The following is a 115,343-nucleotide window of genomic DNA, read 5'->3' on the forward strand; positions in this document are numbered from 1 at the left end:
GACAAAGTTATTGCAGACCGGGAAAAACTTCTTGAGGAGACATGAAAATGACCCTTGTACCTGTAACCTACAAAGGAGGAGTCTACAAACATGACATAATAGTTGACCTTATCGACGACCTCGGCGGGTATATCATACAGAAGCATATGATTGCCCAGGATGTCATTTTGCAGTCCCTTGTACCTAAAGACGATATAGACCTCCTTACTAAAACAGGCAGACCACTTGGAGGTGAAATTTTTGAATCCCCGCTTGTAGGGACCGAAATCGCTGTCGTCTCCCCGAGCCTTGACATCCATCACCTCCCGCATACCTCCTGCGATGTCGCCGAATACCTGAGAAGGTCGGGCGCCAAAACCAATATGGTAGGCCTCTCAAGAGGTTTTGGAAAGCGCATCGCAAATCTCAACATTGAAGAAAGGGATGTCATAAACGAACATGACTGTGCAGTTTATCTTCTCGGAAATTTTGAGGAATGCATAAAGCACAAGCTTCCTGCACTGAGACGCGGCATAAACGTACCAATTATTCTTACAGGCGGCCCTGACAAAAAGGCCCTTGAAAAGATAACCGACCCTCCTGTTGACGGGTATGTGGGAGGTATAGGAAGAGTAGGCCACAGGATGAACAAACAGGAAGGTGAGATAGAATACCTTGACGAACTGGTCGGTGAAATCTCAGTTGTTCTCGGGAGATTACGCGAGGAAATTGCAAAAGACCCGCTATCGGTTTCTCCGGCAAGACTTATGGGCGTAATCGATGAAGATATGGAAATCACAAAGGGGTCGACGCACCCAACCCCGATAACCGTCCAGACAGCAGGTCTCAGGATAAAAATACCATATGATGATTACGCGGAATATATGCGCAGTATAGTAATAGAAGGCGGCATCAAAGTGGGTGATGTTGCACGCATTCTTCCTTCGAGAATGCGTAATTACATATGGCTTAGAATTAAACCATTCTCTGAGACAAATATAATGGTATGATTCTTTTTTATGATAACTCTGCCATTATTCATACCAGATAAAAAGGTGTCTTCTTATGGATTATGAAAAACTGCTATGTGAGATTGCAGATAAGGGCAAAACCAAAAGCTGTGAGGAGTGGCTTGAAAAAGTAAAACAACAGGACGGATCAGTGCCTCTAATATTTCAGAGAATGGCAGAAAGACCTGAAGTTCTGCTATCGCATCTATTGTATAAATCTTCAATAACCGAAACAAGCACGCTTGACCCGAAATACGTTGAACTAATAAGCCTTGCAGTCGGCGCTGCCCTTAACTGCCGCCACTGCACAGAATATCACATGAGGGCTGCTCTTAAGAGAGGTGCTACAAAGGATGAGATTCTTGAGGTGGTTCTCCTTGCAGGAACACTTGCACAGTCATCAGTACTTGCAGATGCATACCGCGTTATTGATACGGATGAAGATGCCTGCAACGCTTCATGTGACATAAACGGATTTTCATACAAAAAAGAATAAAAAATAAAATATCAGGATGTATTAATCTGAACAAAAAAAGGCATGCTTTTATTTACACACGCAATTCTCTTTTTTTAAATCATATCACAGGACGAAAGCTCATATATTGTTTCAATTCTTCTGGCATCATCAGCTGATACATTTTTCTGTACGCATTCTATAACAGAGCAAAGAGTCTCTCTTGAAAGACAGCTTATGTTTTCATCACCTTTTAAAATCAGTTCTGTCAGGTATTTCCAGTCTTTCTCTGATAATTTAAGAATCCTTTCCCTGAAATCCTCATCATCTTTTGATATGTGATTTGCAAGCGGGGGAAGAACAGACCTGAAATCAACACCTGAAGAAGGACATAAATCAATATTATATTCAGGTGCTGCTTTTCTAAAGATCTCAAGGTCTTTTTCAGACATTACTCTTGGAATGATTATTCTTATTGTTTTTTACCGGAAGGATAAATGCATATTTATCTTCGCCCGTTTTTTACCACAACAATTAAACACACGGCAAAAACCGCCGAAATTATTACAGATACAGGAACCGGAGACTTTTCTGTCTGCTCTGGCAGAGGAACTGTATCCGGATTCACTGTTTCACCTGCAGCTTCAGTTCTAGTCTGATCCGTTTCATATTCATAACCCTGTTCCCCTGATGAAACAGCCACCTGTGTTTCGGAAGGTATCTCGGTTGAATAATTTGTCAGTGTCCAGGTAGTCTCTGTTACGGTTGTGATCCCCTGACTGCCTGCTGAGGCGCTGAGAGAAGGATTTACTATTTTCACCTGTATATATGAATATTCTTCATCTGAAAGGTCTCCTCTCCCTGTGGGGTTATTAACAGCATATACTATGTAGTTTCCGGGATCAGGTACTCCTCCGGCCGTACTCGTATCCCAGTCATAACTCCACCTGTAATTTCTAACGTTAACACGTGTAAATGTCGAGGAGTCGCCGGTCTGCACAGAAGATGATATATCATCAAGAGAGACTCCTGAATAAGGCAGATTAGGGCCTGTCAGAAACAGGTAAACATAATCCGTTCCGGACGCCGCACCGGACAATGGAGCTGTGTCTCCTGAATATACGGTTATCGCACAGACTGGTGCGGTAAAAAGTGAGAATACAGTTAAAGCGAGAAAAATAAGTCCCCCGCAGAAATAAATTTTGAATCCCATAATCTTTTATTATATACTGCGTACAGTATATATTTAGTCACAGCATTAATAAATATCAGAAAATTTTAACCTAAATAACAATTCGTAGAAAAAACGATTTATTTTACATGGGTGCACAATGGCAAAAAAAATACTGGTGATATACGCAACCCGTTACGGTTCAACAAAGGATATTGCAGAAAAAATTGCAGGATATCTTAATGAAAAAGGGTACCAGGCCGACTCTGAGAACTTCTCTGCCATAAAAAGTACTGAGGGTTATGACGCTGTAATAGCAGGAAGCGCAATCCAGATGGGAAAATGGCTTCCCGAGGCAAGAGAATTTATTCAGGCACACAATGCAGACCTCAATAAAGTTCCGCTTTTCGTATTCTCATGCGGCATAACTCTTCATGAACCTGACGAGAACGAAGTAAGAAAAGCACTCTTTGCAACTGATGAAATCAAACTCTATGTTGACCCGAAAGAGACCGGACTTTTCGCAGGAAAACTTGACACAGGTATCCTGACGGACCCTGACAGGCAGATAATCACCCTTGCAAAACCGGAGTGCGGGGACTTCAGGAATTACCGGAAAATTTCCAAATGGGTTGACAAACTGGACAGCGATTACCTTAAAAAACTATAAATATTTATATCATTTTTATTAAAAAAGGTTTAAACCGGAAATACTTAAATTAAATACCCCGGGGGTGAGAGGCAGTGGAGGACAAAAAATGGCTAATTATGATTGCGTCCCTTCTGATAATAGCCTCGGCATTTTTGTATTTCATTCATTACCTCATATTCGGAGACCTGCACCATATAGGCATCTTCGCACTTCACGAACTTGCATTTCTTCCAATAGAAGTGCTCCTTGTAACTCTTGTAATTCACAGAATGCTTGAAACACGCGAAAAGAAAAAACGCCTCGAAAAGATGAATATGGTAATAGGGACATTTTTTAGTGTTCTGGGCACTTCTCTTCTAAGATGCTTCTCAAACCATAACCCGCATATAAAAAAAATAAGGGAAGAACTCCTTGTAAAAAAAGACTGGAAACCTGAAAATTTTGACAATGCCGAAAAAAAGCTTCATGACCAAAAATTTGAGGTTGATATAAATTCTCTTGATATAGGCTCCCTGAAAAAATTTATGATGGAAAAGGAAGACTTTTTGGTAAGACTTCTTGAAAACCCCGTACTTCTCGAACATGAGAAGTTTACCGAACTTTTGAGGGCTACTTTTCATCTTGCAGAAGAACTACATAACAGGAAAAATATTCTTGCGTGCCCGGATTCAGACAAATCCCACCTTGAAGGAGATATAAACAGGGTTTACAATATCCTTGTCGAGGAATGGATTGAGTACATGAAATATTTAAGGTCCGGCTACCCCTACCTGTTCTCGCTTGCTCTAAGAATAAACCCATTCAACGAGAACGCCGAAGCCACAGTCATATAAACTGCTTTATAAATCAAGCATAAAAAAATTATCTGGCAAAAACGTGGGTTCTTTAAATTTCTGTAAATAATTCCATGATATTCAGGATATCATACATTTTTTGTTAAACGAATAAATAATCTTTAAGCTATATCTACATATAATTAAAAGAGGATGAACCGCAAATATGAGCACTAACTTCAAAAATGTTTTGGATTTTATAATTCAGAATGAAAACGAGATTTTTTCATCCCCCAGGGCGCTTTTCGGGACAGGAGAGGAAGAGCTGTTTACAATCCTCAAAATTAACGGGGAAACAAATGAAATAAACCTGAAAACTGAGGACAACAGAAATATTGCAATAAAATGTGAACTCTTAAAAGAAGCCGTCAGGCTTCTCGAAGACAAACATATGGTCCCGATATCAGTAGCAAAATACCATACACTGTCAATGGAGGAGCACCTTTCGCTCTGGCAGTCCGGGACAGACAACACAACTCTAAATAAAAAAACTGTTCCGTATATAACCGATATTATAGTTCTGTCAGGATTTGCGGCATACGGGTGGGCTAAATCCGGAAATGACGAGAAGTTTGCGGCAGTCGCCGTAAAAGAAAAACAGCAGAAAAAAAACGCACCCAAAGATACGAATATAGTTAAAAAAGAGAATAAAGAAGCCCTCGGGAAAAATGTCAATACTGTAAAATCCGAAAAAAACGTGCAGAAAAAAACGGATTTAAACGACAAAAAGGTTCTGATTACTTATTCCACGAAGTACGGCTCTACAGCCGACATTGCATGGTCAATAAAAAACTCATTTCAGGATGACGGAATCACGGCAGATGTAAAGCATATCCAGGACGTTGATGACGTAAGGGAATATTCTTTTGTAATAATCGGATCACCGATATATGACGGTAAAATGCTTCCCGAAGTTATCGAATTTGTCGAGCTTCACAAAAACTGGCTCTCAAAAAGAATGACTGCACTTTTTATTTCAGGTATGTCACTGAATGATAAAACTGATGAGGCAGTTCTTGAAGCGAAGAAAATTGCGGATGACATTGAAAAAAGAATAGAGCTTATTGATACCGGCATGTTTCCGGGAAAACTCTCACCTGAAAACCTCCCGGTAAAAAAGAGAATCAATGCGATATTCAATAAGAGAAAAACAGGAGACTTCAGGGACTGGCGCGATATCGGGGAATGGGCTGATAAAATAAAAAAAATATACCTGAATAAAATTAAACAGGATTAATCAAACGGAATCAGGCTGTCACAGGACGCAGTTTTTCAATGAGATTGTCCACCTGCCACTCGGCAGTCCCTATATAGTTGTCAGGCAGAAGAAGGGACTCGATTTCATCTTTTTTCAGGTATTTTGAAACATCGGTGTTCTGAGAGAGGATTTCTGATACTGATGTTTTTGTTTCAAGAGCGGTCATACTTGAAACCCTTACTATCTCATGGGCGACCTGTCTTTCCATACCCTTTTTGGTAAGTTCTATCATCACCGATTCTGCCATGTTAACCCCGTGAAGCATATTCAGGTTGCGCCTGATATTTTCCTTGTTAAGCTTTAATCCCTCAATCACTTTTATCATGACGTTAAGAATATGATCCGCAAGAATCGACGATTCAGGAAATATAACCCTTTCAGTAGATGAATTTGTCAGATCCCTTTCATCCCACAAAGTATTGTTCAGAAGTGCAGGCTCTACAAAAGACCTGACGATTCTTGCGAGTCCGCATACCTGTTCTGATTTGATAGGATTTCTTTTGTGCGGCATTGTCGAAGACCCGACCTGATTTTTGCCGAAGGCCTCTTCCATCTCGCCTATCTCAGACCTCTGCATCATCCTTATCTCAACACCCATCTTATCAAGAGTCGTCGCGATATTTGCAAGGAGCATAAAATATTCTGCATATCTGTCGCGCTGAATGAGCTGGTTTGATACGTCAACAGGCCTTAAGTCAAGATAGTTCATCATTGTAATCATAACGTCGTGGCCCTTCTTTCCAAGAGAAGCCTGCGTTCCGACGGCTCCGGTCATCTGGCCTACAGCCACTCTGGGGCGGACTTCCCCTAACCTTTCTATATGACGGGCAACTTCTGCCGCCCATATCGCAAATCTCAGACCGTAAGTTGTAGGGACACCAATCTGACCGTGCGTCCTTCCGGCGCAGACAAGCTTCTTGTTTTCTTCAGCCCTTTTCAGGAGAAGAGAAAGAAGTTTTTTTAGTTTTTCCTCTATTAAAGAAAGGCTTTCCTTTACCTGAAGGCCTGTCGCCGTATCAAGAATATCATTTGAGGTTGCCCCGTAATGGATCCACCTCCCTGACTCCCCCGTAACTTCGGTAACAGACTTAACTATTGCCATCATGTCATGGTTAATTTCGGCTTCAATTTCTTTTGCACGTTCAAGTGAAGCGTATCCAGCCTTTTCGGATATTTCTTTCGCCGCTTTTTCAGGAATTAAACCGTTGTCAGCCTCTGCTTTTGCCAAAGCGACCTCTGCCCGGACAATTGCTTCAAATCTGCTCTTTTCCTCCCAGATATTGCGCATCTCAGCCGTTCCGTAACGATAGTCAATGGGATGAACTGCCATAGTGTGTATTTATATGTCATCTTTAATCTAAAACAATACTGTTTGGCTTTATAGGGCCACAGAAAAACTGACGTAAAAAATATACTGTTTTTCACATAACGGACAAATATAATCTAATTCCAGTGTTTATTGTCTTATAGTTTATTCTTCTTTGTCCTTTATCACATACTCGGCGTCAATGACCCCGGCCTCTTCCTCTTCAGGCAAAAAAACCCACGAGACGATATAAGCAATAATTCCCAGTCCATATGCAAAACAGAACAAAACCCATAATATTCTCAGAATATTCGGATCAACATCCAGTGATCTACCCAGACCTCCGCAGATTCCTGCTATCACGCGGTCGTCCTTTGATCTGTATAATTTCTTCATGATATTTCACCCGGGAATTTCGATTTATAAATCTGTATACGTACGATATTACAAAATGCAACCACATACAATATGTAAGTAATGGATTGCTCTGATGACTGGTTTCCTTACGAAACATACAGGCCCCACCAAAGGGAAATGCTTAATCTGGCAGAAGATGCCGCAAGAAATCATGATATCTGCATGATAGACGCCCCGACCGGCAGTGGTAAATCCAGTGTCCTGTCAGCGCTTTTATCAGCTGCGAACGGCAGAAAAATAATCGTTGCCGTAAGAACAGTCAGCCAGCTGAATACATTTATCAGGGAACTTGAATTAATCAAACGGAAAAAAGGGCACCTTAAGGTTGCATACCTCGTCGGAAAACGCAGGATGTGCATGATGGGGGCGGACGGCGACATTTACAGGATGTGTGAAGGATTAAAGGCCTTCTCAACGTCACTTATGCGTGAACGCGCCCACAGAGGGTCGCTTATACCCGCAAATGATCCGGTCCTTAAGACGCAGATAAGACGACAGGATGCAGAACATCCTCTTTTATGTCCTTATTTTATTAAGTCAAAAATCTATATTGAAGGCAGCGACGGACTCAAAATGGTCCCGTCAAACACCCTTAAAGTAAAGGCAGAACAGGTATCAAAAAGGATAGTCCCCCCTGAAAAAATTCACGAAGTCTGCAACGAAATATGCCCATATGAAGTTATGCTTCAGGCCGCACGCGATGCAGATGTTATTCTGATGAACTTCTATCATATCTTCGACGAAACAATAAGAGACCAGATGTACCAGTCAATATCCGTAGAGCCTGAAAATACGATTCTTCTGATAGACGAAGCCCACAACTGCGGAGACACTGTCCAGAGTATACAGACTGTTACATTAAGCGAACAGTCACTTGAAATGGCGCAGAACGAACTGTCCCACATGAGAGGTCGCGTAGGGGGAGTTGAAGCTGTCCTGAATCTTATCCCGCAGGTCCAGAATTTTATGTCCAGTCTTAAAAGGTCTGTCAAACAGGAGGACTGGTTTGACCCGCTGATCTTCACAAAATACATACTTAACGGGACACTTTACCAGAAGACGGACGAAATTTCAGACGATCTTTTAAGAATTAATGAAACCATAAACGAAGCAAAGCTGGAAAAAGGTGACTTTAAGGAAAGCCCTGTCGAAAATCTTACCAGCTTTTTTACAAGGATACTCCAGTCTGCCGGCGACGACTCATTCCTGACAATATACAAAAAAAATCTTATGGATATCTCTCTTGAAGTAAGAAATATAGACCCTTCAAAAACCCTTTCTGAAATAGCGAAGATGCATTCTGCATCTATTCTAATAAGCGGAACGCTTTCTCCGGTTGAGAGTTATAAAAAGCTTTACTTCGGTGATATGAATATTAAAACACTGTCACTTCCAAATGCATTTCCAAAGGAAAACAGACTTATCTTCTGCGCAAACGACATAACATCAGCATTCAGTCTGAGAAGGGATCCTGAAAATACCAAAAGGATTCTGGATTATATCAATTCTTTTGCCGCAATTAAAGGAAACCTTGCAGTTTACTTTCCTTCATATGATATGCTGAAAATGTTTACGAAAGACCTGCCGAAAAAACTTAAAAGAAAGGATGTATTCATTGAATCACAGGACTCTTCCCAGGCAAACAGCGATCTGAGGGTCTTTATGTCACTTCCGGAAGTGGGCAGGTCAGGCATCATCTTTGGGGTATGCGGCGGCAAATGGAGTGAGGGTCTTGACTACAGGGGCGAGATGCTAAACGGTGCGGTCGTAATCGGACTTCCACTCGCTCCTTACAATGATGTAAGGAGAATGATAAACGACTACTTCAAAAATAAATTCGGAAAAGAGGGGGAATTTCTTTCATATACCCTGCCTGCCATAAATAAAGCCACGCAGGCCCTTGGCAGGGTTTTGAGAACACCTGAAGACAGGGGTGTTCTTCTTATAGGAGAAAGCCGATTCCTTGATAAGTCAGTAAAAAAAGGCCTCCCGCACTGGATGCAGGAGGAACTTGCGGAATGCAACATTGATGAATTCAGGTCGGGAATTGCCGGATGGAATTAGAAAAAGGAATTTGCAGATTTGGTCTCTGGAAAGTTGGCGTAATATGGGGAGGAAATATAATTCATAAAGTCTCTTTTCTGCGCTTCGGAGAGGAGTCGGTGGTACCCATGCAGTTCAGCCAGTACCTGAGCGGAAAAAAAGACAGTTTCTCACCATATAAATCAATAGCAGTCTTTGACGAATATCCTTATTCCGGAATATATAGGGCCGTCTCAGTGATTCCTTATGGTGAAACTAAGACATACTCTGAGATTGCACAGGTTGCAGGGACACATCCAAGAGTGGTAGGCTTTGCAATGAAGAGAAACCCCACACCTCTTATAATCCCCTGCCACAGGGTTGTATCCAAAAACGGAATCGGTGGTTTTACCCCAGATATCGATATAAAAAAAGAGCTTTTAAAAATGGAATCTAAATATAAAGAATCTCTTAGATTTATCATAGAGTGAATCCAAATATAAGGAAGATTAACAATGAAAGTCGCAATTTTAGGTGCAGGAGCTGTGGGGCTTAGTATAGCTGCAAAACTTTCTAAGATCTGTGATGTCTATGCTGTAAGCAGGAAACGCAACGCAGATGCCATAAAACAACGCGGATTTGTAATGACAGGTCTGTGGGGTGAAGAAAAATACAGTTTTAAATGCTCTGAAAATTTGCCTGAAAGCGAAAAATTTGACTATATAATAATCACATCAAAATCAAACTCGACAGGAAGTGTATGCGAACAGTTTAAAAAATATATTAAAGACACTCCTACAGTGAGCCTTCAAAACGGGATAGGAAACGAAGAAATCATCTATGAATACACCGACAGGGTAATCGGCGGGATGATAATAACAGGATTTGAATGGCGTCATGACGCATATATTCATGTATCTGTTCAGGCTGCACCAATGCGTCTCGGTGTGTATCCGACAGGAACAAACGAAGAGGTAAAAGTTCTTGTAGACCTCATTAAAAGTGCAGGCATTGATGTTATGGAGGATAGCAACATAGCAGGTGCCATCTGGGGAAAAACCCTCTATAATGCTGCCTTAAATCCTCTGGGTGCAATAATGAAGGTGCCATATGGCCGCCTTCTTGATGAAAATGCATGGAAAATAATCAACGAAATTGTAAATGAGGCATTTGATGTATGCAAAGCGGAAGGTATTGTCCTTGAATGGGACTGCGCAGAAGATTACCTTAAATTTTTGAAGAAGAACCAGATTCCGTCAACGGCAGAACATCATTCATCCATGTACCAGGATCTCTCTGTCTGTAAAAGAACAGAGATTGATTTCATGAACGGCCAGATAGTAAAGTTAGGCCTAAAGAACGGCATAAGTACTCCTGTAAACAGGACTATTGTCAATCTTATAAAATTCAAGGAAAACCTGATTCTTGCCAAATAAACAAGGGGAATACGTTATTGAAGTCGGGGATCATTCTTGTCGGGGGACAGGCGAGACGTGCGGGAGGCAGGGAAAAATATCTTTTTTGCTATAAGGGAAAAACATTTTTGGAAAGACTTATTTCAACGCTTCAGGGTTCAGTTGACGAGATAATAATCGTAGCAAAGGATGAATACCACTGCAAAAAGTTCATGAACATCCCCGGTGTCAGGGTGGTCTATGATATAAGAAGAGGAAAGGGTCCTGTAGGAGGGCTCCATGCCGGAGTTCAGGCTTCACACGGGGAGACAGTCTTTGCAGTCGCGTGCGACATGCCTTTTGTAAACAAAGACGTAGTCAACAGGCTTTTTGAAATGGCTGAGAACTACGATGCCGTAATACCGTGCTGGAATGAGAGGATGTTTGAACCATTGCATGCCGTTTACAAGAAAAAAGCCCTTGAAAACTACATGAAATCGCATAAATCTCTGTCCCTTCGGGAAATGATCAAGAGTATGAAGTCATGCTATATTAATGTGGAAATTCTAAGAGACATCGATCCTGACCTCAGGACATTTACGAATATAAACCACCTTGAGGAGCTAGAAAAACTGAATACGGGGGAATTCTTCTGAAATGGCAGGGAATATCATAATTATCGCCGTCGGAAAAATAAAGGAAAAATATCTCAGGGACGGAATAAATGAATATTTAAGGCGCCTTAAAAACTACACAAACCTTGAAATAACAGAAATTTCCGACGAGAGCATACCTGATAAGCTGTCTTTACCGACAAAACAAAAGATACTGGATAAAGAAGGGGACAAAATACTCTCTTTAATAAAAGACGGCGATTACCTTATACTCCTTGACCTTAAAGGAGACACTACTGACTCGGAAATGCTTGCAAAAAAAATAAAAACACTTGAAGTGTCACGGCAGGGGAGAATTGTCTTTGCCATAGGCGGAAGCCTTGGTGTGTCTGAAAGACTTATAATAAGAGCGGATTTCAGGCTCTGCCTTTCACATCTCACGTTCACCCACCAGATAGCAAGGTTTATTCTTACAGAGCAGATTTACCGGGCATACAACATAAACAATGGTGGAAAATATCACAGATAACAGCTAATAAATCATTATTAAATAGTTGATTTTTTTATTTTTCATAAAATAAGATATTTAAATCCCAGAGGGTGGAATTTGCCTTAATGTCCCCTTGCATAGACTTTTCTTCCGGATGCATCCCTTGAATAATTACCAAATTCACTGCTTTTTAAAAGGACATCTCCAGAAAATACGGGGCCGTCACGGCATACACGGAGCCCGTCAGGATCGATACAGCATGAACCGCATATTCCTACTCCGCATTTCATATACCTTGCAAGCGAAAACTGACCTCTCCCTGCAATGCCCTTTGATTCAAGAATATCAAGAACTCCTTTCATCATAATCTCAGGACCGCACACGCAGACGGTGTCAAAAAAAGCAAGGTCTATATCCTGCATAAGTTCAGTAACAAAACCGTGATGGCCTTTTGAACCGTCGTCGGTTGCTATCATAAAACGGCATACTTCAGAAAGCTCACCGGCATATAACAGTTCATCAGAATTTCTTGAGCCAAGAAGGAAAGTGTCACACCGGCCACTCATTGCAAGAGGACGCAACGGTGCCGCACCAACTCCTCCTGCAACTGCAAGCACTTTACCGGACGGTGAAAAACCATTGCCCAGAGGAGCCCGGATTCCTAGCTTATCACCCGCTTTAAAACCAAAAAGAGCTGTTGTTGCAGGACCTGCCTTCTGGACGGTAATCGAATTACCGGAAGAAAGGCCCATAGGAACTTCATCAACACCAGGAATCCAGACCATACAGAACTGCCCTGCCCGGAACTCAAATTTTTTGTCGAATACAAATGTCTTTATCAACGGAGTTTCATCGATTATCTCCGTAATCTCCATCGCATATGACTGAATATCACTCATGCGCACACCCTATAATGTCCACGGGCATTTCCCCGTCATCGGAATAAAGTGAGTTCTTAATATTTTCAAATATGTCAACCCTGTCAATGACACTGCTTCCGATTTCAACAGCCTGTGCTCCGGCCATCATCATCTCTATGACATTGTCTGCACATGATACTCCCCCACATCCTATAACAGGGATATCAAGCGCCTCGTACAAATCCCAGACGCACCTGACAGCTATGGGAAATATTGAGTGACCGGAAAGTCCCCCTGTTTTGTTCCCGAGAACCGGCCTTTTCATCTCAGTCGAAATTCTCATGGCCTTTACGGTATTTATAGCAACAACAGCACAGGCCCCACCCTCCTGGGCTGCAATTCCAGACTGAGTAATATCAGTAACGTTGGGAGTAAGTTTTACCCATACGGGAAGTCCGGTTTTTGCAACCGCTTTTGTGCATTCCAAAACCATGTCGGGGTTGCAGCCTATCTGCGCACCATAGCCCTCCGCGTGAGGACATGATACATTAAGCTCAAATCCCCGTACAATATCCTTAAACCAAGATGCAACAAGAGAGAATTCTTCAGGATTTCCTCCAAATATGCTTGCAATGACCGGTTTTCCTGACAACCCGAAAATTTCATCCTTAAAGTCTGACGAAGGGTTGGGAAGACCCATCGCGTTTATCAGGGAATTACCCATGACACATACACACGGTCCCTTATGACCCTCTTTCGGAAAAGGACCTATCGATTTCGTTACAACTGCCCCTGCCCCGGAATTCAGAATCCTGTTAAGAGATGCACCGGTTGTACCGAGTATGCCTGCGGCAAGTATCAGGTGATTATCTATTTTAACGCCACCGGCAGTGATGTTATCCTCTTTTAACAAAGTCACCATTTGAATTGAAAGTACTTTTGGAGTTATTTATTATTAACACTCGCCGAACAGGATAAGCCACATGCAAGAGAGAACAAAAATGATCATACAGTGGCATGAAAACCTGCCAGAAGCAACAATAAAATGACCATTAAACGTTCAGCCATTAAAAAAAGAAGAATAAGAAAAAAACATTTCCGCGATATACATGAAAAAATGATATGCACCCTAAAAAACTTAATGAATAAACGCGGGACAAATGAGAAAATAAAACAACCACAGTCCGGTTAAGAGTCATTTTATTATCAGCGTAACCAAAACTTGATCAACTATGACACATCTCTCGGTTATGGGAGCCGGAAAGATCGGCGGAGAAGTAGCATATCTTTCCACAATTATGGGAATAGCAGATAGTCTGACACTGGCTGACTGCAACGCTCCGTTTCTTAACGCACAGAAACTCGACATAATCCATACTGGAATCGATATTGATATATCAACTGACCCTGCAGACATTAAAAATTCTGATATTATTGTTTTTTCAGCAGGAAAACCCAGGAATCCTCAAATTAAAACACGGGCAGACCTGCTTGGCGAAAATATACCTGTCGCAAAAGAGTTCTGCTCAAAGATAGAAGGCTTTGACGGCATCTTAATCTGCATAACAAACCCTGTCGATGCTGTAAACGAATATATATGCAGAAATTCCGGAATCGAAAGAGAAAGATGCATAGGGTTCGGCGGTCAGCTTGACCTTGCACGCTTCAGGAACTTTTTGAAATCACGGGGAATAAATCCTGACGGTTCGGTGGTTTTGGGTGAACACGGTGAACACCAGGTTCCGCTGTTCTCAGGACTTAAAGAAAAAGTGGACAACGGCACAAGAGAGGAGATATTATCCGAGATGAGAGGTGCAAGCATGCCTGTCATAAAGGGAAAAGGAGGGACTGTATTTGGTCCGGCGTACAATATAACCAGACTTATTCAGGCTGTAAAAAATGGTAAAAACGAGATCTTCCCGTGTTCGTGCTGCCTGAAGGGTGAATACGGATATTCAGGCCTGTCAATAGGTGTTCCGGCAAAAATCGGAAAAGAAGGCATAATAAAAATATATGAAAAAGATATGGACTCATGGGAGAAAGAAAAATTCTCCAAAGCAGCGAACCACCTCATTAACCTTTGCAGGAGGACACATGACAGATGATATGACACCAATAAAACTTGCAATAAACCAGGTCGAATACTCAAACAGTCCCGGCGGGACTATTATTCACATATTCGGGCGTGAAGAATCCGGTAAAGCGCACCAGATAATAGTCACGGGATTCGAACCGTATTTCTACGCACCCGAAGACGAGGTCAAGAGTATTAACCTCCCGAAAGGGGCAAAAACCGAATTTTCAGACAAATTTCTCTCGATACGCGGCGAGAAACTGGCAAAGATAATCACCCCGAAACCGGGTGACGTCAGGGAAATGCGTGAGTCCTATAAGCATTATGAAGCAGACATACCTTTTGCCACAAGATTCATGATAGACACAGGCCTTACGGGTGGTGTAAATGCAATTCCAGAGACAACTTCAGAAACAACGGACTATCATGAAATCTCTCCTGCCAAAGTTAACGTTCCTGCAAGAATATGCTTTCTTGATATTGAATGCGAGGACAAAAACGGATTTCCGGACCCAAACAGAGAGATGATAAACTGCATCTCATGCTGGGACTCGTTTGACGATGTCTATACCACTTTTTTCTGGCCGCATGACCATGACACTAAAAAAGACCTGAACAACATATCCGGCAGCCATATCCTTAAAGTATTCAGAACTGAAAAAGAGCTTCTGGCCGGACTTTCGGAGTACATTGCAGAAAAAGACCCTGACATTATCTCCGGGTGGAACCTTGTGGATTTCGATATCCCCTATATCCTGAAAAGAATGGAGGTTCTGGGACTACGCGAGGACAGTCTTTCAAGAATTCCGGGTATGGGTGCAAGAAACCCAACAAGAGGAAGAGCCCTTTTTGACCTTCTTACGGCCTACAAAAAAATGCAGGGAGCAAGAAAGGAGTCATACAGGCTTGATGCAGTAGCAGAAGAGGAAATAGGGGAAGGAAAAATCCGTTACACGGGGACGGTCTCTGACCTGTGGGAAAAAGACCCTGAGAAGCTTATCGAGTACAACGTAAAGGATGTCGAGCTCTGTGTAGGTATAAACAAAAAAAACAATATAGTAGAGTTTTACAGGGAAATAGCACGCTATGTTGGCTGTCCTTTGGACAGGACGCTGAACTCGTCAAACGTCATCGACATATTTGTCCTGAGAAAGGCGTTCGGAAAATACATACTCCCGTCAAAAGGATATTCCGACGCCGAGGAATTTGAGGGTGCAACAGTATTCGAACCGTCCCTTGGCGTAAGAGAAAACGTCGTTGTCCTTGACCTTAAATCGCTGTATCCCATGTGTATGATGACAATCAACGCTTCACCCGAGACAAAGGACATAAACGGCGAGCTTCATGCACCTAACGGGATACGCTTCAGAAAAAAGCCCGACGGACTTACGAGAAGCATCATCAGCGACCTCATGAAGGAAAGAGACGAAAGAAAAAAGCTGAGGAACAACTACGAATACGGCTCTGACGAATACATTCTCCTTGACCTCCAGCAGAACGTACTCAAGGTCATAATGAACACCTACTACGGTGTCAGTGGATATGCAAGGTTCAGGCTCTACGACAGGGAAATAGGCTCGGCCGTAACTTCCGTCGGAAGGGCGATTATAGAGCACACGAGATCTGTCATCGAAAAACTCGGTTATACAGTAATATATGGGGATACTGACTCCTGTATGATAAGGCTTCCAGAAATGAACAAGGAAGAGACAATAAAAACCGCCCTTGCCATAGAAGAAGTATTAAATGAAAGTTATTCAAATTTTGCAAAGACTAAACTCGGTGCTGATCATCACTACTTTTCGATAAAATTCGAGAAAATTTACAGGCGTTTTTTCCAAGCCGGAAAGAAAAAAAGATATGCAGGATACCTGATCTGGAAAGAGGGTAAAGACGTTGACAAAATTGATATCATCGGCTTTGAAATGAAAAGAAGCGACTCACCGCACATTACAAAGGAGGTCCAGCACAATGTAATGGATCTCATCTTAAAAGGCGCCGACAGTGCCGAGCTTAAAAAATATCTTGGAGATGTAATCCGAAACTACAGGAAAGGCAGGTATTCTCTTGACGATATCGGTATTCCTGGAGGTATAGGAAAGAACCTTGAATCGTATGAAAACCAGGACGCACACGTAAGAGGAGCCATTTACTCAAACAAAAACCTTGGTACCGACTTTAAAAGGGGAAGCAAACCCAAGAGAGTCTATATAAAATGTGTTACGGCAAAATACCCCCAGACCGATGTCCTGGACTTTGAATACGCGGACCAGGTGCCGGAGGAATTCGTGATAGACTGGGAGACCATGATGGAAAAAAGCATTAAACAACCCATATCACGGATCATTGAGGCTATCGGAATGAAATGGAACGATGTAGACCCGTCGAGGACAACACTGTTCGACTTCGGGATGTGACAGTTATGAAGATCAAAGGGTGGGCGGAATTAAACGGCAGGGTCCTGCATGAAAATGAGATTAAGTCTGTTATAAAAGACAAACCGGAAAATATTGCCGGGTTCGGCGGAGAATTCCTTATCGAATGGGACGACTGCAAAGCAAGGGACTTATTCGGAATAATACAGGGAGACTGCCCTCCTGGAAAAATTGTCTGCGGGGGAGCTGAAAAAAATAACATTCTCCCTCGTACCGAAGACCTCTCTCTTGAAGAGGCAATAATCAAAGCGGTAGACCTGAGACGCGAAGATTCTGTAACAGCTTTTTCAGGAGGCGTCGATTCTGCTCTCATCGCAAAGCTTGCGCAAAGACCCTGCGTGACCGTTGGTCTGAAAGATTCACATGACCTCAGGCATGCAAGAGTGGCTTTGAAAAGTCTCGGGTTAAATGTCGCAGACTTCGTTGAAATACGGAAAAGTGACATCGAAGACGCACTTAAGACGGTAATCTCAGTAATTCCGGTGAAAACCCCGGTTGAAGTGTCAATTGCCACAACAATGTTTTTCGTAACAAAATGGACATCTGAGAACGGATATAAGAAAGTTCTGGCAGGTCAGGGCGCAGACGAACTCTTCGGCGGATACGCCAGGTACCTTGAAACCGACAACATAGAAGAGACCCTTAAAAAAGACTTTGAAGGCCTTTCAATGCAGGGAAAAAGAGATCAATTGGTTGCCTGCAAAAACAACACCTATATATCATGTCCGTATCTAGATGTTAGGGTAGTGCGCGCTGCAAGGGCCATACCCCCATCAGAAATGGTAGTTGGCGGCATCAGGAAATACCCCTTAAGAAAGGTTGCTTCCCTGCATATGAGTGAGGATCTCGCCTTTTACGGCAAGAAAGCTATGCAGTACGGCAGCGGTGTCATGAAGGAAATACAAAAACTTGCACGGGACAACGGTTATAAAAACTCGGTGCAACGGTACATAGATCACTTAATTTGAGGTTCTTACAAGAATGGTCTCTGAAGATGAAGTGGAAGGCATAGCCAGACTTGCCGATATATCTATAGAAAAAGAAAAACTGGCAGGATTTACTGATCAGTTCAATAATATTCTGGAATATTTTGATATTCTGGACACGGTTGAATCCGCTGAGATAACAGACGAAGATCTGATTAATATCCTGAGAGAAGACATTGAAGAACCTTCGCTATCCCAAGAGGAAGCCCTGTCCAATGCAGGCGAAACTGATGAAGGCTACATAAAAGCACCAAAGGTGATGTAACAATGGCGGAATACACCTTTGACGCAAAAGACGAGAACAACGCATTTATTTCAATAATCAAATCATCTGAGTACGGAGACGGAAAACTCTCTGGCATCCCTGTTGCCGTAAAGGACAATATATCAACAAAGGGCATTGAGACAACATGCGGCTCAAACATTCTCAGAGGCTACGTACCCCCATTCGATGCACACGTGGTAACACTCCTGAAAAACGAAGGTGCGGCGGTTGTCGGCAAAACCAACATGGACGAATTCGGAATGGGAACCACCACCGAAAGTTCGGCATACGGAATAACCACAAACCCCTGTGATAAGTCACGTGTCACGGGAGGTTCCTCGGGCGGAAGCGCTGCCGCAATTGCTTCGGGGATGGTTCCAATGGCGCTTGGAACGGATACGGGCGGCTCAATCAGGTGTCCCGCATCTTTCTGCGGCATAGTGGGCCTTAAACCTACATACGGGCGTATCTCAAGATACGGACTTATTGCCTATTCTAATTCTCTTGAACAAATAGGACCTATGGCTGCAAACGTTACAGACGTCTCAAAACTTTTTGAGGTCATATCAAAACCTGACGGACATGACGCCACAGCATACAGCAGGCCCTATGAACATGTACCGTCTCCAGAGATCAAAGGAAAAAAGATAGGCATTCCTAAGGAGTACTTCGGGGAAGGCGTTGATGAAAAAATCTCAGAATGCGTTAAAAATGCAATCTCCAGAATGGAAGGACTTGGCGCAGAAATTGTTGAATGCTCGATTCCTTCCATGAGCTACGCCCTTGCGGCATACTATGTCATCTGCACAAGCGAGGCCTCTTCAAACCTTTCAAGGTTTGACGGTGTCAGGTACGGCCCGGCACTTGATGCAAAAAGAAGCTGGCATGACGAATTCAGGGACTACAGGGGAAAATACTTCGGTGAAGAGGTCATACGAAGAATCCTTCTCGGAACTTTCGCGCTTTCAGCCGGTTATTACGGTAAATACTACGCAAAGGCGAAAATCGCAAAGGAAAACATCAAAAAGGACTTTTTGCGTGTCCTAAAAGAAGTCGACCTGATTGCAGGGCCGACTATGCCAAACATAGCATATAAAATCGGCGAAAAAAGCAATCCGCTTGAAATGTACCTCAGCGATATCCTCACAGTCCCGGCAAACCTCGCAGGTGTCCCCGCGATATCGGTCCCCTGCGGAAAAGTTGAAAAGATGCCTGTAGGTCTTCAGATTATAGGAAGGCACTTTGACGAAGAGACCGTCATTGATGCTGCCTTTGCATTCGAACAGGAGGGAATGTAAAAAATGGCTGAAACAAAGGATGTAAAAGACCTTAAGGTGCGTATAGGTCTTGAAATTCACTGCCAGCTGAATACAAAGACGAAGCTTTTCTGCAGCTGTTCAACAGACTACCGTGACGATGAGCCAAATACGCATGTCTGCCCGATTTGTCTGGGACTTCCGGGAGCAATGCCGAAACTTAATAAACAGGCTGTCATCTATGCCCTGAAAGTTGCAAAGGCGCTAAATCTTGAAATACCTGAATATTCGGAATTCTCCAGAAAAAATTATTTCTACCCAGACCTTCCCAAAGGCTACCAGATAAGCCAGTATGACAAGCCTATAGCAGTAGAAGGAAAAATGACCGTCGACGACGACGCAGGCCATGAAAAAGTCGTCAGGATACGGAGAATACACCTTGAGGAGGACCCGGGAAGACTTGTGCACAAAATATCCCGTGACAGGGCGGGGTATTCTCTTGTCGACTACAACAGGTCCTGCATCCCCCTGATTGAAATTGTAACCGAGCCTGACATATCCTCACCAAAAGAAGCAAGGCGCTTTTTAAATAAACTGCGTGCAACGCTTGAATACCTCAACGTCTTCGACGGCGAAAAGGAAGGGTCCATACGTGTCGATGCAAACATCTCCCTTGAAGGCCACAACCGTGTTGAGTGCAAAAACATATCCTCATACAAAGGTGTCGAAAGGGCCCTTACCTTTGAGACTACAAGACAAAGAAGCCTCATCAGGAGAGGCCAGGAAATAGTGCAGGAGACAAGACATTTCCAGGAAGGAAGAGGTATCACCACAGGCTCAAGGAGCAAGGAGGACGAAAACGACTACCGCTACTTCCCTGAACCCGACCTCCCGCCATTGAGGGTAAAGCCGTGGGTGGAAAAGATTGACCTGCCTGAACTTCCTGACGCAAGACGCGAAAGGTTCATAGAACAGTACAACATCTCGACAAACCACGCGAAGACACTTACAGGCGACATCAAAGTTGCAGAATTCTACGAGGATATTGCAAAGTGCGAACCGGCACTTTGCGCAACGTGGATTGCGGATACTCTTCTCGGCGAGCTTTACTACCGCAATATGAAAATTGACTCGGTTCCGAAGGACAATTTTAAGGACCTTATCATACTTCTAAAAGACAAAGAGATAACTGACAGGGTTGCCGTCGATGCGTTAAGGATTATGCTTGACAGGATCAAAAACGGAGAAGAATGTGAAATGCCTTCTGACATCGTCTCAAGGCTCGGTCTTTCAAAAGGATCAGACGATGAATTTTCCGAAATAATCAAGGTCGTTGTTGAGGTAAACCCCCAGGCAGTGGCTGACTACAAAAACGGAAAGGGCAATGCCCTCAACTTCCTTGTGGGGCAGGTCATGAAGGAGACAAAGGGGCGTGCGGACCCAAAGAACCTGAACAAAATGATTTCAGCATACCTTTCAAAAATGGAGTGAACTCATTTAATGCACCTTATAATAGCTGAAAAGAATATAGCTGCACAGAGAATAGCTGGTTTTTTAGCCGGCGGCAATAAGGTTACCGCGGATAAAACCGGAGGAATAAGCTCATATTTTTTTAATGACTCCATATCAATCGGTCTTCGTGGTCATGTCGTCGAGATTGACTTTGAGGAAGGTTACTCAAACTGGCGAAGCGAGGTGCACACTCCCAGAACTTTAATAGACGCGGGAATGGTTAAAAAACCGACAGAAAAAAAGATTGTGTCCCTGATAAAAAAATATGCCAAAAAAGCCACACTTGTAACCATTGCAACTGATTATGACCGTGAAGGAGAACTTATCGGAAAAGAGGCATACGAAATAGTCAGGTCTGTCAACAAAAATGTCAAAATAAACAGGGCCATTTTCAGCGCAATAACGAAACAGGAAATATTAAACGCATTTGAAAACCCCACTGAAATAGATTTCGACCTTGCATCTGCAGGAGAGGCGAGACAGGAGATAGACCTTGTCTGGGGTGCGTCACTTACCCGTTTCATTAGTATTGCCGCAAAAAGAGGCGGAAACAACATATTAAGTGTCGGCAGGGTCCAGAGCCCGACTCTCGGGATGATAGTTGACAGGGAAAAGGAAATAGAAGCCTTTGTCCCGGAACCCTACTGGCTTTTAGGCCTGACTACGGAAAAAGACAGTGAAAGCTTTGAGGCAAGACATACATCAGGTAAATTCTGGGATTTGAAAGAGGCTGAATGCGCAAAAGAAAACACCAGAGAACCCCTGACCGTCAAGGAGGTAAAGGAAGGGAAAAAGAATGACTCGGCACCGACACCTTTTGACACAACTGCATTTATTGTCGCCGCCGGCCGTCTGGGGCTTAGTGCATCAAATGCAATGAGAATTGCAGAAGAGCTGTACATGAACGGTTTCATATCCTACCCCAGAACTGACAACACTATTTATCCACCGTCACTGGACCTTGACGCAATAATCTCGGAGATTAAAAAGACGCCTTTTAAGAGCGAAGCCGAATGGGTCGAGAAGAACAAAAGAAAAGAGCCGACCCGCGGAAAAAAATCAAGTACAGATCACCCCCCCATTCACCCGGCCGGAGCTGCAAATCCGTCCCAGATGAACGAACAGTCATGGAAAGTCTATGAACTTGTTGTCCGCCGCTTCCTTGCAACGCTGTCGCCGGATGCAATGTGGAAAACTCTCAAAATTCTGTTCGACGCCGGAAGCGAAGAGTATACATCTACTGGACAGAAGCTTGAAACTGAAGGCTACAGGCACGTATACACTTACAGCCAGGCAAAAGATCAGATCCTTCCTGACATAAAAGAGGGTGAAATTCTTCCAATCAAGAAAGTAACTCTCGATGAAAAGGAGACGCAGCCCCCGCCACGCTACTCGCAGAGTAAGCTCATTATGCAGATGGAGCAGCTCGGCTTGGGAACGAAATCCACTCGTCATGACGTAATCGGAAAACTCATTTCAAGAAGATACGTTGAAGAATCACCATTAAAGCCCACCCTTGTCGGAAAAGCCGTTACCGAGACTCTCGAGGAATACGCCGAACTTATCACGAAGCCTGACATGACGCAGACCCTTGAATCCCATATGGAGGACATCAAAAAAGGTATGCGCAGCAAGACCAACGTTGTCGAAGAGTCAAAACATATGCTCCACGAAATATTCGACGAACTTGAAGTAAACGAGGAGAATATTGGCAACGACATTATGGACAGGACAGCCGAGGAAAGGATAATCGGCAAGTGTCCGGTCTGCGGGAAAAACCTTATGCTGAGAACTTCAAAGGGAATGGCGCAGTTTATAGGCTGCACAGGCTACCCTGACTGTTCGTTCAACATAGGACTTCCGTCTGCGCAGTGGGGAAAAGCAATAAGGGATGACAAGATCTGCGAGGTTCACGGGCTTAATCATATAAAGCTCATCAGGAAAGGAGCCAGGCCGTGGGATATCGGGTGCCCCCTGTGCAGTCATATCGATTCAAACCTTGAAGCGCTGAAACTTATGCCTTGTATGACAGACGAACTTGTAAAAAAGCTTCACAAGGTTCATGTCTATTCGGTATACGAAATTGCAAATACAAAACCGGCGATCCTGGAAGAAAAGCTTGAAATAAAAAAAGAACTGGCTGAAAAACTGAAAAGTGACGCCGATGAGGTCCTTGACCTTTTGAGAAAAAGAGCGGAACTGAAAAAGTTTGTCCGAAAAATAATTCCCCCGAAAAGGGGGAGAAGCCATGCAAAAGTCCTCAATGCCATAATAAGTTCAGGAATAAACAACATCTCGGACCTTTCAGAGAGTGACAAGAAAACACTCCATAATATGCATCTAAGCGAACAAGAAGCTGAGACTCTTATCCTGGAGGCTAAAGTAATACACAACACAAACCTCCTGAAAGGTTACGGAATCCCGTCTGTGAGCCTGAAAAAATACATAGATGCAGGGTTCATCTCCCCAGAGGACTTTTGCAGTATCAGCCCTGCGTACTTAAGCCTTAAAACAGGAATCAACATCGACACTGTCTATAAGCATGTCGGAATGATCTGTGATGCCTTAGGAGCAAAAAAACCCAAAAAAATAAGCAAAAAGGCTTTTGAATCAGGCAGACAGGAGCTTTTGTCTGTTAACGGAATAGGCGAATCAATGATTGAAAAACTATTTTTTGCAGGGATTACAGACACTGAAAAGCTGAGAAATACGGATTCATCCTATATCTACCAGAAAACCGGAATTTCAGAAGAAAAAATAAAAAAACTCCAGGCGGAGTGTTAACTGATAAAAGTGAGAGACAATGAAAGACAACTGGAAAGACTGGAAACACATAACAAAACTTGACCCCGACAAACACATTCCCGAAAACTGCGTTGAAGACATAGTTACAAGCGGAACTGATGCACTGATGCTGTCCGGAACACTCAACGTGACTCGTGAAAACATTACATGCCTGCGCGAACAGGTAAAAGCATACGATGTTCCTATGGTCATAGAGCCGGCCGATCCCAGCGGAGCTATATTCAATGGGGTTATGGGCCTGTTCGTTCCCAGTGTCCTCAACTCTCCGAATACTACATGGATTGTCGGAAAGCACGAGTACTGGGTGAAAAAGGACAAACAGATAAAATGGGACATGGTTGTTCCTGAAGCATACATTGTACTTAATCCCAATTCCTCTGTCGGGAAAGTAACAAAAGCCATATGTACACTTCCCGCAGAAGACGTCTGCGCATATGCTCTGGTTGCTGAAAAATACTTTAAATTCCCGGTTGTTTATATAGAATATTCAGGGACATACGGAAATCCGGAGATTGTCAAAGCTGTCTCAGAAACAATAAATGAATCCCTTCTTTATTACGGCGGGGGAATAAATTCCAGAGAAAAGGCCTCGGAAATGGCAAAATATGCAGATACGATAGTAGTCGGAAACGCCGTCTATGAAAAAGGCGTCAAAACACTTAAAGAGACAATAGAAGCTGTTCATTAAATGCCGGAAATAGAAATTGTCCTCTGCGAACCCCTTTACGAAGGAAACATAGGTTTTACTGCAAGGGTTATGAAAAATTTTGGGTTTTCTGATTTAACACTTATAAACCCGCCTGAAATCGGCGATGAAGCAATAGCCCGTTCATCACACGCAAGGGATGTTCTGGAAAACTCCAAAATTGTGGAGTCGCTTGATGATGTTATCAAAAACAGCAGCCTTCTTGTCGCAACAACAGGGGAAACGTCCAAAAGTGTTTCAACATCGATGCGCATGCCGTATTATTCCCCCGCAGAACTGAGGGAAAGGATAAAGGACATCAAAGGAAGAGTTTCGATAATCTTCGGGAGGGAAAACTGGGGCCTCTCAAACGAAGAAATCTCAAAATGCGATATTATATGCACTATTCCTACATCACACGAATACCCGATACTAAACATCTCACATGCAGTAGGTGTAGTTGTGTACGAGCTCGCAAACATTCCGCCAGGAACGTACAGTGTTGCGTCAAGGGTCGAAATGGACTACCTGTACAGTCATTTCAGTGAGTTTCTGGATACAATCGATCACCGCGAGTACAAAAGGGAAAACACAATGATAATGCTCAGAAGAATTTTCGGAAGAGCTGCTCTTACAACCCGCGAAGCGTCTACTCTCCACGGCCTATTAAGAAGAACCGAAAACATCATCAAAGGTGTTTACGAACCTGAAAATGAAACAGAATCAAATTTTGGGTCTTCTGAAGGTAGTCCGGATAACTAAAAAAACAGGAAATCCGGAAAAATTTTACAGACGTATTTTTTGAAAAATCCATAAAAATTTTTTTCGCAGAATTCAAAGCAGTTCACCTTTTTTCTTCAGGAAATTTTAACCGATTATCCTGCCAATAAATGTTGGAATAACATGATCCTTGTTGACTGGCAAATTCAGGACCACATCAAAAGGGGCTTTATCGGAATTAAACCGTTCGACCAGAAATTCATACAGCCCAACTCTCTTGATATTCGCCTTGGAAATCATTTTGTATGGTATAAAGAGAGCGATGACATCATTGACCCTTATGACGGCGGTTCGATATGCTCAAATGTTTCCGAAAAGAAAGCGGAATTCATTGATATAAAACCCGGAAGTTTTCTGCTTGCAGAAACTCTCGAAGAAATTACTCTCCCTGACAATATTGTAGCGACAATTGAAGGAAAAAGCAGCATAGCGCGTCTTGGTATAACCCTTCACCAGACCGGAGGATGGATAGACGCAGGCTTTTCCGGAACGATTACTCTTGAAATTGCAAACGCCAACCAGAGGCCTGTCAGGCTTTATGCAGGCATGCCTGTAGGGCAGCTTGTTTTTTACACGACCGAGCGTTCTCTCCACCCCTACGGGGCGAAAGGCGACGCTAAATATCTTCACCAGAAAAATGCTACTCTGTCCAGATATTATGAAAATAAAAAACAGGACACGGTAATATAACGATAACCTAAATACAGAAAGACACCAATTTTTAAGGATACTGGAGAAACAAAAAATGCGACTTCTGTTAATTCATTCTGACAATATAGAATACTCTGCACAGAAAAAGACCCCGTCCGCGGAGGGGGAGGCAATACTTAAGGACTCAATGAAAGAAGCCCTTACGGTATTTTGTGCGGTAGAGTCCATCGATGAAGAAAATATCCCCTATATCATTTCAAAGACAAAAGACGAAATTCTGGACACGGTAAAAAAACTCGGTGTAGAAAACGTAATGATATACCCGTATGCACACCTTTCCAGCGACCTGTCTTCACCGGACGTTGCCATAGAAGTTTTAAAGGGAGTCGAAAAAGCGTGCCGTGAAGAAAGTAGTCTTAACGTCAAACGTGCTCCTTTCGGTTGGTACAAGGCATTTACTCTCTCCTGCAAAGGGCATCCGCTCTCAGAGCTGTCAAAGACGATAACCCCTGAGGATGCCGCAGACAAACCTGAGAAAAAAGAGGTCGAACACAAATTCTTTGTTATTACCCCAAAGGGCGAAATAAAGGACTTCCATGATTATGCTGACAATACCCCTCTTGGAAAACTGATAAAAAAAGAGACAGGGATGGGAGTTGAACTCGGCGGAGAGCCTCTCCACGTAGAACTTATGCGCTCGAAAGAACTTGTGGACTACGAACCCCTGGCGGATGTGGGCCAGCACCGCTGGATGCCCCGCGGAAAAGTCATCCGTGACCTCCTTGCCGACTATGTCCTTAAACTTGTTCTGGATTATGGTGGAATGCCTGTTGAAACACCGATTATGTATGACCTCGGGAACTCTGCAATCAACGAGCATGCGGCAAAATTTGGTGAAAGGCAGTACCGCTTCAAATCCGGAAACCGCAATATGATGCTCCGCTTTGCAGCATGCTTCGGTATGTTCTCGGTTATGCACAGTATGCACGTATCGCCTAACAACCTCCCGATGAAGATGTATGAACTTGCGACATACGCCTTCAGACATGAGCAGAAAGGCGAGTGCATCGGCCTTAAACGTCTGCGCGCATTCACGATGCCGGATATGCACTCAATGTGTGGAGATATGGCACAAACCCTCAAATGCTTTGAGGAACAGCTTTTAATCGGGTGGAAAACGGGAAAAGACCTTGAGTACCCGCTTGCCGGGGTTTTCCGCTGCACAGAAGACTTCTACAAAGAGAACGAAGAATGGGTGAAAAAGATTGTCAAAATGTCGGATACCCCCATGCTTATTGAGACTCTTTCGGACCGTGTCCATTACTGGATAGCAAAAGTTGACCTTGCCGCAATCGACGGCCAGGGAAGGCCTATCGAAAACCCGACAGTCCAGATAGACGTTGAAAGTGCAAAACGCTTTGATATAAAATACTACAATACCAAAAACGAACTTGTTTATCCTATAATCATGCACTGCTCACCTACAGGCTCAATAGAACGTGTTATATGCGCCCTTCTTGAGAATACTGCATCGCAGGATGTGCCAATGCTTCCGGTATGGCTGTCACCCACGCAGGTAAGAATAGTTCCTGTTGCAGAGCGTCACCTGAAATCTGCAGAGGAATTCTGCAATAAACTAAATAATTCAGGAATAAGATGTGACATAGACGACCGCGAGGAGAGTGTAGGTAAAAAGGTCAGGGAAGCAGGAATGGACTGGGTGCCGTATGTCGCGGTTCTCGGGGACAGCGAAGCTGAATCAGGCAAACTTACCGTTACAGTAAGAAAGGAATCAAAACCTAAAGTGCCCAAAAAAGTGGAATATACAGTTGAAGAACTTGTGGGGCATATTAAATCGGAATGCAGTGACTATCCTGTAAGGCCTCTGTACACTCCAAAAAAGCTTTCAAATAAACCCAGATTTATTTAAACACATTAACTTTTTTAAAGCCAAAAAGGCTGTCAAGGCGATTGGCTTAAATCCAAAGAAGATGCATTTCTAAAAACCTAAAGATTAATGGTGATAATATTGGGTAAAGACATTATAAACAGTGCATTCTCCTACACAAAGAACGGTTTTGTCGGAGAATGGACAAAATGGATTCTTCTGATTGTCTGCGCAGTAATTCAGTCCTTAACTCTCTGGATTGTTCCTCTGATGAACGGTTATCTGGTAAGAGTATATGCAGGAAACGAAAAAGCACCTGAAGTTAACGAATGGGGGAAACTGTTCATAGACGGGTGGAAGTTTAACATCACATGCATTCTGTATATGATACCGGCAATTATTATAGGCCTTATACTAGGTATCTTTTCGTTCTTCTCTGCAGTTGCAGGTTTTGCGACAGCAGGAAGGTTCGATGAGATACTTGGACTTTTAGGCACCGTCACAGGAATATTCATAATAGGTATAGTTATTCTTATTCTTGCGCTGTTTATGTTCATGGGCCTTGTACGCCTCGGTAAGACAAACAGGATCAGTGAAGCCTTCAACTTCAGCGCACTAAACAAACAGGTACAGGAAGGTACAGGATGGCTTGGGTACATAGGCTACTTTATTCTCCTGTGGTTCATCGCCGTAATATTCGCCGTAGTGATAGCAATTCTTAGTGTTGTACCATTCCTCGGATTAATTCTTGGATTTATTCTTACTCCGCTTCTAACTGTATTCTTCGCAAAATACCTGACAAACATCTATGATGCCGGAGGAAACTAAACCAAACAATTTTTTTCAAAACGGGTACTTAAAGCAAAACGGCAACACCGTAAACGGTGACTTTTTTTTGAATAAATGATCTTTTGATACTCTACATTTACAGATACGGATTAATTTTTAAATAAACGGCCGTCCAATTAATACTTTAAATGCATTTTTGTGCAGGGAACACAGGCAGACTTTTTTTAATTCTTATTATAGCCGTATTAATTTTAACACCGGGGATTTCAGCAGGCCCTGCGGGAGAGTCCGGCTTAAGTTGTGATATTTCATACAATGAAACATTTTTACAGGAAAATACAACTTCAGATAATGCTGTTTACGTTTTTTACAACAGGTACTGCAGTGCATGTCACAGGGCTCTTCCGGTAATAGAAGATTTTTCAAATAAATATCCTGAAATTGAAGTGTATTACTTTGACACCTATAATTCGTCAGAAAACCTGACACTCTTACGCGAATTCGGTGACAAATACAATATCCCTTTCCCTGCATACCCTATTCTTTTTACAGGAAAAACCGTTGTCCTTGAGGGAGTCTCCTCAATATCAGAAAACTCTGGTGATGTTTTTAAGTCGATTAAAGAAGGCCTTATTCCAAACGCGGAATATGAAAAGAAGTGGACTGATAAAGGCTCTGAGTCACAAAATAACACGCAGACCGGAAATAATTCATCAAAAACCATAAATTATTTTGCAGTCGCCCTTGCAGGGCTTGCTGACGGTATCAACCCCTGTGCATTTGCAGTCCTTGTATTCCTCCTTATTTCCCTTATGTCAGCAGGGTCAAAACGCGGGATTTTACTGACCGGGGCTATCTATACATGCGCTGTTTTTATTTTTTATACGCTTGCAGGCTTTGGGATAATGGGTTTTGTTGAATTTGCAGGATTTTCAGTGATCTTTTCAATTTTTGCAGGACTCGTTGCAATAACTGCCGGAATAATAAGCCTTTGCGAAGCAGCAGACATGAGCCTTCCGTTTTCACTGTCCATATCCAAAACCGGAAGGAGAATAATATCAGGAGTCTCAGAGAGAATCACACTTACATCCGCATTCCTGCTCGGTATCTTGGTGGGGCTGTTTGAACTTCCGTGTACAGGAGGAATATACCTTGCCATAATAAGCCTTCTGTCATCAGAAATGACGTTTTACGGTGGATTCCCTTACCTGATTCTATACAACGCAGTGTTCATCCTGCCCCTTCTTGTGATAACCTGTGCCGTATACCTGGGAGTTTCACCCGAAAAGATTGATGAATTCCGCAGCAGCAAAAAGAAGGCACTGAAACTTATAATGGGAATTATACTCACAGCTCTCGGTTTATTTGTTATATTATGGAAGATCTGAACCGCAAAAACTTTTGAACTTTCTGAAAATACTGCCATGCTCAACCGGATTGTAAAATAAAAATTTGGATTTTAATAAGTTATTCCTTACTGTAAAGGCATCCCTGAACGTCATGCCCGAGTTTCCCGATAGCATCTGACCTACACCTCTGGCAGTGCCTCATCTGCTTTATGTAAACCGAGCACTTGTCCTGCATTGCCTTTTTTTCGACATGAGTAGGGGGCACAACATCCTTGAACTTGTACTGCGGAATAACGGGTATCAGGTTGAACGTAAATACACCCAGTTCCGATGCTTTTTTTGCTATATCTACGATATGATCATCGTTGACACCGGGAATATACACTGTGTTGACCTTTACGAGAATTTTTCTTTCAACAGCCATCTTAATTCCCCTGAGCTGCTGCGACAACAGAACTTCCGCCGCTTTTCTTCCTTGAAGTTTTTTTCCGTTCCATTCAACGAATGAATAGATTTTCTCCCCTACAGCAGGGTCAACAGCATTTACAGTTACTGTCAGGTTTCCGACATCGTACTTTACAAGCTCATCTATCTTTTCAGGGAGAAGAAGACCGTTTGTGCTCAGGCATTTGATTGGCGTTGGAAACTTCTCTTTCAAAAGCCTGAGTGTCTCAAATGTCTCTTCATTTGCCAGGGGGTCACCGGGTCCGGCTATACCTATCACTTTTATGTATGGGTACTCTTCCAGGGCTTTCTGGACCAGCCGGACAGCCTCTTCCGGTTTCAATAATTCACTGCAGACACCGGGACGGCTTTCGTTTACGCAGTCGAAGTCGCGGACACAGTAATTGCACTGTATATTGCACTTTGGTGCAACGGGAAGGTGCATTCTTCCGGAGGTATGACAGGCCTGCTCGCTGTAGCACGGGTGCTCATTTATCTTTCTGAGCTGCTCGGGGTCATAGGGTACATCCCTGCCTGCGACATTAGCTGTCGGGTATTCACTATCACTCATATCTATCTTATAAAGTAGATTGTCCTTATGACTAAAAAATATAACCAAACAAGACAATCCAATTAAAAGGAGGAAAAATAATATGCACAAAAAAATTGTCCTTTTGATTGCGGCTGCAATTGTAGCGTGTGTCTTTATTTCAGGATGCTCTTCAACTGACAGCATTTTAAATAAACCCGAAAACACCACCGTAACTCAGGTTACCCCCACTGCGTCAGTTTTAGTGCATGACGAGCCTTTTGTTGTAAGAGGAGACGGCATTCCGGATGATATTATGGTAAATATCAGTGCGGTTCCGGCAACAGAAGATTCTGCGGTTCTTGTATATTATGTATTAAACTCTTCAGAAACGGGTGTATACAGCAACAGCAATTCCAGCGGATGGAATATAGTAGTAACGGCGTTTGCGTACAACCCGTACAGTGCCCCGGAAAATTTTGACCCCAAGAATGTTCATGACATTATTGATTCGGGTGTGCCGTATAAATCAAGAAACATTCGTCTATTCCCTGATAACGTCTATAATGACAGAATAGAGGTCTCAAAATCACCGGATGGAAATTCTATAAACCCTGATGAGCCATACAACTATGGGATTATCCTGACCCTGCAGTAACAAAAAGCCGATATTTTTTTATCCTAGAAATCCTTTTTTTATGCATGAAAATATCTGGTCCGCTAACAATGGTTTGTCTTTTAATAATTATGGCACTTGTATTCTTTTCCGGGTGTACGACCGACAGTGTAAAAACAAATACACAGGCCACTGCAAGTCCTGCTGCATCTGCTGCCACAGTTACCGCCACCCCTACAGAGGCCGTTTACACTGTAACAGAACCGGTTCTTATCGTTGACGACGGGATATATTCAACAAAAACGACTATCAATGCAAGTGATTCAGGAAGCAATACGCTGGTTGTCACGGTAAAATTTGACAGTACAAATTCTTTGGGTACAACAGGCAAGGGAATGGAGATTTTTTCGACCATCTTTGCGTACAATTACGCTGATGTCCCGTACTCTTTCAATCCCCGGAGCAAAGATGATGTAATTGCCGCCGGGATTCCATACAAGACGGTCAAAACAACCGTTTATCCTAACAATATCAAAAATGCGGTTGCAGACCTTCCCACCGATTCTGTCCAGGGGTCTTTGTCATTATCAAAACCCTATAATTACGGGGCAATTGTTTCTCTGGACAGCCTGAGAAATTAAAATAATACTAAATATTTTAAGGCGATAATTTCTTCTGATTTTTTCATGCAAATGATATTTTACCGGAAGCAAAATATCACAAAAAAATCCACAAACCATTTCCTGTCGGGGGATATTACCGGACAAGATAAAAACGCAGACATTAATATTCACTAAATTACTCATAAAGATGATATTAAAATGATAAAAAAAGCATCTGAGATGACAGCAGGAGAGCAGGGAACAGTTAAAAAAATCTCAGGGTTTAAAAATGAACTTGAATGCATGGGCATTACCGGTGGATGTAGTATAATTGTGAAATCAAAAAGTGGCGGAAAAATAACGGTTTTCTCCAATAAAGACAGTCTGGACTCAGATATTGTTATATTAAACAAAGTGGCATCAAAAATAGACGTTTTGGTTACAGGTCCAAAATCAAAATAATTCTTAATTTCACATTTTGATAGTCGGCATTTAAGTTTTCAGTACCTAAGTGGTTATTAATTGAACCTGTGCAGTTTCCAAAATAATTCAGACAATCACAAGTGAATTTACGCTTTTTTTCCAGTTACCCTTTTGTAAACAAAATCAAGACAGTAGTACACTACAATAATTGTTAAAGCCGAAATTATAAGAGATACAGGAAATACTCCATATTTATTTCCGGTATAATACCCTGCCATTACTGCCATAAATAAAAGAATTATATCTCTACTGTAAGACGCCATAATTACTCCGGGGTTATACCAGATTTGTATTCACGTTTCAATAAAACTGCTTATATTCATCTATCCTAAAAATTCCTGTTATCCCGTGCCGGTTTAGCTCCACACTGTCCGCCTCCGACCAGGAAATATTTCTGCCTGCCTCTGTTCGTAAACCGGGACGCATCAGCACTTTTAATTTCTGTAATTTGGGACAAAGGCTAAACCCCATATAAAATTTAAACAGTTATCTTTAGCATCTTGCCTGTGCGGGGTGAAAGTGTGACATTAGTATTGACCGTAAAAAATATTTGATTTCGGGTAATAGATACTGGTACAATGCGGACCATAGAAATATCAGATACTGCATATGAAGAGTTGATGTCTCGGAGACTAGGGCGGGAAGCAATCTCAAAGACATTAATTCGGGAACTCAAACCGGTCAAAAAATGTGCAGCCGTTGAAGAGCTGGAAAGATTACGTAAAGAACCGGGTTCTAAATTATCAGTAGTTGAAAAAAGATTAGGTCTTTAACAAGACTTGATCCAATTATGATACTCTTTTTCAGTCATTATCTTTAGAACTGTTGCATATCTATTTGGCCTGGTTCCTTCAATAACGTAAATCACGACATGCTTATACGGAACATGCAACCGCCAATAACCCTTGCAATTTCCTTTTAATTCATGTTTGTTACATGTGGTTACGTTCACGAATAAATATTCTTCAAGGCATTTTTTTATCTTATCTAGTACTGCCTTTTTAATAGAGGGATTCTTCTTAAGATAAGCCTCTACATTTCGTTTTATCTCAGCCTCTATCATCTTAAAGAACTGTATTAAGTTAATCTAATAATTCACTATTGGATAATACGATTAAAAGACTCTCCCACAGTGGAACCCGCCTTTTATACGCCTCTTTAAGAGATACTTTTTTGCGGTATAGGGAGCGGCAAAAAATAGAATAACCAACAAACATACCAACACCAAAAGCAATTAAAACGGGAATGGACTCTGGTTTGAATGCATAACATAACTCCTTAAATCACCTCTAAATTTTCCTTATACCGCCCTTTGTTAACTCCTTTTCGATGTGAGTTACGTAAATATTATCACTTCAAAAAATAGATTAAGTTTAGTTATGTCTTGCAAAAGCATAACCTAAGATAATTCCTACTCCCAGAGCAATCAACACAGGAGCTGCTTCCGGCTTGAATGCTTCTGGCGGTGGGCATACATTAAGAACTGTTCGAGAAGTTCTTTTTGAATCACTTCTAATCTTTTTCACCTCCCGGAGGACCTTTATTCCCCCTACAAATTTGACTCATCTTAATTCCCCTCAGACGTTTTCATCATAGTAGCTGCAAATGCCAGAAGAAACGCACCTGCACCTATGAGTGCAATTATCAAAAGAAGCGTCTTTAAATCCTCATCACTCATCGTGTTTAGAGCACTAACATATTTTCCCACAGTATTTTTATTCAAATCTAAGCGCTCTGCTATTTCCGCGTTATTATAACCTTTATTCCTTTCGAGCATTATTCTCTGAAGAATTTCTGGGTCTAAATGGTGCTTTAGGGCAATTTCTTCAAAACGCTCTTTTGCACGGTCTTCATCTACATTTAATGCCATGGTTATAAATCCTCCTTTTAAACGTATTTAGTAACATAGTATTTCATAATATATAAGGTACTTGATAGGATATTGTCCTATGTCCCAACTTTTAAAAACAGGTAACCTTTTTGGAACCTGCTATTTTTACCCCTTCAGACTGACATTGTAGTAAGCCAAAATGTCCGTATGTGTACGTACACATACGTATAGGAGAAAAGAGAAATGGAAAATAGAGAAAAAAAGAAAAAACGCGATATACATCGAATTAGAAAAAAATTGTATATTACGATTAGCCCTGAGAATTACGAATATATTAAGAATAACGACCTAAATGCTTCCAGATTTACAGATAACGCTTTAAATGAACTTAGAAATAAAACAACCAATGAATTGGTCTTTATTTTACAAAACAAGAATGAAACATGGGCCCGTTGAGATTCGAACTCAAGATCTTCGCCGTGTAAAGGCGACGTCATAACCAGCTAGACCACGAGCCCCTTTTGGAATGTCGCTTTTACATATTTGCACTTTTAATTATTAAATATATAGGGTTTGAACCTGAAATTTCCACGATTTGATAAAGCAAAAACGATAAGTATTACCCATATTTCTGCAAAAATTTTGTGATTCGGATTATATAAACATTCTAAGAAATTTATTAACATTCTTAGCATAATACTCTTCAATTACACCAAAAGAATAAAACTCACAAGAGGCAACCTTCCAAAAACCATGATAAAATCAATTCATGCATAAAAGCATACTTCAAAGAAATTTTTCATAAATAGTTAAAAATAACTTCTAATCAGGTTTATCGTATAAAAAAGGATATAAAGATACATAAGAGGAAACACCAGAAATGCTTGATCTTGCCCTTGCTACAATAATCCTTGCTTTTGCATTTACATTCACAAACGGATTTCAGGATGCAAGCTCTATTGCCGCAACTTTTATAGCCTCAAGATCAGCGACACCAAAACAGGGTATATCGGTTGTCGCCGGAATGTCGCTTTTAGGTGCAGTACTTGGGGGAAGTGCCGTTGCATTTACACTTTCAGGACTTATATCAGTCAATTCAGGACCAACTGTAATTTTAGTGCTGCTTTCGGCAATTATAAGCGCAACATTCTGGAATCTGTTCACCTGGAAATTCGGACTTCCCTCGTCATCAACCCACGCGCTAATAGGGGGACTTATCGGGGCAGCAATTGCAGGAGAAGGCATAGGAAGCGTATTCTGGGGAGTCAACGAACTCTTAATGCCAGGACATGAACTTGCAGGTCTTGTAAAAATTATAGTATTTCTTCTGATATCTGTTGCAATCGGATTTTTTTTAGGTTATATTATTCACAAAATATCAATGGTTGCTCTCAGAAACCAGAACGTTTCGATTAACAGGAAGATTATTAAAATCAACTGGCTCGCAGCTGCATTAATAGCATTCAGCAACGGAGCCAACGATTCACAGAAGCAGCTCGGTATTATAGCTCTCGTATTATTCGCTGCAGGAAGCTCTGCAACACTTGAAGTTCCCATGTGGGCGAGAATAATTTGTGCAGTATTTATAGCCCTCGGGACTCTCAGCGGAGGATGGAGAATTATGAAGACTCTCGGAAATAAAATATTCAAAATTAAGCCGATTCACTCGTTTGATTCTCAGGTATCATCCGGTGTTGCAATCGGTCTTTCAACGATTGCAGGAGCACCCGTATCTTCAACCCACATAATATCCACATCAGTCCTGGGAGTGGGTGCGGCCGAAAACCCAAAAAAAGTCCAGTGGGAAGTAGGAAAAGAGATAATTATTGCTATGATTCTGACTATTCCGGCCACAATGCTGATATCATCAGTGCTCTGTTACGGATTAACATATGTTGCAGGAGTCTGATTAAAATGACAATTAAATCAAAAGACTGGCTAAAAAAAAGAAAAAGTGTGTTTAACTCGATATTCCCAAGAGAGTATGATTTCGAGGAGATGCTCTACATTCAGGCGCAAAAAACCCTTAGCGGCGTGGAATGCTTTATAAAATGGCTAAAAAAGAGCCCGCAGGAAAAACCATCAAATCTTGAAAAAATTGCCCTTGAAGTTGACAGTATGCGGTATGATATGGAGGAAAAACTGATTAATGCATTTTCAACACCTTTTGACAGGCAGGACATATACTCCCTGTCAAGAAACATGGACTATATTCTCAATTACTCCACCGAAACTGCAAAGGAGATATACGCCTTCGGGGTTGTTCCCGACGAATATATCCTGAAAATGGCAGACGCCCTGTTTAAAGGTACCAAATGCATGGAAGAAGGAGTCAGGATAATAAGGACTGACAAAAATGATGTAGAAAGAAAAATCAGGGAAGCAAGAAGTCACATGCATGCCATCGAAGACTTCTACATAACCGGCATGTCAGAGACTTTCAACAACAGCGACGCAATATATGCAATGAAAAAAAGAGAAGTAAACTATCATATCAGGGACGCCGGGTGGGCTTTGAGAAAAACAGTAGACGTCATGCACAAGGCTGTTGTAGGACTGAATTGAATTCATATTTGCAGAACAAAAATAATCCAATCAAATCTGGCTTATCTTTAGATTAAATGTAAACCGGTACAATAAAAGATTTACATAAAAATAAACAGGCACATCAGCGTAAATTAAAAAAATCAAAGATTATTTTTCTACTACAACGATTTACGACAATGATGATTTAAAAAGATCAAATCACTAAAGGCTTTGAGCCAAACCAGTGAGAGCCGCTGGAGGGATTTGAACCCCCGACCTGCTGATTACGAATCAGCCGCTATACCTCTAAGCCACAACGGCACAAAGTCAATGACTTATCCTATATGTTGAACCTGAAAAATTATAAAACAGGTGGATTTTATTCCCGGACTTTCTGGTTTTCCTGTGATCTATTTCATCCGGCACGCATAAAATAATTTCAGTGCCGGTTCATCCGTTATTTTCTCACAAACCCGAAAATACCGCATCAAACTCATAAAACATACTGAAAACATGCAGATAAAATCCTCAGGAAAACTCATATTTTTGCTTTTCCCATGCTTAAAAACCAGACGGTAAAAAAATCAGGTAAAAACCTCAGGAGTAGCCCCTGATTGTCATACCTGAATCCACACCGTTTTTGGAATCGGAAGTGGTATTTATTTCCCCAAATTTCTCTTCGTAATCCGAGATCATCTTTGAAAGAACTCCTGAAAAATTTTTTGCATGCTTAGGACTTATAGAAACAATAGCCTTTGCCCTTGCATGATTCGTCCCTGGTATTTCATGGAGGAAAACAAAAGTAAATTCATCATCCTTATAGGCTATCTGGATCCTGTTGGCATAAACGGGGTCAAGATCCTGGGGGAGATTCACCGCGAGATCATGTTTTTCCATATCATAATATTTATCTTAAAGCAAATAAGGATTTTTTATAATAATCAGGTATTTTACAATGCACTCCATAAGTATCCCCTCCATAGTCTCATGCCATATCTGTCCTATAAGATTTATGCTTGAACAGGAAAGAAAACCAAAAGAAGAGCCCGAAAATTATACAATCGCAAAACAGATATCATATCATCTCGGAGAAGAGATGGACCCCGGTGAAATCTGGGACGAAATAAAAACCGTAAATCCTGAACTTTCAAAAGATTCATTTGAACTTTATACATCATGGATTGAAAAGTGCAAAAATTCCCCGTGGCCAAGGTCTTCGCAGCAGGATGTCAGAGTATCATCTGATAAATTCGGGATACATGGCAATATCGACAGACTTTTTGATTCACCACCTTATATCGCGCTGTTAAGGCTTACCCCTGCTCCCGATATAGGAATATACAGCGCCGACAGGGTGCGTGCTGCATGCTACTCTCTGTGTGCAAAAGAGGCACTCGGAAAGGACGCTAACGAAATCATCCTTGAGTACATACCTTCAGGAACGTCAAAAACCTGTAAAATATCCCCAAGAGACAGAAGAGAAGCCCTTTATGCAATCAAGACGGCAAAAAAGATATTATCGGGGTACGTTCCCGTCAAAAACAAAACAATGCCGTGCGGGCACTGTTACTTAAAAGATAAGTGTGTCCCTGAACCGAAAAAACTCTCGGACTTACTATAGGAACCAAAAAACGTTATTCCATACCGGCAAAACCACATGATATATGTTACTCCTGCAAAATTTTGGAAATCCAAAAAGAACAGGTTTAATTAATCCGGTTCTGTTAACCGCCGGGCATATCCAAAAAAGTTTTTAGGAACTATTTTCAATAAGTGTCTTTGAGATAATATATTCCCCTTTGGCCTCTCTTGTAGTCCCGACAATAAGCCATTTTTCAGAACCGTGATCCTCCAAAACCCCGCATGCCTCAATAACTTCCCCTTTCTTCGCCTGACCACTGTAGGTATGAGTAAATGAAAGAACCTTTGAGACCTCAGGGTTGTCTATACAGTATAAGGCAGGGCTGTCAAATGAAAAAGATGCGTCAGTGACCATTCCCTCAACAGTTTTTTTACCACAGACTTTACCTTTATTGACAACGACTGAATTTAATCTGTCATAACCACGCGTAAACAAAAGATCAAAATATGTACCGTTTATTTCCCCCCTGTTCCATTTTCTCATTTCGTGTAGGACAAACGTATCATAATCAATCTCCGGGACACGCTTATTGTAAACCTTCTTCCACAGGTCTTCCGAAAGTGCACCGACACGCCCTTCTTCCACCGCCATTTTGAGGTTTTTCTGTGCAGTGAACCAGAAGTCCCCGTATACAACCATGTCTATATCAGAAGACTCATTCTCAAGACCGCAGAGAAGAGAACCTGTACAGCCGTAAGTTCCTTTTGGAACACCAAATATTCCGGCAAGCTTTTTCACACGCTTATCCCTTGCCGTGACTTTGTCAATTTCCTCATCAGGTTTCAAAACCCTTTTTATATCATCATACGGAACACGATGGACAATATCCAGATATTCAGGTTTATACTTCCTGATATACCCGAACGCCTGCTCAAAGTCATATTTTTTGTACCTGGTGCCATCAGAAGACATCCTCTCGCCGTTTTCATCCGGAACATACCTTAAAACACAGCCGGCCTTCTGATCGTTGTCGTATACCGATACCGCATAAAGACGCCCGTCTGTATCCTCTATAAAATCCCTAAGTCTTACAGGTTTTACTGGTCTCATAGTTTAAAGCCTCGAAAAAACAGAATAATTTCAAAAGAATAAAATGAATTATATCATCTGAAGAGATCATTCTTTTTCATCCGCCAGGTATCTGCCTATCTCATCAAGCTGCGGGCCTGCACGAATGACCTCTTTTCTGCAAAGATCAACAACAGTGCTTGGTGTTCCGGGAAGTCTGCCGCCGTCAACAAAAAGATCGTAGACAACTGTTACCTCATTAAAGTCCACAGGTGATTTTCCACCGGAAATATTTGCACTTGTAGAAGTTATCGGCGCATCAAACTCCCTGATTATGTTTAGTGCCGTCTCATTGTCAGGTATCCTGATGCCTATGTAATCGGTTCCTCCCGTAAGGACTTTGGGAATACAGCTACCTGCCTTAACCACTGCCGTTACAGGCCCCGGGAGAAACCTCTCAATAAACTCCTGCTCAAAATCACTCATCAGAGTAATCGCAAGGGCCATCTCAAGGTCGCACACGGCAACAGATATCGGATTTGAAACCGGCCTTTTTTTAACTTCATACACTCTGTGAATTGCATTTTCGGAAAACGCATCACATCCAAGACCATAAACGGTCTCTGTAGGATATACAATGAGACCATCCCTGTGAAGAACTGAGACAGCTTCGTCTATTTTGGACCTCAAAACTCATGCCCCCTTACCCTATCAATATTAAATACCGCAAGACTGCTTGACTGCATCACCGCAAAAACTCCTGCCTGAATAGGATCGGTTACAATCAGATCTGCGTGTTCAGGAACACTTCCTGCCATCTTAAGGGAGATTACTGGAATCCCTGCAGAACGCACATTTTCCACAGAATCCGAAATTGAACCACCCATAAGAGACCCCGCAAGAACAAGAACGGATACTCTCGGCAGGCGGCAGACCGCATCGATTGTTGCCGCAAGGTCCTTTTCACCCACAAGAGGTATGGTGTCAACCGAAATCCTCTCGCCGCGGATATTATGCCGGTCTGCTTCATTTACGGCTCCAAGAGCAACCTGTGCAACCTGAGCCCCGCCGCCGATAATAATGACTCTCTTGCCAAAAATCTTGGACAAAGGCTGATACGTCTTAACAGAATGAATTTTCTCAAGACGCAAAAGATCTGAAGACAATGACTCAATATTATCTACATTCTCAAATTCAAAATAGATAAACGACGTCTTCTTCTCCGATTCCGCCGGGAATACCGACGCCTGAGCGAGGACTATATTCACACCATGAGATGCCATCACATCAGAGACATCCCTTAATACTCCCTGACAGTCATCACTCAGAATACTAATAGCATATATTTCTGAATTCTTCATTTGCGTTAACTTTATCTTGTATTTTAGGATAGTTATAACTTTTTAATAACAGCAAAAAAGACATGATTCCTGTCGAAAAAGATAATTCCCACTGTTATAAAAGAATATAAAAAAATTATTCATTTCACAAAAGAAGATAAACATTTTATGCGATAACCGGGGATCGAACCCGGGCTGGAGGCTTGGGAAGCCTCTGTCCTACCGCTAGACTATTATCGCAAAGTCATCTGCTATCTCAAACATTGGATAAATTAATTTATAAATCTTGCTTTTAATTGAAAAATAATTGGATATTCCATGAAAATGTAGTCCCGGTTCCGGACATCTGTTTCAATCAAATAAAACCAAAAAAACTGATGAATTCAATTTAGGATACGGATAAAATACACTCAAAAAGAATATATTATACGATGCATTTATCCATCTGCAGACCCAATGAATTTACAGCACATGAAATATGGTGCTGACTTTAATGTAAGTCCGACGTATCTGTCTTAAAAAAGATACTGCCACAGAGGCTATGGGATTACAAAAAAGGTCAGTTATGGCTCTTTTTGTGGACTTACATGCATATCTTGATATTTCATCAAAATGAAATGCAATCCGTAAAAATAATATTGCCTCGTCTTAAACAGGCAGAATTTACAGGATTAAAGATATAAAAGTTAAAAGAACGGTTTTTACAAAGGCAAAATGTCCTGTAAAATACCAGAAAAACCAAAGTTAAAATAAAGGTGGTGAACAATGGCACGAATGCATGCCCGAAGACGCGGAACGTCCAGTTCGGTACGTCCGCTTCGCACGGAGGCACCAGAATGGTCCAACAAGGACACAGCAGAGATAGAAAAGATCATAGTTGATCTGAGAAAGAGCGGGATGTCAAGCGCACAGATTGGTCTTGTTCTTCGCGACAAACACTGTGTTCCAAGTGTAAAACTTGCTACAGGGAAACGCATTGAACAGATTCTTGCTGAAAACAACCTTGCATCAGAGATCCCTGAAGATCTCAGGAACCTGATTGTAAAGGCGCTTGGAATGAGAAAACACCTCACCGAGAACAAAAAGGATCTCCACAACAAACGCCAGCTTCATCTTACTGAGGCAAAAGTAAGAAGACTCGGCAGGTATTATTCGAAAAACGGCAAAATGCCACAGGACTGGACATACAAGCCGGAAACAGCGGAGTTCCTGCTATCCAGATAACTTCATAATATGTCCATTGAAACCGTTTCAGAAAGTATTGCAGACAAAATAACCGATTCTGATTTTATCAGGATATACGGTCACCATGATGCAGACGGAATAGCTTCGGCCGCGATTATGTGCCATGCACTAAAACGCCTCGGAAAAAATTTCCAGCTGACCATAAAGGACCGGATCCTTCCAAAAGATGTAAAGTCTGATGAGGTTTCGCTATTATGTGATTTCGGTTCTTCTCTCGAGGATCTGCCGGATGAAACGATAGTAATTGATCATCATATTCCCTGCTTCAATGGTGAATATCATGTCAACCCGCGTTTGTTTGGAATAGACGGAGAAACGGAGCTTTCAGCATCAGGCGCTGCATATATTGTTGCAAACAGGCTTGGAGACAACAGGGACTTAAGCGGACTTGCACTGCTCGGAGTTATCGGGGACAGGCAGAAAAACTCTGGAAAAAACCTCGAAATCATAAGCGAAGGCATTGCAAATCAGTTCATTGTACCCGGAAGAGGAATGACGCTTCCCGGGAGAAATATTGAGGAGAAACTGAATATCGCAACAGACCCTTACCTCTGCGGAATAAGCGGAGACATGAAATCTGCAAAAGATCTCGTAAAATTATCGGCTGCTGACGATAAATTCAGCTATGAAAAGCTCATTTCAGCAATTGTTCTGAAAATAGCCTCTAAAACAAATCATGTGTCAATGCTTTCACTGTGGGGAGACACGTATGAACTTGAGAGAGGTGCAATTCACGACGCACACAGTATGGCAGCCGTAATTGAATCATGCGGCCTTTGCGGAAGAGGTGGTCTTGGCGTATCACTATGCCTCAGAATGACCGAATTTGTTGAGGAAGGCTGGGATGTTGCGGTAAAACACAGGTTAAATGTTATATCCTCAATAAAAAACGCACATATGATAGATGAAAAAGTCCCGGTGTTTGAGGTCTCAGACCCGGCAGCAGCAAGCTGCGTTGCCGATTCACTCGCATTTGACAGACTGTTTGAAAAACCTGTATTCGTGATAGTAGGCTCCGGTGAAAAGTACTCGGTCTCCGCAAGATGTCCGAACGGAGTTGAGTGCAACCTTTCTGAGTTTATGAAGAACATTACGGAAAAGGCAGGCGGAACAGGAGGAGGGCACAAATACCGTGCCGGAGGATACTTTGACAAAAACGGTATCTCCACATTCATAAACGGAGTTAAGGAGACTTTTGCTTAAAATGATAAAAATTACAGGGACAATTACAACATACCATAAGAATCCCTTATGTATATCCGAATCACTGAAAGCGGACAACCTTAGATCTATGAATACTGAAGTCTCCGGAAAAAACGTCATCTGTAGAATCAAAAACGACAAACTCAGATCTGTCGTGGCATCAGTAGACGATTACATGATGAATCTGTCAATAGCAGATGAAATATGCGGTTTGGTACCTGTCGCTAAAAAAAGAACATAAATGGACACAGAAAAAATATTTGAGGTGAAAAAATGGCAAAAAGGAAACAAATAGGAAGAAGAGTAGAAGGATGGAAAGCAAAGAACTGGTTTAAAGTATACTCACCAGAAGCTTTTGACAAGGTATACCTTGGAGATACAATCGCAAACGAACCCGAAAAGGTCTACGGAAGGGTTATGCAGACGACACTGGGTGAAATGACTCAGGACTACTCCAAGCAGAATATCAAGATGAGGTTTAAAATTACGGAAGTTGCAGGAGATGCAGCATACACTGACTTTGCAGGGCATGAGGTCACAAAAGACTACATCCGTGCAATGGTCAAGCGCCGCACTTCAAGAATCGACAGTATAGTTCTTGTGACTACAAATGACGATAAAAAACTCCGTGTGACAACCACATGCTTCACAATTAACCGTGCGGATGCAAGCCAGCAGCACGCAATAAGGGCTGAGATAACAAACTACATCATCAACAAGGCAAAAGAGCAGTCATACTACCAGTTTGTCAGGGACATGGTGTCAGGGGAAATCTCACGTGATATCTTCAAGAGCATAAAGCAGATTCACCCTACAAGACGTGTTGAAGTAATAAAATCAAAAGCAGTCGAGGCTGTTGTTGCAGCATAAATCCAATGCAGGTTCAGTTGTTAAAAAAATTAAAGGAAGTGTTATAAATGGGAAAAACTGGTATTACTACCTGGACTCAGATCAAAAGTGTATCAGGCCAGCTGAGGCTTGTTCCCCAGAAAGAAGGGAACTACAAAAAGCCGGGCCCAAACCAGCGCTTTAAATCAGGTGCCAAATTAAAAAGAGCTGTTCAGAAAACACAGGACGCAGGACGAGGCGGCAGAAGAGGAAGACAGCAGTCCCGTTCACGCACGCCACAGGTTGATCCGCGCTTCAGAAGGCGCATCAAACGCTCTGCAGCTTCAATCAAAGGCGCAAAAGCCAAATCCAAATAAGAACATAAATGAGACCCTTAATAAACAAAGGTCTCACTTTTTGCTGAGAGAACAAAGGTAGGTTTATTGTGATGAATTCAAAAGAAGCTATTCAGAATTACCTTTTTGCAGAACGTGTCAAGACAAATCTTATCACGGTTTCACAGATGATTCCGGTACTCTGCGAGCTGAAAGGTGCAGAGAAAACCGGTGCGAAAAGAATGCTTAAGATACTTATAGGATCGATAAATCAGGATCTTATAATAGCCTACAACAAAAGTAAAAAAGCCGAATTTCTGGAGGCGTCCGGCATTCTGGAAAATAGTGAAAACATGATTGACAACGAAGATTTTGACGACTTTTCTCTTGCGGTAGGAAAAGCCATGACTAAAGCAACTACTCCTGCACAGCAGGCGTGGCAGGTGTTATCGGAAAATGAATTCGTCTGATTTTTACGATTTTATCGAAACAAGATCGTCTGTCAGGGATTTCAGCAGCGATCCTGTCTCGGATGAGGACCTGAACTATATCATTAAGTGTGCCGGAAAATCCCCGAGTGCAGGAAACCGCGAGTCCTGGGACGTTGTTATCGTAACGGATGAAAGCATAAAAGAAGACCTTTCAGATGCAGCCTTCGGGCAGGAGCATATAATACAGGCACCAGTGGTTCTGGCCGTCTGTGCAAACTATGTCCGTTCGATGTCGCAGTATGGTGAGAGAGGCATACTATATGCAGTCGAAGACGCATCTATTGCAGCTACTTATATGATGCTTGCCGCACATTCACTGAGACTTCAGACATGCTGGACAGGGGCATTCGACGATGATGAAATTTCAGAAATCCTCGGACTTTTAAAGCACGCAAGACCAGTAACGCTGCTTGCGATTGGACACGGCACCCTTCCCGAATACAGGGCGGAAAGAATGCCGATTAGTGAACATGTTCACGAAGAAACCTGGTAAATCAGGGTAAAAAAAATGTCAGATTATCTTGTAACTCTTGAATCAGCATGGATTGTCAAAGACGTAGACACTCTTGACGATGCAATAGGCATAGCAATTAGTGAAGCAGGCAAACGCCTTAACCCGTCCGCGAAATTTGTTGATATTGAAATAGGACAGCTTATCTGCCCGTTTTGTGAGGAAGCGCTGAACAACGCACTTGTTGTCGCAAATATGGGACTTGTCGGCCTTATACTTGAAATGAAGGTCTTCAAAGCCGAATCAAAGGAACATGCAGGCAGAATCGCAAAGTCAGTCGTCGGAAAGGCTCTTCGCGATGTACCGCTGAAAGTCCTGGAAATAAAGGAGCTCTAAAATTATGATTTCAGTTGTAGGACATACTGCAATTGATCATATTTTTACTCTACCAAAACTTCCGGAAAGACACAACTCGGTTCCCGTACTTGATCATAAAATCTATTTTGGAGGCGGTGCAGCAAATATCGCCGCAGGAATCGCAGTTCTCGGCGGAGATGCCGTTTTAATAAGTGCTGTAGGAAAAGATTTTGAGAACAGCAACTACGACAAATGGCTTAAAGAACTCGGTGTTTCAGGCAGTTTCTTCGTCTCTGAAGACAAGAACACCGCCACGTGCTACCTGTTCAATGATACCAGAGGAGATCAGACCACTGTATTTGAATGGGGTGCATCCGAGCTTTTCAAGACCGAAGATGCACCAGCCCTTGAATTTGTGCATATGGCAACATCAGATCCTGAATTCAACGTAAGGGTTGCGGAAAAAGCAGAATTTTCCTCATTTGACCCAGGCCAGGACCTTATAAAATACACAAAGGAAGAGCTTATATCAATAATCGGAAACATTGATATCCTGTTTGCAAACCAGCACGAAGTCAAAAGAATGTGTGATAAAACCGGGATTAAAAAGACAGATTTCCTGAAAAATATTCCCGTTTCAGTAATAACCATGTCAGAGGAGGGAAGTGAGCTTCACGTAAACGGAAACACTTTCAGAATTCCTGCAATTCCCGTGAAATTAGAAGACCCTACAGGCGCCGGAGATGCCTACAGGGCCGGTTTTCTTACGGCATACAAAAAAGGCTGTTCTGAAGAAACATGCTGCAAGATAGGAACAACAACCGCGTCTTTTGCAGTTGAAAAAACGGGATGCCAGACTAACCTCTGCGACTGGAACCGAATGCTGGAAAGATATAAAAAGTATTTCGGTGAGCTCTGAACAATCTATATACACAATAATAGTTTTCAAAACCTGAAAACCAATAGACCATAAATCAAAGAAGGTATTAATTAAATGGCACAGGTTGGTGAATCAAAAATTGAAGGTCTCAGCAGGTTCCTGTTCAAGGCTCCTTCATGGCCGAGATCTCTTGTAATTATATTTATTCTTGGGATGGTTCTTGACATTGCAAGTATAATAAGAAATAATGACATTCACCTGTTCGGTTTTTTCGGATTTTTTATTCCGGCATTTCTCGCTTTCATCCTGACAAAGCCGCTTGTCGAAATATTCGGTAAAAAAATTACATGGAACAGGTCGGCTCTTCTTGCACTTGCATGCACGGTCTTTTCGATAATAATAAGTTTATTTCCGGTTCTTCTGGTATTTGAAGGGATTTTTCCGCTTTTATTTTCCATATCATTAGGATTTATATTTGCAATCAGGCTGATTGTTCTTGTAGCGATTGCAGATTATAAAATGTCTCATATGATAATTCCAGCCTTTACACAGAGTTTTTTTGCAATAATTCCCGGAATATTTTATTTTGACATCATGTTTGCATTTAGTGCTCTTCTTATTCACCTGTTGTTCGGCATTGGTGTAATTCTTTTTCTGTGGCTTATAGAAAGGCCGTTAAAGAAAAACTTTCATATAAGCGCTCTTAACTTTATCAACGCCTTTATAGCCCACAACACCGACGGATCAAAATCCCTTGAGGACTTTTTTCATGAAATCGGAGAAGATGTATATGTCCCACAGGTCACACTTTTCTTTAAAAGAGAAGACAAAAAAGACATCCTGTTTACTGTCCCCAACCTTCACCCCGGCCCTATGGGAGAGATAGGTGGAGGGAACCTTCCGAGGATTCTTCACGAATCCCTCGGAGGTGAAACCATCGTTGCGCACGGATGTGCAACACATGATTTCAACCTCATATCCGAAAACGAAATTCCCAAAGTCGTATCCGCAATCGAAAAAACGAAAGACACAATTGTTTACAGCAGCACAGCCGGAAGATCAGAGAGATATAAATACGGTTCAGTCCAGGTCCTGGCACAGCCTTTTGGTGATGCCCTTCTTCTTATAAGCACAAGGTACCCTGAAATGACCGAAGACGTGGACTATCCTATCGGTCTTTCCATAATGTCCGAGGGGCACAAAAGGTTTAACCATATTGCATTTGTAGACGCCCATAACTGCATGGTTGAAGTAGCAAGTCCTGTTATGCCCGCATCTCTTACGGCGTATGAGTACATGAAAGTCTGTGATCTCGCAGGAAAAGAGTCTTTTAACAAAAAACAGGAGAACTTTGAGGCAGGGGTCTCACATATAAAAGTCCCTTTTACGCGTGAAGAAGGATTCGGAGACATCGGGATACAGGTCCTTGTCACCAGGACAAACGGAAACACAACGGCTTATGTTCTTTTCGACGGCAACAACATGTTAAACGGTGTCAGGAAAGTCTTAAGGGACAAAATCCTAGAACTTGTTGACGAATGCGAACTTATGACCACCGACTCGCATGTAGTAAACACGCTCAGCGGAAAAAATCCTGTCGGGTATAAAATACCGGCAGACAAGATACTCCCGTATGTATTATCGTCTGTAAAAGAAGCAATATCAGACCTTTCTCCTGCCAGTTGCGGCGCAACAACCGCTTGGTGCGAAGGAATAGCAGTCTTCGGCTCGCACAGGATATCCCAGCTTGCAAGTTCGGTAAACGCAATGCTCACATTTATTGCACCTTTGGGTCTTGCAATACTGCTGCTGGCCTTTGTTTTCTCGATTATCGGGTATTTTATCCTTGTATAATAAACCGGATATTAACATGCCGGATGAGTCCGGCATGAAAATCAAATCAGTTATCTTTTTTTCTTAGGATGAGAAATATGTATACTCCACATTAATGTGGGAAAAAACACCGGCGAGAGTTTGCCGGGCCTGGCCAAAGGCGTTGGACTTAAGATCAGATGCTTAAAATAAAGAGTTGATTCATTTAAATTAAAAAAACACAAATATGCGAGGGTTGCCGAGCTTGGCCAAAGGCGCGGGACTTAAGATCCCGTTTTGTAGAAATTCGGGGGTTCGAATCCCCTCCCTCGCATTGTCTATCTTTTGATTTCTTCAAGATAATTGTTAAGTGCTATATTCGTAACGTCGTTTAAATCAAGCAGTTTCAGATGCACTGCTTCAGGAAGTTCTTTTTCTATCCTGATCCTTGTCTGTTCATGGTTCTTAGGCTCAATCGGCCTTGTAGAAATCCTCTCTTAAAATAAGCGGCGGGATAAAAATCCTTCAGGTTTACCTACCTGAATGCCAATTATTATGCTATTCTTCCAAAATAACTGTTTATGCAAAATAAAATCCCTTCAGGCGAACTTAAAAAAAGAATGAAATATTTTCACAACAATATGGACTCCAAAAACCCTGAATGGGAATATACGGTGATTTTCGGTAAGGTGAACCAGTACTACTTTACAGGGACAATGCAGGACGGAGTTCTGATTATTCCAAGGGATGAAGAACCAGTTTTTTACGTAAGAAACAGCTACGAACGTGCAAAAGACGAGTCTTGCTTCAGCAACCTGAAACAAATGCAGAGTTTTCGTGATGCCGCAGAAGACTGTGACATAAAAGGGGAATCCCTGTACACCGATACCGAAGTGATATCATACGCACAGCTTAAAAGATTTTTAAAACATTTCCATTTTGACAAAACCCTTTCGGCAGACAGGCAGATTGCTGATACCAGGTCAGTAAAAACCGGCTATGAGCTGAATCTTATGATAAAATCCGGAGAAATCCACCGTCATGTAACAGAAGACCTCGTTCCTGAAATGCTCAGGGAAGGAATGAGTGAGGCTGAACTTGGAACCGAACTATACAAGGTATTCGTTGATGAAGGTCACCAGGGAATTGTAAGGTTCGGGATGTTCGACACTGAAATCATGATGGGCCATATATGTTTTGGGGACAGTTCAATTTACCCGTCATATTTCAACGGGGCCAGCGGAAACCGTGGTGTAGGCCCCTATGCACCTGTTTTAGGCAGTAAAGAAAGGAAACTGAAACCAGGTGACCTTGTATATCTTGATGTAGGGTGTGGTTATCAGGGTTACCAGACCGATAAAACCATGACATACATGTTTCAAAAAAAGCTGCCGGAATACGCAATAGACATTCACAACAAATGTGTTGAAATACAAAACCAGATTGCCTCAATGCTAAAGCCCGGCAACACACCCTCAGAAATATACCGGTCTGTTATGGAAAGCCTTGAAAATGATTTCAAAGAGAATTTTATGGGGTACAAAGACAGAAAAGTCAGATTTCTGGGGCACGGAATAGGTCTTTTAATAGATGAAATGCCTGTTATTGCAAAAGGGTTTGACGACCCCGTTAATGAAAACATGACATTTGCAGTAGAACCCAAAAAAGGGATAAAAGATATTGGCATGGTTGGTATTGAAAACACATTCATAGTGAAAGAAAAGGGGGGCATCTGCATAACAGGAAACAAAAAGGGTCTGATTTTAGTCTAATCAAGAAAATACTTTGGTTTCAGATTGCAATGAATAAATTACTTTAAAAAATCACTCATTTTTCATAACACTATTTTAATTTGAAAAAAATATTATAGCGCCGGGAGGTACACCGGATTCACAAAATATGGAAAAATATGCGATGACATTTGAATGATAATAAAAAAATGAAATAATTACTCTCTTTTATCAAAATATCGAAATAAAATTTCGTGAATTTCATACGTATTCCTATAATACGTCTAACGTACTCATGACAAATAAATAAAATTTTTAAACAATGCCCATGTTAAATACTACTGATAGAGGTTGGAGGGATCCAATACTCTCTCATAAGGAAATGTTAATGAAAATAATATAATTGGAGGAATTGTAATGCTAAAAATAAACACAGAAGAAGGTTTTACAGGCCTTGAGGCTGCAATTGTACTGATTGCATTCGTAGTTGTGGCAGCAGTTTTCTCATACGTTGTATTGGGAGCTGGTTTCTTCACGACACAGAAAGCACAGCAGGTAGTCTATTCAAGTGTAGACCAGGCTAGTTCAAGCGTAGAAGTTCTGGGTAATGTATACGGTATCGGTGATGACGGAGACAGTTCAGTCAATATTGATCAGATCAGGTTTTCGGTCGGGCTTACAGCAGGTGGTTCACCTGTTGATTTCAGCCAGACAACAATTGCATTCAGCAATGCTGATAACGTAAGCAAACTGGAAAGACAGGCTGATATAGTTACAGGGGATTCGGAACCGAAAAACGTCAACCCAGGAAACTGGTCAGTTGTACTTGCAAAGAACAACAAGAGCGATGATCTTCTCCTCGAAAACGAAGAGCATTTTGTTATTGTAGCAAACCCACTAGACAATATCTCTTCAAACCAGGATTTCACTCTTGATCTGCGCCCGGCTGTAGGGACATCCTACACAATTGCAAGGTCGGCACCTGCAAGGATTCAGGGGATAAACACACTCTACTAAGGAGATGAGAAGAATGGCTAAATTATTCAAATCAGAAGAAGGTTTTACCGGTCTTGAGGCTGCAATTGTCTTGATTGCATTCGTTGTCGTAGCCGCAGTTTTCTCGTACGTTGTATTGGGAGCAGGTTTCTTCACGACACAGAAAGCACAGCAGGTAGTCTACTCAAGTGTTGACATGGCTTCATCAAGCCTTGAAGTTCTCGGTGACGTATACGGTAACGGTACAAACTCATACATTGATGGTGTAAGATTTGTAGTAGGACTTACCTCGGGAGGGTCATCAGTTGACTTTGCAAACACAAACCTTGTATTCACAAACACAACAGCTATCGTTGATCTTATAAATTCATCAAAAATCTCAAGTTCAGGAAGCGTAATCGACACACTGTCAGATCTTCAGGGTGGCGCCCCGAACACTTGGGGTATTATTGACATAGCAAACGGTGATGACGGCGCACTTCTTGAAAATGAAGAGCAGTTTACTATCTATGCAAAACTTGACTCCACCGCAGTGGCACCAAATGAGGAGTTCACCATTGAAGTCAAGCCTCCGGAGGGAACAACCTATGCAATAAAGCGTGGTGCTCCTGCAAAGATAGAAAAGGTCAATATCCTATACTAAATTTTTTTTAACGCCAGACCAAGGAAGTGATACGAATGGTTATAGACACAGGCAGTTTTGAGTTTCTTGGACTTGATTTAGAGGCATTTACGGGTCTTGAAGCTGCTATCGTATTGATTGCCTTTGTTGTGACGGCTTCAATATTCTCATACGTTATACTTGGTGCAGGCTTCTTTGCAACGCAAAAGGCACAAGACGTCGTATATACAAGTGTAGGGCAGACATCATCAAGTATTGAAGTAATGGGTGATGTTTATGGGAATAGCACAACAGTCGGAGGAGTTGATGCAAAAATGGACGGGTTAAGGTTTGTGCTTGGCCTTACAGCCGGCGGTTCGCCAGTTGACTTTGCATCAACGACGATGACTTTCTCAACAGACGAAGACGTTACAAAAATTAATAATGTAACGGCAATCAAAAGTACTTCAACAAACGTAGTTGTCGACAAAAGCTCAATAGGAGCTAATGAATGGGGAATTATTGATATAGCAAACGGAGACAAAGGCGCACTTCTCGAAAACCAGGAGCAGTTCACAATTTATGTGCATCTGGATTCTGGCAATGAGATTGCACGAAACAAAGAATTCAGCCTTGAGGTAAGACCTGCAAAAGGCTCTTCCTATGGTATAAAACGTAAGGCTCCTTCAAAGATTGATAAAGTAAATGTTCTATATTAATCAGGCAATTACTAAATTTAAAAAATATATCCTTTTTTTTAGCGCGGAATGATTCGCATATCAAATAAAATTCATTAAACAGTATTTTAAATACTGAGAGAGAAATAAATATAATCATGGCTATAAACCAGTCGCAGGTTGACCATATTATAAGCGCAGCATCAGCCGACGATCCGGAAGTAAAGCTTCAAAACCTTCAGGATGAAGTTGATCTCCTCAAAAAATCCGTTAAAAAACTGCTAATTGATCTAAGGGAGAGACTCAACGAAACAGAAAATCCGTTTATCGTTTCGAATTCACTGCCGCAGGCAGGACTTCCTCCGGTTCTGTCAGAAGAACATGAACCTGATGAAAATGAAACACAAGGCAAAAATGAGACTGTTCCGGAAGTCACTCCTGCTCCTGATGATACATTGTCTGACATTGAGGTATTTCCAGAAAATAATCCTGACGATAGTATCAACCAGAATTACCCTGTCCCAGCCGACAAGAATTCAATGATGCTTCTTAAAAAGCAAATAGAAGATATAGAAAAAAATGCAAAAGAAATTCCTGTTGATACAAAACAAAAGGACAGACCCAGACTCCAAAAACTCCACAGACTCTTTGAATGGGTAAGCAGGATGGTAAAAAAATACGGTCAGGACAGACTTCTTATAATGACAGAATCATACAAGGCTATGGGATATATAAACGAAACAGCCTGTGACCAGGTAAAGGAGATTTCAAAACTTATGCCTGAAACCATAGGAGACTTCCACGAAATAAGCTCTGAAGAATTTGTAGCTGAACTTTATGTTCTGAACAGAATTCTCTTTCCTGAAGACTCATCACTTGACAGGGAAATGATCGAAGTCATGATGGATAAAAGAGAGATCTCTGAAAAAGAGACTTCAGACAAAAAAACAGGGGAAAATACATCAGAAGACGACTGGATAGACCTGCTCGAAAAAGTGTAGACCTGCTAAAAGACTTATTAATACTTTATATAACATGTCAAGTGAAACATTTGCAACAGCAATTTTTCTTATAACTGCGATCGTAGCTGCGGCGGTACTTGTAAATGCTTTTTTCCCGATAATATTCCAGGCAACATCCACTTTTTCCGAATCGTCAAATTCAGCGGACGAACGTCTCAGAACGGATATAACAATTATCAACAACTATGCTGCAAGTCCTGACGCAAAAATCTGGATAAAAAATATAGGTTCTTCGAAAATCGGCACAAATATGATAAATTCATCAGATCTTTTTATAGGAGCCGAAGGGGACTTTGATTTAATGACACTTGACAATTCAGGGACTCTGAGTGACGGAGAGTGGAGCTACAAAATAATCAATAACACAAATGACTACTTAGACCCTCATGAGACCCTTGAAATAACAGTTAAGAGTAGCAAAATACCTGGGAACTCCGGCAACTATGTGTACTTCAGCTTTACCCTTTCAAACGGAGTAAGCATATCCAAAACATTTACGACGAGTGGTTAAATTGGGAAGTGCAACAATTATTGCAACGGCATTTGCTCTGATTCTTCTGATTATAACCGCCTATTTTCTTGTTGCAGTGGTTTTGACAACAGCTGAAGTTGTTTCTGTTGCCCAGCAGGATAAAGTAAACCTGCAGGACTTGCGACTTAGAACATCCATAGACATAAGCAACATATCGGTGAATGAATCATCCAGCCTGCTGTATATCGAAATTCTAAATGACGGTAATGCAGAGATTTCAGAATATAAATACTGGGACATATACACAGGAAACAATTCTGCTCTTGCCCCGCTGCACTACATGACAGGAAACAGTTCAGGAGAATGGAGCATCATCTTAATCAAACCCGATATCCTCAACCCCGGCATTCTTGATCCTCAGGAAACAATAAACGTCTCCGTACAATATCCCGGACAAAAACCCCTGTGGGTACAGGTGACAACTCCCAACGGAGTGTCGGCATCATCATATGTCAATACATAAAAATAATCTCCATTCAGCAAGTGATCGGATAAGTCAGATTAAAACTAAAAAAAAGTGAGACCTGAAATGTACGAAGAAGAAGAAAATCTTGGAGACCTGATAGGTGGAGAAGATAGAAAAATACTCTCCACAGGAAATAATGAAATAGACAAAAAACTGGCTGACGGACTGCCTCTCGGGTCACTCACCCTTATAGAAGGTGAAAACGATACCGGAAAAAGCGTAATGACTCAGCAGATCATATGGGGTGCAATGAAGGCAAGTCTTAACGTAGAACTCTTTACGTCTGAAAACACTGCAAAAAGTTTTCTTTCCCAGATGGAGTCAATGAGCCTTGACATCTCAGATTACTTTGCATGGGGATACCTGAAAATATTTCCCATGCATACAATTGGTTTTGAGTGGGGTGAAACTGAGATGCAGGGAATTCTCAAAAGACTTATAAATAAAATGCAGAACAGCAAAGCCGAAGTGATTGTAGTAGACTCTCTTACACTTCTGACCGAATCAACATCACAAAGCGATCTTCTGGCGTTTTTGACAAACTGCAAAAATCTCGTGGATCATGGCAAAACTATCCTGATAACTCTTCACACATATGCATTTGAAGAGGACACACTTGTAAGAATTAGATCAATCTGTGATGCACACCTGTTTATGAAAAAAGCCCTTGTAGGTGACAAATACGTCATGGTAATGGAGGTCATAAAAGTAAGAGGAGCAAGAAAAACGACAGGAAATGTCGTTTCATTTGAAGTCCACCCGGGATATGGCATGAAAATTATTCCAATGTCAACTGCAAGAGTCTAAAGGAGAGACATGATAAAATATGGGATCATCTCTAAGTGCTAACATAAATCTTCCTTTTCAGCCGGAGGAGCTTGATGAGGATGAAGATATCTATTCAAACTATGAATCCTCTGCCCTTTACAGAATGCTTCCTGCAAATGCAAAGGAATACGTAGCTCAAAGTCCTCATCTTCTTGAATACCTTCAGATGTTTCCGGTCAACCTCTATGGAATCCCGCTTTTTTTCTCTGAACTCAAAAGAGACTTAAAAAGTATGGAAAACCCAAATGTCATATACCCTGTAAATGAATTCACATTTATCCACATATTCCCGGACCAGGACGATGTAAGAAACTATTACATTCCAATAGAGCCCTCATTTCTTCATTCTGTCTCAGATGCAATGCCTTTGATAGAGAAAAAACTTATAGATCTTATTGATGTTCTGGAAGAAGACCCTGTTACAGAGGAAGAAAGGAAAGAAGTTCTGAAAAGGGTATTAAAAGAAGTAGTCTACATAAAAAAACCTGAAGAGTCCTATGCATCCCTTACTGGTGAGACAGATGGAAATACAGGAGTAAAAGATAAAATTGTCCACTTCCTGAATACTGATTTTACCGCAAAAAAAGAGACTACAGAACTTGCAGGAAGCAAAATTCCACAGACAGAGGACGGAAGAGTCATCCTCACTCTGGCAGAGTACCGCTCTATTGAGTATCTATTAATAAGAGACAAAATAGAGATGGGCATATTAAACCCGTTTCTTGCAGACCCTTACAACGAAGATATAACGTGCGACGGGGTCGGCCCTATATTTGTAGAGCATAAGATCTTTAAAGGACTTAAATCTGCGGTTGGATTTAAATATTCTGAGGAGATAGACAATTTTGTAATAAAACTGGCTGAACGCATCAAAAAGCCGATAACTTTCAGAAATCCTATAGTTGATGCTACCCTTCCTGACGGTTCGCGTATAAACATAGTTTACGGAACAGAAATTTCAAAGAACGGAAGCAATTTTACCATCCGTAAATTTTCAGAAGAACCTGCAAGTATACTTCAGCTTATTGAGTGGAAGACCACGGACTATATGGTTGCAGGGTACCTCTGGATCTGCATCGAATTCGGAATGTCACTTTTTGTAAGCGGAGAAACTGCAAGTGGAAAAACAACAACTCTCAACGCCATAACCACTTTTATTGCACCGGAAAGCAAAATAGTGACAATTGAGGATACACCGGAACTGACGGTTCCTCACAAAAACTGGACAAGACAGGTCTCAAAGGGAAAAGGAAAAGGTGAAGGCGAAGGCAGTGACATAACAATGTTTGATCTACTTCGTGCAGCTCTTCGTCAGCGTCCAAATTACATTCTTGTCGGTGAAATACGTGGTTCTGAAGGAGCTGTCGCATTCGGTGCAATGCAGACCGGACACCCTGTAATGAGCACATTTCACGCTGCATCGGTGGAAAAACTTATTCAGCGTCTCTGCAGTGAACCTATCAATATTCCTATGACACACGTCGATAACCTAAACCTTGTAATTATACAGAGTGCAGTGAGAAGACCTTCAGGTGATACGGTAAGGCGCATGCTAAGTATAAATGAACTTGTTGGTTACGATCCCGATACTCACGGATTCTCATTTGTGGCAGTATTTGTATGGAATCCTGTTACGGACGAATTTGACTTTCCCGGAAGAGGCAGCAGCTACATTCTTGAGTCAAAGATTGCAACCTTACTTGGTGTTCCTGAAAATAAGAGGTCTGAGATGTATTTTGAAGTGGAAAAACGTGCAAAAATTCTTCAAAGGCTTCATAAAGCAGGATATACCGGATTTTGGGATTTATACCACATGACAACCAAGGTAAAAAAGCAGGGCTTACTAAAAATTGAATTTTAGGCGTATTTTATGTTTGAATCTCAGGTCAACAGTCTCAGGGAAAAAAACGGCGGAAAACTTCCTTTTGAAGATCTGCTAAAAAAAATAAAAACCAAAATTACTGACATTCGTGAGAATAAAAAAATGGGACCGGACCTCCTTTTCATGATTACTTACATGGCATCAATAACACATGCCAACGTATCACGTCCTGAGATTTTTGCCTATACCGCAGAAAGAAAAGAATACCTGCCGACAAAGTATATGAAAAGAGTTGAATGCTTTGTCAAAAGATGGAACTACAGCTATTCCGAGGGTCTTAGGATAGTTGCAGACAGGGTAAGAAATCCTCTTATTGAAAGTCTTTTAAACCGTTTCGGAAATTCAATAGAGGCAGGAATCCCGGATCACGAATTCCTTAACGAAGAACTTGGAACGGTAAGAAACGTCTACCGCAGTACAGTTGATCAGGGAGCTGAAATGCTCAAAAAGTGGGGAGATGCGTACATTGCCCTTATGCTTTCATCCACAATTGTAGCAATCATCATAATGGTTTCAGTAGCAATTTATGCACCTGATGATCTTGATGCTACACTTAATTCTGCATATCTCCTGACAATCGGTGTTTCAGCATTCGGTATAATTACGATGTACAAATCAATTCCGGACGAGCAGAAGTGCCACAATCTTCCAGAAGGAGGGAGCTACGAGCAGAACATGATAAAAAAATTTGAACGCATCATCGTTCCTATTACATTATTTACATGTTTTTTTATGGCCTTTGCCGGACTGAACTTTGGTCTTATATGCATTCTTTTTGGAGTACTTTTAGCACCTCTTGGAATCTTCGGCTGGAAAGACGATCAGAACATCACAAAAAGAGACGAGGATTTTACAACATTCATCCGTGGACTGGGTTCTATCATGGGCGGCATGGGCATGACAGCCGCTCCGGCAATTGCAAAAGTTGACAGGAAATCATTAAAGGTTTTGGGTCATTTTATCGATTCGGTTTACTCCAAAATGAACATAGGTCTGGATGAAGTCATGGTCTGGAAAAAGTTTATCCAAGATACCGGAAGCAACCTAATATACAAATATCTTGGAATTTACCATGATTCTGTAGAACTTGGAGCTGACCCTGCAGAAGTTGCCCACATCGTAAGCACTTCAATGCTTGAACAAAATCTCCTGCGTGAGAAAAGGGAAATGCTTGCAATGGGTTTTATTGTGCTCCTTATACCGATGCACATGGCAATGATTGCAATTTTCGCATTTCTTTTTCATATTCTCATGAAAATGGCAAATGCAATACATGAGGTTATGTCAACTTTCAGTAACACCGCAGCCGCACTGAGCTCAAGCACAACATCAATAAGCGGTTCAATGCTGGGAGCAATAAACATTTTTGCAAATTTCCCAGCAGATAAAATGGAAGAATTCCTTATCATAACTCTTCTTATAATAACTATCTCAAACGTACTTGCAGGAAGAATTGTAAAAGGCGGGGATCGCTATATGTACTACTTTTTCGGTAGTGTTTTATTTCTATTGACCGGAATAATATATATTGTAACTCCGGTTTTGGTTAATATCCTGTTTACGATACCTACATTTGAGGCGGTATAATGACAGAAATTAGCGACACAAAAAGACGACTCATAATGATGCTGACAATCATTCTGGCAGGCACGGCTATTACATTTATGGACTTAAGTCCTGTACTTGTTATAACCGCCACCCTCGGAGTAGGCATAGTCATGCTATTTGCCATGAAGATGATCTCTGTCAGTGAATTAAAAAAGGACATTCTTAACCTTAAAAACAAACTTCACCAGCCCATAGAGATTAAAAAGAAAAAATCAAAAAATATTGATAATGATACTCCGGAAAAGAAGAATGTAAAAGAAAAACAGGTACAAAAGTCCAAAGATAAAGGAAAAGGTTCATTTTTTGCATCATTCAGCAGCAAAATTTCAGGAATCCTGCCCAAAAAAAATACCGTAACAAAAGATGGTTCTTCCGGAAAAGAGAATCAGGAATCAACTAAAAAATCTGGCAAAAATTCATTGTTCTCCCATATACCCTCTTTAAAGGGGATTTTTGGAAGAAAAAAAGCAGTCGAAAAAAAGACAAAGAAAATCGATGATCTGGTAGATAAAACCATAAAGGGAGAATTCCCTTTACAGGATAACAATCAGGATGAGGATACAGCTAAAAAGGCAGGCCAAAATCAGGGCAAAAATAATGATAACAAGAATAGAAACATTTCTGATGATCAGATAAATGATGATGACCTTTCCGATCTGGACAGTCTCGATCTCGGTCTTGATGAAGAAGAAGTTTCTGAAACAGAAAGTCCTGAAAAAGTTAACTTTGAGGAAGAAATTCCTGAATCCACTATTGCAGAAATCCTTGCAAATGAGGGAATCGAACTCGAAATGGACGATGAGGAGTTCCCCAACGTTGAAAATAGCAGCTCTGATGAAGAGGATTCCAAGAATGACACTGCATTATCAACAGATGAGCTTGACGAGCTCAATGAAGACATTTCCGGTCTTGATCTCGACAACGGGGAACTTGAAGAGTTTGATGACATAGACCTTGATGAGCTTGATGTCGAAACGGATGAAGAGATAGAACTGGATGAGGAAGAACCAGCTGATGAGGTTGAAATAGGAGATTCCGGAATAGAGGATGATGAAACTGTTAAGGAAACACCGGAAGAGGATGACATCTTTTCATCACCTCCAAAGGAATGGACACAGACAAAAACCTTCGGAGGTCTGGATTCAGGCGAAAACATTTTTGAAGAGCCTATGTCTCTTTCCATGGGTGGAAATGTTGACGAAGACGATCTGTTTGCAATGCTTAAGTCAGATACAAAGAAAGCTGTATCTGTACAGGAGTTCAGCCTTGTCCGCGATCTTAAGGATGCAAAAATAGAAAGTGAAGAACTTGTCGAGGACCTTGAAAACATTCTGGAGAAATTTGGTGTCCAAAAAGAGATAAAGTCAGAGAAAACAAAGTTAACTGACAAAACGGACATAAACAAGAATAATTCATGATATGAGGTATTATTTGATATGACGCAGCTTCCGGTTAAACTTGAACAAAAAGGGAAATGGATCTCACTAAAAATTAACTTAGAGGAGGATAAAATAACTATCCCTGGGCCTGTTTCAGTTGATATAAAGATTAAGGACATAGACGATCTTGAAGAGAAAAAAAGCATTCTTGTTATAAATACCAAAAAAAGTGAAAAAATAAAACTTGCATCCATTCCAAAAGTTCTGAATCTGCTGAAACGTGCTGTAATTATGGGATGTACAGCTTACAGGCTCAGTGCATACTTCATGTCTCCGGCAGTAAGAGGAGGTGTAATGGTAAAGAACTCCAAATGGGAGAAAGGTGCTATTGCAGTCCTTAAAACAGGAATATGGTTTGTAAGCAAAGAGCAGCAGATATGTATTCCGTTAAATGAGGTTTCAGGGATTGAAATTACAAAAAGGGAAGTTCAGGGAAGAGAAAGTGATGTAGTCCAGATAGAGCATATTGAATCAGATGAAGTTGTAACAAGCTTTGTATTATGCCCTCTTACAACTCTTCAGATTCTTTTCAACTATCTTAAGGATGCAACAAAAGAGCTTGACGTGTCTTCAGGAGAACTTGACGGTACATCCGCCCAGGTTGCAATGCTCGTGTACAGCGGAATGGACACACACGCAATTGAAAACATGTTGAGCATCTCAAACAAGCAGATTGAGTCTATTTACGACAAACTTATTGAGAAAGGTCTTGTTGAAGTAGTACTTGTCAGAAGAGAAGTTAAGCTGACAACAAAAGGTGTAAGATTCGTAAATGAATCTGTAAAGACATAAAGTCAGCTTTACCTGTTTTATCGCGAAAACCTGAAATAATCAATAATTTTTCGTTTTTTTTGAAAGTTATAACGTTTATTTCGGATTACATTCGATAGCCTTAATAGTCTTCATAAAAGAAGTACTATCGATTCACAATGGGAAGGATCCTTGTTGTAGACGATACAATGTTTATGAGAACCCTTTTGAAAAATATTTTATTCTCCGGTTCGCATGACATTGTAGGAGAAGCTGAAAACGGCGAAGACGCTGTTGAAAAGTACAAGTCACTTAAACCTGATCTTGTTACTATGGATGTTGTAATGCCTAAGATGAACGGCATAGAAGCACTGAAGACTATTATGGCTTCAGACCCCGGTGCAAAAGTTGTAATGTGTACTGCCGTTGGCCAGGAGCAGATGGTGAAGCTTGCAATAAAAACCGGAGCAAAAGGATATATTGTAAAGCCTTTTCAGGCTCCAAAAGTGCTGGAAGAAGTAAATAACGTATTAAGTTCATAAAAATGATCAGAGTTCTGGTTGTTGATGATTCCGTATTTATGCGTACGGTTCTTACCGACATTTTAAAAACAGATCCGTCGCTGGAAATTGTCGGAACGGCTGAAGACGGCATAAAAGCATTACAGAAAATTGAGGAATTATCCCCTGACGTAATCACTCTTGATATTCAGATGCCAAATATGGATGGCATAGAAATGCTTGAGCGTATGCAGTCATTAGAAAATCCCCCAAAAATTTTGATGCTAAGCACTCTCACATCAAAGGATGCCGAACTGACAAAAAAAGCCCTGGATCTTGGTGCAGACGATTTCATGTTAAAACCAAGAAATCTTGGAAAAATCAGGGGAATCGAAAAAGAGCTTATCACAAAGATTAAGCATCTGGTCACAATACCGTCGGTACATAAAAAAACCAAAATAACCGAAGTTCCCGCTGAAAAAATAGTATTAATAGGTTCATCCGCCGGAGGGCCCCCTATGCTGGACTCTATTGTATCATCTTTGAAAGCAGAGATAGATGCAGCTGTTGTAATTACCCAGCATATGCCGGCGGGTTTTACCGCATCTCTTGCTGAAAGACTGAACAGAATTTCTCCCCTTGAAGTTAAAGAAACTGAAAACGGTGATATTCTTCAAAAAGGGAAAATATTCGTTTCAAAAGGCGGTTTTCATACTATAATCTCAGCTACTCTTAACGACTCAGGTAAAAGAGGAGGAAAGATTACTCTTTCAAAATCGCCTCCCGTCCACGCAGTAAGACCTGCCGTAGACAAAACATTCGGCTCAGCCGCAAAGGTGTACGGCCCAAAGATTGTGGCTGCAATTTTAAGCGGTATGGGCAGTGACGGTGGTGAAGGCATGGCTGCAATAAAAGATGCAGGCGGAAAAACGATTGTAGTTAGAGAAGAAGACTGTCTTGTCTACGGAATGGCACGTTCAGCACTTGAAAGAGACTGTGTTGACAGGGTACTGCCTCTAAAATCCATTCCAAGAGAACTTATAAAATCTGTTTCAGATATGGAGTGACCAATATATGTCAGATGAAGATTCATACAGAAAACTTTTTGTTGCTGAATCTACCGAAAATCATGAAAACATTGTAAATAATATTCTGGTGCTTGAAGAAGGCTCAGACGATGCTGCCATAGATGAAATTTTCAGGTCCGCTCACACTCTCAAAGGTATGTCAGCGTCAATGGGATATATGGAAATGGAACATCTCTGCCACAAAATGGAAGATATATTCCAATCTATCAGAAGCGGTGAGATTGAAATATCTCCGGATTTAACCGATCTTCTGCTGGCATGCACAGACAGAATAGAAGAAATGATCGATGACATAGAAGGCGGAGGAGACAGCTCAACAATAGAATCAGGAGACCTCATTGCTGAATTAAAGAAGTACGAGGACAATATAGAGGCAGGGAATGATTCATGCAGCAAAATTGCACTTTCTGGTGAAAAGAATACATCTGACGTACGGAAAAACTCAGGTGAACAGTCCGAAAGTCCCAAAAATTCAGAGATTCTGACAGAACCATGCGATATTCAGGCTCCTGCTATTCCACATATACAAAAATACAGAATTAAAGTTACAGTTGATAAGGACTGCGGAATGAAGGACGTAAGAGCGATGATTGTCCTTCAGAACCTTGAAGATGTAGGAAACATCATCTCAAGCAGCCCCTCTGCAAAAGAGCTTGACGACGGCATAATAGACGACAGCCTTGAAGTTATTATTGAAAGCGACTCAGGCGAGGAAGCACTGAAAAGCGCTGCTTCTGTAACTGAAATCTCAAACGTTGAGATAGAACCTCTTGATGAAAACATTCCTTCAGATTCTCCGGTGTACACCTTAAACATTAAAATATCTCCTGAATGCAACACGAAGGACATAAGGGCCATGATTGTCCTCCAAAACCTTGAAAAGGTGGGTACAATATTATCCTCTTCACCAACTGCCGAAGAGATAGATGCAGGAAATACAGGAGATTCTCTTGAGGTTACAATATCAAGCAATAACTCAAAAAGCGATCTGGTAAAAGCGTCATCAGGCTCAGAAATTAAAGAAGTTTCAATAAAACCGGTTTCCCAGAAAAAAGAAGAGAAGTCAGCTCCTGAAAATAGCTCTCGTCCTTCTGAAAACAAAAAAACGCCGGAAACTTTTAATGACAACGGAAACGACACAAACCCCCAAAAAGATAGTAACAGTCCTGAAAAGAAAGAAGAAAATAAACCTGAAAAAAACAGGCATCCCGATAACAACAGGAAAAAAGAAGTCAAAAACATCAGGGTTGACATCCACCGTCTGGACCAGATGATGAATCTTGTCGAAGACCTTGTAATAAACGGCGGGAGACTTAAACAGATTGCAAAAGAGCACCAGATTAAAGAGATGGATGAAGCTCTTAACATGGTCAGCCGTTCTATATCCGATCTCCAGAACCTGATGATGTACATCAGGATGATACCTCTCAACCAGATATTCAACCGTTTCCCGCGTGTAGTCCGTGATGTAGCGCACCATGACGGAAAGGAAGTCGAATTCATCATGAGAGGAGGGGAGACCGAACTTGACAGAAGTGTTATTGACAACCTTGGAGACCCGCTTTTACATCTCATAAGAAACGGCGTCAATCACGGAATCGAGACTCCTGACGAAAGACTGGCTATGGGTAAAAACAGAAAAGGAACCCTTAACCTTTCTGCAAGAAGAGAGCAGGGAAATGTCATTATTGAACTTTCTGACGACGGTGCAGGCATCAAAAGGGAAAAAGTCCTAAAAACAGCAGTAAAAAGAGGACTCATCTCTGAAGATGATGCTGCAATATACCCTGAAGAGGATATTCCTGGTTTTCTTTTCCAGCCCGGATTTTCGACCGCAGAAGTGATTACTGACATCAGTGGAAGAGGTGTCGGTCTGGATGTGGTCAAAAGCGCAATCGAGTCACTTAAAGGAACGATAAAAGTAGAATCCGAAGAAGGCAAAGGTACAACTTTCAGGCTGACGCTTCCTCCGACAATGGCGATTATTGAGGTAATGATGGTCAGAATTAATGACAAGAGGTGTGCAATACCCATTAACGCCGTTGTCGAAGTCGCCAAAGTTGACTTCAGCCAGGTTACCCGTATAGGCAAGAGCGAAGCAATTCTATTAAGAGACGAAGTTCTTCAAATAAACAGGCTCGATCAGATGTTCGGTCAGGTTAAGGAAACAGGAATTGTGGTTATTGTCCAGTATAAAGGGACAAAATGCTGTATTCCGGTTGACATAGTTGAAGGCCAGCAGGAAGTTGTGGTAAAGCCGGTAAGCAACATTATAGGCAACTGCCCCGGAGTAGGCGGAGTTACAATTCCCGGCGACGGGGACGTTCTCCCTATTCTTGATGTAAATACGATGATTTTAAACTAATATACAGGAGGAACAGGAAAATGATACTAAACGAAAAACAGCTTGACGCCATGAAAGAGCTTGGAAACATAGGGGCATCCCATGCCGCAACATCTCTGTCCACAATGCTTATGTGCGAGATAGAAATGACTGTGCCTGAAGCACTTATAGTTGACATTTCCAAAATATCAGATTATTTTGGAGATGAAATCTCTGCACTTGTGGTTTTTGAAATTCAGGGTGAGCTTCAGCCCGGCGGATATGTAGTTCTCCACCTTCCGAAGAAATCGGCAATCAGGCTTACAAACACAATGCTCGGGTCCAGTGACGAAGAGCGTGAGTTTAATGATATGGATGAGAGTGCCCTTTTGGAAGTAGGAAATATTATGGTTTCGCAATTTCTGGATGCAACAGCAACACTACTCGGGATAGTAATGCTTCCGTCACCTCCTGCAATTGCCATTGATATGGCTCATGCGGCGTTTGCAAATGTTGTTTCCATGATTGCCGGAGACATAAACGAGATTATACTGTTCAGAACAGAATTAAAATCCAAAGCCCACGATATAGACAGCACTATCGTAATGCTTCCCTACGAAGACACTCTCGGGCAGATTCTTGATCTCCTTGACAAGCTTGTAAGCCTGAAAGAATAAACACGAAAATATTTTAAGATTAGAATGGCGGAAGAAACTCCTAAAGAAAAGGGTATCAACGTGGGAATAGGTGAATATCATGTTGGTGAGTCTCTTATGACATCAATTGGTCTTGGTTCGTGCGTTGCGGTGGTTTTGCATGACAGCAGAAGGTCCACAGGAGCTGTTGCTCATGTTATGCTTCCCGAATCAAACGGAAAATCCGACAGACCGGGTAAATTTGCCGACACAGCCATACCTGCCCTGTTCGATGAACTCATAAAGCTTGGAAGCAACAAAAGAGATATCACTGCAAAAATTGCAGGAGGGTCCAGTATGTTCAAGCAGTTTAAGGGAAATCTTGACATCGGAGGGAGAAACGTTGAAGCTGTCAAAACGGCTCTTGAAAACTGCCGGGTAAACCTTGTGGCAGAAGATGTCGGAGGAAGTTTCGGACGCTCTATAACATATGATCCAAAAAAAAGCGGAAAGATACTTGTGAGACGGGCTGATGGAACATGCAAAGAAATTTAGTCTTATTTTTTTTCCTGCTATTTGTGTGTTCCCCGGTTTCTGCTGAAATCTGCAGTTTCTGGCCTGGACCAGGGAATTCAATTTCATCCGCTGATGTCATGGATATTGCAAACGGACCTGACGGGAGTGTCATTTTTGCAACGGCAAACGGCCTCTGTATATATAATGACGGCTCCTGGGAAAACTACCATTCAGAATCCAGGGAAGAACATGGATATGTTGACGGTATTCCGCTTAATGATTATGTCGTCTGTGCTGAATCAGATAACCTGGGAAATCTATGGCTTGGGTATGGTAACGGCCTGCAGATATATAACGGATATACAAAACCCGTTTCAATAATCTATCCCCAGAACACAATAGCATCATATTCTATAAATGATATCCAGTCATTTGGAAAGCAGATGTGGATAGCTACAGGCAACTCAGGAGTATACTGCTACCAAAACGGAGAGTGGAGGTGGTACAGACCATTTGCTGATGACGGTGTTGCAGCAAACAGAATAGAAAGTATTGCAGCTGATTATTCAACAGGCACTGTTGTCCTTGCAGCAGACAGATACGGCCAGTTTGTACTCAGTCAAAATGAAAACAAAGAAAAATGTTTCCAGAAGATTAAAGAAAGCAGGATATCTCCAGATATGACAGAAGTCCGCTCCGCAAATACAGGAGGCGTATATTTCTTCAACAGAACCTGGATTGTTCACTATATACCGGGTACAGGAGTCACAGAAAAAATAAACCTAACAGACCTTTCCGACACAGTTAACTATATCTCAGACATATCTTCGTCACCTGACGGAAAACTTGTTATAGGGACAAATGAAGGTATTTTTGCATGGAAGAACGGAGTAATCACAGATCACCTTTCAAGAAAAGACCTTATAAACAACCAGATAAAAAAAGTCTTCGTGGACTCGGAAGGCCGCTGGTGGTTCACAAACAAACTTTTTACAGGGTATTACTATAAAAACGGATTCAAATCAGTAATATCATTTGATATTTCAGGAAAAGAACAGAATACCAATTCTACTCCTGAATTTTAATTACCTGCATTGCATACTTATCCAGCGACTCAAAAAATACATTTTTTGCACTAATTCTGCGTATTTTGTCTTCGGAAAAGATATCCTTCATCATATAGTCGATTAGAATAAGGTAAAAACCCAGTGATTTGAACCGTTTTTTCAAATCCCTGAACTGAATCTCGGATTCATTCTTCTCATCCCTCAAAACATAATACGCAAGATCGAAAAGCTGTACAAGATAATGCGGCATCCCTTTTTTAAGTGAGGTCTCCCTGAAATCATTATACAGATTTTTGCTGCCTGAAAGAAGAGACAGCTTTATACCGTAATAGAAGGGCTCAAGACTGTCAGGCGACTGCTGAATCATCTGCTTGACTACTCCTGCCGCACCGGCGCCGTCACGCTTTTCAAGTTTCAGGTAAAAATCCTCTCTTAAAAAGTCCTGATCATCATAAAATTTGTCAATTGCATATTTTAAAAGCCAGAACCTGCGCTCATTATTTCCGTCTGACTTCGCTTTTTGAAGACCAATTTTGACAAACCATTTTTCATCGGGAAACCAGTCAAACGTTTTCTTTATAATTACCCAGAACGCCCGCTCCATAACCTCGTTATCTTTGATATCCAACTGTTTTAAGCGTGAAACAGGAGGTTTTGTTTTAAGAAGTTCCAAAAGGGTCTCTCTTGACAAAAGTTCAAAATCTGAAGGCGTCTTAGTCCCTCCGGGACTATTCCTCTTGGACTCAATCTCAGAAAGACAGAAATAGCAGTACGAAATATATATCCCTATTCTGGCGTCGTATTTCCAGTATTCACCAAAATATTCTATTGCTTCGTTATATTTGCCAATATCCATCATTTTGACGCCGGACAAAATTTTAAGGGTGAAACGACCTGATTTTTTCTTCTTGCACCTGAGGGCGTTTTTTATCAGTCTTTCTATAAAATCAGTCTTATTCCCCTCTTTGCTTGACATCATAATGCGATATGCCATGGAGTCTATAAATTCATCATATGTACTGTTGTCAATGTCAGGAAACGCATTATCTAGTGCCGACATCACATGACCGAAAAAAACAGGGAGATTTGATGATACTTTCTCAGGATTGCTGTCAATATAATAAAACAAATCGTTTTTTAATGACTCTACTTTATCATACCTGATGGCATCTGTAAGTTTCTCCCCACGCGGCATTTTCGCACCCGAATTAATTTCTCTAATTTCTCTATTTATAAAAGTTAAAGATTATGATTTACTAATTTCAGCATAATAATACTGGCCTAAAGAGCGCTGTTCCCTGTCCAGATAGCTGCCCGGTTTATTTATCCTTGGCCTTCCGCTTTTATCCCTTCTGAAAGTCACCCCGAGCTCCTTTAAGAAATAGTTCATGCCTTCCTCCATTTCAAACGGACCCGAGGCCTTACCGTATACTCCGGGACTTCCTTCAAACACAAGAAGCCTTTCGCTTATCATGTCTATTACGTATATATCATGGTCTATGACAAGGACTCCGGAACCGCTGCTTTCAGCATGCCTCCTTAAGACACGGGCAAGTTTTACGCGCTGCTCAACGTCCAGATGAGCACTGGGCTCATCAAGGATATACAGGTCTGCATCCTGTGCAAGACACAGGGCAATTGATACACGCTGAAGCTCTCCGCCTGAAAGCCTGTCGACACCTGACTGAAGGATCTGCTCCAGTGACAATGGTTCGATTATTTCATGGAGGAAATACGACGAATCGAATTTGTTCGTTGCCCTTCTCAGAAGAAATTCAACAGTATCGGTTGAATCAGTCTTTATGTACTGCGGCTTGAATGAAACCTTTACAGTATCGGAAAGACTTCCCGAATCAGGAGTTTCGACACCTGCAAGAAGTTTGGCAAATGTACTCTTTCCTATACCGTTTGCGCCGACTACTCCCAACACCTCTCCTGCCTTAATCTCCCCTCCGTTTACGTCAAGCGAAAATGAACTTTCGTAGCTCTTCCTGAAAGATGGAAAGGTAAAAAGAGTCTCTCTTTTACTTTCGGTGTTATGGGCCCTTGTCTCAAAGGTAACGGAATAATCCCTGAACCTTACATTCTCTTCTGTAAGAAATCCTTCAAGATACTGGTTTATTCCCACCCTGACGCCTTTGGGCCTTGTTATTATTCCGAAAACCGACGGTTTGCCGTATGCGACGTGGACATTGTCAGCAAGCATATCGAGAATGGCAAGGTCATGCTCCACAATCATTACAGGACTTATCTCCGCAACCTCGCGAATCAGATTTGCAGATGCCATCCTCTGGTAGATGTCAAGATAAGGGGTAATTTCATCAAGGAAATAAAAATCAGCCTTTCTGCATAGACATGCAACAACCGCAACACGCTGAAGTTCTCCGCCTGAAATAGTATTAATATCCCTTTTAAGAATAGACTGAAGCTTCAGCTCATCTACATACTTTTCAAGGCATCCCCTCTCGTCAGTTGATTTAAGGAGGTCTATGACCTTTCCTTTGAAGACTTTGGGAATAAAATCGATATACTGCGGTTTTACTGCAACTTTTACATTTCCGGCAGAGACTCTTGAAAGGTAATCATAGATTTCAGTACCTGAATACTTGCTTAAAATATCGTCCCATGAAGGGTCAGGATCATCCGTATCCCCTAAATTAGGCACCATCTGCCCTGAAAGTATATTCACTGTCGTACTCTTCCCTATACCGTTTGCACCGAGTATACCCGTAACCTTTCCTTCCAGGGGTACAGCCATCCCATAAAGTGCGAATCCGTTGACACCATAACGGTGTGTAGGGTGTTCAAGCTCTTCCGGGAGAGTGATGATATCAATCGCATCAAACGGACATTTTTTTACACATATACCGCACCCGACACACAGCTCCTCTGATATTACAGCTTTGCCGTTCTCTCCGATAACTACCGTTTCATCCCCTGTCCTGACCCGGGGACAGTAAATTATGCATTCACTGCCGCATTTTTTTGAGTGGCATCTGTCCTTATGAACCACAGCTATTCGCATAGAATCATCCTGAAAATCAAATTAAAAACTACATTTACTTTTTATTCATTTATCTAAAACATCATTTCAGCAAATGTACACTAATGTTTTATTCTAAAGAAAATAAAGAGATTTATTCTCATTGTCTTTTACCAGATTCAGTATAGTCCTGATATTAAAGCGTCAGAAGAATAGTCCATGAGATAAACCAGAACGCAAATGCCATAAAGCCCTGGTAAAACCAGTCTTTTCCTCCAAGTTTGGAGTAGTCAATTCTCATCACTATGAGAACATGCTTCTGAAAAACAATTCCTGCCAGAAGCAAAAGCAGACCCAGAATAGAACGCGGTTCTCCTGTAGGGGAAGTCGGGTCACCTATTACAATATAAGATATGATACCGGTTGCCAGACCCATGAAACACGCAACACCTGTGCGGGTCATACGTTCACGGTGGCCCTGCATCTTATCTATAGGGGTTTTTTTGACCTCTGGTTCTGTTGTTTTCTCCTCTGTATTGCTTCCCTCACTCATTGAGCACCAATGATTATTTTTTGGTTTTCAGACAATATGTAGTTTGGTATATAATGGCAACACAAAAAGGAATGAGCGGCATTGACCTTTACGCGATGCTCTCAGAACTAAAATCCTGCCTTCCTCTGTGGATAGGCAAAATTTACCAGTACAATAACGAGACATTCGGTTTCAGGCTTAACGGGGATGATCACCAGAAATATAATTTCCTGGTTGAATGCAGCAGGCGCGCCCATATTTCAGAAAAACTTCCGCCTGCGCCGAAAAACCCTTCCGGGTACTCGATGTTTCTCAGGAAATACATTTCAGGAGGAAGAATTCTTGATATTACCCAGTATGGCATTCAGAGAATTGTCGATTTTAAAATAGGGAAAACCGAACAGGTATTACACCTTATTTTTGAATTATTTGACGAAGGAAATGCAATACTCTGTGATAATAACTATATTATCCAAAACCCGCTGAAAAATCACAGATTCCGCGACAGGGAAGTACTGCCGGGTGTCAGATATGAGCTTCCAGAAGAAATCATATATCCTGAAAACATTGAAAAAACTTCCCTGCTCCTTAAAAAAAGCGACAAGAATCTTGTAAAAACTATCGCTTCATACTTTATGACAGGAGGAAACTACGCAGAAGAAATTTGCAGGATATCCGATTATGACAAAAACATGGACGTACAGTTGGCAGACCCCGAGACTATATTCAAAGCGTTCAGTGAGGTTCTCAGCCGTTGCACAGACAACAAAAACCCTGTCATCACAGGTTCGGGGTGCTGGCCTTTCCTTTTTGAGGGCGAAAAGCCGGTACAGGAATTTGAGTCCTACAACAATGCACTGAATAGCTTTTACCCCCTTCCTGAAGAAGAGGAAAAAGACGCAAAACCCGTCCTGTCAAAAGAAGAGGTTATCAGGAACAGACAAAAAAAGGCAATTGAAGGTTTTGAGAAGAATATAATACTTATCCAGAAAAAAGTTGACCTCATATACTCAAATTACCAGCTTGTATCCGAAATTATCAATACACTGAATGAAGCAGGCAAAAACCACTCCTGGCAGGAGATAGAAAATATTCTTAAAGAAAGCAGCATATCCGCTGCAAAAGCAATCCTGAAGGTGTACCCGAAAAATGCATCTGTAGACGTCAAAATTGAAGACGTCGCAGTCAGAATTTACATTCATGAAAGCATCGAGGTCAACGCAAACCGCTACTACAGTGAGATAAAAAAATACAAAAAGAAGAAAAACGGCGCAATAAAGGCAATGGAAAAATTTGCCCCCGTTAAAAAGCCTGAAAAGAAAAAGGAGATTACTCTTTTAAAACCCAAATGGTACCACAGGTTCAGGTGGTTTTATACAAGCGACGGAGTCCTTGTAATAGGCGGAAGGGACGCCGGCACAAACGAGGAGATAGTCAAAAAATACATGGAAGGAAACGATACCTTCGTTCACGCAGACGTCCACGGAGGAAGCGTCGTGATAGTCAAGGGCGAGACCAGATTCTGGGACGAAGTATCCGTTTTTGCCGCATCGTACTCCAATATCTGGAAATCAGGGCACTTTTATGGTGATGTATACGCGGCAAAGCGTGAGCAGGTAAGCAAAACAGCTGAATCTGGTGAATTCGTTGCAAGGGGTGCATTCGTTATAAGAGGAGAAAGAAAATATTTCAGGGACGTCTCCCTTGGAGTTGCAATAGGTCTCCAGTATGAGCCCGCAGTCGCCGTTATCGGAGGGCCTGTATCGGCGGTAAAAAAACGTGCCAAATATTATGTAGTCCTAAAGCCCGGAACATTTGAGCCAAATGACGCCGCCAGAAAAGTTCTGAGAAACCTAAAGGACATTATCCCTGAGGGAGATTTCAAAAGCCTTAAATCGGTCCTCAATACTGAGGCAATTGCGGCATTCGTCCCGCCGGGAGGGTCCGATATAGAAACCGGGGTCTTAAATGAAGGCTGACTGTACCGACCTGAAAGACTCATCAGGTGAAATCAGGCTGTTTCCTGAGAATACTGATGACCTGTGGCACCTTGAACACCTGATTACTCCGGGCTGCCTTGTCTACGCGACGACTTTCAGAAGCCCGGAAAATGCAACTGATAAGGCAAGACCTGAAAAACAGGAGAAAAAAGCAGTCAGGCTTGGAATAAGAACTGAAAAAATAGAATTTCACCGCAACTCAAACAGATTGCGTGTGATGGGAATAATAGAATTCGGGATGGACTGCGGGTTTTACCATACCATCAGCGTCGAGCCAGGATATGAAATATCGGTAATAAAAAAATGGAGCTCTCTTGACCTCGAAAGAATAAAAAGGGCTGTCAAATCCTCGGTGACAGGCGTGATACATATAATCACAATCGAGGAAGGGAGCTGCGAGGTCTACAGGATACGGCAGTTTGGGCCTGAATTTGGAAAATCAGTTCTTGGCGGTTCAGGCAAGAGAGAGGGGCTTGACAAAAGACAGGAGTTTTTTGAAGAGATTCTGGACATAATGCTTGCAACAACCGGACCTCTTGTAATTGCAGGACCCGGTTTTGTCAAAGACGATTTTATGGATTTCGTAAAGTCAAAAGACAAGGGCCTTGCCTCGAGATGCGTAACCGCAGAGACCAGAAGAATCGGAAGAGGAGCTGTACAGGAAGTCATAGGCCTTGGAATACTCGACAAGATTTCAGAAGACCTGCAGTTGAAGCGTGAAGTGCTTGCAATGGACGAACTTATCAGGAGAATATCCTCAGACGGCAACGCCGCCTATGGTGTAAAAGAGGTTTCTGCCTCAGTCGATTTTGGCGCTGCTGAAAACGTTCTGGTATGCGACGGGATTATAAGAGATGACAGAATCGCAAAAATTCTTGAAAAGGCAGAAAACATGCGTACGGAAATAACTGTCCTTTCAACCGAATTTGAACCCGGAAAACAGTTGTCGGCACTTGGCGGAATCGCCGCACTGCTAAGATACAAAATATGAACTAAAATCTGAATTTTTTTCTCCTTTACTTTACATTCCACCATATCCAGACAGCCATATCTTAAATAAGATAATAGAATATTGATTAGTATGGCTGATAAATTTGAAAACAACCCTCTCAGGGTCGCAGCAGCGCTTATTCTGGGAGTTGTAACAGGAGTTATCGGATTTTTTATTGTGGCGCTTGTTCTTGGAATGATTGAGGACATGTCAGGGTTTTCTTTTGGAATTTCTCTTGATATAGCTGACAATATCCTTAGTGCAATAGTACTCGTGATCTTTATAATAGCCGGTCTTCTGTTCTTCTACTGGAAAGTATCAACAGTTCCACCGTCAAAAGAGAATACAGACTCAGACTAAATACCCTTTTTGTAATAAAAAATTTTGATTGGTTTAAAAATAAGAACAGTTTTAATTTTCTTCAGCGTTTTCAACAGGTTCAGGCTCTTTTTTCTCGGGTTTCTTGAAGGTTTCCTTGAGGACAATCTCCTCTATACCGTCTACGTACTCAAAAGCCTGGTAAACCGCCATTCCTTTTCCCATCATCCAGCGCTGATCATAGGTGATTCCGGCAGGAAGCGAGACAGTCAGGACTCCGTCATTTAACTCCATCTCAAAGTCACGGTTTGCGAAGAGTTTAAACAGCGCTTTTGCCTTCTCCACTGCATCCTCGACAACACCTTCAACGGTGTACTTGTAATCAAGAGTCTTTCCGGCAAGCATATGGTTGAAATCAACTACTGCCCGCTTTCCTATAACGTTTACAACGACGCCCTGGTGGCCTTCCGATGATACACGCATACCAACGGTAGGCTTCTCCTTGAACTCCTTAGTGGGAAGTGATTTCACAAGGGTGTTGTCACGCTGGCCATATGCCTTCTCGGGAGGTATAGTAACCTCGTATTCTTTCCCGGCCTCTTTGCCTGCAAGGTCCTCATCCAGTCCGGGTATTACGTGATTTCCGCCAATCCTGATTACGATTGGCTCATAATCCTTCCCTTCTGAAAAAGCATCGTTTTCCTTTGCTAACTCTTCAGAGGTGGTGTCAAATATGTTTCCATCTACTGAACCGGTATAGTTCAGTCTGACAAAATCTCCTTCTTTTATTTCCATTAAGAATACACCTGTCTATATTACTTGGTTTAATCAACCTATATATGTGATGCAGTAATGTTAGAGGTCGAAGCAAAAATAAAGGTAAGCTCAATTGACAAAATCAGGGACGAGCTGACAAATAAAAAAGCCGGATTCCTCGGAAAAAACACCCAGAAGGATTTATATTATAATGCCCCGGACCGGGATTTCGCAAAGACCGACGAGGCTCTCAGGGTAAGAATAAGCGGGGACAGTTACGAGCTTACATACAAAGGCGCAAAAATAAAGGGTACAGGGGCAAAGGCGCGTGAGGAGTTCAACGTCACAATAAGTTCTGCAGAGGATATGGAAAACATCCTTGAAAGACTTGGGTTCATCAAAAGCAGTTCAGTTTTCAAAACAAGGGAGGAATATTCATTCCGGGGCACTACGGTCGCACTTGACATCGTTGAAGAACTCGGGTGTTTTACAGAAATAGAAGTTATTACAGACGACAGGAACTCTGCTTTAAGCCTGATTGACTCGGTCAAATCGGAACTGAGCATAACCGGGGACATTATAAGAAAGTCCTATCTCGAACTGGTCCTTGAAAAAAAAGGACAATAAACTCATTGTACCAGGTATTTTAGCCATGTCAGCTGAAATTAACACAAACTAATTTTTTTCGTTGTAAAAAATAAAGAAAATAATACATATTCTCAGGCAGAATCAAACATTAATTCCTGAAAATATGAATATAATTTGTTGTCCTCAAAAGGCATAGTAATTCAGACCTTTTTTAAATCTACCTTTATATCCTTGGGCTCATCCCCGAGTGTAATCATTGCGCATCTGCCCTCGGAAGCGGGACCGGGGTTTACGACAATTGTTCCATCAACCTCTTTTATTCCGGACTGGTCGTGAATATGACCACAGCAGACAAGATCATATTTATTCATATGATCTTTTATCGACCTGCTCCCTACACTGTTTCCGCCTACATCATCAAGAACCCCGTAAGGAGGAGCATGGCACAAGAGTATGTTGTGAACATTCTGTTTTGCCCTTGATTCAGCGTTTGTAAGAAGATTATCTATCTCTTTTTCATCTATCTCGAAAGGAGTGCAGAAAGGTGTCGGGTTAGCACCTCCTACCCCGACAAGGGTGACTTCCCCGATGTCAATTGAAGACCCGTGCAGGCATACGGCTTCCGATTTTTCAATAGTGTCCAGGATTTCCTTTGGATCACAGTTGCCCGGAATCGCAAAACACGGCACGTTTATTTCGTCAAGCAGCGGAATGACAGTTTCACAGGGTCCCATTTCAGTTAAATCACCTGATATCAGGACCATATCCGGCCCCAAATCAAGAAATGAACCCATCTTGCCATACTGACCATGCAGGTCAGTGAGCAAAAGAACATTTATCATTCATTATTGATTTTTGCTCTTTCTAAAAAACCTTAACTCTGTAGTCATCCATGAACCGGTAACCCTACCTGACAACGCAAGTTTACCTAGTACTTGATCCAGTTCAGGAATCAAAGCAGAAGGCTTTTTTTTGTAAAATGGCGTCCCGGGAAGGGGCATAAAATAATGTGCGTGAATTTTTCCGTATTTTGCAACCCATTTCACCTGATCGACCGTCTCTTTCTGCTCCTCATCAGTCTCGCCGGGAAGTCCGACTATGTAGTCGACAACAGGAACAAACCCGTTGTCCCTGCAGAGTTCAACTGCTCTTAAAACGTCGCCTGATGTATGCCCGCGGTTTATTCTTTTCAAAACCGAATCGCTTCCGGACTGTGCGCCAAAATGAATCTTGTCATTTCTGCAGAAATCATGAATAATCTCCAGTGACTCACGGGTTACAAACTCGGGCCTGACCTCGCTTGGAAACGTTCCCAAGTAGAGATTTTTATCTCTGTCAAAAGAGGAGAGAAGTTTTTTTAGTTTGCTGTAAACGGGTTTTTTCCCATCTGAACCGTATGAAAGTGCATTGGGGGTCAGAAATCTTATATCTTTATAATGCTTTGAAGACCTGACAATACCGTCTATCGAACGATGGCGCATGAAGCATCCGAAAAGTCTTGGAGTCTGGCAGTATGCACAGCTAAAAGGGCACCCGCGCGAAATTTCAATATAACCCTTCACCTTTGAAAAAGGAGGGTATGCATCCAGAAGAACAGTCGTGTCATTCTTCTCATACCTGCCCTTTGCCGCAACACCTTTAGGAAAAACGAATGATTTTTTTTCGATATACCTTATAAGTGCAGGAAGCGTGTATTCCCCTTCTCCTACAATAACATAGTCTGCACAATTCAGCACTTCATCAGGCACTGCCGACGGGTGCGGTCCCCCTGCAACAGTTATGCAGTCCGCATTTTTCATCTCATCAGCGTATTGTTCTGCATTTATCGAATTAAGACTGTAAAGCGTTATATCCTTCTCCGGGCAGTCAACCGGATTTAAAATTATATTGTTTTTTTCACATGCGGAATAAAGGGCAGCGTATGAATTTCTTGCTGCCTTTATATAACGCCAGTTTACTTTCATTGCAAAAGGAATTTAAACTGAAATATTATGGTATTATCTCACATCCGTTGTATTTTTCATGTTCAAACTGCCGAATCGATATGACACCTTTTTTAATCAGGCCCAAAACTTCCGGGACCTTTTTTTCTATAGAGTACCTGAGATTTCTCACGGTATCGCATACCATCTTTCTGCCGGTTTTTGGCCACGGGTTTATGATATTCGAATACAGGCACCTTCCACCGCAGAAGTTTCTTATATCACATTTCCGGCAGTCGCCCGAGATATCTATTTTTCTAAGTCTGCCGGGGTCGCCTGTTTTTATATTCCCACAGTAATAGTCCTTCATACCGGCCATACACGGGCACGGAGCTATGTTTCCGTCCTGAAGAATACTATAGTTTGCAAAACCACTTCCGCACCTGAGAGGGGCATTTTTCATTCCAAAAAGCAGGTCCTGCATAGTATCAACAAACGGATACCACATCATAACCCTTCCCTCTTCTCTCATAATTTTTATCCACAGGTCTGCAAGACGCCTTATTCCAGGGTTATACCCTGAATACAACCACTCACTTATGCCATCTCTTAACTCAAAATCACTCCAGAAATTACAGTCCATTTGCCAGTGTACAGAATCAAAGGAAAAATCCGGGTTAGACGAGAGGTATTTTACGGAATTGAATATATCGTTTTTTTCAGATACCGTCATTCTTGCGATAATTTCGTTTTCAAATCTGTTGTTTTTTATGTGCTTTAAATTCCTGATGACCCTGTCATATGTCCCTTTACCTCTTGATAAGTCGGTTGTCTGCCTGTCACCGTCTATCGACACGAATATGGAACAAAAACTGTTCACATACTCCGCAGGAAGTGAATCCAGAAGTGTCCCGTTTGTCTGGATGATATACTTCTTTACAGGTGCGTTGTCCATAATCTCGCAGATAAGATCCTTTTTCAAAAGGGGCTCCCCACCGTAAAAAGTAAGCACTGCATCTTTGTCCTTTGACAGAAATTCATAGAGATGGTCTAACGAAAAACTCAGTTCGCAGGGAAGGTTACAGTCAAGGTCTACAGTGTCAGGGGTTTCATCAGGAACAAAAAACATTTTTCCGCGGCAGTATTTGCAGCACAAATTACACTCGTCAGTCAGAAGAAGAAAATAATGCATTAATGTTTGTCTCCAAAACCATTGTCTGAAAATTTGGAAATCCTTTAAAATCACTCAATTTCAATACAGCCTGAGTCTCCGTCAACGCAGACTACTGCGCCGTCATCTACACTGTATATATCGTCTCTGGGCCTGTCAACCATCGGAATGTCGGCAATTATCGCACCAACCGCAATAATCGTCTCGGCTTCCATATTTATTATTGCGCAGGGCGCTTTATTGTTCCTTTTAAGGGCATATATAATATATGAGCCAACAGTTGAACCCTTGCCGTGGGGAAACAAAAGAACCTTTCCCGATATCGACTGCCCGCACAGGGGACTGCTTTTTTCCAAAACAATACCGGTATGCGGATCAACACCGGATAAAAAGGATATTGGCTCGGTGCTTTTTAAAAGCAGGCCTTTTGCTCTTCCCTTTGAGATGCCTCTGCCCTGAATTGTAAAAGACATACCTAATAAATGTTGTAAGAATAAGATATAAAGTAACATGGATGAGACCATCTACAACAACCCTGAAGACAGTGACCTGTCAAAATTACGGGTTCAGGAACTATGCACTCAGGTTGAAGATCTGAATATGAAGGTCGAATTCCTCAACAGGGAGAACGGGCGCCTTGAAAAGGAGGTGGCCCAGCTCAAAAAAGAGAATAATCAGTTAAAGCGTCCACCCCTCTTTGTTGCGGCTGTGATCGACGTACTGGAAGGCGGAGAAGTATACCTGCGACAGCAGGGGAATAATCAGGAATATATAACACATTCCGCCGAAAATTTGGAAGGAGAGTTAAAGCCCGGAATGAAAGTTGCCGTAAACAACGCACTATCAATAGTAAGAACTGTTGACAACACTTTCGACTCAAGAGTCAGGGTAATGGAGCTTGAAGAATCACCTTCCGTCACCTTTGCAAACATCGGAGGGCTCAAGGAAGAGATAGAAGAGGTAAGAGAAGCCGTTGAATACCCGCTTACACGTCCCGAGGTATTCAAAAAAATCGGTGTAGAGCCTCCAAAGGGAATCCTTTTATACGGCCCTCCGGGAACAGGAAAAACACTTATTGCAAAGGCTGTTGCAAACCAGGCAAAGGCGACCTTCATCAGGATGTCAGGCAGTGAGCTTGTCCACAAGTTCATAGGCGAAGGTGCGCAGATGGTAAGAGAGCTGTTTGCCCTTGCACGCGAGAAGAGTCCCTCTATAGTTTTCATTGATGAAATCGATGCAATAGGAAGCATGCGCACCCAGGACGGGACATCAGGAAGTGCGGAGGTTCAGAGGACACTCATGCAGCTCCTTGCGGAAATGGACGGATTTGACAAACGCGGAAACATCAGGCTTATGGCCGCAACAAACCGTGTCGATATGTTAGACCCTGCACTTCTAAGACCAGGAAGGTTCGACAGAATACTTGAAGTGTCCCTCCCTGATGAAAAGGCAAGACTTGAGATAATAAAGATTCATTCGGCGAAACTGAATATGAAAGGAGTCGTTCCTGAAGACTTACTTAAATATACCGAAAATACAACCGGCGCAGAAATTCAGGCAATATGCAGGGAAGCCGGAATGATAGCCGTAAGGAACAATGCCGAATACGTAAAAATGCAGAACTTCATCGATGCAGCAGTAAAAGTTAGAAGAAAGACTAAATCCGAAGATATCATGTATATCTGATAAAATGAATCTTCTTTTTATACAAAAAGAAGGAGTTGACCTATACTCAACCCTTTTGTCGTCCGAGACAAGCAGGGGAATACTCAGATTTTACCGCCCAGTAAGGACACAATTCGGAGTAATAATCGAAAATGCGACTCTGGGAAATGCACTCTCCCTTGCATCCGAGATAAGCTGGTATATCAGGCGCTACACTTCTGATGTTCTCCTCGAACTATCTCCCGACCTTTTTTGCACTCTTGATTTCGCTCTTGACATCTATAAAAGAGAGATAAAGATGAAGGAGACTTGGGACTTTACGAAACTCATCGGAATAAGAGATGGCTTTGTATCGGCTGTATTGTACATACAGCCGCATTCATCAAAAGAGGACTATCCCGGATTTGAAGAGTCTTTTGATACAGTATTCGAAGTTTGGTGCTGCAAAGATGAATGGACTGAAAACTTCAGTGAAAATACCACTGGCACTGAATCAGGATAATGAAATTAATGCTAAAAGGATAAACTAAAAAATAATTTATTTTCCATTAGTTTTTCATTTAAATATATATGATTAGGAATAATTGTTCTTAAATTATTGCTCTTTTTTGTTCATTCAAAGAATTTTTCCCCCAATAGAGAACCTTTACGCAAACATCGCACCGTCAAGTGCTTCTCCGGGTGTGCTTTTATGGTCTATTCCTACCTTTTCTATTGCCTTGATGAAGTCGTTTCTTGTTATGGTCTCCCTTTCCGAGCGTATCGCAAACATTCCGGCTTCAGTACATATTGCCTTTATATCAGAGCCTTTCATCCCCTCGGTAATTCCGGCCACATACCTGAGATCGACATTTTTGTCTATATTCATGGACTTCGTATGAATCTTAAGTATAGAAAGGCGGCCCCTGGAATCCGGCTGGGGTATCTCTATAATCCTGTCAAACCTTCCTGGTCTTAGAAGTGCAGGGTCAAGGATGTCTATCCTGTTCGTCGCACCTATTATCTTCACATCCCCACGGTCTTTAAAGCCGTCAAGGTCTGCAAGAAGCTGCATAAGAGTCCTTTGAACTTCCCTGTCACCCGAAGTGATGCTTTCTGAGCGCCGGGCACCAATTGCATCGATTTCATCGATAAATATTATTGAAGGAGCCTCCCTTTTTGCAAGATCAAAAAGCTCCCTTACAAGCCTGGCACCTTCTCCGATATATTTCTGCACAAGCTCGGAGCCGACGACTCTCATAAACTTGGCATTTGTCTCGTGGGCAACAGCCCGTGCAAGAAGCGTTTTCCCGGTTCCCGGGGGCCCGTAAAGCAGAACACCACGCGGCGGAGATATCCCGACCTTTTCAAAAAGCTCAGGCCGTGTAAGTGGCAGTTCAACCGCCTCTTTAATCTCTATAATCTGCACTTCCAGACCTCCTATATCACCGTAAGTCTCCCCGGGAATATCGTCAATCTCCATTCCGTAAATCTGTGAGTCAAACGACGGAGGCAGAATATCAACAATAGTCAGTGACTGCTGATTAAGTGTGCACCTGGCACCGGGCTTTAACTCATCAGCCTCTATGAACCCCGATGCACGAACCATAAACTTGGGACCTGCGCTGGACTGCACCACAAACCTGTTATCGCCGGAGACATCCGTAATAGTACCAACAATAAGAGGCGGACTCCTGAGTTTTTCCACCTCGCTTTTCAGTTTTCGAATCTCCCTCTCATACCTGATTTTCTGGCTTTCGATAAATCGTTTTTCAGATTCAACCTGACGTATTTCCTCTCTAAGCTCCAGATTTCTGGTTTCAAGACCCGAAATTCTGTCAAGAAGATACTTTGTTATATCCTCCTCAGGCCGGGAGTCCTGGTTATGTGTCTGGATGTCTGCCATAGGCTCTCTCAAATAGTTATATAGGGGTAGTTCAATATATAGATATTTGCGATTAATATGTCAGAATGCGAGGTTTGCGGGGAAGTCATCCGTGGAAAACCGATTCTTGTCTCTATTGGCGGAGCTAAGATGTCAGTATGTTCCAAGTGTGCAAAACTTGGGACCCCTTTGGAACAGCCCGGAAGCGAGATCAGAAATCAAAGCTCCGGCAAAATAAGAACTGTACCTTCATCCGGGCGTATCTCAACTGCATCCAGAAAAAGGGCAAAAGATGTATTCGACTTCATGAATGAAGAGATTGTAGAGGATTTCAGTGAAAGAATCAGAAAGGCCCGTATCGAAAAAGGCCTGTCACAAAAAGATCTGGCACTGGAGCTTAAAGAAAAGGAAGGGCTTATAAAAAAGATTGAAAAAGGGTTAACACCCGAGGATAGTGTCAGAAAAAAGCTTGAAGACACTCTGGAAATCAAACTTCTGGATACTATGGATTCTTCGGAAGCAACAGGCAAAAAAGGCAATATCACTCCAACCCTCGGCGACGTGATGAAGATTAAAAAAGTAAAATAGAGAGTTAGTCAATGCAGGAAAAATATCCGCAGGTTATCATAAATCTCAAGGCATACAGTGAAGGATTCGGGAGCTCTGCACATTATATCGCAAGGGCCACCGAAACAGTTTCAGAAGAGACAGGAGTCGTTATAGGTATTGCACCAGGGTATATGGACATTCACCCCATATCCATGCACTTCAAAATTCCGGTGTATGCACAGCACATAGACCCTGTACCCCCTGGCGCGTATACAGGCCATATCGTCGCTGAAGCGGTAAAATCCGCGGGCGCATGCGGGACGCTGATTAACCACTCTGAAAAAAGGCTTACGCTTGCAGACATTTCTGGTGCAGTTGATGCAGCGAAAAAAACGGCCCTGCAGACGGTAGTCTGTACAAACAATATTTCTACAAGTGCTGCAGCAGCGGTTTTCTCGCCGGACTTTATAGCAATAGAACCTCCCGAACTCATCGGAACCGGAATTTCCGTTGCAACGGCAGACCCGGAAATAATTGAAGATTCAGTCAATGCCGTAAAAGAGATAAATTCCAAAATCAAGGTTCTTGCAGGTGCCGGTATAAGCACAGGGGAATGCGTAAAGCGTGCCCTTGAGCTTGGCGCTGACGGTGTTTTACTTGCATCAGGGGTTGTCAAGGCCAAAAATCCGCAGGACGTCCTTTTTGATCTTGTATCAAAAATTTAAACCTTAAAAATACTATTTTACTTTGTCATCATTCCGATAAGATCATACTTCGTTATAACTCCTGTAACTTTTCCCTTGTCTGCAACGAGTACGGCGTGATGGTTGTGCAGGAGATGAATTATCGTATCCATGCATGACGACAGAGGAATTGTCGGAAAACCGTCCTCCATGAAATCCGAAACGACATGTGACTGTATTTTCTGGATTCTCCCCTCGTCCATGGCATTTATTATTGCCGACTCAGAGATGCACCCTACGGCAACATCCTTTTCAAGCACAGGGATCTGGGATATACCATGCGCCTCCATGATAGCAACAGTCTGCGCAAGAGTTTCATTTACCTGAACACCTATAACAGGACTGTGCATTATATCTCCCGCAGTCACGGCAGAAACTTCCTCCTTGTTCAGAACATCCACGATTTTTTTCAGGGTGCTCAGGCGCGGGTCAACTGTCCCGGACTCAATTCTTGCAATCATTGACTGACTCAGACCTGATTTTTCCGCTACGTCTGACTGCGTAAGTCCGAGCTCTATGCGCTTGTCCCTGATATCTGAAGAATCCGGAATTTGCATATATTACTAATAGTAATTCCAAGTAAAAAATATTTTTTGAACTACGTTTACAGAATTTGAAATATATACAGCCGGAATTATCAGAAACATATATACAAAGTGATTACGCTGATTTATCTCAACCTCAAAAAAGAATAACAGGACACTTAATATGAGTGGGAGTAGTAAGCCCCATTCTGTTCATTGCGGCATTCAGCTTCGCGCCATACCCGAGAACGGCCCGGAAATACCGTATAACTCTCTGTTCTGACTTGCTCCCGCAGGGATTCACCGTTCCACCGAATCCTCATACCTTAAACGCTTCAGCAGTTTTAAACCTGCATCATAGGCAACGGAAGATGAGGCCGTTATCGTTTCTGTGCCAGAGCCGTGACTCTCGCCACCCGCACTTGAATGCGGCTTTGCGTATCCGGACGGAGTGGGGACTTTCCTCAGCGGCAAATAGATGCCACCGTCAGCCGCACTCTCCCTCTCAATCTTATTATTGTCAGCCCGCAATATATGTAAGTAATGATGCTCCTGGACGATGATGAAGGAAAGGCCGCCCTATGCCTTGCGAGAAAAACCATTGAACGCATGATAGCAGGAAAAGAGGCTGACTGCCCTCCACTATCTCCTATATTCAGCGAAAAACGCGGCGTATTCGTAACGCTTAATGAATTCGGTGATTTGAGAGGATGTATAGGATTTCCATATCCCGTGATGCCGCTTTCCGAGGCAATAAGCGACTCGGCGATATCGGCCGCGACCAAAGACCCGAGATTTATGCCGGTCAGGGCTGAAGAGCTAAAAAACATAACAATTGAAGTTACGGTTTTAACACCCCCTGCACCCCTTCTGTGCCCTGCAGAAAGAAGGGCTGGTAATATAGAAATCGGGCGTCACGGCCTTATTATTCAAGGGAGAGGCAATTCAGGTCTTCTTCTTCCCCAGGTCGCAACAGATTACAACTGGAGCCCGGAAGAATTTCTTGATAATACATGCCTTAAGGCAGGTCTTTACAGGGACTGCTGGAAAGACGATAACTATGAACTGCTCACATTCGAAGGGCAGATTTTTTCAGAAAAGAGGACTACATGAGCATTAGTTTTGAAGTAACCAGAAAGGACATAATGGGAAGGCTTGGTAAACTCAGAGTCGGTGAAAAGACAGTTAAGACACCGCTTCTCCTTCCGGTAATAAACCCTAATATACAACTGATTAAACCTGAGGAAATGGAAAAACTTGGCGTTGAGGCACTTATTACAAACGCCTACATCTTCAGCAAAAGCGATGAATTCAGGGAGAAAGCCCTGAAAGAGGGGCTCCACAAAGTACTTGGCTTTAATGGTGTTATCATGACAGACTCCGGAGCATTTCAGCATTCCGTCTACGGTGACATCGATTTTTCAAATACTGACACGGTAAAGTTCCAGCGCGCAATAGGAAGCGACATTATTGTCCCGATGGACATTGCAACATCCCCCGACAAGACACACGAAGAGGCAGAGGAAGAGCTTTCCATTACAATGGAACGAATTAAAGAAGCACGCGGAATCATAGACGACGGCCACCTCTGCGCACCTGTACAGGGAGGAATCTATACAGACTTAAGGAAAAGTGCAGGAAGAGAAGTAAGAGAGCTTGATTTTTCGTTCTGTCCAATAGGTGCCGTTGTCCCGCTTATGGAGAACTACCGCTACAAGGAGCTTGTCCAGGTTGTAATGGCGGCAAAATCAGAGCTTTCACCGTCATCATGCATACACCTTTTCGGGGCTGGTCATCCTTCAATGTTTGCGCTTGCCACAGCTATGGGATGCGATGTCTTCGATTCCGCTGCATATGCCCTTTATGCAAGAGAAGACCGGTACATGACGCCGCATGGGAGCTACAAATTAAATGAATTAAATGAACTGCCCTGCGCATGCCACGTGTGCAGGACGCACAGCGCCGGGGAGCTTAAGAAATCGCCTGAAAAAGAGAGGCTTCTTGCATATCACAACCTGTACGTGACTCTTGCAGAGATATCAAGGATAAGACAATCAATCCTTGACGGGACACTCTGGGAGCTTGTTGACGAAAGGTGCAGAAACCACCCACGCCTTCTTGAAGGCTACCGTGAACTTCTGAAATACAAAGACCAGCTCGAAAAATCTGACAGGATAACAAAAAGGCGCTTCTTCTACAGAGGAAGCGAAAGCTGCATGAGAACCGAGGTCAGCAGGTATCATGAAATGGTAAAACGGCTTCCTGCCGGAAAAAAAGTGCTTATATCCTTTGAAGGCAAAAACCGCGGTGGTTATGACACTGTTTTCCTGTTCAAACCGCCTTTCGGCCCTTACCTTCCGGAACTTAAAGAGACTTTCCCGATAGGCCAGAGTGAGACTCCAGAACCCGACCGGGATATGATTAAATCAGGATGCATAGGAATTGCAAACCTTATTGCAGAAAACCCGGATTCGTCCTTTTTTATTGCATGCAGCGACGAAGAGAGAGAAATAGTCTCTGAAGAACTTAAAGAAATAAAATCAGGTTATTCCTATGTTTGAAGCACTTAAAAGAGACGGCCGCGCCCGTACAGGAATTTTCACGCCGGAGTCAGGGGACATTATAGAAACACCTTCTGCTGTTGACACTAAAAAAATATTCACTGACCTTTCCGGGCACGATTACTCAAATGTTCCGTTGCTTGCTCCACAGAAGTTTGCCGGCAGGTACATTCCCGAATATCAGGGGATTACATACATAGCCCCCGAATCGGGGAAAAATGGAAGCTCCGGGGACTGTCTTATAGCCGCAAACTGGCATACGATTCTTGACAACCCGAAGTATTACGTGGAAATCCTGAAAAAGCTGAAAGAAAGAAATCCTTCCGATACAGCATGGTATGCACCCGCATCGGCCCTTCCGTCAAACGTTGCATCACTCATATACTCTGGTTTTGATATCTTCGACTACAGGGCCGTCGACCTGAAAACCGCACAGAACCTTTTCTGCACGCAGGACGGGGAATTTCCGGCTGAAGAATGGTTTGACAAAGGTCTTTGCAGGTGTCCTGGGTGCCTGAAGAAAAGCCTTTTTGAGCACAACAGAAACGCACTGGACTGCGAAATTCAGACAGTCAGAAGTTTTCTGAAAGACTACCACATAAGAGAACTTTTCGAGCGCAGGTGCAGGAATTCTGCGTCCCAGGTTGCAATACTGCGTCTTCTCGACCAGTCATACGAATTTTCGGAAAGTTTCACACCAGTAGTAAGGGAAAACAGGCTGTACGCAAACTCCGGTGAATCCATAAAAAGGCCTGAGGTTAGGAGATTTATAGACAGGGTGACTGAAAGGTTTATTCCTTCAAGGACCGATGTCGCGGTCCTGATTCCCTGCTCTGCGAGAAAACCGTATTCGGCATCGCAAAGCCACATGAAGTTCAAGTCCGCCATTCAGAACAGGGCACATGAGATTATAATTACGTCCCCGCTGGGAATCGTCCCAAGAGAACTTGAACGCATTTACCCTGCCGGACATTACGATGTCCCGGTAACCGGTTACTGGGACGGAGAGGAGAAAAAAATAATCACCGATTCCATTGCACGGTATTTCAAAAAGAACAATTACGAAAAGGTATTCGTTCACCTTGACGGGGACGCTCTGGAAATAGCTCTTGCGGCGCTTGACATTGCAGGTATGGATTACGAGTGCTGTGCATCGGAAAAACTCACGTCAGCTGATTCTCTTAAAAAACTTGAAAATGCCCTCCAAAATTACAGGAAATCGGCTCCTGACATGGTCAGGGGAACACTCTCCTGGCAGTTTGGGACTGACGTTGACACCTCAAAACTTCATGTCAAAGGCAAATTCATGAAAGAAAAAGTCTTTTTGGGAAAACAGCAGGCATTCTCGGCCGACGGCAGGACAGGACTTTTAAGGCCAACATTTGACGGCTGGAATATCATAGGAGACAAGTACAGGGTAAATATAGAAAGTTTCGTTCCCCAGGGTGATATCCTTGCACCTGGCGTTGTCGACTGCGACCCAGACATACGTTCCGGTGACGAAGTCTTTGTATCCGGAGAGAAAGCCGTTGCAACCGGAAGAGCCGTTATGGGTGCAAAGGAGATGTGCTCATCATCAAGGGGAGTAGCAGTCCGTGTGCGTAAAGTAAAGAAGTTGTAAGGATAAATTATAAACACAATATTTTGTTATTCTGGAGTGACCCTATTGGCATATGAAGTGAAAAAGGCATCGAAGATTGCCGAAAATATATTTGAATTCTGGATAAACGCCCCGCATGTTTCAAAAAACGCCAAAGCAGGACAGTTTACCGTAATAAGAATAGATGACAAGGGAGAAAGAATTCCTCTCACAATATCCGGCGTAAAAGGCGACCATATCAGGGTCGTCTTTATGGCAGTCGGGAAAACGACAACACATCTTTCGACACTAAAAGAGGGAGACTTCGTAGAGGATGTTGCAGGACCACTGGGTCACCCGAGCGAAATTAAAAAGTGGGGAAGATGTGTCCTCATAGGCGGAGGTGTCGGCATCGCATGTCTTCCTATACTTGCAAAAGCCCTTAAAAGCACAGGTAATTACGTAACCGGAATAATCGGTGCAAGAAATGAAAAGCTGCTGCTTTTGGAAAAAGAGCTTGAAGGAGAATGTGATGAACTTGTAATCTGCACGGATGACGGAAGCCGCGGCCATCACGGTTTTCCTGCAGACATTCTCAAAAAGAAACTTGAAGATGAAAAAATCGACTGCGTCTGGATTATTGGTCCTGCTATAATGATGAAAATTACATCAATGGCGACAATTCCGACCAAAACAAAGACATTTGTAAGTTTAAACCCGATTATGGTGGACGGCACGGGGATGTGCGGCTCGTGCAGGGTCACAGTCGGAGGAGAAACAAAATTCGCATGCGTCGACGGACCGGAATTCGACGCACACCTTGTCGACTGGAACGAGCTTATGAACAGGCAGAGAATCTACCCTGAGCAGGAAAAGAAAGCTCTTGAGAACTTCAGCGAACATGTCTGCAGATGCGGGGAGAACTAAAATGAGCAAAAGAGAGGCTGAAGAAAGAGTCAACGACTTCAGCGAAGTCGACGAGGGTCTTTCCGAAGTTAATGCGGTTCTGGAAGCCTCAAGGTGCATGGAATGTGTACGCCCTTCATGTGTTAAGGGCTGCCCGGTAAACATTGATATCCCGGAATTTGTCGCCGCAATTGCAGCACATGATTTCAGAAAGGCTTCAGAGATAATAAAATCAGAGAATATGCTTCCGGCAATATGCGGACGTGTATGCCCGCAGGAAAACCAGTGCGAGGGGAAATGTGTCCTTGGCAACAAAGAGAAACCTGTCAGGATAGGCGCCCTTGAAAGGTTTGCCGCAGACTGGGAACGCAAAAACGGAATTGTAACACCTGATAAGAAAAAACCGACAGGAAAAAAGGTTGCAGTGGTAGGATCGGGCCCTGCAGGAATTACAGCGGCAGCGGAGCTTGCACGCCAGGGCCACAGTGTCACGATATTTGAATCGCTTCATGCTCCCGGCGGAGTTCTTACATACGGAATTCCGTCATTCCGCCTTCCGAAAGATATTGTAAAGACCGAAATCGATCAGGTGCTCTCACTCGGCGCTGAACTTAAGCTGAACTACATAGTCGGAAGAAGTGTAACAACAGATGAACTTCTCTCATTCGATGCAGTGTTTCTCGGGACAGGTGCAGGACTGCCTTCTTTCATGGGAATAGAGGGAGAGAACCTGAACGGAGTCTATTCAGCAAATGAATTCCTCACCCGTGTAAACCTCATGCACGCCGACAGGTTCCCGGAATACGACACGCCGTTAATCAAAGGGAAAAAGGTTGCAGTGGTCGGCGGCGGCAACGTCGCAATGGACTCGGCACGCGTTGCAAAAAGAATGGGTGCCGAGGTTTACCTTATATACAGGCGCCGCGAGGAGGACATGCCTGCAAGAAAGGATGAAGTTGCAAATGCTGTTGAAGAAGGGATTAAGTTCTACTGCTGTGCAAACCCTGTGAAAATTCTTGGAGAAAAATTTGTTACAGGTGTTGAATGTGTAAAGATAAATCTTATAGATTCAGATGAAAGCGGCAGACCGCGTCCTGTTCCCGCTGAAGGAAATGATGCCACATTTACTCTTGAGGCAGACGTGGTTATTGAGGCAATCGGCCAGAGCCCAAACCCTCTCCTTGTATCACTTATGAAAGACCTTAAGAGGGGAAAGAAAGGAAACGTCATTGCCGATGAATGCGGAAGAACTTCCATCCCCGGTGTTTTCGCTGGCGGAGATATAGCAACCGGTGCTGCAACCGTAATAGAAGCGATGGGCAGTGCCAAAAGAGCAGCAGCAGCAATAAACAAATATCTGGAACAGCAATAAAATAAAAAATAAAATAATTTTTTAAAGAATTTCAGATTTTTAATTCATATCAAAACTTTTTATAGTGAATCTAATCCTTCCGGATAACTGATGGCTTAAACCCTTTACTTTATTCATCCCCCAGTTCATGTTAAAATATTATCACCGGGACTGGTAATAGTAACATAATTCAGTGAAATATTTACTGTCAATAAAGAGAATCTCCAACGTCTTCTTATCTACAGATTGTATTAATCTGAACTAAAAACAGGCAGTGAAAAAATATTAAAAAATAGTTTTAGTTTTTGTAATTGTTGTTATCCCAGTTCATCCCATGAAGTGTAGCGTCTGTAAATAACAATTCCTACTATCGCCACAACAATGATTATACCAATTATAAGAAATATTCCGGCACCGCCGATATCAGGAATTATACCTTTACTTACCTCTTCATATATAGACTGGGCGGTTTCAAGAGCCTCTTCTGCCTTTGAATTTGAGGTGTCTGCAAGAGTGTATGCCTGAGCATAGTTCCCATTATTAATCATAGATTGTGCAGAATTCAGAGAAGACTGCGCGGACTCAAGCTTCGTCTCTATATTTATTACCCTTGCATCATTCGTCATACTCCGGTTTACCTTAAAGTCAGTGACATAGAATGATACACTGTTAATAGTGGACTGGGCATCATCAATTTCCTTCTGTGCCCATGCCTTGTTAAGGAGTGTTTCACCGTCTTTTATCAGCGTCTGGGCTTTAGACAGGAGTTCGTTGGCATCGGAATATGAAGCCGTTGCAGCCTGGGTGTATAGTTCCTTTGCAGAATCGTATTTAGACTGCGCGGCTGTTGTGTCTACACCGGCAACTAATTTATCCTCAAGCTGTGATTCAAAATCACCCAGGTCACCTTTAACTATATTGCTTAGTTTGTCTATATCATCGGGATTTACGACCAGTCTCTCTTCTGTATACTTACCGGAAGACACTATATTTCCGTTTCCGTCATACTGTGTAATCTGGACAAATGTGATATTGCCTGTACTTGTTACTTGAGGAACTTTCCCTTCCAAAGTGTAACTTATAGTAACCTCATTATCATCAGAAGGATAATCAAGAAGATAACCTGAAATATCCAAGGTTTTTCTGGTGACCTCGTTTTCTTCTCCGTGATCATTTACTTTTACAGTATACACCCATTTCGGGTCTTCCAGTTCTGTTATGGCCTCAAGTGTATGAGCATCCGGAAATGTGTCATCACCGCTGCTTGCAAGCTTAACTTCAGCTTTTACGATGACATTGTCACCGGGTGCATATGAAGTCTTATCGGGTATGACTTTAACCACCGGCTTATCAAAATTTGCCGCAGATGCTGCACTAACCAATAATAATACAAAAGTTATCAATACCAAAAAGAATATCTGTTTCTTCATATCTTACCTCTCTCACTCAAACAGCGGATCTATTTCTTCGTCGTCAAACATTGTTACGCGACGTTCTTTGGATTTTATGACATCATCTTTAGTTTCTTTTGCAATCTCCAGAAGCTCCCTTATACGTGGTGCATCCCCGATCGTTGCAAGAACTACAACCGCTGCTATTTTGGAACTTTCTGTCGGGTAATCTCCACCTCTTACCTCAACACCGGCAATGTTTTCTTCAACCCATGATTTGGATTTTTCAACACCCTTTCTGTCCATCTCATCAGGAGGTCCTGCTATTAATACCAGTGCACGCTCAGCAGTTGTATAATCACACGGCAGAGTCAGACGCCCAAGCATTGCACGCCTGACAAGACCTATAACCTTTGCAGATTTATCCTCTCCAGTCAGAACTTCTTCTGCAGAATCCTTCTTTTTTACAGAAAGACCCCCCAGGAATCCTCTCTTCTGCTTAACGCTCTTAGTGACTTTTTCGCTGATTGCATATCCTACCGAGCTCACACCGCCGCCGCGCAGGGTATTGATAATCTCACTGGAATCCACAACCATTTCTCCGACACCTGTTCTTCCGACTTCACCTGCGCGGAAAAGAACACCGAAACGCCGGACTATTTCATCATTAAGGCGTTCATATGCGGACCTTACGCTTTCTCCCTCATTTTTCCAAGCACTGTTATCAAAAATAAATGTATTATCCGCCTCATTTACAAGGGTTGAAAGACTTCTTGCAGCATTATATGAATAAAGTCTGCCCTCTTCAGGAGCAGGCAGTATACCCAATGCGTACACAGGTTCACGGTAGATACGCTTAAGATGACGGCACAGAACCGGTGATCCTCCGGAACCTGTTCCACCTCCAAGACCGGCGCAAACTACAAAAGCATCAATATCATGAGTTCCTCTTGTATCAATCGTATTGATGATGCTGTCAATCTCATCTGCCGTGATTTTGGCTCCGGTTACATTGTCTGTACCTACACCATGACCTTTAACAACAGTCTGGCCAATAAGAATGCGATCACGCAATTCTATATTTCTAAGACCCATAAGATCGGTTCTTGCAGTATTCACTGCAATTCCTCTAAAGCTTCGGACCGGGGCTCTCTTATCCTGTTCCATGAACATATCTACTATTTTGCCCCCGGCCTGGCCAAATCCAATGAAAAAGACTCTCATTTAACAAAACACCATCCAGTGGAGTGAAGATTATTTTTCCCGTTACTTCAGGATATAAAAATGTATTATTTCATTACTTCAAAAACTTTCTTATGTTTACGTAGGAAATCCAGAGTCAGAAGAGATGAACCTCTTAATTTCTCATACGACGAAAATTTCAGAGAAATTATGATTTTAATATGCAAAAGTGATTGACAATGCAGATATAGGAAAATATTGTTCATTAATTAAACAAGTCTTAAAGTAAATCTTAAAGTGAAATTTTGCGTTTGAAACAAAGACTACCTTAAAATCTAATCAACATGAATTTCTGGTGCAACTTAATGCCACCATTCTATTTTACACAATTCCCCAGTTAAGGTGTACAATTTTTTTCACCGCAGGATCCATTTGCCAACCAAGACAGTTTCTAAGTCCATGTAATATTCATGCTTCTCCTGTTCTTTACAATCACAAATATGAAATGGTCTGTGATAAAACATAATATAAATGGATATCTGCATAATAGGTGGTGGACTAAGCGGCCTGTCTGCGGCATACGCTCTCAGGGATAAATCAAACATAACTGTTCTTGAAAAAAAGAACAAAACAGGAGGCTGTCTTTCTTCGTCTAAAGCCGGTAAAGGATACATAGAGGATTTTTATCACCATTGCTTTTCCGGTGACACCAATCTCTTTGAACTTGCAGAATCGCTGGGAATCATTGGTGAACTCGAGTGGCTTTCTGGAAGCACAGGTTACTATGTGAACAATAAAATATATCCTCTTACAACTCCGTTGGAAATCCTCAAATACCCATACCTTTCTGTAAAAGACAAAATAAAACTTGGAATTCTCACTTTGCACTCAAAAAAATATGATGTAAACGGTCTTGATGACATCTCGGCAAAGGATTTCATAGTTGAAAAATGCGGCATAAGTGTATATGAATCCTTCTTTGAGCCACTGTTAAACAGCAAATTCGGCGATATCAGGGGATCTGTCTCAGCTGCATGGCTTATATCAAGAATTGCCATTAGGTCTGACAGAAAAATAAGCGGGGAAAAACTTGGATACTTCAGAAACGGTTATAATTCTCTTACCGAGAAACTGACTCAGAAACTTAAGGATTCCGGATGTATAATTGAAACAGGAAATGCGGCTGAAAAAATAATACATACTGATTCTGGATGGGAAGTAAACGGGACACACTATGATGCAGTGCTGTCCACAATAAATCCTTCATATCTTGAAGATATAGGCGGGCCAAAAATAGGTGACATCCCCTACCAGGGCGCTGCATGCATGACAATAGGTCTCAAAAGAGAAGTCACAGAAGGAATATACTGGCTTAATATGAAAGACAAAGCACCATATGGTGCAGTAATCGGCCATACAAACTTCGTCCCGCAGGAAAGATACAATGAGCATATAGTATATCTTGCCTCATACTTTACCGGAATACCACCAGAAGGTCTTGAAAAAGCGATGATCGACGATTTCAGCAGTCGCTTTAAAGTCAGAAGAGATGAAATAAACTGGTACAGACTCAACATTGACGAATCAGCAGGGCCGGTTTACGTAAAAGGCTATAAAAAACTGATTCCTGAATATGAAAAGGACGATCTTTTCCTTGCAGGAATGTTTTCTCTTCCTAACTACCCTGAAAGAAGCATGGAAGGATCAATTGTCGCTGGAAAACATGCCGCATCAGAAATTATAAGGAAATATAATCTATGAAAAAAAACGAGATCAGCGCAGTTATACCAGTATATAACGATAAAAAATCACTGGAGTCTGCGATCCCGGTATCTCTTGCCACCCTTGAAAAAATAACCGATTCTTTTGAGATTATAATTGCCGAGGACAACAGTAGTGACGGCAGCAGGGAACTTGTCGAAGAATGGGGAAAAAAAGACCCACGTGTAAAACTTCTTCACAGTGATGAAAGGCAGGGCAGAGGAAATGCCCTGAACAAGGCTTTTACGTATGCCGGGGGAGATATAGTCTGCTATTATGACGTGGACCTCGCCACAGATATGAATCACCTGAAAAAGCTTATAGAGTCCATAAAGGAAGGTGCCGACATTTCCACAGGGTCACGTCTTCTTCCCGACAGCGATATAGTAAGGACAAAAAACAGGGAGATTGCAAGCAGGGGATACAATAAACTGGTAAGAATAATCCTGAAAAGCAAAATTCATGACCACCAGTGTGGGTTTAAGGCATTCAGAAAAGAAAGTCTCATGAATCTTATACCTTCTGTTTCTGCCGGGCACTGGTTCTGGGATACTGAAATTCTTATAAGAGGTCAGCGTGCCGGCTATAAAATATACGAATTTCCGGTACACTGGAAAACCGGAGAGGGGACAACAGTCAGGTTCAGTGATATATTTTCCATGGGATCAGATATCCTGAAATTGTGGTGGCAGCTCAGATGAATTTCAAAAAAGCCGGAGCAATTATTATCCCGACATTAATTGCCGCCGGAATTCTTGCCTATATGCTGTGGCGCGTTTGGGACGATCTTATTGTTGCACTGCAGACGGCTGTACTCTCATATCTTATTGCCGCTGTTTTTATCTGCGTGGCGGCATGGTTTTTGAGAGGTCTGAGATACCAGTATATCCTTAAAAAACTTGAGGTCTCAATAAATCTATGGAAGTCCACGGCATGTATATACATTTCGCAGACTGCAAACCTTGTAATTCCCGCAAGGCTGGGAGATCTCGTCCGCCTTGTTATTTTAAAGCACGAAGCAGATGCCACTTACTCTAAAGGGCTGTCCTCGCTTGTTGTTGAAAGATTTTTTGATATTATTGTCGTAGCATTACTCGGTGCAGCTGCAATGCCTTTTGTACTCAACGTCCCCGGGTGGTTTTCAACTGTTATAGCAGTATCATTGATATTCTGCCTCTTGTTTATGATTCTCATAGGGCTTTTTGGGAATATCAAATCAGAGAACAAATACCTTAAGGTTCTTTTTAACCTTATTTCCGAGATCAAGCAGGCCTCACTGAACATTTCAGCCATATTTATTCTTGGGATTTCATCAGTTGTCATATGGCTTTTTGACTGCGTCATCTGCATGGTAATTGCAATGATGTTTAACGTGGATATCCCGTTCATCGTGATTGTCCTTGCAATCGTTATAGGAAATCTTGTAAAGGCAGTTCCTGTTACGCCAGGAGGTGTCGGCACATACGAACTTGCAGTTGCCCTGACACTTGAGATATCAGGAACAACAGCCGCAGTTGCAACTCTTATTGCAGTTATAGACCACCTCCTGAAAAATCTTGTAACCCTTGCAGGCGGTGTAATATCCATGTACCTGTTTGGAGACTGGGCTGTAGACCTTATGAAACGTGCTTTCTCAAAAGGAATTGACAAAGGAGAAATGATTTGACGGCAGTTCTGCAGCAGATATTCTCAGTGATTCTCTGGATCTTTATCCTGAAATTTCTCCAGATTTCCCTGTGGCCGGCTTTAAAAAAAGCTGCCGGAGACTTTTCATACGGCATATCTTATCCTGCATCAATTCTTTTATTCACGCTGATATCATGGTACTGCGGTCTCTTTCACCTCCCGGTATACCTGTCGCTTGTAATTTTCGTGGCTCTTTTTATTCATTACCTGCACAAAAAAGAGTACACAAAGCAGGAATTTTTAAAAAACATCAGGTGGGATGTTGTCTTCTTCCTGCTGTTTATTTTTATGCTTGAAGTTAGGTTCCTCAACCCGTCGATATCATATGCCGAGAAGTTCATGGACCATGCATTTCTTGCATCGATTATGAACAACCCTGTTATTCCTCCTGCAGACCCGTGGTACTCCGGGGGAAATCTTGATGTATACTATTATCTCGGACACTGGATATTCGGGGCTCTCGGAGACATTACTGGTATCAAATCAACAATTGTCTTCAATTTCATGCTTCCTACAGTCTTTGCGAATGCAGGAGTTGCACTATATGCATCCGGCAGGCTTCTCCTGAAAAAATATGACTGGCTGCCTCTTCTGACTCTTTTCATAGTAAACCCGGCATTTATTTATCACATCTTTCTTGGAGAAGGCATCCAGACTATAATGTGGGAAAGCACAAGGACTATTGACGGTGCAATAACCGAATACCCTATATTTTCAATGCTGTGGGGTGATCCGCACGCACATGTAATATCACTTTTTAACCAGGCGTTTTTCCTATTTCTGCTGACATATGTCTATATAAAATGGAACAAGCTTGATAATAACGAAAAGTGGGTTATGACTGCGCTTCTTTCGTTAAGCCTCGGATCAATGCCTCTCATAAACACATGGGATATTCTGGTGTACGCTCCGGTTATCCTTCTGTTCGGGTTACTGATATTCCTGAAAGAAAGAAAAGAAAACCCTGATAAGGAATGGATTAAAGCAGTTCCTCTCAGAATTCTTGTTGCGGCCCCGGCAATGGCAGTCCTGATATACCTCCCGTATTACCTAATGATGAATGCATCTGGAATAGAAGGAGTAGGGATTGTCGGTTCTCCTACAGAACCTGTGGCTTTTCTGCTCGTATACGGATTTTTCCTCGCGGTACTCTACCTGGAATGCCTAAAAGACCTTCGTGAAAAGCCCCATATTCTGGCGTTGTTTATTCCGTTTCTTCTTTTGGGATACATCGGCGCCGGGCTCTGCGCAGTTTTGGCTGCGGCACTGATTTCAAGAAAAAACAAGTCTGCGCAGGATATAATTGCGGCAATCGGTATGCTGATAATAATTTTTACCGAGACTGTCTACCTGAAAGATAATATGGGTGAGGAATACTTCCGGATGAACACTGTATTCAAGCTCTCCATTATAGCATGGATGATGCTCGGAATATCATCATTCGTGTATATAGGCAAATTCCTCGGGAATAAATACCCTGGCGAAATCCATCCTTTAAGCGGCAGAAAAAAATGCGCTGCCGCCGTAATGATTGTCGCGCTTTTTATGGTGCCTGTAATACTTCCGGATTTAAACTACGGCTACGGCGGAAAGACTCTGGACGGTTCAGACTGGCTGAAAAACTCTTATCCGTATGATTATGACGCCATACAGTTTTTGGAAGGACTTGGAGGAAATATATCAATAGTTGAGGCAGAAAACGGTGATTATACCTATTATTCAAGAATCTCGTCAATGACTGGTTACAACACGATTATAGGTATGCCGTTTCACGAGCAGATGTGGCGCGGGGATTCGGGCCTTGTCGGGGACAGGATGAGCGATGTCAGGCAAATTTATGAAAACACGGACAAATGCCTGAAACTTATGGAAAAATACGGCATGGACTATATATACGTAGGTACACCGGAAAAGGAAAGATATGGCATAAACCTTCCCTGCGAAGACCTCGAAGAAGTCTACAAAAACGACAATGTCACAATATATTCAATAAAAAAGTCATAATTATCCCGTCTGTATATTTAAAATTCAGGAGCAGATCTCAACAGATTTTATTTTATGATAAGACCTGAAAAGAAAGAAATTCAAAAACATTTATCAATTTTTATGATGAATTAATATAGCTACATCAATCGCTGACTGATGAGTGATGAAGGAGTAACTCTGATTCAAGAATATAAAAGAGCACGAAAATGCTTTTTTTACTCTTTGCTCCTGAATGAGGTGAGTTATGTCAAAAGTATATGCAAAATTTGAGGTTCCGGACGAAATCCAGAACAAAGCTCTTGAAGTCCTGGAACTTGCAAGAGACACAGGAAAGATTAAGAAAGGATCAAACGAAGCAACAAAGGCTGTTGAGAGAGGAACCGCACAGCTTGTTTTAATCGGCGGAGACGTTGAGCCAGAGGAGATTGTAATGCACCTCCCGGCACTTTGCGACGAGAAGCAGTGCCCGTATGTTATAATCAACCAGCAGAACGATGTTGGTGCAGCAAGCGGCCTGGAAGTAGGGTCAGCAGCAGCTGCAGTCGTAAAGTCAGGTAAAGCAAAGGAACTCCTTGACGAAGTAATCGGTCAGATCGCCGAACTCAGAAAGTGAGGTGACTGTTAATGGCAGATGCAACGCCGGCTGAAGTTATCGAGATTATTGGCCCGACAGGAATGCATGGAGAGGCTTTCCAGGTCAAATGCCGTATTCTGGATGGTTCAAACAAAGGAAGGATCATAACCCGCAATACCGTGGGTCCAATCCGCGAGGGCGATGTCCTTATGCTTATCGAGACAGAACGTGAAGCTAAGAAATTGTCGAGGCGCTGAAAAATGGTGGATACATACGTATGTTCGTTCTGCGGAGAACAGATAAAACCCGGGACAGGCAAGATGTACGTTAAGAAAGACGGGTCTATCTTTTATTTCTGCAGCTCAAAATGCGAAAGCAATTACCGGCTCGGCAGAGTCCCGAGGCGCGTACCCTGGACAAGTGCCGGACGCAAGGCTCTTAACAAGGAGTGAAACCGGAATCTATGGATCAGACATTTCTGATGATTAAACCCGACGGTGTTCAGCGCGGACTTATAGGGGAAATTGTTTCACGCTTTGAAAAAAAGGGCCTGAAGCTTGTCGCTGCAAAATTTGAGGTTTTACCTGAAGAAAGAGTCATGCAGCACTATGCTGAGCACAAAAACAAACCTTTCTTCCCGGGGCTCAAGTCATACATTATGAGTGGCCCGTGCTTTTTGATGGTCTGGGAAGGAAAGAACGTTGTAGCAATCACGAGAAGCATGATTGGTGCAACAAACCCTGCCGAAGCTCTTCCCGGCACAATACGCGGAGACCTCGGTGTTGAAATAGGGATGAACGTGATACACGGTTCCGACTCAAACGAAACTGCAAAACGTGAAATATCCATCCATTTCAAAGACGATGAAATCACCTCCTATGAAAGAGTAGACGAGAAGTATATCTACGAGTAAATCTTTCATCATGAACCAAAAGACCTTCCCGGATTAGGACTACCGGAAAGGAACATATTTTTGCTCTTTTTTAATTTTAATGAAATTTTCAGATCATATAACCCGTTGCTGATCTGTAGTTGTTTTTCTTAAACATCTGAAATTTAACCTACAGAATACCCCCTCATTTCCCGTTGTATATTGTAATCTCAAAACGAAGTAAACAGACCTTAAAAGTACTTATATAAAACTAAAAGTACTTTTCTTACAGATCCTTACTTTTCTGCCAGAAATATTTTTTTCAAGGATTATGCAATCCGGTTATTTCGACTGATTAAAACCTTTCACAAGACCCATAAAAAATACAATCACCGGCATAATTTCAAGACGTCCTATCCACATTGCAAATATAAACACAACCTTACTGTAAGGGCTCATCTCCGGAGAGACAAAACCTGTACTTATACCGTTGTTGCACGTTGCCGATACTATTTCAAAAACGATGTTGCTTGTGTCAACAGAAGGTGAGTCAAAGTGCATGACAAGAATAGAGGAGATAAATATTACAAGAAGATACAGAATTATGATAAGCATATTTTTGGAAACTTCCATTTCCGCTTCAAACTTTGGTATTACTTTCCCTCCATACCTGAACGGGACAATCACTTTTCCGCTTACAAAAGACCGTTTAAACCACCAGACAATTCCCCTGTACGCAAGAGCTGCACGTGAAAGCTTAATTCCTCCGGCAGTACTTCCGGATGAACCCCCAATCAGCATTAGAAGAATCAAAAAAAGAACAGTCACAGGTGCCCAGATGTTAGGCGATGATATCTGGAACCCTGTACTAGTAACACCTGCAACCGCCATGAATATCCCCTGTCTCATCGCAACGGCAAAGTCAAGATTGTTATAAAATAACAGATCAAGAGTTATTACAATAAAACCCGCCAGTATCAGCAAAAACAGAAGATGCGCCTGTTCATCGTGGAAAAAACTGACTTTTTTCTTGTGGTACATCAGGTAATAAATCTTAAAAGGAAGCGCTCCCGCTATCATTACCGGAATAATAAGCATTTCCAGAAGAGGATTGTTGTAATACAGTATTCCTGCTGAATGAACTGAAAAACCACCTGTTGCAATCGCAACCATAGCAATATTTACCGCGTCCCATATCGAAACTCCCGATATAAGAATCAGGAGAACTGAAAGAGCAGTAAGCATCATGTAAATCTTCCACATCTGAAGACCCTGCTGCACGACACTAGGCATAAAGGCCTCACTTCTTCCCTCTGAGCGGTAGAACCTGGAAGGATTAAGACCGGTCTTTGAAAGCATTAAAACAGTGAATGCAACAATCCCAAGACCTCCCAGCCACTGCATAAGGGATCTCCAGAAAAGAAGTGTATGGGGAAATGAATCGACATTGGGAATCATCGTAAGACCGGTATCAGTCCACCCCGACATAGCTTCAAACAAAGCGTCAAGGTAAGGCATTCCCATACCTATCCAAAAAGGCACAGCCCCAACAAATGCACATATAAGCCAGATTAGTGCAACTGAGAACAATGCCTGACTAAGTTTGGCTTCTTTTTTGTTCTCCGGAAGCATCAGGAAAAAAATTCCCAACAGGTAGAGTATAAGGGGAACAAGCGCCATAGGAAGGATCATGTCCCATTCCCTATAAATCAGAGCCACTATAAGGGGGACGCATGTACCCAGACTTATAAAGCGAAGGACATTACCCAAGTCATCGGCTATAACCAAAAACTGATCTATCCTGTTCATCCGCGATACCTTTCAACTGAAAACTCTTCTCTGCAACTAATATGTTTCTGCTTAATTATTCAAAAGCATCATGCTAATTACATTTCTTTTTTAAAAGTACCGGACCAAAGATACGGGCAATAACAGGCACAGAACTTTACAGATAATATATGGAATCAGAATAAAAAAAGGTGTTTATTTTCTGTTTGTCCACAGCTTATGAATATTACAGTATTCTATTGCTTTTACGTCAACACTCCTGCACGGGAAATAGGCAACGGGCTCGTCACCGGGCTTAAGCCAGTGAACCATAACATCATCGCCTTCAATGACTGCTATCATAACTATATGGTGTTCCGGCGTCATCGGGTGAAGAGTCGATCCCACAGTAACTTTTATTCCGGAATCCGTTTTTTCGATTATAGGAACGTGCTTTTCGTTCTTGAAGTCTGCGGTCTGCTCTTCCAGAAGAACCATCGGAACATCACAGCATACAAGCTGTCCCTTACCCCTGTCAATCATCATTACCGTGTTGCCGCACTTTTCACAATGATATACTTCTACTTCTTTTGACATTTTTTATATCCTCCTCTAATTTTTTCAAATGATTTTGTATTCCCTATGCTTATTTAAGATTTCGTCAGACAGTCTGTCAAGAGCCTCAAAATCTTTTTCAGCAGGTGCTCCTTTTATGTAAACAGGCTCCAGAATCTCAACATTAAGTTTGTGAACCATATCCTCAAGGTCTTTTACGGTTTTGCCTCCCCACCCGTATGATCCTATTATTCCAAGGAGTTTTGCTTTCGGCTTGAGAATGCTTGAAAGAAATGCAAGATTCGCAACTTTAGGGTGAGGACCGAAAAGGACAGTCGGCGTTGCAATAATTATCGTTGCAGCATCAATGAGGTCCATCGCAAGAAGTCCTGTATCGACTTTTCCGAGATCATAAGGTCTTACAGATACACCTTTTGAGATAAGTGATTCCGTCAGGTACATAACCATCTTTCTGGTGCTTCCGTGCATCGAGATATAAGGAATTATCACGCGGTTTTTTACGTTGTCAGAACTCCAGTCACGATAAGCGTCCAGTATATATTCCTTGTCGTTATACACAGGGCCGTGACTGGGGGCGATTATTCCAAACTCATACCCTGAAAGCCTGTCAAGGTATTCTGCCACTTTATGCCTGAATGGCATCAGTATTTCGGCGAAATATCTTTTTGCAAGAATATAGTGAGAAATTCTGTCGTCCACAAAAAGACTTCCCGTTGCATAGTGTGCACCAAAAAGGTCACATGTAAACATAATACCGTCCTCTTTCAGGTACGTAATCATAGTATCCGGCCAGTGAACCCATGGTGTTATCAAAAACTCAAGAGTTTTATCCCCAAGACTAAGGGTTTCACCGTCGCCTACGACAATCATCCTTGAATCCGGAATATTATGAAAACTTGCCAGGAGGTCTTTGCATTTCTCGGATGTTATAATTTTAGAGCCCGGGAAAAGTTCAAGAAAGACCGGAAGTGACCCGGAATGGTCCTGTTCTGCATGGTTGACTATAACGTAGTCAATTTTTGACACATTCGAACGGGCAAGATTTGTAATAAATTCCTCCTCAAATTCAGGGTCCACACTGTCTATAAGGACAGTTTTTTCACTTCCAACGACAAGATACGCGTTATAGGTGGTTCCCTCCGGGAGAGGGAGAAGTTCGTCAAATATCTGCCTGTCCCAGTCAATAACACCTACAGAATACACATTTTTACAGATCTCTCTTACTGCCATATTCAACACTCAACAAAACTGGATTTGCCTGCCCCGCAGACCGGGCAGTGCCAGTCGTCAGGAAGGTCTTCAAAAGCAGTTCCGGGCTCAACACCCTTTTCACCCTTTGCGGGATCATAAACATGTCCGCATATCATGCATTTCATTTTTTTATTGCTCATTTCAAAAAAACTCCGTTTAATCTTCTATTTCGATAGGCTCGAATTTGTTCTTTCTGGCACCGCACCTCGGGCATACCCAGTCGTCAGGAAGGTCTTCAAAAGCAGTTCCCTTAGCAATTCCCGATGCCGAATCACCCAGGCGTTCATCATAAATATATCCGCATTTTTTGCATTTCCATACTTTCATAATTATGCCTCAAAAAACCGGAATCTGATGATCCGATCTTTAATGCTTAATTATACGATATGACTTAATAATTTTCTGCCAAAAAAAGCGAAAATATGCCGGAATTATACTGCATAAAAGGAGAAACGCAATAAAAATAAAACAAAGGGTTCTGTTTTCCTTTAAAATCATATTTTGACAAAGGTGAAGTCCCGGACATGCAGCATAAATTAAATCACTGAATCAAAGTTTAAGGACACCAAAATCAAACAGGAATCAGGAAAAAGACTATTTCTTTTCACAACCTTTCTCGCACTCTAGTTCTGCCACAATCTCAACAGGACTTCTGACTTTCTTTACAAGGTAACGAAGCCTCTCAAGTCTTTCGATTCCTATAAAATGCTCTGCCATAACCTTTGCAAATGGCGATAAAACGACCTTCCCGTCCTTTAAAGAGATATACCCTTTCCTTTTAAGCTGAGGATACACATCAGACATCTCACCTACCATTGTAGAGCACATGGACATAAGCCCTCTTTCATCGCCCCTGCATACAACCGCATTTGAGATGTACTCTTCGGATGACTCCTCGTCATCATAGACTGGCGCTACTTCTTCCATCTCGCCTTTCAAAAGACCTATTGCAACTTCCTCTTCGGTAAGTTTTGTATCGTGCGAATAACTTCCTCCGGGTTCTGCCAGTATTACAACCTTTCCAAGGTCGTGATAGTCGGGCCTTCCGGCACGCCCCATCATCTGGCTGAAGTCCTGAACCGTAAGCCATTTGATTCCCATCGCAAGGGCGTCGAATATGACCTGCGACGCAGGAAAATCAACTCCGGCGGCAAGTGCAGCAGTTGTAATAACAGCTGAAATTTCACCTTTTTCAAATTTTTCCTCGATAGCCCTTTTTTCTTTTGCACTCAGACCGGCATGGTAGGCTTCTGCCTGTCTTCCGATTGCATCAGCGATTTCGTGGCATCTGGCCCTTGAATATGTAAAAACAATCGACTGCCCTTTGTAGCCTTTTGAAGACTTGTTCCTGTACTCCTGTGTGACAAGTCTTTTTATTGCCTCAATCTTCTGCTTCCTCTCAAGAAATATCAGGTGCCTTTCGAGGGGGACTGGTCTTTCGTTATATGTGACAAGATTTGCATTGATTTTTTCTGCAAGAAGATGCGGCAGGCCGATTGTTGCGCTAAGGTAGAGAAACTGCGCGTGAGGCGCAATGTATTTCAGTCTTGATATCAGACCGTCAAGCCTGTGACCACGTTCCGGGTCTTCAAGCGTCTGGACTTCGTCTATAACAACAGTACCTATATTTGGAATAGTCCGCCCACGTCTCAGGATATTGTCTATTCCTTCGTATGTCCCGACAATAATATTTGATTTCAGTGTTCTCTTTGCGTTAACCTTGTTTTCGGGAATGTTTATTCTTGAAACACCAGTCTGAAGAGAGACACACAGGAATGGGTACCTCTTTGCAAAACGGCTGTATTTCTGGTTTGCTAGAGCGACAAGCGGAACGAGAAACAGCATGTTGCCACGTCCCTCGGACTGGTTTTTCACTCCGGCCATCTCACCGATAAACGTCTTTCCGCTTGCTGTTGCCGCAACTACAAGCTGATCCTTTCCCTCAAGAAGACCTGCTTCAACGCATAACTGCTGAACAGGCATCAGGTCTTTTACTCCTGAAGCTTCCTTGAACCTCCTGGGAAGAGGAAGCTCTTCAATGTCAGTTGTTTTTGTGACCTTATGCGACTCCAAAACGTCAAATATAGTATTTTTAAGATCTATTCTTTCAGGCTGAACCATTGACAAAACTTTGTCAAGGTCCATGTACATCTCAAGAAGCCTCTCAAGATGAGAAGTTGATATCCCGCCCATTTTGCCCAGAAAGCCAATCTCACGTCTGAGCTCATTTTCGGCGCACTGAAGGCAGATATACTCTTTTCCGTATTTTACAGCATTTTTCTTTTTCAGAGGAGTTATCCTGTTTTCGAGGATACACATACGGCAGGCACGGACATAACCAAAGTTAATCTGCAGATCGTTTAAAAAGGACTCAAAATTTTTGCTCTCGCACGTTAACCGTACATCGGAATTTCTCAAAGCTGAGATAAGCTCCTTTGTAGGCGCATGCGAAAGCTGTCTTTTGCCGGTAATTCTAAGGCGGTAGTTTTTCGGCCGAAAGCCTTTGGATGTCTTTGCAAGTTCCACCGCACCTTCTGCTTCAACAATATGCTTATCATAAAAAAAGAGTTTATAATCGCCGCGCTGCGGGCTGACAATTACTTTCATGAGGTTATCAGATCATGAATGACATAGCGCATACCTGACGATTCAAGCCGTTTTAGAAAATCGGTGAACTCCTCATCAACTATGACTATTGCACTCTCAAGCCCGTGAATCGCGGCTTCTACAACCCCTTCAGCGGCACCGAAGAATATATCAGGCTTTTTACCTGCATTTTTTATTGCAATATCGGCCTCAATACCTACTGCTCCGGTAAATTCCACTTTTTCCAGAATGTCATGAAGAATTTCAGGCGATACCTTTTCAGAACCGCCTCTTTGTATACGCGGAACCTTGCAGACATGAATAAGGCCGTATGAATGATCAATTATTCCTTCAAGATTGGATATTCCGATGTCCATCCCGCTCTTTGCACCGGAAACCGCAGTTCCCTCGGCACTCTGTTCTTTGTATGAAGCATGCAGAAAGCCCTTATTCATGTAAACTCCGACTTTGTCTCCGGCATTTATATTGCAGTCGGCAATTGCAGTCCACACGGAAACCTGCTGCACTATGTCCCTTGTAATATGTTTTGCATAAGATTCAAGAGCTTCCGCGTTATTGATTACCCATTCCACACCCTTCGGGGTGATAACATAACTTCCACGTCCCTGCGACTTGACCATCTCGTCGTCAACAAGTTCACGTATGTACTCGGAAACAGCCTGAGGGGTTACGCCCATTTTAACCGCAATCTCCTGCTGTCTTACTGACGGCTGATGCTCTGCAATTTCTACAAGAATCTGAAACTTAGTGGCCTCTCTTTTACTCCTGAGAATTATATAGAGAGGATCATTCTCCTTTATTTTCAACAAAAACCAACCCCTGTCCTTTTACATCCAGAATCGGCAGGCGTTTGGCAAGACCTTTTATTAGAACAGGACTTACCTCATATTTCCTTGCAAGATCATTCACAGATGTGTTTCCCGCACGTACATCCTTTTCAACCTCGTCAACAAGATTTCTCAATGATTCGTCTGCAGATATTGATATGTTTATTATATCTCCAAGGTCTTCCATCGTACACTGAAAATTAGCACGGAACTTGCTGTATGTAGTTTTATATTCCTTTGAAGGTTTCTCACCTGGTTTTGGCATTCTCCACTGTTCTTCTACCAGATTACCCTTTTTAAGGATGGCAAGACAGTCTTTTACTTTACTCTCATCGTATCCTTCTGAAAGCTCCTTTTCTGTCATCCAGTTTTTACTGAGCAAAACGTACATTTGCTTGAAGTCCGAATCATTAAAAGTAATCAGAAGTGGAACAAGATCCAAAGGATCATTTACTATTCTAATATGCCCCGTCAAAGTAAAAACCCAATAAATATATGTCCTGTAAAGAAATAAAACTATTTCAGGATTGATATAATAAAAAGGGTTATCTCCGGTCATGAACGAAGGACATTATACAGCAAAACCCGGGGAATATTTTTCAGCCCGATCTAAAACGTCATTTCAAAGTGACAGAGCAGGGTACTTATGCGAAAAAACGGTCAGATAATCATTAAAGGCATCGTTCAGGGGGTGGGGTTCAGACCTTTTGTATATTCTCAGGCTGCAAAATACCAGATATCCGGCAGCGTCAAAAACCTGGGTAGTGAAGTCAGGATAAACGCATTCGGGGACAAATTTGAGGACTTTCTGTCATCATTATATGCAGGGACACCCCTTTCAAAAATAGACAGCATAACAGTTACTGAGGCAAAAGAGGAGGCCCCAAAAGGCTTTCGCATAGAAAAAAGCTCTGAAGGGAGCCTTTCAGGTTTCATTCCCCAGGATGTTGCCATATGCAAAGAATGCATATCCGATATATTTAAAAAAGGAGGCAGATATGAAAACTACTGGGCTACGTCCTGCGTCAACTGCGGGCCAAGGTATAGCATAATAAAGGAGGTCCCTTATGACAGGGAAAGGACAACAATGGATAATTTCCCTATGTGCCCGGAGTGCTCTGAAGAATACTCGGACCCTCATTCAAGAAGGCACCATGCCCAGACAATAGCCTGCGAAAAATGCGGTCCTGCACTCTCCCTGCTTGATAAAAACGGAAATAATATCCAGACCGCAGACCCGATAGAAAAAACAGCATGCCTTCTTGATTCCGGAAAAATAGTTGCAATAAAAGGGATTGGGGGATTTCATATAGCATGCTGCGGCGAATCCGCCCCCAGATTAAAGCAATGCCTTGGGAGGTCAGAACAGGCTCTTGCAATAATGGCAAAAGAAGATTTTATCCAAAAGATTGCAGAAGTCAGTGATTCGGAAAAAGAAATTCTTAACAGCCCAGAACACCCGATAGTAGTGCTCTACAAAAAAAAGCATGACTCTTATATGGATATAAGCAACCTTGACACGATAGGGTGCATGCTTCCTTACAGCGGACTTCACCACCTTATTTTTTCAAAACTTAAAAGCCCGTATCTTATAATGACAAGCGCAAACGCACCTGGTAACCCCATGGTAACAGAGACGGAAGAGGCAATCCTAAAGCTTGACAGGTGCGTTGACTTCTTCCTGACGCACAACAGGCATATACAAAACCGCTGTGACGACTCAGTAGTAAGAGAGGGTTACCTTATAAGGCTTTCACGCGGGTATGCCCCTAAAAGAACGGCAGTCGACCTTGGGAAAAAATGTATTCTCGGTGCAGGCCCCGAACTATATTCCAACATTTCTGTATACAAGCAAGGGTTTTGCTGCACATCACCTCACATTGGAAACATTACAAACCCTTCAACACTTGAATACCTTGAAAAAACTGTTGAAAATCTTAAAAATCTGACCGGCTCAAAATTTGATCTGATAGCACATGACCTGCATCCGCAGTTCCTTTCAACCAGATTTGCAAAAACACTTGCAGAAAAAACAGGTGCCAAGACATTTGCAGTACAGCACCATAAGGCCCATATCGCAGCGGCAATGCAGAAAAACGAGGCATGTATAGGAATTGCGCTTGACGGAGTCGGCCTAGGCGATGACGGAACAATCTGGGGAGGCGAAATTTTTGCAGGTGATCTATGTTCTTTAAAACGGGCTGCTCACCTTGAGACTGTAAAAATGCCCGGCGGAGACCTTGCAACAGAATTCCCTGAAAGGATGCTTTACGGAATAATGCCCACAGACGACGTTAAAGACCTCCTTTTCTCGCGTGGATGGAAAGAAAACGAAATTCACATTCTTGACAGACAGATAAAGACAGGATTCAATGTTCATATGACAAGCAGTGCCGGAAGAATACTTGACGCTGCATCTGCTCTTCTTGGAATATGCCGCAGAAGAACATATGAGGGAGAGCCTGCGATGAAACTTGAAGCGGCCGCATCGGGTGGTAAAGCGGAAAACTGGGACTTAGAGGTATCAGAAAAAGACGGATGCTTCGTCTTATCTACAACCGACCTTCTGAAAAAGGCTTACGAAAGCACCGGCAGGCTTTCCCTGCCTGATATTGCTGCTTCAATCCAGTATAACCTTGCAAAAAATTTTGCAAAAATTGCAACAGATCTGGCTGAAAATTATGAAACCAAAAACGTCGCACTTTCAGGAGGAGTCTGCATAAATCACATAATAAGAGAGACAATAAAAAATGAAATCAGCAAAGCCGGCCTGAAACTTATTATCAACAGAGAATACCCGTTCGGAGACGGGTGCATATCCTATGGCCAGTGTATATACGCAGGATACAATTATGATAAATAAAACAGGTTTATAAATCGCTTTAACTTAGTGCTTCCCTGACAATATTCAGCAGATTTTCAGAACGGAACGGTTTTTTAAGAGCACCGCAAAATCCGTATTCTTTTGGTTTGTCCATCGCACCCTGAGCTGAATCTCCGCTTGTGATAATTACTTTAATATCAGAGTCTATTTCTCTCATAGGACCCACTATTTCCTTTGCGCCGACATCACCAGGCACTGATACATCCAGTATCGCCATGTCAAATTTATCTCCCGAATCGTAGTTTTTACTAAATATATCAAGCGCCTGCGAACCTGTACTTGAACATACGACATTATAACCGCCTCTTGTCAGAAACAACTTCATTATATCAAGAATCGGTGATTCGTCATCCATCAAAAGAATTTTTGAGCTTGCCATAATGATACCCCCAAAGCGCCATCACATTTTGCATTTCAAATGCGGCTCTCTATAAAGATATTATCACGATTTATATTGAAACTTGCTGTCAAAGAACTAAAAATAGTATAAGATTAGTTTTTCCTTGAAAACACTGCAAATCCCAGCACTGCAATAAACAGTCCGGAAATTACCGTCAGAACAGAAATAGGTGTTGATGTCGGGGTTGTTTCAGGCGTAAGCGTTGCGTGAAGCTTAACGGTGTCACCTTCTGAAGGATAGTCTGTTATCTGGGAAGTAAACGACGTATAACCATCTTTTTTGACAGTATAGGTTGTATAAGGCGTTGCTGTCGTATATACCTGCACTGTAAGTTCACCGTTTGAAGTCACACCTTTGTAGTCGTCATTGAAGTAGACTGATGCGCCGTCAACATTGCAGTATACAGTATAATAACCCACGTCACCGCCGATAAGAGTAGGCAACGGAGTGGGGACAGGGTTTAAAGTTGCATAAATGTCCTGTGTCTCTCCAGCTGCAGGGTACCCTGAAATATCCTGGCTCCAAGTCCCGTATCCGTTCTTTTCAACGGTTATGGTCTTGTATGGCGTTGCTGTCGTGTAAACGGGCACGGTGAGGATATTTGAATACGTCTCTCCCTTGTAATCACTGTCAAAATAAACTGATGCACCGTCAACATTGCAGTGAATGTTAAACCATGCTTCGTCTCCCCCGACCGTTGCTGCAACAGCAGCAACAGGTGCCAAAGAAACAAGCAGCCCGAAGAACATTATCATTGCTATTACTTTTTTCATAAAATCACCCATAATTTGTTAGTGATAGACTCTATTGAAATCTCAACAGATATAAGTTTATCTAAAATATTATATCCATACTTTGCTAGATTCGTGTTTAATTTTACGGAAGAGTTAATAATCAGTCGAAATTAACAGGACTTAAACATGCAAATATGTAAGTAAAAAATGTACTCGCACTGCAATAAAAAGAAATGACAAAACCAAGAAATCCAAAATGGAGTATAACTTTGCGTAAAATTACAGAAACTTACAATAGTTGCGTTAAAACAGACAATAATAGTCTCTATTATCAGTGATTTTTAATTTAAAAAAAAGGATTTATCCAAAGAGTGCTCCGAGACCGGCCATGCCGCTCTCTTCCTCTTCTTCTTTCTCCTTTTCCTTGTCCTCTTCCTCGGCTGCTGCCTCTGCAGGAGCTGCCGCTGAAGCCGCTGCTGCCGCAACAGGTGCGGCTGCAACTGCTGATTTCTCTATTGCCTCAGCTATGTCAACTCCGTCAAGAGCTGCAATAAGTGCCTTGACACGGCTGTCGTCAACTGCGATACCTGCTGCAGTCATAACTTTTGTGACTGCTTCTTCTGTTATTTCCTTTCCTGCGCTGTGCAGAATAAGTGCTGCGTAGATGTACTCCATTTTATTCACCAATTTTTATTATTTTTTTACTCGACAAGCGATTTCACTGCGAGTGATTCTCTCTGTGCACGTCCTATAATCAATTCAACAACATCCTTCTCATAGATTGCCGCTTCAACTGCCAGGTTCTTGGCTTCACGAACTGCCTTGCCGATAATCGCACCGGCAGTTGTAGCAGTCGGATATGCTGCATTGACAGACAGGTTAAATGCCTGCTGTGCTGCGAGAATAATATTGTTGAAGTACTCCGTCTCATCAATTGCCAGCGTGCCCGGCTCGAAGAACGTTCCGTCGTAAAATGCAATCTGAAGACTGAGACCTACGTCTATAGGTCTGATGTCAAGCTTGGACAGAACATCAGCCATCTTTTCATTGATCTCTTCACCTGCTTTTACTACGGTTTTCGTTTCGCGAATTACTACCTTGCCGCTTTCAATGGCAGCCGGAATTCCTGCCTGCTGCAGTGTACCGACAATAGGTCCCGGCGGAAACGCTGTAGGACCTTTGGAGATAACGACATCCTCCGGCGCTGTATCACCGGGTTTTGCCACCATCTTTGTCATGGTATCCTGAAGCTTTCTGTAGAGTTTAAACGGATTTTCGTTTGTATAGATCATCGCACTCTGACCGTCAATATATCCGGCGGTTTTTCCGATCTCTCCTCCGAGCTCGGAGAATGCATGCTCAATAAGAGTGTTCCTTGTCATCTTGAGCACTGCCAAACCGCGAAGATTGCGGCGCATCTGCTGAAGCTGACTTGCCGGAATACCGTGCAGGTCAACAAGACCCGTAAGCTTGTACTCCTTTGAGAACCTGATGATCTCCTCTACTTCATCCCTTTTCCACTGCGGGAGGTGATGTGTATACAATACCATATTACATCATCCTCACTGCAGGGCCCATGGATGTTTTAACATATACAGAGCGAATGTTCATTGTCCCACTTTCAAGGTTGGATTCAACTTTTTTCATGACAGCATCAATGTTTTCCGCAACGTCTTCAGCAGACATACTTACGGAGCCGACCCTGACATGAAAAGTCTTTTTGTCTTTGGAACGGAATTTCACCGAATTCCGGAGACGCTCGACAATAGGTGTTATATCCATTCCCTGAGGGATAGGCTGAGGCATTTTGCCACGCGGACCGAGCCTTGTACCTAAATAACGCCCTACAAGCGGCATCACAGGTGTTTCGGCAAGGAAAAACATATATTCTTCAGCCATTTTCCTGGCTTCGCGTGGTTCTCCTCCCAGACGCTCTATCTCTTCCGGCCCTATGATGAGTTCTACATTTGCAGCTTTTGCCTGCGTGGTGATATCTCCCTTTCCAAGAACGGCGATCTTCTGGACACGTCCCGTTCCCTTCGGCAGAAGCATAGTCTCATCTATACGGTTCTTTGGCTGCGTCATATCGATGTTCTTAAGGTTGAATGTCAATTCAACACTTTCAGTGAACTTTCGTTTAGGCGCCTTTTCAATAGCCTCGTTCAAGGCCTTTAGAATCTGGACCCTTTCAACCATCTTTTACCTCCATAGTTCAGCGACCCGCAAAAAAGATTTACTTTTATTAAAATCTTTTTGCCGTGCGAATCTTCTATGGGTTTTCATAGCCTATTCATGCGAGCTGGCTGTCGTATTCACCCGCATTTATGAGAGCAAAAACATCTTTCGGGTTTTTGCCGTCAACAGTTACTCCGACACTTACACACGAACCAATAACTTCCTTTACGGCAGTTTTAATTTCGTATGAGAGCATATCGTCAAACTTCATGCGTGCAATACGGACAGCAGCTTCAAACGGCAAATCTCCCACTTTATTGTTATTCGGTTCTCCTGAACCTTTCTCAATACCGCACTCCTTCATAATAAGTGCGGTCGCGGGGGGAACACCAACGGTTATTGTGAAGTTCTTCTTGTCGTCAACCTCTACTTTAACAGGCACCTGCATGCCGTTAAACTCAGAGGTCTTCTTGTTGATCTCGTCAACAACTGCCTTCACATTAATACCGAGAGGTCCCAGTGCAGGTCCCAGTGGGGGACCAGCAGTAGCTTTGCCGCCGGGTACCAATACCTCGACTACTTCTCCCATTTTATATCACCTTTGCTTGTCAGTGAAGGAAATTTTTTCCATACACCAAGCTTGGGTCTTAAAATGTTAAACTTAAAATAATTTAAATGTATCAATAAAGAATTGTCAAAAAAATATTAGTCCTGATTTTTGTCGATTACGCGCACATTGTCTCCGCGTACAGTAATCGGTATAGGAACCATGCTTTCATAGAGTTCAACCGTAATCTCTTCCTTGGAGGTGTCTACTCTCTTGACTACAGCCTTCTCTCCCTTGAAAGGCCCTGCTATAAGCTCAACAATTGTCCCCTCGTCAATTCCTGAGACAACAGGCTTTGGAACAAGGAAATGTTCAATCTCATGAAAAGAAGTCTCTCCCTTCACCACTGCACGCGCATTCGGAACCATTTCGCGAAGCTGCTCCATACGGGCTATCGGGTCAGGGCTTTCAACAAGAACATATCCTTTAAGCTCGTCCGGTGCCATAATGGCGGCTACGTGAATCTCATCGTGATCCTCAAGAACCTTTACAATATTATCAACGACCGTCCTTTCCTGTTTTGCGGTCGTCTTTATTGCATAAATTCTGTTATTAGTCTCATTCTCGTCGCTCATTTCCAAAATCCTTTAAAAATGTAAGTATTTCATGGAAGAAGAAGAATTACTTCATATATTATAAAGCCCATAAGCCCGATAAGTGCAATTCCTGCGGCCGCTACAAGGCCGATTTTCTGAAATTCATCCCTTGACGGAGTCCTTGCAAGTTTAAGGACACGCCAGTATTTTTTGAAGAGTTCTTCATCAACTTTAAATGCCATATGTATCTACTCACCTGAGAAAGTCTATATCATATTCGCGCTCGGGGGATTTATTACTATTATTGAGATCCTCACTTCTGCCGTATATCTGCGGGGAGCTGACACCGGTCACAACAAGCATTGTGCGCATGCGGTGCTGCATATCCGGGTCGACCTGCGCACCCCAGATTATGCGTGCATCCGGGTCTATACGTTCATAAACTTCCTGCACAACGCCTTCGGCTTCCTCCATTGTCATATCAGGACCGCCGACGACGTTTACAAGAGCGGCTGTGGCATTTGAGATATCAACATCAAGAAGAGGCGACCTGAGAGCCTTTTTAACCGAATCCGCGGCTTTGTCTTCGCTGTCACTCTCACCCATTCCAATCATTGCAACACCTCCGCGCTCCATTACCGTACGAACATCAGCAAAATCAAGGTTTACAAGTCCGGGCTGGGTGATAAGTTCGGTTATCCCTTTTACTGCCCTCATTAAGACTTCATCAGAAACCTTGAAAGCTGCATGAAGCGGAAGCCTCGGGACGACCTCCAGAAGCCTGTCGTTAGGAACCACAATTACTGTGTCCGCGACGTCACGCAGGCGTTCAAGACCGGCTTCTGCGTTTTCAAGTCTTATTGCGCCTTCCGCCCTGAACGGGAGAGTGACAATTGCAATCGTAAGAGCTCCCTGGTCACGTGCAGCTTTGGCAATCACAGGTGCAGACCCCGTACCTGTTCCTCCTCCGAGTCCTGCCGTGATAAAGACCATATCACTGTTCGCAAGCTTTGAACGAATTTCCTCCTCATTTTCAAGTGCAGCCTCTTCGCCGACCTGCGGGACAGAACCTGCGCCAAAACCTTTCGTTCGCTGGCGGCCGATAAGAATCCTGTAATCAGCCTTCGTTCTTATAAGGTGCTGGGCATCGGTGTTAACCACAAAAAGTTTTGCACCTTCGATACCCTCCTCGGCCATGCGGGTAACAGTATTCGATCCGCCGCCGCCGCATCCCACAACGGATATTTCTGTACGAAGCGACTTAAGAATCTCCTCTAATTCCTCGTCATTTTCATGCGAGCTGTCGA

124 protein-coding genes, 4 tRNA genes and 1 other RNA gene (2 of these 129 running past the window's edge) are annotated in these 115,343 nt (G+C 42.3%); 82 read left to right on the plus strand and 47 right to left on the minus strand.

Annotated elements, in window-relative coordinates; all coding sequences use genetic code 11:
- The 3 genes in view from J2128_RS04225 to J2128_RS04235 are tightly spaced (at most 55 nt apart) and all read left to right on the plus strand, a layout consistent with a single transcriptional unit that may run on beyond the window.
- Positions 1-45 carry the 3' end of a methanogenesis marker 17 protein gene (locus J2128_RS04225; protein WP_209689855.1) on the plus strand. It extends 534 nt beyond the left edge of the window, so the window shows 45 of its 579 coding nt (coding positions 535-579); its start codon lies off the left edge, out of view; it ends in the stop codon at positions 43-45.
- Between the two features lie 2 nt (positions 46-47).
- Positions 48-989, plus strand: a complete 942-nt coding sequence (locus J2128_RS04230) for a methanogenesis marker 7 protein (RefSeq protein ID WP_209689856.1) — start codon at positions 48-50, stop codon at positions 987-989.
- 55 nt (positions 990-1,044) lie between these two features.
- A complete protein-coding gene (locus tag J2128_RS04235; RefSeq protein WP_209689857.1) occupies positions 1,045-1,485 on the plus strand; it encodes a carboxymuconolactone decarboxylase family protein in 441 nt (146 codons plus the stop codon).
- 74 nt (positions 1,486-1,559) lie between these two features.
- Here the strand turns inward: J2128_RS04235 and J2128_RS04240 are convergent, their stop codons facing one another.
- Positions 1,560-1,895: a hypothetical protein gene (locus tag J2128_RS04240; RefSeq protein WP_209689858.1), complete on the minus strand. Its 336-nt coding sequence runs from the start codon at positions 1,893-1,895 to the stop codon at positions 1,560-1,562.
- Positions 1,896-1,948: 53 nt separating this feature from the next.
- Positions 1,949-2,656 carry a hypothetical protein gene (locus tag J2128_RS04245; RefSeq protein ID WP_209689859.1) on the minus strand — a complete coding sequence of 236 codons (708 nt, stop codon included), beginning with the start codon at positions 2,654-2,656 and terminating at the stop codon, positions 1,949-1,951.
- Positions 2,657-2,774: 118 nt separating this feature from the next.
- Between J2128_RS04245 and J2128_RS04250 the strand changes: the two genes are divergently transcribed.
- The 3 genes from J2128_RS04250 (at position 2,775) to J2128_RS04260 (ending at position 5,336) form a co-directional block, all read left to right on the plus strand.
- A complete protein-coding gene (locus J2128_RS04250) occupies positions 2,775-3,284 on the plus strand; it encodes a flavodoxin domain-containing protein (RefSeq protein ID WP_209689860.1) in 510 nt (169 codons plus the stop codon).
- A 74-nt stretch (positions 3,285-3,358) separates the two neighbouring features.
- A complete protein-coding gene (locus tag J2128_RS04255) occupies positions 3,359-4,099 on the plus strand; it encodes a hypothetical protein (RefSeq protein WP_209689861.1) in 741 nt (246 codons plus the stop codon).
- A 166-nt stretch (positions 4,100-4,265) separates the two neighbouring features.
- Positions 4,266-5,336 (plus strand): flavodoxin domain-containing protein, encoded by a 1,071-nt coding sequence (locus J2128_RS04260; protein ID WP_209689862.1) that lies wholly within the window; start codon positions 4,266-4,268, stop codon positions 5,334-5,336.
- Positions 5,337-5,346: 10 nt separating this feature from the next.
- On the opposite strand, the gene purB is transcribed toward J2128_RS04260, so the two are convergent.
- Both purB and J2128_RS04270 read right to left on the minus strand, forming a co-directional pair.
- The gene (gene purB, locus J2128_RS04265; protein ID WP_209689863.1) at positions 5,347-6,687 is read right to left on the minus strand and encodes an adenylosuccinate lyase; all 1,341 of its coding nucleotides are present in this window, start codon (positions 6,685-6,687) and stop codon (positions 5,347-5,349) included.
- A 141-nt stretch (positions 6,688-6,828) separates the two neighbouring features.
- Positions 6,829-7,059 (minus strand): PspC domain-containing protein, encoded by a 231-nt coding sequence (locus J2128_RS04270; protein ID WP_209689864.1) that lies wholly within the window; start codon positions 7,057-7,059, stop codon positions 6,829-6,831.
- Positions 7,060-7,140: 81 nt separating this feature from the next.
- Between J2128_RS04270 and J2128_RS04275 the strand changes: the two genes are divergently transcribed.
- The 5 genes from J2128_RS04275 to rlmH are packed head-to-tail and all read left to right on the plus strand — an operon-like array spanning position 7,141 to position 11,639.
- Positions 7,141-9,144, plus strand: a complete 2,004-nt coding sequence (locus J2128_RS04275; protein ID WP_209689865.1) for an ATP-dependent DNA helicase — start codon at positions 7,141-7,143, stop codon at positions 9,142-9,144.
- Positions 9,135-9,593, plus strand: coding sequence for an MGMT family protein (locus tag J2128_RS04280; protein WP_209689866.1), 459 nt, complete (start codon positions 9,135-9,137; stop codon positions 9,591-9,593). Before J2128_RS04275 ends, J2128_RS04280 begins: the two co-directional genes overlap by 10 nt.
- A gap of 24 nt (positions 9,594-9,617) precedes the next feature.
- Complete coding sequence (locus tag J2128_RS04285) at positions 9,618-10,538, plus strand: ketopantoate reductase family protein (protein WP_209689867.1); 921 nt, start codon at positions 9,618-9,620, stop codon at positions 10,536-10,538.
- Between the two features lie 17 nt (positions 10,539-10,555).
- Entirely contained in the window at positions 10,556-11,152 is a 597-nt protein-coding gene (locus J2128_RS04290; protein ID WP_209689868.1) for a molybdenum cofactor guanylyltransferase, read from the plus strand.
- Position 11,153: 1 nt separating this feature from the next.
- Positions 11,154-11,639 carry a 23S rRNA (pseudouridine(1915)-N(3))-methyltransferase RlmH gene (gene rlmH, locus J2128_RS04295; RefSeq protein WP_209689869.1) on the plus strand — a complete coding sequence of 162 codons (486 nt, stop codon included), beginning with the start codon at positions 11,154-11,156 and terminating at the stop codon, positions 11,637-11,639.
- Positions 11,640-11,722: 83 nt separating this feature from the next.
- Here the strand turns inward: rlmH and J2128_RS04300 are convergent, their stop codons facing one another.
- Both J2128_RS04300 and J2128_RS04305 read right to left on the minus strand, forming a co-directional pair.
- Complete coding sequence (locus J2128_RS04300; protein ID WP_209689870.1) at positions 11,723-12,499, minus strand: dihydroorotate dehydrogenase electron transfer subunit; 777 nt, start codon at positions 12,497-12,499, stop codon at positions 11,723-11,725.
- Complete coding sequence (locus J2128_RS04305; RefSeq protein WP_209689871.1) at positions 12,492-13,382, minus strand: dihydroorotate dehydrogenase; 891 nt, start codon at positions 13,380-13,382, stop codon at positions 12,492-12,494. Before J2128_RS04305 ends, J2128_RS04300 begins: the two co-directional genes overlap by 8 nt.
- A 310-nt stretch (positions 13,383-13,692) precedes the next feature.
- Here J2128_RS04305 and J2128_RS04310 point away from each other — a divergent pair, with 310 nt between their 5' ends.
- The 13 genes from J2128_RS04310 (at position 13,693) to J2128_RS04370 (ending at position 29,974) form a co-directional block, all read left to right on the plus strand.
- A complete protein-coding gene (locus J2128_RS04310; RefSeq protein WP_209689872.1) occupies positions 13,693-14,565 on the plus strand; it encodes a malate dehydrogenase in 873 nt (290 codons plus the stop codon).
- Positions 14,555-16,951, plus strand: coding sequence for a DNA-directed DNA polymerase (locus J2128_RS04315; RefSeq protein ID WP_209689873.1), 2,397 nt, complete (start codon positions 14,555-14,557; stop codon positions 16,949-16,951). Before J2128_RS04310 ends, J2128_RS04315 begins: the two co-directional genes overlap by 11 nt.
- A 5-nt stretch (positions 16,952-16,956) precedes the next feature.
- Positions 16,957-17,937: an asparagine synthase C-terminal domain-containing protein gene (locus J2128_RS04320; protein ID WP_209689874.1), complete on the plus strand. Its 981-nt coding sequence runs from the start codon at positions 16,957-16,959 to the stop codon at positions 17,935-17,937.
- 13 nt (positions 17,938-17,950) lie between these two features.
- Positions 17,951-18,220, plus strand: a complete 270-nt coding sequence (gene gatC / locus J2128_RS04325; protein WP_209689875.1) for an Asp-tRNA(Asn)/Glu-tRNA(Gln) amidotransferase subunit GatC — start codon at positions 17,951-17,953, stop codon at positions 18,218-18,220.
- Positions 18,221-18,222: 2 nt separating this feature from the next.
- The gene (gatA, locus tag J2128_RS04330) at positions 18,223-19,518 is read left to right on the plus strand and encodes an Asp-tRNA(Asn)/Glu-tRNA(Gln) amidotransferase subunit GatA (protein WP_209689876.1); all 1,296 of its coding nucleotides are present in this window, start codon (positions 18,223-18,225) and stop codon (positions 19,516-19,518) included.
- A gap of 3 nt (positions 19,519-19,521) precedes the next feature.
- Positions 19,522-20,967 carry an Asp-tRNA(Asn)/Glu-tRNA(Gln) amidotransferase subunit GatB gene (gene gatB / locus J2128_RS04335; protein ID WP_209689877.1) on the plus strand — a complete coding sequence of 482 codons (1,446 nt, stop codon included), beginning with the start codon at positions 19,522-19,524 and terminating at the stop codon, positions 20,965-20,967.
- 9 nt (positions 20,968-20,976) lie between these two features.
- Positions 20,977-23,772 carry a DNA topoisomerase I gene (locus tag J2128_RS04340; protein ID WP_209689878.1) on the plus strand — a complete coding sequence of 932 codons (2,796 nt, stop codon included), beginning with the start codon at positions 20,977-20,979 and terminating at the stop codon, positions 23,770-23,772.
- Between the two features lie 19 nt (positions 23,773-23,791).
- Positions 23,792-24,481, plus strand: coding sequence for a phosphoglycerol geranylgeranyltransferase (locus tag J2128_RS04345; RefSeq protein ID WP_209689879.1), 690 nt, complete (start codon positions 23,792-23,794; stop codon positions 24,479-24,481).
- Positions 24,482-25,240: an RNA methyltransferase gene (locus J2128_RS04350; protein ID WP_209689880.1), complete on the plus strand. Its 759-nt coding sequence runs from the start codon at positions 24,482-24,484 to the stop codon at positions 25,238-25,240. It abuts the gene before it with no gap.
- A gap of 141 nt (positions 25,241-25,381) precedes the next feature.
- Positions 25,382-25,948: a dCTP deaminase gene (gene dcd / locus J2128_RS04355; RefSeq protein WP_209689881.1), complete on the plus strand. Its 567-nt coding sequence runs from the start codon at positions 25,382-25,384 to the stop codon at positions 25,946-25,948.
- A gap of 55 nt (positions 25,949-26,003) precedes the next feature.
- The gene (locus J2128_RS04360) at positions 26,004-27,839 is read left to right on the plus strand and encodes a threonine--tRNA ligase (RefSeq protein ID WP_209689882.1); all 1,836 of its coding nucleotides are present in this window, start codon (positions 26,004-26,006) and stop codon (positions 27,837-27,839) included.
- A gap of 99 nt (positions 27,840-27,938) precedes the next feature.
- Positions 27,939-28,625, plus strand: a complete 687-nt coding sequence (locus J2128_RS04365; protein ID WP_245323307.1) for a DUF4013 domain-containing protein — start codon at positions 27,939-27,941, stop codon at positions 28,623-28,625.
- A 149-nt stretch (positions 28,626-28,774) separates the two neighbouring features.
- Entirely contained in the window at positions 28,775-29,974 is a 1,200-nt protein-coding gene (locus J2128_RS04370; RefSeq protein ID WP_209689884.1) for a hypothetical protein, read from the plus strand.
- Between the two features lie 79 nt (positions 29,975-30,053).
- On the opposite strand, the gene nifB is transcribed toward J2128_RS04370, so the two are convergent.
- Entirely contained in the window at positions 30,054-30,950 is an 897-nt protein-coding gene (gene nifB / locus J2128_RS04375; protein ID WP_209689885.1) for a nitrogenase cofactor biosynthesis protein NifB, read from the minus strand.
- An 82-nt stretch (positions 30,951-31,032) separates the two neighbouring features.
- Here nifB and J2128_RS04380 point away from each other — a divergent pair, with 82 nt between their 5' ends.
- The 3 genes from J2128_RS04380 (at position 31,033) to J2128_RS04390 (ending at position 32,588) form a co-directional block, all read left to right on the plus strand.
- Positions 31,033-31,566, plus strand: a complete 534-nt coding sequence (locus J2128_RS04380) for a hypothetical protein (protein WP_209689886.1) — start codon at positions 31,033-31,035, stop codon at positions 31,564-31,566.
- A gap of 68 nt (positions 31,567-31,634) precedes the next feature.
- A complete protein-coding gene (locus J2128_RS04385; RefSeq protein ID WP_209689887.1) occupies positions 31,635-32,165 on the plus strand; it encodes a hypothetical protein in 531 nt (176 codons plus the stop codon).
- Positions 32,166-32,345: 180 nt separating this feature from the next.
- Positions 32,346-32,588: a ferrous iron transport protein A gene (locus tag J2128_RS04390; protein ID WP_209689888.1), complete on the plus strand. Its 243-nt coding sequence runs from the start codon at positions 32,346-32,348 to the stop codon at positions 32,586-32,588.
- 107 nt (positions 32,589-32,695) lie between these two features.
- Here the strand turns inward: J2128_RS04390 and J2128_RS04395 are convergent, their stop codons facing one another.
- Positions 32,696-32,872 carry a hypothetical protein gene (locus tag J2128_RS04395; RefSeq protein ID WP_209689889.1) on the minus strand — a complete coding sequence of 59 codons (177 nt, stop codon included), beginning with the start codon at positions 32,870-32,872 and terminating at the stop codon, positions 32,696-32,698.
- A gap of 315 nt (positions 32,873-33,187) precedes the next feature.
- Here J2128_RS04395 and J2128_RS04400 point away from each other — a divergent pair, with 315 nt between their 5' ends.
- Positions 33,188-33,382: a hypothetical protein gene (locus tag J2128_RS04400; protein WP_209689890.1), complete on the plus strand. Its 195-nt coding sequence runs from the start codon at positions 33,188-33,190 to the stop codon at positions 33,380-33,382.
- Here the strand turns inward: J2128_RS04400 and J2128_RS04405 are convergent.
- From J2128_RS04405 to J2128_RS04415, 3 genes are all read right to left on the minus strand, one after another.
- The gene (locus tag J2128_RS04405) at positions 33,379-33,672 is read right to left on the minus strand and encodes a type II toxin-antitoxin system mRNA interferase toxin, RelE/StbE family (RefSeq protein ID WP_209689891.1); all 294 of its coding nucleotides are present in this window, start codon (positions 33,670-33,672) and stop codon (positions 33,379-33,381) included. The two genes, J2128_RS04400 and J2128_RS04405, sit on opposite strands and share 4 nt — an antisense overlap.
- Before the next feature lie 504 nt (positions 33,673-34,176).
- Positions 34,177-34,479 (minus strand): hypothetical protein, encoded by a 303-nt coding sequence (locus J2128_RS04410; protein ID WP_209689892.1) that lies wholly within the window; start codon positions 34,477-34,479, stop codon positions 34,177-34,179.
- Between the two features lie 405 nt (positions 34,480-34,884).
- Positions 34,885-34,958, minus strand: a tRNA-Val gene (locus tag J2128_RS04415).
- Positions 34,959-35,320: 362 nt separating this feature from the next.
- On the opposite strand from J2128_RS04415, the gene J2128_RS04420 reads away from it, so the two are divergent.
- A complete protein-coding gene (locus J2128_RS04420; protein ID WP_209689893.1) occupies positions 35,321-36,349 on the plus strand; it encodes an inorganic phosphate transporter in 1,029 nt (342 codons plus the stop codon).
- A 5-nt stretch (positions 36,350-36,354) separates the two neighbouring features.
- Positions 36,355-37,005, plus strand: coding sequence for a DUF47 domain-containing protein (locus J2128_RS04425; RefSeq protein ID WP_209689894.1), 651 nt, complete (start codon positions 36,355-36,357; stop codon positions 37,003-37,005).
- Between the two features lie 210 nt (positions 37,006-37,215).
- Here the strand turns inward: J2128_RS04425 and J2128_RS04430 are convergent.
- Positions 37,216-37,287, minus strand: a tRNA-Thr gene (locus tag J2128_RS04430).
- Between the two features lie 276 nt (positions 37,288-37,563).
- Positions 37,564-37,863 (minus strand): DUF3467 domain-containing protein, encoded by a 300-nt coding sequence (locus J2128_RS04435; RefSeq protein ID WP_209689895.1) that lies wholly within the window; start codon positions 37,861-37,863, stop codon positions 37,564-37,566.
- 58 nt (positions 37,864-37,921) lie between these two features.
- Between J2128_RS04435 and J2128_RS04440 the strand changes: the two genes are divergently transcribed.
- The gene (locus tag J2128_RS04440; protein ID WP_209689896.1) at positions 37,922-38,587 is read left to right on the plus strand and encodes a Dna2/Cas4 domain-containing protein; all 666 of its coding nucleotides are present in this window, start codon (positions 37,922-37,924) and stop codon (positions 38,585-38,587) included.
- A gap of 132 nt (positions 38,588-38,719) precedes the next feature.
- On the opposite strand, the gene J2128_RS04445 is transcribed toward J2128_RS04440, so the two are convergent.
- The 4 genes from J2128_RS04445 to J2128_RS04460 all read right to left on the minus strand — a co-directional run bounded on the left by J2128_RS04445 (position 38,720) and on the right by J2128_RS04460 (position 41,196).
- On the minus strand, positions 38,720-39,658 hold the full coding sequence (locus J2128_RS04445) for a DNA polymerase subunit beta (protein WP_209689897.1): 939 nt from the start codon (positions 39,656-39,658) through the stop codon (positions 38,720-38,722).
- Between the two features lie 66 nt (positions 39,659-39,724).
- Positions 39,725-40,306 (minus strand): L-threonylcarbamoyladenylate synthase, encoded by a 582-nt coding sequence (locus J2128_RS04450; RefSeq protein ID WP_209689898.1) that lies wholly within the window; start codon positions 40,304-40,306, stop codon positions 39,725-39,727.
- Positions 40,303-40,977 (minus strand): DUF5612 domain-containing protein, encoded by a 675-nt coding sequence (locus J2128_RS04455; protein ID WP_209689899.1) that lies wholly within the window; start codon positions 40,975-40,977, stop codon positions 40,303-40,305. Before J2128_RS04455 ends, J2128_RS04450 begins: the two co-directional genes overlap by 4 nt.
- A gap of 148 nt (positions 40,978-41,125) precedes the next feature.
- A tRNA-Gly gene (locus J2128_RS04460) sits at positions 41,126-41,196 on the minus strand.
- Between the two features lie 525 nt (positions 41,197-41,721).
- Here J2128_RS04460 and J2128_RS04465 point away from each other — a divergent pair.
- The 29 genes from J2128_RS04465 to J2128_RS04605 all read left to right on the plus strand — a co-directional run bounded on the left by J2128_RS04465 (position 41,722) and on the right by J2128_RS04605 (position 67,236).
- Positions 41,722-42,180 carry a 30S ribosomal protein S15 gene (locus J2128_RS04465; RefSeq protein WP_209689900.1) on the plus strand — a complete coding sequence of 153 codons (459 nt, stop codon included), beginning with the start codon at positions 41,722-41,724 and terminating at the stop codon, positions 42,178-42,180.
- Positions 42,181-42,189: 9 nt separating this feature from the next.
- The gene (locus J2128_RS04470) at positions 42,190-43,404 is read left to right on the plus strand and encodes a DHH family phosphoesterase (protein WP_209689901.1); all 1,215 of its coding nucleotides are present in this window, start codon (positions 42,190-42,192) and stop codon (positions 43,402-43,404) included.
- Position 43,405: 1 nt separating this feature from the next.
- A complete protein-coding gene (locus J2128_RS04475) occupies positions 43,406-43,645 on the plus strand; it encodes a KEOPS complex subunit Pcc1 (protein WP_209689902.1) in 240 nt (79 codons plus the stop codon).
- Positions 43,646-43,677: 32 nt separating this feature from the next.
- The gene (locus tag J2128_RS04480) at positions 43,678-44,274 is read left to right on the plus strand and encodes a 30S ribosomal protein S3ae (protein ID WP_209689903.1); all 597 of its coding nucleotides are present in this window, start codon (positions 43,678-43,680) and stop codon (positions 44,272-44,274) included.
- 47 nt (positions 44,275-44,321) lie between these two features.
- Entirely contained in the window at positions 44,322-44,609 is a 288-nt protein-coding gene (locus J2128_RS04485) for a DUF5350 domain-containing protein (RefSeq protein WP_209689904.1), read from the plus strand.
- Between the two features lie 71 nt (positions 44,610-44,680).
- Entirely contained in the window at positions 44,681-45,037 is a 357-nt protein-coding gene (locus J2128_RS04490) for a hypothetical protein (RefSeq protein WP_209689905.1), read from the plus strand.
- A complete protein-coding gene (locus tag J2128_RS04495; RefSeq protein WP_209689906.1) occupies positions 45,024-45,551 on the plus strand; it encodes a nitroreductase family protein in 528 nt (175 codons plus the stop codon). The genes J2128_RS04490 and J2128_RS04495 overlap by 14 nt, the downstream gene beginning before the upstream one ends.
- A 15-nt stretch (positions 45,552-45,566) precedes the next feature.
- The gene (locus J2128_RS04500; RefSeq protein ID WP_209689907.1) at positions 45,567-45,905 is read left to right on the plus strand and encodes a DUF555 domain-containing protein; all 339 of its coding nucleotides are present in this window, start codon (positions 45,567-45,569) and stop codon (positions 45,903-45,905) included.
- A gap of 4 nt (positions 45,906-45,909) precedes the next feature.
- The gene (locus J2128_RS04505; RefSeq protein ID WP_209689908.1) at positions 45,910-46,785 is read left to right on the plus strand and encodes a carbohydrate kinase family protein; all 876 of its coding nucleotides are present in this window, start codon (positions 45,910-45,912) and stop codon (positions 46,783-46,785) included.
- A 75-nt stretch (positions 46,786-46,860) separates the two neighbouring features.
- Complete coding sequence (locus tag J2128_RS04510) at positions 46,861-48,600, plus strand: DUF2070 family protein (RefSeq protein ID WP_209689909.1); 1,740 nt, start codon at positions 46,861-46,863, stop codon at positions 48,598-48,600.
- 207 nt (positions 48,601-48,807) lie between these two features.
- A tRNA-Leu gene (locus tag J2128_RS04515) sits at positions 48,808-48,892 on the plus strand.
- 247 nt (positions 48,893-49,139) lie between these two features.
- Complete coding sequence (locus tag J2128_RS04520; RefSeq protein WP_209689910.1) at positions 49,140-50,330, plus strand: Xaa-Pro peptidase family protein; 1,191 nt, start codon at positions 49,140-49,142, stop codon at positions 50,328-50,330.
- A gap of 375 nt (positions 50,331-50,705) precedes the next feature.
- Positions 50,706-51,305: an archaellin/type IV pilin N-terminal domain-containing protein gene (locus J2128_RS04525; protein ID WP_209689911.1), complete on the plus strand. Its 600-nt coding sequence runs from the start codon at positions 50,706-50,708 to the stop codon at positions 51,303-51,305.
- A gap of 13 nt (positions 51,306-51,318) precedes the next feature.
- A complete protein-coding gene (locus J2128_RS04530; RefSeq protein WP_209689912.1) occupies positions 51,319-51,927 on the plus strand; it encodes an archaellin/type IV pilin N-terminal domain-containing protein in 609 nt (202 codons plus the stop codon).
- Between the two features lie 35 nt (positions 51,928-51,962).
- Positions 51,963-52,604 (plus strand): flagellin, encoded by a 642-nt coding sequence (locus tag J2128_RS04535; RefSeq protein ID WP_209689913.1) that lies wholly within the window; start codon positions 51,963-51,965, stop codon positions 52,602-52,604.
- A 116-nt stretch (positions 52,605-52,720) separates the two neighbouring features.
- Entirely contained in the window at positions 52,721-53,563 is an 843-nt protein-coding gene (locus tag J2128_RS04540) for a hypothetical protein (RefSeq protein ID WP_209689914.1), read from the plus strand.
- 34 nt (positions 53,564-53,597) lie between these two features.
- Entirely contained in the window at positions 53,598-54,095 is a 498-nt protein-coding gene (locus J2128_RS04545; protein WP_209689915.1) for a flagellin, read from the plus strand.
- 1 nt (position 54,096) lies between these two features.
- A complete protein-coding gene (locus J2128_RS04550) occupies positions 54,097-54,579 on the plus strand; it encodes a hypothetical protein (RefSeq protein WP_209689916.1) in 483 nt (160 codons plus the stop codon).
- A gap of 66 nt (positions 54,580-54,645) precedes the next feature.
- On the plus strand, positions 54,646-55,389 hold the full coding sequence (locus J2128_RS04555) for an ATPase domain-containing protein (RefSeq protein WP_209689917.1): 744 nt from the start codon (positions 54,646-54,648) through the stop codon (positions 55,387-55,389).
- 19 nt (positions 55,390-55,408) lie between these two features.
- On the plus strand, positions 55,409-57,271 hold the full coding sequence (locus tag J2128_RS04560) for a type II/IV secretion system ATPase subunit (protein ID WP_209689918.1): 1,863 nt from the start codon (positions 55,409-55,411) through the stop codon (positions 57,269-57,271).
- 9 nt (positions 57,272-57,280) lie between these two features.
- Positions 57,281-58,879 carry an archaellar assembly protein FlaJ gene (gene flaJ / locus J2128_RS04565; protein WP_209689919.1) on the plus strand — a complete coding sequence of 533 codons (1,599 nt, stop codon included), beginning with the start codon at positions 57,281-57,283 and terminating at the stop codon, positions 58,877-58,879.
- The gene (locus J2128_RS04570; protein ID WP_209689920.1) at positions 58,879-60,318 is read left to right on the plus strand and encodes a hypothetical protein; all 1,440 of its coding nucleotides are present in this window, start codon (positions 58,879-58,881) and stop codon (positions 60,316-60,318) included. The genes flaJ and J2128_RS04570 overlap by 1 nt, the downstream gene beginning before the upstream one ends.
- An 18-nt stretch (positions 60,319-60,336) precedes the next feature.
- The gene (locus J2128_RS04575) at positions 60,337-61,131 is read left to right on the plus strand and encodes a CheF family chemotaxis protein (RefSeq protein WP_209689921.1); all 795 of its coding nucleotides are present in this window, start codon (positions 60,337-60,339) and stop codon (positions 61,129-61,131) included.
- Positions 61,132-61,268: 137 nt separating this feature from the next.
- Positions 61,269-61,631, plus strand: a complete 363-nt coding sequence (locus tag J2128_RS04580) for a response regulator (protein WP_209689922.1) — start codon at positions 61,269-61,271, stop codon at positions 61,629-61,631.
- 2 nt (positions 61,632-61,633) lie between these two features.
- Complete coding sequence (gene cheB / locus J2128_RS04585) at positions 61,634-62,656, plus strand: chemotaxis-specific protein-glutamate methyltransferase CheB (protein WP_209689923.1); 1,023 nt, start codon at positions 61,634-61,636, stop codon at positions 62,654-62,656.
- A gap of 7 nt (positions 62,657-62,663) precedes the next feature.
- Positions 62,664-65,042, plus strand: coding sequence for an Hpt domain-containing protein (locus tag J2128_RS04590; RefSeq protein WP_209689924.1), 2,379 nt, complete (start codon positions 62,664-62,666; stop codon positions 65,040-65,042).
- A gap of 20 nt (positions 65,043-65,062) precedes the next feature.
- Entirely contained in the window at positions 65,063-65,677 is a 615-nt protein-coding gene (locus J2128_RS04595) for a chemotaxis protein CheC (RefSeq protein WP_209689925.1), read from the plus strand.
- A 24-nt stretch (positions 65,678-65,701) separates the two neighbouring features.
- Positions 65,702-66,190, plus strand: a complete 489-nt coding sequence (locus tag J2128_RS04600) for a chemotaxis protein CheD (RefSeq protein ID WP_209689926.1) — start codon at positions 65,702-65,704, stop codon at positions 66,188-66,190.
- A 98-nt stretch (positions 66,191-66,288) separates the two neighbouring features.
- Positions 66,289-67,236, plus strand: coding sequence for a hypothetical protein (locus tag J2128_RS04605; protein ID WP_209689927.1), 948 nt, complete (start codon positions 66,289-66,291; stop codon positions 67,234-67,236).
- Here the strand turns inward: J2128_RS04605 and J2128_RS04610 are convergent.
- From J2128_RS04610 to J2128_RS04620, 3 genes are all read right to left on the minus strand, one after another.
- A complete protein-coding gene (locus tag J2128_RS04610) occupies positions 67,220-68,413 on the minus strand; it encodes a hypothetical protein (protein ID WP_209689928.1) in 1,194 nt (397 codons plus the stop codon). The genes J2128_RS04605 and J2128_RS04610 overlap by 17 nt on opposite strands.
- A 51-nt stretch (positions 68,414-68,464) precedes the next feature.
- A complete protein-coding gene (locus J2128_RS04615) occupies positions 68,465-70,243 on the minus strand; it encodes a ribosome biogenesis/translation initiation ATPase RLI (protein ID WP_209689929.1) in 1,779 nt (592 codons plus the stop codon).
- Positions 70,244-70,397: 154 nt separating this feature from the next.
- Positions 70,398-70,754, minus strand: coding sequence for a hypothetical protein (locus J2128_RS04620; RefSeq protein WP_209689930.1), 357 nt, complete (start codon positions 70,752-70,754; stop codon positions 70,398-70,400).
- 53 nt (positions 70,755-70,807) lie between these two features.
- On the opposite strand from J2128_RS04620, the gene rqcH reads away from it, so the two are divergent.
- From rqcH to J2128_RS04635, 3 genes are all read left to right on the plus strand, one after another.
- On the plus strand, positions 70,808-72,712 hold the full coding sequence (gene rqcH / locus J2128_RS04625; protein WP_209689931.1) for a ribosome rescue protein RqcH: 1,905 nt from the start codon (positions 70,808-70,810) through the stop codon (positions 72,710-72,712).
- Positions 72,702-73,724: an mRNA surveillance protein pelota gene (locus J2128_RS04630; protein ID WP_209689932.1), complete on the plus strand. Its 1,023-nt coding sequence runs from the start codon at positions 72,702-72,704 to the stop codon at positions 73,722-73,724. The genes rqcH and J2128_RS04630 overlap by 11 nt, the downstream gene beginning before the upstream one ends.
- A 90-nt stretch (positions 73,725-73,814) precedes the next feature.
- Positions 73,815-74,084 carry a hypothetical protein gene (locus J2128_RS04635; RefSeq protein ID WP_209689933.1) on the plus strand — a complete coding sequence of 90 codons (270 nt, stop codon included), beginning with the start codon at positions 73,815-73,817 and terminating at the stop codon, positions 74,082-74,084.
- 51 nt (positions 74,085-74,135) lie between these two features.
- Here the strand turns inward: J2128_RS04635 and J2128_RS04640 are convergent, their stop codons facing one another.
- Entirely contained in the window at positions 74,136-74,837 is a 702-nt protein-coding gene (locus tag J2128_RS04640) for a peptidylprolyl isomerase (protein WP_209689934.1), read from the minus strand.
- Positions 74,838-74,894: 57 nt separating this feature from the next.
- Here J2128_RS04640 and cyaB point away from each other — a divergent pair, with 57 nt between their 5' ends.
- A complete protein-coding gene (cyaB, locus tag J2128_RS04645) occupies positions 74,895-75,425 on the plus strand; it encodes a class IV adenylate cyclase (RefSeq protein ID WP_209689935.1) in 531 nt (176 codons plus the stop codon).
- A gap of 161 nt (positions 75,426-75,586) precedes the next feature.
- Here cyaB and J2128_RS04650 read toward each other — a convergent pair whose 3' ends face one another.
- From J2128_RS04650 to J2128_RS04665, 4 genes are read right to left on the minus strand one after another with little or no spacing between them, the layout of a single operon-like run.
- Positions 75,587-76,228 (minus strand): metallophosphoesterase, encoded by a 642-nt coding sequence (locus J2128_RS04650; RefSeq protein WP_209689936.1) that lies wholly within the window; start codon positions 76,226-76,228, stop codon positions 75,587-75,589.
- 3 nt (positions 76,229-76,231) lie between these two features.
- On the minus strand, positions 76,232-77,350 hold the full coding sequence (locus tag J2128_RS04655; protein WP_209689937.1) for a TIGR04013 family B12-binding domain/radical SAM domain-containing protein: 1,119 nt from the start codon (positions 77,348-77,350) through the stop codon (positions 76,232-76,234).
- A gap of 25 nt (positions 77,351-77,375) precedes the next feature.
- Entirely contained in the window at positions 77,376-78,500 is a 1,125-nt protein-coding gene (locus J2128_RS04660) for a TIGR04084 family radical SAM/SPASM domain-containing protein (RefSeq protein WP_209689938.1), read from the minus strand.
- A gap of 50 nt (positions 78,501-78,550) precedes the next feature.
- Complete coding sequence (locus tag J2128_RS04665; RefSeq protein ID WP_209689939.1) at positions 78,551-78,952, minus strand: DUF126 domain-containing protein; 402 nt, start codon at positions 78,950-78,952, stop codon at positions 78,551-78,553.
- 37 nt (positions 78,953-78,989) lie between these two features.
- On the opposite strand from J2128_RS04665, the gene J2128_RS04670 reads away from it, so the two are divergent.
- Together J2128_RS04670 and J2128_RS04675 are read left to right on the plus strand one after the other, a co-directional pair.
- Positions 78,990-80,165 (plus strand): proteasome-activating nucleotidase, encoded by a 1,176-nt coding sequence (locus J2128_RS04670; RefSeq protein ID WP_209689940.1) that lies wholly within the window; start codon positions 78,990-78,992, stop codon positions 80,163-80,165.
- A gap of 4 nt (positions 80,166-80,169) precedes the next feature.
- Positions 80,170-80,646, plus strand: coding sequence for a DUF5804 family protein (locus J2128_RS04675; RefSeq protein WP_209689941.1), 477 nt, complete (start codon positions 80,170-80,172; stop codon positions 80,644-80,646).
- A gap of 144 nt (positions 80,647-80,790) precedes the next feature.
- Here the strand turns inward: J2128_RS04675 and J2128_RS04680 are convergent, their stop codons facing one another.
- Positions 80,791-82,029, minus strand: a complete 1,239-nt coding sequence (locus tag J2128_RS04680) for a proteasome-activating nucleotidase (protein ID WP_209689942.1) — start codon at positions 82,027-82,029, stop codon at positions 80,791-80,793.
- 57 nt (positions 82,030-82,086) lie between these two features.
- On the opposite strand from J2128_RS04680, the gene J2128_RS04685 reads away from it, so the two are divergent.
- The gene (locus J2128_RS04685; RefSeq protein ID WP_209689943.1) at positions 82,087-82,596 is read left to right on the plus strand and encodes a multiprotein bridging factor aMBF1; all 510 of its coding nucleotides are present in this window, start codon (positions 82,087-82,089) and stop codon (positions 82,594-82,596) included.
- Between the two features lie 11 nt (positions 82,597-82,607).
- The gene (tpiA, locus tag J2128_RS04690) at positions 82,608-83,282 is read left to right on the plus strand and encodes a triose-phosphate isomerase (protein ID WP_209689944.1); all 675 of its coding nucleotides are present in this window, start codon (positions 82,608-82,610) and stop codon (positions 83,280-83,282) included.
- Between the two features lie 17 nt (positions 83,283-83,299).
- On the opposite strand, the gene J2128_RS04695 is transcribed toward tpiA, so the two are convergent.
- A complete protein-coding gene (locus J2128_RS04695; protein ID WP_209689945.1) occupies positions 83,300-83,857 on the minus strand; it encodes a CBS domain-containing protein in 558 nt (185 codons plus the stop codon).
- Between the two features lie 153 nt (positions 83,858-84,010).
- Positions 84,011-84,331, minus strand: an RNA gene (gene rnpB, locus J2128_RS04700) — RNase P RNA component.
- Positions 84,332-84,367: 36 nt separating this feature from the next.
- On the opposite strand from rnpB, the gene J2128_RS04705 reads away from it, so the two are divergent.
- From J2128_RS04705 to gltA, 5 genes are read left to right on the plus strand one after another with little or no spacing between them, the layout of a single operon-like run.
- A complete protein-coding gene (locus J2128_RS04705; protein ID WP_209689946.1) occupies positions 84,368-84,937 on the plus strand; it encodes a TIGR00296 family protein in 570 nt (189 codons plus the stop codon).
- A complete protein-coding gene (tgtA, locus tag J2128_RS04710) occupies positions 84,934-86,385 on the plus strand; it encodes a tRNA guanosine(15) transglycosylase TgtA (protein WP_209689947.1) in 1,452 nt (483 codons plus the stop codon). Before J2128_RS04705 ends, tgtA begins: the two co-directional genes overlap by 4 nt.
- On the plus strand, positions 86,378-88,006 hold the full coding sequence (arcS, locus tag J2128_RS04715) for an archaeosine synthase subunit alpha (protein ID WP_209689948.1): 1,629 nt from the start codon (positions 86,378-86,380) through the stop codon (positions 88,004-88,006). The genes tgtA and arcS overlap by 8 nt, the downstream gene beginning before the upstream one ends.
- Before the next feature lie 45 nt (positions 88,007-88,051).
- Complete coding sequence (locus tag J2128_RS04720; protein WP_209689949.1) at positions 88,052-88,891, plus strand: sulfide/dihydroorotate dehydrogenase-like FAD/NAD-binding protein; 840 nt, start codon at positions 88,052-88,054, stop codon at positions 88,889-88,891.
- 1 nt (position 88,892) lies between these two features.
- Complete coding sequence (gene gltA / locus J2128_RS04725; RefSeq protein WP_209689950.1) at positions 88,893-90,242, plus strand: NADPH-dependent glutamate synthase; 1,350 nt, start codon at positions 88,893-88,895, stop codon at positions 90,240-90,242.
- Positions 90,243-90,538: 296 nt separating this feature from the next.
- Here the strand turns inward: gltA and J2128_RS04730 are convergent, their stop codons facing one another.
- Positions 90,539-91,603, minus strand: coding sequence for a hypothetical protein (locus J2128_RS04730; RefSeq protein WP_245323309.1), 1,065 nt, complete (start codon positions 91,601-91,603; stop codon positions 90,539-90,541).
- Between the two features lie 60 nt (positions 91,604-91,663).
- Positions 91,664-92,836: a tubulin/FtsZ family protein gene (locus J2128_RS04735; RefSeq protein WP_209689952.1), complete on the minus strand. Its 1,173-nt coding sequence runs from the start codon at positions 92,834-92,836 to the stop codon at positions 91,664-91,666.
- 489 nt (positions 92,837-93,325) lie between these two features.
- Between J2128_RS04735 and J2128_RS04740 the strand changes: the two genes are divergently transcribed.
- From J2128_RS04740 to ndk, 8 genes are all read left to right on the plus strand, one after another.
- Complete coding sequence (locus J2128_RS04740) at positions 93,326-94,555, plus strand: NAD(P)/FAD-dependent oxidoreductase (RefSeq protein ID WP_209689953.1); 1,230 nt, start codon at positions 93,326-93,328, stop codon at positions 94,553-94,555.
- The gene (locus J2128_RS04745) at positions 94,552-95,256 is read left to right on the plus strand and encodes a dolichyl-phosphate beta-glucosyltransferase (RefSeq protein WP_209689954.1); all 705 of its coding nucleotides are present in this window, start codon (positions 94,552-94,554) and stop codon (positions 95,254-95,256) included. Before J2128_RS04740 ends, J2128_RS04745 begins: the two co-directional genes overlap by 4 nt.
- On the plus strand, positions 95,253-96,221 hold the full coding sequence (locus tag J2128_RS04750) for a lysylphosphatidylglycerol synthase transmembrane domain-containing protein (RefSeq protein WP_209689955.1): 969 nt from the start codon (positions 95,253-95,255) through the stop codon (positions 96,219-96,221). Before J2128_RS04745 ends, J2128_RS04750 begins: the two co-directional genes overlap by 4 nt.
- Complete coding sequence (locus J2128_RS04755; RefSeq protein WP_245323311.1) at positions 96,218-98,245, plus strand: DUF2298 domain-containing protein; 2,028 nt, start codon at positions 96,218-96,220, stop codon at positions 98,243-98,245. Before J2128_RS04750 ends, J2128_RS04755 begins: the two co-directional genes overlap by 4 nt.
- A 226-nt stretch (positions 98,246-98,471) precedes the next feature.
- On the plus strand, positions 98,472-98,840 hold the full coding sequence (rpl7ae, locus tag J2128_RS04760; RefSeq protein WP_209689956.1) for a 50S ribosomal protein L7Ae: 369 nt from the start codon (positions 98,472-98,474) through the stop codon (positions 98,838-98,840).
- Positions 98,841-98,851: 11 nt separating this feature from the next.
- A complete protein-coding gene (locus J2128_RS04765; protein ID WP_209689957.1) occupies positions 98,852-99,058 on the plus strand; it encodes a 30S ribosomal protein S28e in 207 nt (68 codons plus the stop codon).
- A gap of 3 nt (positions 99,059-99,061) precedes the next feature.
- Positions 99,062-99,253 carry a 50S ribosomal protein L24e gene (locus J2128_RS04770; protein WP_209689958.1) on the plus strand — a complete coding sequence of 64 codons (192 nt, stop codon included), beginning with the start codon at positions 99,062-99,064 and terminating at the stop codon, positions 99,251-99,253.
- An 11-nt stretch (positions 99,254-99,264) separates the two neighbouring features.
- Positions 99,265-99,714, plus strand: a complete 450-nt coding sequence (gene ndk / locus J2128_RS04775; RefSeq protein ID WP_209689959.1) for a nucleoside-diphosphate kinase — start codon at positions 99,265-99,267, stop codon at positions 99,712-99,714.
- A 300-nt stretch (positions 99,715-100,014) separates the two neighbouring features.
- On the opposite strand, the gene J2128_RS04780 is transcribed toward ndk, so the two are convergent.
- The 8 genes from J2128_RS04780 to J2128_RS04815 form a co-directional block, all read right to left on the minus strand.
- Positions 100,015-101,481, minus strand: coding sequence for a TrkH family potassium uptake protein (locus J2128_RS04780; protein ID WP_209689960.1), 1,467 nt, complete (start codon positions 101,479-101,481; stop codon positions 100,015-100,017).
- A 174-nt stretch (positions 101,482-101,655) separates the two neighbouring features.
- Positions 101,656-102,036: a desulfoferrodoxin family protein gene (locus J2128_RS04785; protein ID WP_209689961.1), complete on the minus strand. Its 381-nt coding sequence runs from the start codon at positions 102,034-102,036 to the stop codon at positions 101,656-101,658.
- Between the two features lie 24 nt (positions 102,037-102,060).
- Positions 102,061-103,245 carry an FprA family A-type flavoprotein gene (locus tag J2128_RS04790; RefSeq protein ID WP_209689962.1) on the minus strand — a complete coding sequence of 395 codons (1,185 nt, stop codon included), beginning with the start codon at positions 103,243-103,245 and terminating at the stop codon, positions 102,061-102,063.
- A gap of 2 nt (positions 103,246-103,247) precedes the next feature.
- Positions 103,248-103,406: a rubredoxin gene (locus J2128_RS04795; RefSeq protein WP_209689963.1), complete on the minus strand. Its 159-nt coding sequence runs from the start codon at positions 103,404-103,406 to the stop codon at positions 103,248-103,250.
- 16 nt (positions 103,407-103,422) lie between these two features.
- The gene (locus J2128_RS04800; protein WP_209689964.1) at positions 103,423-103,593 is read right to left on the minus strand and encodes a rubredoxin; all 171 of its coding nucleotides are present in this window, start codon (positions 103,591-103,593) and stop codon (positions 103,423-103,425) included.
- A 267-nt stretch (positions 103,594-103,860) separates the two neighbouring features.
- Positions 103,861-105,873 (minus strand): DEAD/DEAH box helicase, encoded by a 2,013-nt coding sequence (locus J2128_RS04805; protein ID WP_209689965.1) that lies wholly within the window; start codon positions 105,871-105,873, stop codon positions 103,861-103,863.
- The gene (locus tag J2128_RS04810) at positions 105,870-106,679 is read right to left on the minus strand and encodes a MarR family transcriptional regulator (protein WP_394357551.1); all 810 of its coding nucleotides are present in this window, start codon (positions 106,677-106,679) and stop codon (positions 105,870-105,872) included. The genes J2128_RS04805 and J2128_RS04810 overlap by 4 nt, the downstream gene beginning before the upstream one ends.
- Positions 106,660-107,175 (minus strand): ArsR family transcriptional regulator, encoded by a 516-nt coding sequence (locus J2128_RS04815; protein WP_209690206.1) that lies wholly within the window; start codon positions 107,173-107,175, stop codon positions 106,660-106,662. The genes J2128_RS04810 and J2128_RS04815 overlap by 20 nt, the downstream gene beginning before the upstream one ends.
- A 171-nt stretch (positions 107,176-107,346) precedes the next feature.
- Here J2128_RS04815 and hypF point away from each other — a divergent pair, with 171 nt between their 5' ends.
- Entirely contained in the window at positions 107,347-109,563 is a 2,217-nt protein-coding gene (gene hypF / locus J2128_RS04820) for a carbamoyltransferase HypF (RefSeq protein WP_209689967.1), read from the plus strand.
- A gap of 19 nt (positions 109,564-109,582) precedes the next feature.
- Here the strand turns inward: hypF and J2128_RS04825 are convergent, their stop codons facing one another.
- The 9 genes from J2128_RS04825 to ftsZ form a co-directional block, all read right to left on the minus strand.
- Complete coding sequence (locus J2128_RS04825) at positions 109,583-109,963, minus strand: response regulator (protein WP_209689968.1); 381 nt, start codon at positions 109,961-109,963, stop codon at positions 109,583-109,585.
- Between the two features lie 113 nt (positions 109,964-110,076).
- Entirely contained in the window at positions 110,077-110,757 is a 681-nt protein-coding gene (locus J2128_RS04830; RefSeq protein ID WP_209689969.1) for a PEGA domain-containing protein, read from the minus strand.
- A 321-nt stretch (positions 110,758-111,078) separates the two neighbouring features.
- On the minus strand, positions 111,079-111,393 hold the full coding sequence (gene rpl12p, locus J2128_RS04835; protein WP_209689970.1) for a 50S ribosomal protein P1: 315 nt from the start codon (positions 111,391-111,393) through the stop codon (positions 111,079-111,081).
- Between the two features lie 26 nt (positions 111,394-111,419).
- Positions 111,420-112,268 (minus strand): 50S ribosomal protein L10, encoded by an 849-nt coding sequence (locus J2128_RS04840; protein WP_209689971.1) that lies wholly within the window; start codon positions 112,266-112,268, stop codon positions 111,420-111,422.
- 1 nt (position 112,269) lies between these two features.
- The gene (locus J2128_RS04845) at positions 112,270-112,914 is read right to left on the minus strand and encodes a 50S ribosomal protein L1 (protein ID WP_209689972.1); all 645 of its coding nucleotides are present in this window, start codon (positions 112,912-112,914) and stop codon (positions 112,270-112,272) included.
- Between the two features lie 94 nt (positions 112,915-113,008).
- Positions 113,009-113,482: a 50S ribosomal protein L11 gene (locus tag J2128_RS04850; protein ID WP_209689973.1), complete on the minus strand. Its 474-nt coding sequence runs from the start codon at positions 113,480-113,482 to the stop codon at positions 113,009-113,011.
- A gap of 116 nt (positions 113,483-113,598) precedes the next feature.
- Positions 113,599-114,075 carry a transcription elongation factor Spt5 gene (locus J2128_RS04855; RefSeq protein WP_209689974.1) on the minus strand — a complete coding sequence of 159 codons (477 nt, stop codon included), beginning with the start codon at positions 114,073-114,075 and terminating at the stop codon, positions 113,599-113,601.
- Between the two features lie 29 nt (positions 114,076-114,104).
- The gene (locus tag J2128_RS04860) at positions 114,105-114,278 is read right to left on the minus strand and encodes a protein translocase SEC61 complex subunit gamma (protein ID WP_209689975.1); all 174 of its coding nucleotides are present in this window, start codon (positions 114,276-114,278) and stop codon (positions 114,105-114,107) included.
- Positions 114,279-114,288: 10 nt separating this feature from the next.
- Positions 114,289-115,343 carry the 3' portion of a cell division protein FtsZ gene (ftsZ, locus tag J2128_RS04865; RefSeq protein ID WP_209690207.1) on the minus strand. Its footprint extends 67 nt past the window's final position, so only the last 1,055 of its 1,122 coding nucleotides appear in the window; the start codon falls outside the window, past its right edge; its stop codon occupies positions 114,289-114,291.

Source organism: Methanomicrobium sp. W14, assembly GCF_017875315.1.
In the GTDB taxonomy this organism is placed as follows: Archaea; Halobacteriota; Methanomicrobia; order Methanomicrobiales; family Methanomicrobiaceae; genus Methanomicrobium.

Bases quoted from the DNA above. Each gene is read 5' to 3' on its own strand.
- J2128_RS04240 (WP_209689858.1), bottom strand. From the start codon at position 1,895: ATGTCTGAAAAAGACCTTGAGATCTTTAGAAAAGCAGCACCTGAATAT.
- J2128_RS04480 (WP_209689903.1), top strand. From the start codon at position 43,678: ATGGCAAAAAGGAAACAAATAGGAAGAAGAGTAGAAGGATGGAAAGCA.
- J2128_RS04360 (WP_209689882.1), top strand. From the start codon at position 26,004: ATGCGACTTCTGTTAATTCATTCTGACAATATAGAATACTCTGCACAG.
- J2128_RS04610 (WP_209689928.1), bottom strand. From the start codon at position 68,413: ATGCCGCGTGGGGAGAAACTTACAGATGCCATCAGGTATGATAAAGTA.
- J2128_RS04670 (WP_209689940.1), top strand. From the start codon at position 78,990: ATGGATGAGACCATCTACAACAACCCTGAAGACAGTGACCTGTCAAAA.
- J2128_RS04510 (WP_209689909.1), top strand. From the start codon at position 46,861: ATGGCACAGGTTGGTGAATCAAAAATTGAAGGTCTCAGCAGGTTCCTG.
- J2128_RS04275 (WP_209689865.1), top strand. From the start codon at position 7,141: ATGGATTGCTCTGATGACTGGTTTCCTTACGAAACATACAGGCCCCAC.
- J2128_RS04790 (WP_209689962.1), bottom strand. From the start codon at position 103,245: ATGGCAGTAAGAGAGATCTGTAAAAATGTGTATTCTGTAGGTGTTATT.
- J2128_RS04370 (WP_209689884.1), top strand. From the start codon at position 28,775: ATGCATTTTTGTGCAGGGAACACAGGCAGACTTTTTTTAATTCTTATT.
- J2128_RS04535 (WP_209689913.1), top strand. From the start codon at position 51,963: ATGGTTATAGACACAGGCAGTTTTGAGTTTCTTGGACTTGATTTAGAG.
- J2128_RS04620 (WP_209689930.1), bottom strand. From the start codon at position 70,754: ATGAGTGAGGGAAGCAATACAGAGGAGAAAACAACAGAACCAGAGGTC.
- J2128_RS04495 (WP_209689906.1), top strand. From the start codon at position 45,024: ATGAATTCGTCTGATTTTTACGATTTTATCGAAACAAGATCGTCTGTC.
- J2128_RS04800 (WP_209689964.1), bottom strand. From the start codon at position 103,593: ATGAAAGTATGGAAATGCAAAAAATGCGGATATATTTATGATGAACGC.
- J2128_RS04340 (WP_209689878.1), top strand. From the start codon at position 20,977: ATGCACCTTATAATAGCTGAAAAGAATATAGCTGCACAGAGAATAGCT.
- J2128_RS04395 (WP_209689889.1), bottom strand. From the start codon at position 32,872: ATGGCGTCTTACAGTAGAGATATAATTCTTTTATTTATGGCAGTAATG.
- J2128_RS04540 (WP_209689914.1), top strand. From the start codon at position 52,721: ATGGCTATAAACCAGTCGCAGGTTGACCATATTATAAGCGCAGCATCA.
- J2128_RS04575 (WP_209689921.1), top strand. From the start codon at position 60,337: ATGACGCAGCTTCCGGTTAAACTTGAACAAAAAGGGAAATGGATCTCA.
- J2128_RS04850 (WP_209689973.1), bottom strand. From the start codon at position 113,482: ATGGGAGAAGTAGTCGAGGTATTGGTACCCGGCGGCAAAGCTACTGCT.
- J2128_RS04420 (WP_209689893.1), top strand. From the start codon at position 35,321: ATGCTTGATCTTGCCCTTGCTACAATAATCCTTGCTTTTGCATTTACA.
- J2128_RS04685 (WP_209689943.1), top strand. From the start codon at position 82,087: ATGTCAGAATGCGAGGTTTGCGGGGAAGTCATCCGTGGAAAACCGATT.
- J2128_RS04245 (WP_209689859.1), bottom strand. From the start codon at position 2,656: ATGGGATTCAAAATTTATTTCTGCGGGGGACTTATTTTTCTCGCTTTA.
- dcd (WP_209689881.1), top strand. From the start codon at position 25,382: ATGATCCTTGTTGACTGGCAAATTCAGGACCACATCAAAAGGGGCTTT.
- J2128_RS04695 (WP_209689945.1), bottom strand. From the start codon at position 83,857: ATGCAAATTCCGGATTCTTCAGATATCAGGGACAAGCGCATAGAGCTC.
- rpl12p (WP_209689970.1), bottom strand. From the start codon at position 111,393: ATGGAGTACATCTACGCAGCACTTATTCTGCACAGCGCAGGAAAGGAA.
- J2128_RS04230 (WP_209689856.1), top strand. From the start codon at position 48: ATGACCCTTGTACCTGTAACCTACAAAGGAGGAGTCTACAAACATGAC.
- J2128_RS04350 (WP_209689880.1), top strand. From the start codon at position 24,482: ATGCCGGAAATAGAAATTGTCCTCTGCGAACCCCTTTACGAAGGAAAC.
- J2128_RS04425 (WP_209689894.1), top strand. From the start codon at position 36,355: ATGACAATTAAATCAAAAGACTGGCTAAAAAAAAGAAAAAGTGTGTTT.
- J2128_RS04735 (WP_209689952.1), bottom strand. From the start codon at position 92,836: ATGAGAGTCTTTTTCATTGGATTTGGCCAGGCCGGGGGCAAAATAGTA.
- J2128_RS04795 (WP_209689963.1), bottom strand. From the start codon at position 103,406: ATGAGCAATAAAAAAATGAAATGCATGATATGCGGACATGTTTATGAT.
- J2128_RS04455 (WP_209689899.1), bottom strand. From the start codon at position 40,977: ATGAAGAATTCAGAAATATATGCTATTAGTATTCTGAGTGATGACTGT.
- J2128_RS04745 (WP_209689954.1), top strand. From the start codon at position 94,552: ATGAAAAAAAACGAGATCAGCGCAGTTATACCAGTATATAACGATAAA.
- J2128_RS04280 (WP_209689866.1), top strand. From the start codon at position 9,135: ATGGAATTAGAAAAAGGAATTTGCAGATTTGGTCTCTGGAAAGTTGGC.
- gatA (WP_209689876.1), top strand. From the start codon at position 18,223: ATGGCGGAATACACCTTTGACGCAAAAGACGAGAACAACGCATTTATT.
- J2128_RS04435 (WP_209689895.1), bottom strand. From the start codon at position 37,863: ATGGAAAAACATGATCTCGCGGTGAATCTCCCCCAGGATCTTGACCCC.
- J2128_RS04595 (WP_209689925.1), top strand. From the start codon at position 65,063: ATGATACTAAACGAAAAACAGCTTGACGCCATGAAAGAGCTTGGAAAC.
- J2128_RS04525 (WP_209689911.1), top strand. From the start codon at position 50,706: ATGCTAAAAATAAACACAGAAGAAGGTTTTACAGGCCTTGAGGCTGCA.
- J2128_RS04635 (WP_209689933.1), top strand. From the start codon at position 73,815: ATGGCTGATAAATTTGAAAACAACCCTCTCAGGGTCGCAGCAGCGCTT.
- J2128_RS04665 (WP_209689939.1), bottom strand. From the start codon at position 78,952: ATGTCTTTTACAATTCAGGGCAGAGGCATCTCAAAGGGAAGAGCAAAA.
- J2128_RS04605 (WP_209689927.1), top strand. From the start codon at position 66,289: ATGGATATTGCAAACGGACCTGACGGGAGTGTCATTTTTGCAACGGCA.
- J2128_RS04485 (WP_209689904.1), top strand. From the start codon at position 44,322: ATGGGAAAAACTGGTATTACTACCTGGACTCAGATCAAAAGTGTATCA.
- J2128_RS04390 (WP_209689888.1), top strand. From the start codon at position 32,346: ATGATAAAAAAAGCATCTGAGATGACAGCAGGAGAGCAGGGAACAGTT.
- rqcH (WP_209689931.1), top strand. From the start codon at position 70,808: ATGGCAACACAAAAAGGAATGAGCGGCATTGACCTTTACGCGATGCTC.
- flaJ (WP_209689919.1), top strand. From the start codon at position 57,281: ATGTTTGAATCTCAGGTCAACAGTCTCAGGGAAAAAAACGGCGGAAAA.
- J2128_RS04860 (WP_209689975.1), bottom strand. From the start codon at position 114,278: ATGGCATTTAAAGTTGATGAAGAACTCTTCAAAAAATACTGGCGTGTC.
- J2128_RS04270 (WP_209689864.1), bottom strand. From the start codon at position 7,059: ATGAAGAAATTATACAGATCAAAGGACGACCGCGTGATAGCAGGAATC.
- J2128_RS04675 (WP_209689941.1), top strand. From the start codon at position 80,170: ATGAATCTTCTTTTTATACAAAAAGAAGGAGTTGACCTATACTCAACC.
- J2128_RS04285 (WP_209689867.1), top strand. From the start codon at position 9,618: ATGAAAGTCGCAATTTTAGGTGCAGGAGCTGTGGGGCTTAGTATAGCT.
- J2128_RS04680 (WP_209689942.1), bottom strand. From the start codon at position 82,029: ATGGCAGACATCCAGACACATAACCAGGACTCCCGGCCTGAGGAGGAT.
- hypF (WP_209689967.1), top strand. From the start codon at position 107,347: ATGCGAAAAAACGGTCAGATAATCATTAAAGGCATCGTTCAGGGGGTG.
- J2128_RS04345 (WP_209689879.1), top strand. From the start codon at position 23,792: ATGAAAGACAACTGGAAAGACTGGAAACACATAACAAAACTTGACCCC.
- tgtA (WP_209689947.1), top strand. From the start codon at position 84,934: ATGAGCATTAGTTTTGAAGTAACCAGAAAGGACATAATGGGAAGGCTT.
- J2128_RS04845 (WP_209689972.1), bottom strand. From the start codon at position 112,914: ATGGTTGAAAGGGTCCAGATTCTAAAGGCCTTGAACGAGGCTATTGAA.
- J2128_RS04805 (WP_209689965.1), bottom strand. From the start codon at position 105,873: ATGAAAGTAATTGTCAGCCCGCAGCGCGGCGATTATAAACTCTTTTTT.
- J2128_RS04315 (WP_209689873.1), top strand. From the start codon at position 14,555: ATGACAGATGATATGACACCAATAAAACTTGCAATAAACCAGGTCGAA.
- J2128_RS04570 (WP_209689920.1), top strand. From the start codon at position 58,879: ATGACAGAAATTAGCGACACAAAAAGACGACTCATAATGATGCTGACA.
- J2128_RS04615 (WP_209689929.1), bottom strand. From the start codon at position 70,243: ATGCGAATAGCTGTGGTTCATAAGGACAGATGCCACTCAAAAAAATGC.
- J2128_RS04250 (WP_209689860.1), top strand. From the start codon at position 2,775: ATGGCAAAAAAAATACTGGTGATATACGCAACCCGTTACGGTTCAACA.
- J2128_RS04630 (WP_209689932.1), top strand. From the start codon at position 72,702: ATGAAGGCTGACTGTACCGACCTGAAAGACTCATCAGGTGAAATCAGG.
- J2128_RS04560 (WP_209689918.1), top strand. From the start codon at position 55,409: ATGGGATCATCTCTAAGTGCTAACATAAATCTTCCTTTTCAGCCGGAG.
- J2128_RS04650 (WP_209689936.1), bottom strand. From the start codon at position 76,228: ATGATAAATGTTCTTTTGCTCACTGACCTGCATGGTCAGTATGGCAAG.
- purB (WP_209689863.1), bottom strand. From the start codon at position 6,687: ATGGCAGTTCATCCCATTGACTATCGTTACGGAACGGCTGAGATGCGC.
- J2128_RS04840 (WP_209689971.1), bottom strand. From the start codon at position 112,268: ATGGTATTGTATACACATCACCTCCCGCAGTGGAAAAGGGATGAAGTA.
- J2128_RS04830 (WP_209689969.1), bottom strand. From the start codon at position 110,757: ATGAAAAAAGTAATAGCAATGATAATGTTCTTCGGGCTGCTTGTTTCT.
- tpiA (WP_209689944.1), top strand. From the start codon at position 82,608: ATGCAGGAAAAATATCCGCAGGTTATCATAAATCTCAAGGCATACAGT.
- J2128_RS04310 (WP_209689872.1), top strand. From the start codon at position 13,693: ATGACACATCTCTCGGTTATGGGAGCCGGAAAGATCGGCGGAGAAGTA.
- J2128_RS04470 (WP_209689901.1), top strand. From the start codon at position 42,190: ATGTCCATTGAAACCGTTTCAGAAAGTATTGCAGACAAAATAACCGAT.
- J2128_RS04825 (WP_209689968.1), bottom strand. From the start codon at position 109,963: ATGGCAAGCTCAAAAATTCTTTTGATGGATGACGAATCACCGATTCTT.
- gatB (WP_209689877.1), top strand. From the start codon at position 19,522: ATGGCTGAAACAAAGGATGTAAAAGACCTTAAGGTGCGTATAGGTCTT.
- cheB (WP_209689923.1), top strand. From the start codon at position 61,634: ATGATCAGAGTTCTGGTTGTTGATGATTCCGTATTTATGCGTACGGTT.
- J2128_RS04410 (WP_209689892.1), bottom strand. From the start codon at position 34,479: ATGGCATTAAATGTAGATGAAGACCGTGCAAAAGAGCGTTTTGAAGAA.
- J2128_RS04530 (WP_209689912.1), top strand. From the start codon at position 51,319: ATGGCTAAATTATTCAAATCAGAAGAAGGTTTTACCGGTCTTGAGGCT.
- gatC (WP_209689875.1), top strand. From the start codon at position 17,951: ATGGTCTCTGAAGATGAAGTGGAAGGCATAGCCAGACTTGCCGATATA.
- ndk (WP_209689959.1), top strand. From the start codon at position 99,265: ATGGATCAGACATTTCTGATGATTAAACCCGACGGTGTTCAGCGCGGA.
- J2128_RS04555 (WP_209689917.1), top strand. From the start codon at position 54,646: ATGTACGAAGAAGAAGAAAATCTTGGAGACCTGATAGGTGGAGAAGAT.
- J2128_RS04780 (WP_209689960.1), bottom strand. From the start codon at position 101,481: ATGAACAGGATAGATCAGTTTTTGGTTATAGCCGATGACTTGGGTAAT.
- J2128_RS04600 (WP_209689926.1), top strand. From the start codon at position 65,702: ATGGCGGAAGAAACTCCTAAAGAAAAGGGTATCAACGTGGGAATAGGT.
- J2128_RS04465 (WP_209689900.1), top strand. From the start codon at position 41,722: ATGGCACGAATGCATGCCCGAAGACGCGGAACGTCCAGTTCGGTACGT.
- J2128_RS04300 (WP_209689870.1), bottom strand. From the start codon at position 12,499: ATGAGTGATATTCAGTCATATGCGATGGAGATTACGGAGATAATCGAT.
- J2128_RS04505 (WP_209689908.1), top strand. From the start codon at position 45,910: ATGATTTCAGTTGTAGGACATACTGCAATTGATCATATTTTTACTCTA.
- J2128_RS04770 (WP_209689958.1), top strand. From the start codon at position 99,062: ATGGTGGATACATACGTATGTTCGTTCTGCGGAGAACAGATAAAACCC.
- J2128_RS04400 (WP_209689890.1), top strand. From the start codon at position 33,188: ATGCGGACCATAGAAATATCAGATACTGCATATGAAGAGTTGATGTCT.
- J2128_RS04765 (WP_209689957.1), top strand. From the start codon at position 98,852: ATGGCAGATGCAACGCCGGCTGAAGTTATCGAGATTATTGGCCCGACA.
- rlmH (WP_209689869.1), top strand. From the start codon at position 11,154: ATGGCAGGGAATATCATAATTATCGCCGTCGGAAAAATAAAGGAAAAA.
- J2128_RS04490 (WP_209689905.1), top strand. From the start codon at position 44,681: ATGAATTCAAAAGAAGCTATTCAGAATTACCTTTTTGCAGAACGTGTC.
- J2128_RS04475 (WP_209689902.1), top strand. From the start codon at position 43,406: ATGATAAAAATTACAGGGACAATTACAACATACCATAAGAATCCCTTA.
- J2128_RS04740 (WP_209689953.1), top strand. From the start codon at position 93,326: ATGGATATCTGCATAATAGGTGGTGGACTAAGCGGCCTGTCTGCGGCA.
- J2128_RS04705 (WP_209689946.1), top strand. From the start codon at position 84,368: ATGATGCTCCTGGACGATGATGAAGGAAAGGCCGCCCTATGCCTTGCG.
- nifB (WP_209689885.1), bottom strand. From the start codon at position 30,950: ATGAGTGATAGTGAATACCCGACAGCTAATGTCGCAGGCAGGGATGTA.
- J2128_RS04785 (WP_209689961.1), bottom strand. From the start codon at position 102,036: ATGTCAAAAGAAGTAGAAGTATATCATTGTGAAAAGTGCGGCAACACG.
- J2128_RS04640 (WP_209689934.1), bottom strand. From the start codon at position 74,837: ATGGAAATAAAAGAAGGAGATTTTGTCAGACTGAACTATACCGGTTCA.
- arcS (WP_209689948.1), top strand. From the start codon at position 86,378: ATGTTTGAAGCACTTAAAAGAGACGGCCGCGCCCGTACAGGAATTTTC.
- J2128_RS04445 (WP_209689897.1), bottom strand. From the start codon at position 39,658: ATGAGACCAGTAAAACCTGTAAGACTTAGGGATTTTATAGAGGATACA.
- J2128_RS04380 (WP_209689886.1), top strand. From the start codon at position 31,033: ATGCACAAAAAAATTGTCCTTTTGATTGCGGCTGCAATTGTAGCGTGT.
- cyaB (WP_209689935.1), top strand. From the start codon at position 74,895: ATGTTAGAGGTCGAAGCAAAAATAAAGGTAAGCTCAATTGACAAAATC.
- J2128_RS04750 (WP_209689955.1), top strand. From the start codon at position 95,253: ATGAATTTCAAAAAAGCCGGAGCAATTATTATCCCGACATTAATTGCC.
- J2128_RS04405 (WP_209689891.1), bottom strand. From the start codon at position 33,672: ATGATAGAGGCTGAGATAAAACGAAATGTAGAGGCTTATCTTAAGAAG.
- J2128_RS04545 (WP_209689915.1), top strand. From the start codon at position 53,598: ATGTCAAGTGAAACATTTGCAACAGCAATTTTTCTTATAACTGCGATC.
- J2128_RS04580 (WP_209689922.1), top strand. From the start codon at position 61,269: ATGGGAAGGATCCTTGTTGTAGACGATACAATGTTTATGAGAACCCTT.
- J2128_RS04385 (WP_209689887.1), top strand. From the start codon at position 31,635: ATGGTTTGTCTTTTAATAATTATGGCACTTGTATTCTTTTCCGGGTGT.
- gltA (WP_209689950.1), top strand. From the start codon at position 88,893: ATGAGCAAAAGAGAGGCTGAAGAAAGAGTCAACGACTTCAGCGAAGTC.
- J2128_RS04260 (WP_209689862.1), top strand. From the start codon at position 4,266: ATGAGCACTAACTTCAAAAATGTTTTGGATTTTATAATTCAGAATGAA.
- J2128_RS04520 (WP_209689910.1), top strand. From the start codon at position 49,140: ATGCAAAATAAAATCCCTTCAGGCGAACTTAAAAAAAGAATGAAATAT.
- J2128_RS04235 (WP_209689857.1), top strand. From the start codon at position 1,045: ATGGATTATGAAAAACTGCTATGTGAGATTGCAGATAAGGGCAAAACC.
- J2128_RS04660 (WP_209689938.1), bottom strand. From the start codon at position 78,500: ATGCATTATTTTCTTCTTCTGACTGACGAGTGTAATTTGTGCTGCAAA.
- J2128_RS04855 (WP_209689974.1), bottom strand. From the start codon at position 114,075: ATGAGCGACGAGAATGAGACTAATAACAGAATTTATGCAATAAAGACG.
- J2128_RS04305 (WP_209689871.1), bottom strand. From the start codon at position 13,382: ATGGTGACTTTGTTAAAAGAGGATAACATCACTGCCGGTGGCGTTAAA.
- J2128_RS04655 (WP_209689937.1), bottom strand. From the start codon at position 77,350: ATGAAAGTAAACTGGCGTTATATAAAGGCAGCAAGAAATTCATACGCT.
- J2128_RS04320 (WP_209689874.1), top strand. From the start codon at position 16,957: ATGAAGATCAAAGGGTGGGCGGAATTAAACGGCAGGGTCCTGCATGAA.
- J2128_RS04440 (WP_209689896.1), top strand. From the start codon at position 37,922: ATGCACTCCATAAGTATCCCCTCCATAGTCTCATGCCATATCTGTCCT.
- J2128_RS04590 (WP_209689924.1), top strand. From the start codon at position 62,664: ATGTCAGATGAAGATTCATACAGAAAACTTTTTGTTGCTGAATCTACC.
- J2128_RS04500 (WP_209689907.1), top strand. From the start codon at position 45,567: ATGTCAGATTATCTTGTAACTCTTGAATCAGCATGGATTGTCAAAGAC.
- rpl7ae (WP_209689956.1), top strand. From the start codon at position 98,472: ATGTCAAAAGTATATGCAAAATTTGAGGTTCCGGACGAAATCCAGAAC.